Source organism: Natronoglycomyces albus, from assembly GCF_016925535.1.
Taxonomy (GTDB): Bacteria; Actinomycetota; Actinomycetes; order Mycobacteriales; family Micromonosporaceae; genus Natronoglycomyces; species Natronoglycomyces albus.
Window position 1 is genome coordinate 230,687 of the sequence record NZ_CP070496.1, and the last position, 115,343, is coordinate 346,029.

A 115,343-nucleotide genomic window follows, 5' to 3' on the forward strand; every position below is an offset into this window, starting at 1 on the left:
CTCCGGAGAGGTCGACCGGTCGATCCGCGTCGCTCGCAGCTGGTTTTCCGGCGAGGTTGTCGTGGATTGCCATGGCCGAATAATACCGCGATCTAGTCGCTCGTGACGACCTCGTAGCCGGCCTCGTCGACCGCCGCCCGGATAGCCGCGTCGTCAAGTGCCGCCTCTGAGGTGACCACGGCGGTTCCCTCGGCGGCCGAAACCTTCACGTCCTTGACCTCAGGTAGGGCCGAAAGCTCTTCCTTGACGGCGCCTTCGCAGTGTCCACAGGTCATACCAGTGATGCGGTAGGTGGTTTCCATGTAAGTGTGTCTCCTTGCCGAAAGTGAGCTGGTGTGCGGGTTCTATGGGTCAGGAACGCAACAGGCGAGAGACAGCGGCGGTGGCTTCCTTCACCTTGGCCGCGGCCTCTTCTTCGGTGCCCTCAGCTTGGGCATGCGCGACACAGTGGCCGAGGTGGCCTTCCAATAGCTCCACGGCCACTGCCTGGAGCGCTTTGTTGGAGGCTGAAATCTGCGTGAGGATGTCGATGCAGTAGACGTCCTCGTCCACCATGCGTTGCAGCCCGCGAATCTGACCTTCGACGCGACGCAGCCGCGTTTGCAAGGCCTTCTTGTCGGTCGAGTACCAGTATTGCGCCATCGTGCGAACCTCCGCCTGTAACTATATACCCCTCTAGGGTATAACGGCAACCCCTCGTAGGTGCGAGAACGCCACCTGTAGCGGTATCTGCCAAGTCACGAAAAACCCTCGTGGATTTTCCGTTCTAGCCTTGCCATTGTGCAATCCAACATCTAACGTAAATCAAGTCGCAGCGGAGGAATCCGAGCACACCCCCGTGATCGGCCGCGCGACACCGCTTAACCGCCGAGGCTTCCAAACTACGGTGGACCGGGGACCCAATCTACCGGGGTGAATCCTGAGATGGCGCTTGCATATGAGCGCGGCACACTTCTGCGACGCGATCGCACCTAAGTCAAGGTGGCGTATTGCGGTCAACATCACAGGTAGGGCGACGAGACACTTCTTCCCGCCCGAACCCGTCAGCTAACCCGGTCGGCGGCATATCGGAAGAAGGAGCGCACTAGCTAGTGAAGATGCGGTACGCCGTAGTCGCACTCGCCTGCGGTATGGCTCTGTTGCCTGCCGGTCAGGCCGCGGCTGACCCCAGCCTGGAGGAAGTCCAGGCCGACTTGCAAGAGCGCGAAAGCGAGCTTGCCAAAGTCATCGATGACTTCAACGCCAGCCAGGAAGAGCTCAAGGCCGCCGAAGAGACATACGAAGAGCTGCAGGAAGAACTGCCTGAGCTGCAAGCGGTGGTCGAGGAGAGCTACGACTCGGTCGCCCAGATCGTCTCCACGGTATACACCGGGGGCGAATTCGCCATGATCAATTCCGTCTTGGGTGGGGACCCCGAAACTTTTGCCGACCGTTTGGGCTACTTGCAGAGCATTACCGAACTGCAAGGCGACGAGCTACGTCATCACATGGATGCCGTCAACGAGCTGGAAGAGCGGCTCGAAGAGGCCGAGCTACTGCTAGAACAGCAAGACGAAATCGTCAACGAGCTGGAAGAACAGCGTGAGGAGATCGAGGCGGAGATTGCCGAACTCGAAGATCTGCGCTCCCGCATCACCCCTGTCGAAGAGCCCAGCTATGACGCCCCGCCTGCCTCAGGTGACGCCTCGGTGGTGGTGCAGTTCGCTTACGACCAGCTCGGCAAGCCCTACCAGTACGGTTCGGCCGGACCGAACGGCTTCGACTGTTCTGGCCTCATGAAAGCCTCGTGGGCGCAGGCGGGTGTCAACCTGCCGCACAACGTGCAGATGCAGTGGAATCAGGTCTCCAAGGTCAGCCGAGACCAATTGCGACCGGGCGACATCGTCTTTTACGAGGGCATGGGACACAACGCCATGTACGTTGGTGACGGCAAGATCGTGCACGCTCCACGCACCGGAGACGTGGTCAAGGTGGCCAGCATCAACATCATGAGCATTGCCGGATACGGACGCCCCTAGCACGTCGCCGCCTCTCGTAGAGGTCGCCACTACCGACCCTTCGGGGTCGACCAGAGCCGCCCCTGTCGTTATCGCGAGGACGCCTCGGTGAGGGAAGCGCCAGCATGTGCCGATGAGAAAAGGTCCGTGTTCACGACACGGACCCTCTGACACGCTGAAGCCTCACCGGATCACCGTTGGCCGAAACCTCGGCGAAGCCCTCTGCGATCGTGCAACACTTTCTAGTGACAATGCAGGTCATAGCGTAACTTCTCCGCGGCGCTCCGCGTTGGAGAAGACGTGTGACCCACCAGCCCCCCGGCCGGGTCCAGGCAGGCCTATGCTGACCCACAGGTGCTGACCCACCTGGTTTGCCTGGACCCGCCGGGGCCTTTGCCGGTGCGGGGCCTTTGCCGCGAAGTGTTCCCTGGGACTGGTTGTGAACTGGCTAGAGGTCGTCGGCTCCGTGGGCCTTAAAATCAATGCTGCGTCGCGATTTCAGGCCCGTTCCACCCTGTTGCCACGGGTGCGGGCCCTCCAGCGGCCGGTAGTTGACGCCCAGGGCGTCCAGGCGTTCCAGGTGCGATTCCACCCGCTCCAGAATCGGGTTTTCCTTCCGGGCGTCCATGTGCGACCAAGCCACGTCCGCCACCGCGCACAGGCGCGGGAACACTGAGTACTCCACGTCACGGCCGGTCTTGAGGTACTCCGACCACATTTGACACTGGGTCCCCAGGATCAAGTCCGGGTCGACTCCCAGCGGCACGGGATCATAGTCGCTGAGCTTTTCCAAGGGAGTGTTGCCGTGGATGCGCAGCGGCTCTTCTGGTTGGTCGCTCTCATAGTGGTCAAGGTAGAGGTAGTGCTCCGTGGCGACGATGACCCGATGGCCTGATTCGGCTGCCTTCGTCACGTATTCGGCGTTGCGCCAGACCGTCACCACCGTGTCCTCGGGGGCGCCACCGGCGAGGACCTCGTCCCAGCCGACGGCTATACGCCCGCGCTTGCTCAAGTGTTCGGTGAGCTGCCGCGTGAACCACGTCTGCACGTAGCGGGCGTTGTTGATGCCCTCTTGGCGCATGAGCTGTTGGGCCAGCGGGCTGCTTTCCCACTGAGTGGTGGGCACCTCGTCGCCGCCGATGTGGACATAGGGCGCCACGAAGATGTCTTTCAAGGTGTCGAAGACCTCGCCGAAGAACTCGATCACCTCTGGCTTGGGTTCTAGCACCTCCTCGGAGGTGCCGAAGGTGGTGAGTACCGGCAGCGGCCCTTCATCAGTTCCCAATTCGGGATACGCGGCGAGTACGGCCCGGGAGTGGCCGGGCATGTTCACCTCGGGCACGACTGAAACGTGCCGTTCCTTCGCAAAGGCGACGATTTCGCGCAGATCGCTTAGGGTGAAGTAGCCGCCATGCGGGGTGCCGTCGTAACCCTCGGGCGTGAGCGCGTGCGATTGCACGGTCTCTGTGCGCCATGAGGACACCTCGGTCAGTTTGGGACGCGAAGGAATTTCAATACGCCAGCCCTGGTCATCGGTCAGATGAAGATGCAGGACGTTAAAGCGGTGCAGCCAAGCGATGTCAATCATGCGCATGACGAATTCCTTGGGATGGAAATGTCGCGCCACGTCCATCATGAAACCCCGCCAGCGCAGGCGGGGCTGGTCGACAATCTCGGCACAACCGATGGTCACGTCCCCATCGTGGGTCGGGGCATTGCGCAATGTGTGGGCTGGAAGGAGCTGGCGCAGAGTGGCTAGGGCGCGTGCTAGTCCGGCGGGGTGGGCAGCGGAGAGTTCGGCTAGGTTTTCGGTGACCCTCAGCCGGTAGGATTCGGTCGCGGCGTCTTGGGATTCGGCGCTGTTGAGGCTGGTCGAGACCTCAGGGTTCGAGTCTTCGAGGCGTAGCACGATCGCGTTCGTGGCAATGTGGCTGGCCGTGTCATTCTCGATGCGGACATCGAGGCGGAGGCCGGTTCCGCGCCGCAGCTGGTCGTGCAGGAGCCAAGCGAGGTGGGTGACCGCGGGTGTCGTCGCGACAATGGTGGTGTCGGGGTTGAGGACAAAGGTGCCTGGTTGTGGGGTGAACGACTGAGGCTGGGGAATGAGGCTGACCGGTCGATCCGGCGAAGCACTGTGGGTGGCTGGCACGTTTTTGCTCCTGGGAGTGGTCGCATCCGCAGCGGCGGCGGCTGGGAGCGCCTAAAGGTTAACAAAGCTGTCTAATTATTAGTTGAGTTTACTTATTATTACGGGGCGTGCCAAGCAGTTTCACAGGATTGTCTCCGCCCGTCACGGCCAGACCACAGCTTGGCGAAGCTGAACTGGGCATAAGCGCATGAGCGAACACATAGCCGCAGGGGGTTCGGCAATGCCGAACCCCCTGCACAGGACACAAAGGTGGCCACAGCGGGAGCAACGCTACCCACCACACCAGGCCAACCTGGCCAAAGGCTCAATTGGCCAGATGCGGCCTGCGAGCCGCGTCGAAAAACCGCGCTACAGCCCGAGATGACGCAGAGCCGCTGGCCGAGCCATCAAGACATTCACGTCACGACCGGCAGCTGTTGCGTCTCGTCAATATCGGAGCCTTTGCGCTGCTCGTTAATCGGAATCGGCGAACCTGACGAACTGGCCAGGTCCTCAAACATGGCGCTGGAGAAGGATTCGGACCCGTACGTCTGCGCGGCCAGCGACTCCAGCTCCGGCGACTCGGAGCGTAGCTTCTCCGTTGTGGCTGCCCGCGGGCTTGACACCGGCGCCTCGGCCTCCATCGAGATCAAGCCCAGCTGCCGTTGCAGGTCGACCAGGTTCGACTTCGCGCTCACCTGCTGGCGCTCCATCGTCTCGACCTCTTCCTTCAACGGCAGGACGTCCTCGTCGGCCTGATCCTGCGCGACTCGGCGCAGCCGGTCGGCCTCCTTCTCGGCCTCTAGACGCAGTTGCTCTGCCGAGTCGAGCGCCTTCTTGCGGATCTCCTTGACCTGCTGATCGGTTTGTTCGCAGCGCTCGGCCGCCCAGGTTTCGGTTTGACGCAGCCGCCGGTCCGCCTCTGACACGCGCTCCTCGGCCTCCTCCACGATCCGCTGCGCGGTCGTGATGGCCTGTTGGTGACGCTTGGCCTCGTCTTGCTCGGCACGTTCCCGCCGATCCGCCTCGGCGAGAGTCAGCTCCTGGATCTTTTGCTTGCGAACCTCGACGGCCTCCGCTAGCAAACGCTGAGCGGCGGAACGTTGCTCGTCCGCCTCGCGAGTGGCCTGGGCCTTGACCTCAGTAACCTCCCGTTCGGCAGTCGCTCGCAGCACCGCGATCTCCCGCTCGGTGCGCTGGCGCAGCTCGGTTGTCTCGCTCTTGATGTGGCTGCGTTGCGCCTCGGACTCTCGCTGCGCGTCGGCGATGGCCATGTCGTGGTTACGACGGGCGTTGTCGCACAGCTCAGTGGTCTCTGTTTGGGCACGCTGACGCATCTCGGCGACATCCTGTTGGCAGGAGGTGGTGATCTCGGAGGCTTCACCTTGGGCTTTGCGCATCATGATGTCAGCCTCGTTGCGCGCGTCGGCGATGAGCTTGGCCGAGGCGCGCTTGGTCTCCTCGCGAGTCACGCCGGCGTCGTATTCGGCGGCGCGCAGAATTTTCTCAACGCGAGACCCCAGCCCGGCCAAGGTGGGCTGTTCCTGTTCGGCCAGTTGGATGGCGTTGTCGTTGAGTCTGCGTTCCAGAGTGCCGATGCGATCTTCGGCGCGACGCAGCTGGGTCTGCGTGGAGTCCAGGTGGCGCTCCGCCTCTTTCTGGCGTTTCTCGCTAGCCAGGATCTGGTGGTAGAGCCTCTGTGCGTAATCATCAACCTGGTGCCGGTCATACCCGCGCATGGAAACGGTGAACTCGGGCTCAGTTGAATCGAAGAATTTCGACATGTGATTCCAAAGGAGGATAGTTATTGCAAAATGTTCGTGAATAAACATCATCCGCAATGACTGCCCGGTATCTTGGCAGTGACGCGCCGAAAATTAAGTACCGCAAGCAAAAGCGTCTAGTTTGATTCGTGAATCCGAGTCGCAATTTCTCGCACTGATTCCATAAGGGAGGAATCGGTGCGCGTCTCCACTCGGCTCGATTGGGGGCCGTTGGCGCCCGACCTCGCGGAAGGCAAAGAGGTCTGTGGCAGCAGAGCGGCACGTCCAATGTTGCCGTCGCGTAGACCTTAGGACTTATGCGAAAGTGCGGGTGCAAGGCCGCGAGAGGTCAAGCTTACGCAGATAAACGAGCTAACGGAAACGCCGAAAGTGCCTTTTGTATAAGCCGCCTTGTTTTCGACCAGCCTAAAGCGACACATCCAGGCCCAGCGGGCCACAGTGGCGATGGCGCTATGCGTCACTTAATGAGAAACGCTCACTTCGATGGGCGCTGCCTATTGAGAGAGGGCTACCGCCGCACCGGAGGTCCGAACTGGAATATGTACACAATATGAAACTTTCTCATTCAGGGGTCCCCCGATTCCATCCTCGCAAAGGCCCGGTTCTGCGTCAACGGGGAGATTTCCTCCTGTGGAAAACTCCCCGCCGCCAGCCCAGCAGCACCGGCGGCCCAACTGTGTCCAGGCCGAAATAAGACGCAGTTATCCACAGCGCCGAAAATTCTCCTACCCAAAACGTCCCACACCTGCGAAAATTCGGGTAGGGGTGTCGCGATATCGGCACATACCGATGTGTCGATGAGCGCCACGCCAGGCTGTCCCCAGTACCCGCAGCGCCTCGCCTCGAGCCGCGCGGCCCCAGCCCGCGCCTATTCATGCTCCCCTCGGCGAGAGCCCACCCCTCGAGAGAAGCACACGCGGGAGAGAAGCCCGCGTGTCACTTAGGGGTCGACCGGTCCGTCTCGTCATCGAACTCGCCGATAATCTCCTCCAACAAGTCCTCCATCGCCACCAAACCGATCACCCGATGCCCAGCCCCGGCCGTATCGGTCGCGCTCACGCTGTCCGACACCAGCGCCAACTGCGCCCGCTGCCGCTGCAAAAGCGTCACCGCCGCCGACACCGTCTGGTTGGCCGCCACGATCAACGGGGCCACCATCAGCCGGTCTACTCTGGTCGCCGGAGCGGCCTGGATGGCCTCCCGCACATGCACCAGCCCCACGGGCCGGCCCAAGTTGTCAACCACCACCAAACGCGAACGCCCCGTCTCCAAACTGACCCGCTCCGCGTCCAACGCGGTCGTCGAAGCCTGGACCGTCACAAAATCCGCGAACGGAATCATGACCGAGCGCACCTGGGTGCGTTGAACTTCCAGAGCGTGAGTGAGCATCTGATGCTCCGTCTCAGGCAGGAACCCGGCCGCCGCCGATTCCCGCAGCAGGTAGCGCAGCTCCTGCGGCGAATGCGCATGCGTCACCTCGTCCGTCGGGGTGACCTTAAAGAGGCGCAGCAGCCGGTTGGCGGAATTATTCAGCACCAACAACAGCGGCTTCGTCACCCACACGAACGCGGCGAAAGGCCAGATCAACAACGCCGCCGACGTCTCCGGGTGAGTAATCGCCCAGGACTTGGGCATCATCTCGCCAATGACCATGTGCAAGAACACCACAATGGCCAGCGCGATGGTAAAAGCGACGGCGTGAGACGCCGCCGGACCGAGGAATCCCAGATCCGCGATGAGCGGTTCGAAGATGCGGGCCACCGCTGGCTCCGCCAGGGCACCCAGCCCGATGGTGCAGGCGGTGATGCCCAACTGCGCACCAGCCAGCATCAGCGACAGTTGTTTGACCGAACGCAAGGCCACCTTGGCCGAAGCCGACCCTGCGGCGGCGGCCTGTTCGAGACGATGTTGCCGCGACGCGACGAGCGCGAACTCGGCGGCCACGAAAAACGCGTTTGCTATCAGGAGGAACAGTGAGATCCACAGGGCCACAGTGATACTCATCGGTTGCCACCTCCCTCGCCGGTGAGACGCACCGGTCGCAGCTCCACAGCCTGCGGCACGTGCCGCGAGGTGGAGACGACCACCAGTTGCACGGGTACCGGCGGCTCGCCCGCCTGGCCATAGGTGTCGATGTAGACCCGGTCACCTGGGCGCGCGACGCGGCCCATTTCCTGCATGAACAGGCCAGAAATGGTCTCGTAGTGTTCGCCTTCTGGTAGCTGCACACCAGTCGCGTCGGCGATTTCGTCGATCCGCCAGCGTCCGGGAATGAGCCAGGCCCCACCGGCGAGCGAGACGGGAACGGCCTCAAAACGGTCCTCTTCGTCGCGAATTTCGCCCACGAGCTCTTCGGCGATGTCCTCCAACGTGACGATCCCGGCGAAGCCGCCGTATTCGTCGACCACACAGGCTAGTTGCCGGTGTTCGCTGCGCATCCGTTCCAGCAACGTCGGCAGGGGCAGCGAGCCTGGAATCAGCAGCGTCGGTTGGGCGATGTCGGCCACGGGCACCACGTCGCGTTCGTGTCGTGGCACGGTGAGGACTTGGCCGATGCCGACGACTCCAATGATGTCGTCGACGTCCTCCCCGACCACGGGGAACCGCGAGCGGCCCTGTCGCAAAGCCTCCACGGCATCGGCGACCGTGTCGGCGGCGTCCAGTGTCTGCACGGCAACGCGGGGTGTCATCGCTTGCTCGGCGACGATCTCGGTGAAGTCGAGCCCACGATCGAGCAGTTCGGAGAGAGTCTCATCTAGGGAGCCTTCGTCGCGAGAGGTGTCGATGATGTGGTGCAGGTCCGCAGGCGTCGCGTGGTTTTCCAGCTCTTCGACTGGCTGGATACCAATGAGCCGCAATAGCTTTGTCGACATGGTGTCGAAGAACCAGATCAGCGGCCCGGCGACGAGTAGATACCACTGAGTGGGGCGTGACAGCGCCAGTGCGACTGTTTCGGCCCGAGCGATGGCGAGGTTCTTCGGGCCGAGTTCGCCGATGATCATCTGCACGACGTTGGCGATGATGAACGCGATGATGACAGCGACGGCCAGCGACACGGCCGTGGGTATCCCGGTGGTGCCAAAGAGCGCCGCCAGTCCTTGCCCCAGATATGGCTCGGCGAAGAACCCGACGAACAAAGTGGTGACCGTGATGCCCAGTTGCGCGCCCGAGAGCGTGAACGACAATCGCGAGCAGATCTTGAGCGCCCGGCGCGCTTTGAGGGCTTTGGGTCCGTCGCCTTCTGCCAGTTCCAGCAGCCGAGTGCGGTCCACGGCGACGTAGGCGAATTCGAGGGCAACGAAGAAACCGGTGGCGAGAGTGACGACGATGATGATCGTCAGTCCAGTGGCGATTAGCACGGCTAACTCCAGCACCTGCCGATGGCCAGGCCGAAGCGGCCCGCACGGGCTGAAGCGTCGCGGGAGGCGAGTCGGCCGGGGCCGCTGGCTGGGCGGAAGTGGTCGGTGGCACGACCGCTGGGTCTATGTCCGGGGCAGTCTTCCGAACTGTCCTCGTCACCGCCAGCGGAGCCCCCTGTGGGGTTTTCCGTCATCGCTGTACTCATGGAGTCATGTTAGTGGAACTGACGTCAAGTCTCATCTGAGTAGACGTGTTCACTTCAACACAATTGGGCTTAGGCGACTGTTTTTCGTTGAGTGGGCATGGGAGAGCTCAATGGCGGCGTCCTGGGCCGGGAAATGTCGACGCTGCGGGAGTGCCTTGGCGCGGCTGGGGCAGGGATCGCGACGAACAGGTCGATCTGAGTCGAGGTTTGCGCCAAAAGCGCTTTCGGCGTTCTTCTCAGCTCGCTTACCAGCGTAAACTTTGACCCTTGCGGTCTTAAATGTGCACTTTCGCTTAAGCCTCGCAGGCGGCGGATCGGCCAGCGGCGCCAGTAGACACTCTGCGCCGAGGGCTATCGCCCAGTGCCACCTGGCCAGTGAGCGCGACCGTTAGCGGTCCTCACCACGCCACAACACCAATGCCGTCTCCCGGCTGCGTCGCGCGAAAGGCCCGGCCACGGCCCGCAGTTGCGCCAGCTCATCTTGCGACTCGCGCAGCTCCTCGGAGGCTTCGGCTAGGCGCTGGTGCATCGACCGCACCTTGTTTTCCAAATCCATGATGCGTTTGATGCCCGCCAGGTTCACGCCTTCGTCTTGGCTGAGGCGCTGAATCTCCTGTAGCTGCAACACATCGCGCGGCGAATAGCGGCGTCCTCCGCCGGGAGTGCGGTCTGGTTGCACGAGCCCGAGCCGGTCGTACTGGCGTAGGGTCTGCGGGTGCATGCCCGCCATTTCGGCGGCCACGGAGATGACGAGTACCTTGGCGTCCATGTCTGGAGTCATGTCGGCGGCGCTGGCACGGTTGGAAGATCGCTGTACGGAGACGACGACGGTCGCTGCCCTCTTTGTCTTGCCGTTCATCGCGAACACTCCCTACGCCTCGTCTGGTCTTAGTGTCTGTGGGCGTTCGGCGTAGACGCCACACAGATGCCTGGTATCGATTATTGATGACCGATGGCGTTTGCCGCCAGTGTTTGTGAGTCGATACTTAACATCCCACCGGCTGGCGAACGTGCCGCCGGTTAGTACCGGCAGCGGCCTCACTTACCGGTACTTGGCAAATAGCTATCCAATTTGGAGCGATCGGCCTCGGGGGCGAGCTGGGCGTACTTCTCCAGCGCCTCCGTGGCCTCGTCGCCAAGTTCGGTCGGTACCTGCACTTGCACTCGTACCAGCAGGTCGCCCTTGCCGGGCACCCCTCGGCCCTTGATCCGCAGGGTGCGCCCGTTGGGGGTGCCGGGGCTGATGCGCACGGTCACTGGATCATCGAGGGTGGGGACGCGCACTTGTGCGCCCAAAGTCGCCTCGACGAAGGACACTGGCAGATCGAGAATGAGATTGTCGCCCTCACGGACGAACAGCTCGTGGGCTCGGCTGCGGATGCGCACATACAGGTCTCCGGCGGGAGCGCCCGTCTGGCCAGGTTCTCCTCGTCCAGCCAGGCGGATTTTCTGCCCCTCGCGCACTCCGGCCGGGATGCGCACGGTGATGGTGCGGGCCTTCGTCACGCCGCCGGTGCCTTGACATTCAGGGCACTTGTCGATGACGACGGTACCCACTCCGTTGCAGTCCGGGCATGGCTCGGCGAAGCTAAATCCGCCCTGGTTGCGGGTGATAAGCCCGTTTCCCGCGCAGCGGCCGCATGTTTGTGAGCTGGTCCCAGGTCGCGCGCCCGAACCGTGGCAGGTGTCGCAGGCTCCAGCCGAACGCAGCGACAGCTTCGTGGTGGTGCCCTTGACCGTATCGGCGAAATCTAGAGTGACGGCCGTTTCGATGTCGTTGCCGCGCTGGGGGGCCCGTCGCTGCCGTCTAGCACCGCCGAAGATGTCCCCAAACAAGTCGGAGAAACCACCTTCGGTGCGCGTGAACAAGTCATCGACGTTGAATGGCATTCCGCCGCCACCAGCGGCGCGGCGGAATGCCCCCGCCCCAAGCATGTCGCGCATCGAATCGTATTCGGCGCGTTTTTCATCGTCGGTCAAAACCGTGTACGCCTCAGAGACGCTCTTAAACTTTTCGGCCGCTTCCTCGTTGCCCGGATTGTGGTCGGGGTGCAGGTCGCGGGCCAAGGCCCGGTAGGCCTTCTTGATATCGGATTTGGAGGCGCCCTTGTCGACCCCAAGGACCTTATAGAAGTCCTTTTCCATCCAGTCTTGGGAAACCACTGGGCGCCTCCTTTCCGGCTTGGGTGTTACTGCTCGTTTTTCTGATTCTGATTGGTCGAATCCGACGAGGAGTCCTCTGTGGCCTCGTCGTCGTGCCGCTGGCCGTCCCCGGACGTCTCATCCTGGCCGCCCTCGGGTGGCTCGGCCACGGCCACCATGGCCGCGCGGACGAGCTTGTCGCCGATCCGATAACCCCGCCGCATCACGTCGATGCAGGTGGGGCCGTCCACGTCGCCGGAGTGCATGTGCGCCACGGCTTCGTGCAGGTTCGGATCGAACTCGTCGCCCTTTTCTCCGAAGGCTTCCAGCCCGTGTTTGGACAAGGCCGCAAGCAGCTGCTCGGCGACCGATCCGAACGGGCCGGTCAGGTCGCCGTGCTCGCGGGCCCGGTCCAAGTCGTCCAGGACTGGCAGCAGCCCCGACAGGATCGCCACGGTCTGCGACTGGGCGGCACGCGCCTTGTCTCGCTCGACCCGCTTGCGGTAGTTCTGAAACTCCGCCGAGAGTCGCTGCAAGTCCCGCGTGCGTTCCTCGACCGTGGTCTGGAGGACCGCAAGCGTGTCATCGAGAGCTTGGCCGTTGTTGGTGGCCGCACCGAGGATGTCATCGACGGTCAGCTCGCTGTCGTCTGCGGACTTTTCGTCCTCAGATTCCTCGGCGTCGGTCGTCGACGCCTCGGAGCTGTCCTCGGGACTGCCCTCGTCGGCGGTGTCGTCATCGGCGCTGCTATCGGTGGCGGGGGACGAGTCCGTCTCCTCGCCACCGTCAGCGGCGGAGTCGGTGGATGCTGCCGGGGCCGCATCCGCCGACTCGTGGTCGGGCGAAGTCGTACCGTCGGAGTCACCACCGTGCTTGCGCGCTTCGGTGGCGGCGTCGTCGGCGGCTTTGGCCTCCTGCCTGCCGTTGGGTTCTGAGGAACCGTTCTCTGTCGAACTCACTACTTCTTGTCCTTGTCGTCATCGACGATTTCCGCGTCAACAACATCATCTTGTCCACCAGCGGTGGCATTGGGCTCCCCAGCCGGGCCCTCGTTCGGGGCTCCGCCTGCGGCCTCGTTGGCTTCGGCGGCCTGCGCGTACATGGCCGCGCCAGCTTCTTGGCTGATCTTGGACAGTTCTTCGGTCGCGGTCTTGATCTTTTCGATGTCGCTACCGGCCAAGGAGGTCTTCAGTTCACCGGTGGCGTCCTGAAGCTTCGTCTTGGTCTCTTCGGGCAGCTTGTCGCCGCTTTCGCTGAGGAGCTTCTCGGTCTGGTAGACCAGCGACTCGCCCATGTTGCGGGTCTCGGCTTCCTCGCGGCGCTGCTTGTCCTCTTCGGCGTGCTGCTCGGCTTCGGCCATCATGCGGTCGATGTCTTCCTTGGGCAGCGAGGAGCCGCCGGTGATGGTCATCGACTGGGCCTTACCTGTGGCCATGTCCTTGGCGGACACGTTGACGATGCCGTTGGCGTCGATGTCGAAGGTGACCTCGACCTTCGGCACCCCGCGTGGGGCGGGAGGCAGGCCGGTCAGCTCGAAGGTGCCCAGTTTCTTGTTGTAAGCGGCGATTTCCCGCTCACCCTGGAATACCTGGATCAGTACCGAGGACTGGTTGTCGTCAACCGTGGCGAACACTTCGGAGCGCTTGGTCGGAATGGTCGTGTTGCGCTCGATGAGCTTAGTGAAGATGCCGCCCTTGGTCTCGATGCCGAGACTCAGCGGGGTGACGTCGAGCAAGAGCACGTCCTTGACCTCGCCCTTGAGTACCCCGGCTTGCAGCGCGGCGCCCACGGCGACGACCTCGTCAGGGTTGACGCCCTTGTTCGGGTCGCGGCCCAGCATGTCCTTGACCAGGTTCGACACTGCGGGCATCCGGGTCGAGCCACCGACCATGATGACGTGGTCGATCTCGGCGATGTTAATGCTGGCGTCCTTGATGGCCTGTTCGAATGGCTTCCGGCAGCGGTCCAGCAGGTCCGAGGTCATTGATTCGAACTCGGCGCGGGTCAGGGAGACGTCCAAGTGGAGAGGGCCGTCCGGACCGGCGGTGATGTAGGGCAGGTTGATCGAGGTCTGTGTCGCGGCCGACAGCTCGATCTTGGCCTTTTCAGCGGCCTCCTTGAGGCGCTGCATCGCCATCTTGTCCTTGGACAGGTCGACCCCGTAGGAGCCGTTGAAGGTCTTGACCAGGTGCGCGATGATGCGCTCGTCCCAGTCGTCACCACCGAGGTGGTTGTCGCCCGAAGTCGCCTTCACCTGGATGACGCCGTCGGCGATCTCCAGCAGCGAGACGTCGAACGTACCGCCACCGAGGTCGAACACGAGGATGGTCTGTTCTTCCTCGCCCTTGTCCAGGCCGTAGGCCAAGGCGGCGGCGGTGGGTTCGTTGATGATGCGCTGCACGTTCAGGCCGGCGATCTCGCCAGCTTCCTTCGTGGCGGTGCGCTGCGCGTCGGAGAAGTAGGCCGGGACGGTGATGACCGCGTCGGTGACCTTCTCGCCCAGGTAGGCTTCGGCGTCGCGCTTGAGCTTTTGCAGGGTCCGCGCGCTGATCTCTTGGGAGGTGTAGGACTTGCCGTCGATGTCGACAGACCAGTCGGTTCCCATGTGGCGCTTAACCGAGCGGATGGTCCGGTCGGGGTTGGTGACAGCTTGACGCTTCGCAACCTCACCGACCAGGACTTCGCCATTCTTCGCGAAGGCGACGATGGATGGAGTGGTGCGCGAGCCCTCGGCGTTGGTAATGACGCCTGGCTCACCACCCTCAAGGACGCTCACACATGAGTTGGTGGTGCCCAGGTCGATACCGACCGCACGTGCCATTTCATTCCCCCAATAACTAGTGGATGTTTCAGCGAGGGCGACACGGTTGGAGTGGCTGCTGCCCTCGGTATTCGATCTTGCTTAAACTTGCGTGGCTGTGGCCAGACGTGCTCCATGCGGTGCTGGGTCCGCCTTGGCGCGTTGCCCTTGTTTAGCCCTTGTCCCGGGATCTTCTGCTGGGAAGGAGGATGCCCAGATGGGCGGCTGTGGCTCCCCTGACTGATGGTCCCACCGTGCGGCTTCTCGTGCGGGGCATTCCTGGGAGCATGAGCGTTCTTCTTCGCTTTGCTCCGTGAGGACTGCGCCGCATCGCGGTGGCCACGTGATGGGAACCATCCCGTCCAAGGTTGAGTCTGATAGGCTCAATCTTGATTCGGACCTGCGGCTTTGTCAAGTTTTCGCCGGGGTCAGTGACGTAATACATAAAAGTTGAGCGAGTATGACTCAACTTCTCGATAGGTCGAACCTACCACGCGGAAACCATTGGCCTCACCGCCGCGCGAGGCGATAGCGTGAGCCCATGATCCTGAGCGCCGCCGACATCATGAACCGCCTCGACCAGATCGCGGCAGCCTACGCCGACATCTTCGCCGAACCACCGTTCAACCGCGACCCGCTCACCGCCAGCGCGCACTACCGTCACCGCCTGCTCAATGATGCCCAGCGGCCCGGCTTCCGCGCCGCGATCGCACAAACTGACGGGAAGATAGCCGCGTTTGCCACCGGCTGGCAGACCTTGGCGCCGTTTCGCACCGACCGAGCCTACCCCCAGGTCAGTGAACAGCTCGGCGCTCAGCGAGTGGAGACCTCGCTGGTGGGAGCGTTCGAAGTCGATCAACTTGGGGTGCTCGCCCACTCCCGGGGCCAGGGCCTGGGGCGCGCCATGCTCGATGAGCTAATCGCCGACGTTCCCCGCCAGCGCGCGTGGCTCCTCACCTGGAGTACCGCGAAGGCAACGATCGACTTCTACCGCCATGTGGGCTGGAGACAACTGCGGCCGCTGACCGACACCACCGGCGCCGAGGTGAAGAACGACGTCGTGGTCTTCGTATCTCCAGCAGTGCCTGAGGAAAACTAGCTGGCCGACACCTCAATGCGGGCGGTCTCGCAGCATTGGGTGATGAGATCGTTCGCGATGTCCCAGGCGCTGCATGGCCACGACTCCTGGCAAGTGTTGCACTCCACCCCAAGCAGTCGTTCGGGCACATGATCGCGCCACACTGAGGAGGCCAGCGCCCAACCGGTCACCTCTTCCACGCCCAGTGGCGGATGGAACGGCGGTGGCGCGTCCAACGAATACAAGCTGGTGAACTCTTTTCGCGCTAGGCCACGTGAATGCCTGCCAGAGGGCGAGACGGCGTCGTGGCTACCCGAATGCTGCGCCGAGCGCTCCATCCGAGCCCGCTTGGCAGTCCCCTCCACCGATTGCGTCGCGGCAGAGCCCAGCTCAGAGGGCGCGCCGCCATTGCGGCGCGGCGAGTGATCGCGATTCGATTGCGCGGACGACTCCCGCCCGTTCCTCGGCGCCGGGTGCGCGCCGCCACGACGGTTGATGAGACCGAACTCCTTGGTCTTACCGTTCTCGATCGGCGCGTTCACGTGATGGCCGCGCTGATAACCACCGGTGCCAGCGGCGTCGGCGCTCGCGGACGAGTTCTCGCGGGCTGCCTCCTGCACGTGCCGACCGGTGGTCGTCGCTACCGCGGAGCCACTGGACGAACGCGGTGAGTTCGCACGATGTGTCATCGTCCCTGCCTTTGATGATTGATCAGCTTTGCGTTGACGTGAACCTTTGCTGCCTCGGAGACGCGTGACCGAGTTGACGGATCGCTGCATTTGTGGGTTCCCTCCACCCTGAGTAACGCCTCAATGCCCCGCTAGGTCACGGTCTGGGCACAAACTGGACGAGAGCCAGCCTCGGTACCGTTGGCCTGAAACGGGTCGTACACAGCCACGAGCGCTCACCCAAGTGAAGAACAATCTTGTTTCTCCACCAGCGCATACACAACCGATAGTCAATTCGGGCGAAACAATCCGCCGCCGCCGAAGCTGAGGTACAACCAAGTACATGCCAGGCGGAAATCTACGACGAGAATGGGGACGCCCCCTAGCCCGAACCGCCATGATGGCCGGAGGAGTCACAGCGCTCATAGCCTGGATCGGGCTACTGATCGTCGCCGTCTTCGACGACCGCACCACGCGTGACTCATCGGGCTCGATCATGATGCTCGGACTCGTCGCCTCCACCCTCGGTGTCGGGCTGGCACTGTCCATCATCGCCGCACGATCCGGCCTGACCGTCATCATCACCGGCGTCGTCCTCGCCGTCGGCGCCGCCGCCGGAGGGTGGGCCGTCTACAGCGCCATGCCCGAGGCCGGACCCGACGCCTTCATCACTCACCGGGCGGGCCTTGCCGCCCTCGCCTACGGATTCGGAGTCATCGGCGGCGGGCTCATCGCCCTCGCCCCATTCACCCTCCCCGCGCAAACCCACCACACAGAGCTCTCGCAGCGCACTCGCCGCCACATCTGCGTCCTCGCCGCCGCCGTTGTCCTCCTCGCCGCCGCAGCCCTCGCCCCCGCCATGCAATCGTGGGCCGAATTGGCCAACCTGGAAGCCCGCACCGCCTCGGAGAATCACCAGACCACTCCGGTCGACGTCGACGACTCAGACCTAGACAGTGCCCATTTCTTCGCCCACTCCGGCGAGTTCATGCCCACCCCCCACGGGCTACTGCGCCTAGACCATCCCGGAGACCGCAGTCCACAGGCCGTCACCATGGTCGACCCCCTCCACGACCCCACCGCTGAGCTCGAAGCCGCCGGATTCCTCGGATGGCGCGGCGGCGGCAACGACGACGACGGCGAACGCTGGTACCACCGCCGCTGGAACTGGACGATCAGCCAAGAGCCCCTGCTTTCCGACGACCGCAGCCTGTTGGCGTTGACCGGGCAGCGGGCCGACCACTCCGCGCGCTGGCAGACCCGGGTGTTGGACACGGCCACGGGCCGAGTCGCTGGCACGGTCTCGTCCCAAGGCGGGCCGCCCGGCCAGCTGGTCGCGGTAGGCGAGTCGGCTTTGGTCTACAGCTCCAACCGTGGCAACGAAGTGGTCTATCGGTCCTTTGCCGGGGGTGGCTCGTGGGAGCTGGACGCCGAGCCCGGGTGCAGCCTGGAAGCGGCGGGTATGAACTCGACTGTGGTGGCGGCGGCGTTGAGTTGTGCCCCGAGTCCTGACCGTTCCGAGGTCGAAGACCATGTGCTGGGGATCGACGCGGGCACCGGGGAAGTGGTCTGGGACTGGGTCTCCCCAGAGGGTGCCACCATCACTCAGGAGAACTTCTTGGTCGCTGGCGACATGCTCGTGATCAATAGCCGGGTGGAGCAGCGGGTTACCGATGGGCCGTTCTCGGCGCGTGGCTTCGAGAACAATCTGCGTGGCATCGACTTGGCCACCGGTGAGGTCGAGTGGACGCAGCGCCGGCAGCAGTTCGGTCGCACTCACACCTCGGCGTGTGGGGGCACTTTGCATATGGGGTTCGCTCCTTCCAGCGGTGAGGCTGATGCTCCCGCCACCTTCCACTTGGCGCAGTGCTTTGCCGACCAGGACCGGATTGGTTCCCGGATGGGGGTGCGGACCTACCAGGTCAACGATGGGGATCGGGTGTGGCGCTCATCGGTGCGGTTGGGTTTCACGCCCACGGAGATGGACACGGCCCGCTCATGGGTGACGGCGTTGCCCGATGGGCGTGTCTTGACCACGACGGATCGGTCGTTGGACCGGACGCGACCTGATTGCCGTATCTATCGGATGGAAGACGGAAAGGCGGTGCGGATTCACATTGAGGGGGATGACGCCTTGCCCGCTAACTGGTGCCATGAGGCTGAGGTTGGCTGGATGCACAATGGCGCGGTGATCAGCTATCGGACCGAGGACGATGGCGGAGTCATCGTCGTGCGGTAGGCGCGCTGGGATTGCGGGGAGTTCACCCGGGCGTGCGAGCAGTCCCGGTGAGTGATTTCTGTCCTCTTCGTGGTGGTTCAGCGGTTTTTCTCAGCAGCGAGTCAGCACTGTGTGGGTGTTCACGCGAGGCTTTTGTGGCCTTCCGATGGGGCTAATTTTCCAGGTCAAAAGGCAAGGTGCCCTCTATAGTCGCTTAATGCGCACTGCTCGTGATCGAAACAGCAGCAACCGATCAGGGTCAATGATTGAAACTGGGGTAGGGTGGTCCTCATGTGTGGAATCGTGGGATACGTAGGAAAACAAAACACCGTCGACGTCGTCATCGACGGATTGCGCCGCCTGGAATATCGCGGCTATGACTCCTCTGGCATAGCGATGGTCGCCGACGGCGCGATCGTGTGCGCCAAGAAGGCCGGAAAACTCGCCAACTTGGAATCGGAGCTGGACACCATGCAGGTGCCAGAGGCCACGACCGGCATCGGACACACCCGCTGGGCCACCCACGGAATGCCCTCCGACCGCAACGCCCACCCACACACCAGCAAAGACGGCTCGGTGGCGATCATCCACAACGGGATCATCGAAAACTTCGCCCAGCTGCGAACCGAACTGGAAAACGACGGCATAGAGTTCGCCTCCGACACCGATACCGAAGTCGTGGCTCATCTGCTGGGCCGCATCCTGCCAGCGGTTGGCGACCTCACCGAAGCCATGCGCGCCACCTGTGAACGTCTCGAAGGAGCGTTCACACTGTTGGCCGTCTCCAAAGACCACCCCGACACCGTCGTGGGCGCGCGCCGCAACTCCCCGTTGGTCGTGGGCGTGGGCGAGAACGAATACTTCATGGGTTCCGATGTCAGTGCCTTCATCGCCCACACCAAGGACGCCATCGAACTGGGCCAAGATCAGATCGTCACCATCACCCCCCAAGGCGTTTCGGTCACCAACTTCGACGGCACCCCCTCACAGGGGCGCGCCTTCCAGGTCGACTGGGACATCACCGCCGCCGAGAAGGGCGGCTTCGATTCGTTCATGCTCAAGGAGATCGCCGAGCAGCCCCAGGCGGTGGCTGACACCCTGCGCGGCCGCGTCGGTGAGAACGGCGAGATCGTCCTCGACGAAGTTCGTATGTCCGATCAGGACTTCCGTGACATCGACAAGGTCTTCATCGTCGCCTGCGGCACCTCCTACCATGCCGGGCTCGTCACCAAGTACGCCATCGAACACTGGACCCGCATCCCCTGCGAAGTCGAGTTGGCCTCGGAGTTTCGCTACCGAGACCCAGTCCTCGACCGATCCACAATGGTCATCGCTATTTCCCAATCCGGGGAAACGATGGACACCCTCATGGCCCTGCGCCACGCGAAAGACCAGAAGGCCCGCGTCCTCTCCATCTCCAATACCGTCGGCTCCACCATCCCGCGCGAATCACACGCGGTGCTCTACACCCGCGCCGGACTAGAAGTCGCCGTCGCCTCCACCAAGGCATTCCTGACCCAGCTAGCGGCCTGCTACCTAGTAGGGCTGCACCTAGCGCAAGTACGTGGCATCAAATACGCCGACGAAGTCGCCTCAGTACTGCGCGAACTAGTCGCCACGCCCGAGAAGATCGACTCACTACTGGAGAAGATGGAAGAGGTCCGCGACCTCGCCCGCCAGTTCTCCGCCTGCCAGAGAGTCCTGTTCATCGGTCGTCACGTCGGATACCCCGTGGCCCTCGAAGGCGCGCTCAAACTCAAAGAACTCGCCTACATGCACGCCGAAGGCTTCGCGGCCGGCGAACTCAAACACGGACCCATCTCGCTCATCGACGACGGAACCCCAGTGGTCGCCATCGTCCCCAGCCCCCGCGGCCGTTCACTCCTGCACGACAAAATCGTCTCCAACATCCAAGAAGTCAAGGCCCGGGGCGCGACCGTCATCGCCATTTGCGAAGAGGGCGACCACATCGCCGCCACCCACGCCGACCACGTGATATTCACACCGCAGTCGCCGACCCTACTGGCGCCCCTGCTCACCGCCGTCCCCATGCAAGTGTTCGCCTGCGAACTAGCCAGCGCGCTCGGACACGACATCGACCAGCCACGCAACCTCGCCAAATCCGTCACCGTCGAATAGGCCCAGCCCACACAAACCATCGACCACAGTAGTGAGGCTGGCGCACAAGGCACTTTCGGCGACCTTGTTGGCTCCTCAACCGTCGCAAACGTCGCCTCCTGCGGCCGTGAACTCGCACTCTTGCGTAAACCCCAGTGTTGCCGCGAACCAATCAGGTCGCGGCGACACTACTGTGCGCGGCAACGGCAATGGGCACCAACGGACCCCGTCAGTGAGGAACGCAAGCTTTTCCGTGTCAGGCCGTGAAGTTCACGCAAATACGTGGCAGGCTTGCATCCATGATTGTCGCCGTAGGGATTGACGTGGTAGCGGTAGATCGATTCAAGCGAGCCCTGGAGAGAACTCCAAGGCTGGCCGACCGACTCTTCACCCCCGAAGAGCGCACCACCGAATCGGGAAACCCGCGCTCGGCCAACTCTTTGGCCGCGCGCTTCGCCGCCAAAGAAGCAGTCGCCAAAGCACTCGGCGCACCCCCCGGGCTGTCATGGCAAGACTGCGAGATCATCCCCGACCCCGACGGACGCCCCTGGTTGACTGTCACCGGAACGGTGGCTGAAGTGGCCAATCAGCGTGGCGTCGCCCGCTGGCACCTCTCTTTGTCGCATGATGGGGGGATAGCGTCAGCCGTCGTCATAGCTGAAACCGACGGTTCCTAGAGGTCGACTCATACCGGTGTACGCACCCGCTCGCCCCAACCGCCCGAGGACAGCTATGGCGGAGGCGAACACGGCGCGACCATCCATTGGGGCCTCACCGTCCTTGCCCGGGCGTAAGGGAACCTCACACAGAGGGGACTAAAACATGCACGGTGTGTGGCGAACCGCGGCAGTGCGCCGCGCCGAGGCCGAACTCATGCGCGGACTTCCGCCCCTAGCGCTCATGCACCGCGCCGCAGCGGGACTAGCGGCCACCTGCACCCAACTGCTACGCGCAATGCCAGGCAAACACGCCGGAGCCTACGGCGCCCACATCACCGTCCTCGCCGGACCCGGCGACAATGGCGGCGACGCCCTGCTGGCCGCCGAGCGGCTCATCCGCCAAGGCGCACAAGCCACCGCGATCGCCGTCATGGGCGAAAGGGTCCACCGCCAAGCCCTGCGCGCGTTTCGCGACGCGGGCGGCCGCCTCGCCACCACCGCCCCAACCCACACCGACCTACTCATCGACGGCATCATCGGCATCGGCGGCAGACCCGGCCTACCCGAACGCGCCGTACAACTGCTCGAAACCATTCACCCCCGGCTCACAGTCGCCGTCGACGTGCCCTCCGGGGTTGACGTCGACACCGGAGCCGTACCAGGACCCGCCGTCAACGCCGACGTCACCGTCACCTTCGGCTGCCGCAAACCCGCCCACGTCCTAGGCGACGCCGCTCTCCGCACCGGATACCTCGACCTCATCGACATCGGGCTCGGCCCCTACCTCGAATGCGAGGGCTACCTACAGGTGCCCACCCTCGACGACATGATCGAGCAATGGCCCTTCCCCGACGAACTCGACGACAAGTACACGCGCGGAGTCGTCGGCATTGCCGCCGGATCGGCCGAATACCCTGGGGCCGCCATCCTGGCCACAGCCGGAGCCCTCAGCGGCCCCGCCGGATACGTTCGCTACGCCGGAGCCGCCAAAGCCCAAGTGCACAACCATCACCCCGAAGTCGTTGGCACCGACTCCGTCGCCACCGCCGGACGGACCCAATCGTGGCTCATCGGCCCCGGATCAGGCACCGGTGAGGCCACAGCCCACGAACTCAAACAAGTGCTCGCCCGGCCCGTGCCCGCAGTCCTCGACGCCGACGCGATCACCCTCCTGGCCCAATCCCCCCACCTCCTGGCCAACCGAGAAGCCCCCCTCGTGCTCACCCCGCATGACCGAGAGTTCGAACGACTCTATGGAACCGCGCCCGGCGACCGCCGAGCCGAAGCGGCCATGGCGCTGGCTAAGCGGTTGCATTGCACGGTTTTGTTGAAGGGGCACCACACGATCGTGGCCGACAGCGATGGGACGGTGTATGTCAATCCGACCGGGCACCCGGCCTTGGCCACGGCCGGAACCGGGGATGTGCTGGCGGGCTTGGTGGCGTCGCTCTTGGCGGCTGGAATTCCGGCCGCTCGCGCGGCGATGATGGGCGCGTTCATGCATGGAATGGCGGCGCGGGCGGTGGCCTCCGAGATTGTTTCCCCGGTGGCTTCGCAGATCGCCGCCGAACTACCGGGAACAATTGGGGCGCTCAACGACTGAGCGTGCCTCAGCCGGCCATCTGGGCGGGCAACGGACAGGGCAAGGCGGCCAACCGAGAATGAGTTTTAGAGGCTAACGCAAAAGGCACTTTCGACCGTCGCATCAGCTCGTTTACCTGCCTAAGCTTCGCCTGCTGCGGTCTTGAACTCGCACCTTCGCATTGGCCTCTTAGTTAGGCTCGTCGAACGGCGCGTGTGGTTCGATACGACGGAGAATCCCGACCTTGGCGATCTCCATCGATTTCGGTAGTCGACGTCATTACCCCACCGGCCGCGCCTCAGCCTTTGCACACGTAGTCGACGCTGTGGAAAGGGCTGGCCTCGGCCCAGTCGTCACCGGCGAGCTTGATCTGCGAGGGCGTGAGGCCGGTCTCGTCCACTAGGTAGGTGCGCATGCACTCCAGTTTCGGGACGTAGACGTGGATGCTGACCGCTGGCAGGGAGGAGCGGTTGCGCATGGCGTGGATCGTGCGGTTGGACACCGCGCTCACATCGCCAGCTTGTAGGTCGCGGCGGTGCAGCCGTGGGAACTCTCCGGCTTGGACGGTGTATTCGGACAGTTCACCGGAGATGACCTTGACTGCCGCGTTTGACGGCTGGCCGGTGCCGCCATGGTCGTGGAGGTCAGTCCCCTGTCCGGGGAGCCAGGCCAAGAGCCACGCTTCGTGGTCGGGTGCTGAGGAAATCTTTGCGGCCCAACGCGAGTGTGGCCGGAATCGAGCCTCGATCTTCGTCTCACAGGCATAGCTGTGCGCGAGCGCGACGAGACGTTCGGTAAGATTCTCTGGTTGCTGACCGATGTTGCTGCGTTGGGTTGGCACCCGTTCATAGTAATTGAGGTATTTGTCGTTGAAAAGCCCGCCACACATAGTCCATGTGGCGAATACAGCGACTTAATTGACTAGTACCCAGGCGTCGCGTCACACCATTTAGCGCGATATTCTCACGTCTGGATGTGGTAGACGAGTTCGACAGCGATTCTCTGGCGAGCTTCCCTGAGCCTCCCAAAGGAGCAGATCCACGTGAATACTCCCCTTGGTGCGGATAACAGCGAGCGCGACAGTGCCCAGGCCGGCCCGGCCGGGCCTGGCCGCCGCCACTGGAGCCGAACCGGACTGGGCGTCGCCTCGATCGCGGCTCTGCTGGTGGCTGTGGCCGCCTCGTCCACGCCTGCTTACGCCGATCGTGACATTGAAGAGATCGAAGAGGAACTAGAGACCTCGCATCAGACGCTCGAAGAAGTCGTCGAAGAATACAATGCGATCCGCGTCGAGCTCGAAGACACCCAAGAGATGATCGCCGAGCTTGAAGACACCCTTGAGCCCTATGAAGAGCAGCTAGAACAGCTCTATGAGCGCACCAGCGCCTTTATCGTGACCGCGCACATCAGCCAGGGCCTCGGCGAGTTCGAGCGGCTGCTGGAGGCGGGGTCCGCTGAGGCCTTGGTCGAACGGATGACGCAGTTGAACGCCGCGAACATGTACGACGTGGCCCTCATTGACGAGCTGGTCGAGGTCTCGGCCGAATACCACGAGCAGTTGCAGTTGCTCGAGGACATGCGCGAGGATATCGCCGCGCAAGAAGAGGAACTGGAGTCGATGGCCCAGACCATCGAATCCGAAATCGAAGCGCTCCAAAACGACTGGTCCGAAGCGGCCCTGAGCCAAGGCACCGCCTCCGGTGTCGCCATCGACTACGACCTGCCCTATATTCCCGGCGACCGAGGCAAAGTGGTGCGTCGCGCTTTGTCGAACATCGGCGCGCCCTACGGTTGGGGTTCTTCGGGACCGAACGCCTACGACTGCTCTGGCCTGGTGCTTGACGCTTACCGGGAGATCGGCATTCCCCTGCCGCACAACGCCGCCGCGCAATACAACCAGACCACTCCCATTAGCCGCGATGCCCTCCAGCCGGGGGACCTGGTGTTTTACAACGGGCTGGCCCACATGGGCATGTACATTGGCGACGGCTTGATCATCCACGCCTCGACCTACAGCAAACCGGCCCAGATCGTGTCGCTCGACCACGGCAACTCCTGGTACGGCGCCACGACGGTCTTCTAGAACCCGCAGCCAATAGTGTGGCCCCACCTTCGCTGGAGGTGGGGCCACACTATGCGGTATTCAGATTTTTATCTCGGCCTAGGGCCGAGCGACCTTACTTGATCTTGGTTCCGGCGCTGCGCAGGTTTTCGCAGGCCTCGACGACCCGGGCGGCCATGCCAGCCTCGGCGGCCTTACCGTAGGCGCGCGGGTCGTAGGCCTTCTTGTTGCCGACCTCGCCGTCGACCTTGAGCACGCCGTCGTAATTGCGGAACATGTGCTCGGCGACCGGGCGGGTGAACGCGTACTGGGTGTCGGTGTCGACGTTCATCTTGATGACGCCGTAGTCCACCGCCGCGCCGATTTCCTCGGGCAGCGAGCCCGAACCACCGTGGAAGACGAGGTCGAACGGCTTTTCTTGGCCGTACTTCTTACCCACGGCGTCCTGGATTTCCTTCAGGATCTCCGGGCGCAACTTGACGTTGCCCGGCTTGTAGACGCCGTGCACGTTACCGAAGGTCAGAGCCGTCATGTACCGGCCCTTTTCGCCGATGCCGAGCGCGGCGGCGGTGGCCAGGCCGTCTTCGACGGTCGTGTACAGCTTGTCGTCGATCGCCGCGGAGACGCCGTCCTCTTCGCCGCCGACAACGCCCACTTCGATTTCCAGGATCATCTTCGCCGCAGCGGTGCGTGCTAGCAGCTCCTGCGCGATCTCCAGGTTCTCCTGCAACGGCACAGCCGATCCGTCCCACATGTGCGACTGGAACAGCGGGTTCTGGCCGGCTTTGACGCGCTGCTCGGAGATGTCCAGCAGCGGGCGCACGAAGGAGTCCAGCTTGTCCTTCGGGCAGTGGTCGGTGTGCAGGGCGATATTGACGCCGTAGTTCTTCGCCAGCGTGTGCGCGGCTTCGGCCAGCGCGACCGCCCCGGCGACCTTGTCCTTGATCGTGGGCCCTGAGAGGTATTCGGCTCCACCGGTGGAGACCTGGATGATGCCGTCAGATTCGGCTTCGGCGAAGCCCGCCAGCGCGGCGTTCAGGGTCTGGGTGGAGGAAACGTTGATGGCCGGGTAGGCAAAGCGGTCGCGCTTGGCCCGGTCGAGCATCTCGGTGTAGACCTCAGGTGTTGCGATGGGCATTACTGCTCCTTATTAAAGACGTGCCGATATCTGGGAGGCCCTCTCAGGTCGATTCGTGGCGGGGGACGTTGACGTGCGTGGTTGTCCCGGATGTAAGGCTGATCAGTTGCGCAGCATACGCGTGAAGGTGCCTTGTGGTCGCCGTTGTCGTGGCCTGTGTGGGTGCCTCGGGCTTGAGACGCCGCTGTCTTGGGCCCAGTATTGCGCACGGGCGCCTGATGCGCCCGGTCGACCCGCCCAGCTACTGGTTCGGTCACGTAGCTGGGTCGTCACGTCTACCCTAGTTGACATGAGTAGACGTCAAGATTCGACTGGAGCAACCGAGGACCCGACCAACGAGGTCTCGGAGTTCGACCGTGTCGACCGCAGCATTGAGCTCGACGCCGATACGCCAGCGGACCCGGAGGTGGCCATCGACGATGCCGAAGGGCAGGTGCCAGCTGAGACGAACCCGGCTGACGCCGCAGATCAGGCTCAGGAGGTTCCGGCGTTGGCCGAGGACGAGGAGAGCGAACAGTAAGGTCGCCATATGTGAGTGGGGCCGGGCGCTTAAGCGCCCGGCCCCACTCACATATGCGTTTACTTGTCGGCGAGTCCGACTTGGTCGAGAATCCAGGCGAGGTTGAATGATTCCTCGTGCCAGGCGTCGTAACGGCCGGAGCGTCCGCCGTGTCCGGCTTCCATCTCGGTTTTCAGCAGCACTTGGCCGCCGGTGGCGGTGTGGCGCAGCTGGGCGACCCACTTGGCGGGTTCATGGAACCCCACTCGGGTGTCGTTGAGGCTGGTCACGGCCAAGATCGACGGGTATTCGGTCGCGGCGACGTTCTCGTATGGTGAGTAGGACTTCATGTAGGCGTAGACGTCGGGGTCCTCCAGCGGGTTGCCCCACTCTTCCCATTCGATGACCGTCAGCGGCATGGTCGGGTCGAGGATGGTGTTCAGGGAGTCCACGAACGGCACTTCGGCCAGTACCCCCGCGAACGATGAGGGCGCCAAGTTGGCTACGGCGCCCATGAGCATGCCCCCGGCGGAGCCGCCACGGGCGACCAGTTTGTTCGCCGAGGTCCACCCGGTCTCGATGAGGTGGTGTGCGCAGTCGACATAGTCGGTGAACGTGTTCTTCTTCTTGAGCATTTTGCCGTTGTCGTACCAGGCGCGGCCCATTTCGCCCCCACCGCGGATGTGGGCGATGGCGAAGACGACGCCCCGGTCCAGCAGCGAGAGACGAGGAGTGGAGAAGTACGGGTCTATCGACATTTCGTAGGAGCCGTAGCCGTAGAGCAGGCACGGAGCGGCCGAACCGGGTTCGACGTCTTTGTGCGCGACGATCGATATGGGCACCTTGGTGCCGTCGGCGGCGGTGGCCCATTCGCGGTACTGGCGGTAGTCGCTGCGGTTGAAATCGCCCAAGACGGGCGTTTCCTTGCGCAAGTGCATCTGGCCGGTGGTGACCTCGTAGTCGTAGATCGAGGCGGGAGCTACCAGGGACGTGTAGCCCAGGCGCACCATGTTCGTGCGGTACTCGGGGTTGCTGGTACTGCTGACCGAGTAGATCGGCTCGTCGAATTCGATGAGCTTCAGGTCGGTTTCGTCGCCGGTGAGGAGGCCCACTTGGGTGAGGCCCTCGCTGCGGAGGCTGACCACCGCGAAGGATTCGAACGCTTCGATCCCTTCCAGGCGCGACGTGGGCGAATGGGGGAGGATCACGTGGAAGTCGGTGGTGTCGTCTTCAGGCGTCCAACCCAGTTCGAAGTTTTCGGCCCCGTCGTTGTGCAGGACGAAGAACCGGCCCGGGCCGTCATGGCCCGGTAGCGCGGACTGGTGTTCGACGTGGACTTCGATTCCTTGGCGGCGGCCATGTCCGAAGGCGGTGAACTCGCCTTCGGGGTTGTCGGCGGCCAAGATGCGGGTCTCGGCGGTGAGTTTCGAACCCAAGTCCAGCATCAGGTATTTCTCGGATCGCGACAGGCTGATGCCGACCCAGAAACGTTCGTCTTCCTCGTGGTAGACCAGCACGTCGTCTCCCTCGGAGCCCAGCGTGTGCCGCCAAACCCGGTCGGGACGCCATGCCTCGTCGACGGTGACATAGAAGAACACGCGCGAATCTGCCGACCACGCGCCGCCGTAGAAGACCCCCTCGATGGTTTTGCTGACGTGTTCGCCGGTGCGTAGGTCTTTGAAGCGCAGCGTGAAGCGCTCGTCACCGGCGAAGTCGACCCCGTAGGCCAATAGGTTGCCGTCGGGCGAGACATCAAACACACCCATGGAGAAGAAGTCGTGGCCCTCAGCCAGGGCGTTGCCGTCGAGGAGAATCTCTTCACCCTCAAGGGCCTGCCCGGGCTCGATGTGGGGCGGGGCGGTCTCCTCGCCAGCTGGGAGGCGGCAGCTGATCGCGTACTGCTTGCCCTCTTCTGACCGGGAGTAGTACCACCAGTCGCCGACCCGGGTGGGTACGGACAGGTCGGTCTCCTGCACGCGGTTTTTGATCTCGCCGAACAGGGTCTCGCGCAGCCCAGCCAGGTGCGAGGTGCGCGAATCGGTGTAGGCGTTCTCGGCCTTGAGATAGGCCAGAGTTTCGGGATCTTTAGGGTCTTTCAACCAGGCGTAGGGGTCAATGACGGTGTCGCCGTGGTGAGTGCGCTTCGTCTCGATCCGCGCGGCAATCGGTGGATTTTCAGTCATGCCGTCACCTTACGCGGGAGCGTGACTACCGGCCAAACCGAATTAACGCCCTGGAGCGTCCTAGCGACCGGGTGACAAAATCTCGGGCGGTGACCTGGGGTTTCGGTGACCTCACCCGCCTAGAGGGGGGAGGTCTCTATGAACGGGGCAGGCAGACTCTGTGAACCCGATCGCGACCCTCCGGTGACGCACCCGGTAGGGAAATCCCCACCCCAACATGCCAGTTACCTACATTGTGGCTGGTCACAGCGAACCATAAAGTTGCCTTATGTCTACTGATTCTATGACTCACGTGGCCGGCAAGCCAGGGCTCGCTCGGTTCCTCTTCGGTATGAGGCCATCCCAAATTGGGTTGGCCACCGTCTACTTCCTCCTTGGTTTCCCGCTAGCGATCGTGGCTTTTGTACTGCCGGTGGTCGTCGGCTCCACCGGCGTGCCGCTGCTGATTATCTATCCGGTGGGTTTGCTTTTCGTTGGGCTGTGGATTGTGGTTGTGCGCAGCAGCGCCGTAGCCCAACGGTGGCTCGTCGAGACGTTTCTGGAAACCCGCATCGAGCCACCGCCGAAGTTCACCCCCGAAGGCGGTTGGCACCAACGACTCTGGGCATGGGCGATGCACCGCGACACGTGGCGCTACTTCGGATACTTCATGGCGCGCCTGCCCGTGGCCATCTTCACTTTCACCTTGACGATCGTCGTTTGGTCGGTGCCGGTGGGCCTGCTGTCGATACCGGTGCGGATGCTGTTGCTGGGGGCGGACTTCGGAGAAATAGGCGTATGGCTGGTGACGGCTCTCGGTCTTATCGCCGGGGTGGCCATGCTGCCGTTTATTCCCCTGGTGTTGCGCTCGCTGGCGCACATCGACATCGCGTTGGCCACCGCCTTGCTGGGGCGCTCGGCGAAGGAACAGCTGGGAGTACGAGTCGACGAGTTGTCAACTAGCCGCTCCCGCATGGTTGACGCCGCCGAGAACGAACGCCGCCGCATCGAACGCGACCTACACGACGGCGCGGGCCAGCAGCTCGTGTCGCTGGCGATGCTGTTGGGAATGGCGCGCGAGAAGATGGCCCACGACCCCCAGGCCGCCGCGCAGCTACTGGACGAAGCCCACACGGGGGCCAAAGAGGCCCTGAGCGGATTGCGCGACATAGTGCGTGGAATTAGCCCGGCAATCCTTAACGACCGGGGTTTGGGAGCCGCGCTGTCGGCGATCTCGGCCCGCTCCTCGGTGCCCGTCTCGGTTAACGTCAACGTGGACCGACGACCGGGGCCAACCATTGAAGGCATCGCGTACTACATCGTGTGCGAGGCGATCAGCAACGCCGTGCGGCACACCCGCCCAAACCACATCAACGTCAAGGTGGTCCGCACCGACGATGTGCTGGAGGTTGAGGTCACCGATGACGGCCAAGGCGGCGCTGACCCCGCACGCGGCACCGGCTTGCGCGGCCTGGCCGACCGGGTGGCGGCCATCGATGGCGGACTTGAGATCACCAGCCCCGTCGGCGGACCGACCATCATTAGGGCCCTCTTGCCCGCCGGGCGTCGAGAGTCCGCCGACCACGATGCGCAGAGCACGGTTGACCTACGCGCCGATGGTTCCCAGGAGGGTATCGACTCGCCCGAAGGGAGCAAATGAGGTGAGACTAGTTATCGCCGAGGACTCGGTGTTGCTACGCACGGGCCTGATTCGACTTTTGAGCGACGCGGGGATTGACGTGGTGGGAGAAGCCGACGACGCGGCATCACTGCTGCGGCACGTGGCCGAACTCAACCCCGACCTCGCCATTGTGGACGTACGGATGCCTCCCACCTACACCGACGAAGGCATTCGCGCCGCCATCGAGATCCGGCGCCGCTTTCCCGCAACGGCCGTCCTCGTACTCAGCCAATACGTCGAGGAAGAATACGCCACCGAACTCATCTCGCAAAACACCCACCGGGTCGGATATTTGCTCAAAGACCGCGTTGCCGACGTAGGGGACTTCGTTGACGCGGTCAACCGGGTCAACGACGGAGGAACCGCGCTCGACCCCGAGGTCATTTCCCAGTTGCTGGTACGCAGCCACCGTAAAGACCCACTCGACCGGCTCACCCCACGCGAACGCGACGTCCTCGCGCTCATGGCGGAGGGACGCTCCAACGCCGGAATCGCACGCGTGCTCACGCTCAGCGACGGGGCGGTGGAAAAGCACATCGGCAACATACTCAACAAACTCGACCTCCCATCGGCGACCGGCGACAACCGCCGTGTCCTGGCGGTTCTCAGATTCCTGGAGTCCTAATGTCTTACCCAAACACCACCACAGACGCCCAAAAGCCCAGCCCGCCTTCGCCATTCGCGCAAGCGATGGGAAACGCGGTGCGCGTCCTCATCGCCTTTATCGCCGCTCTAGCCCTGGTCGGGGGCCTCCTCGTCGCCGTGTACTACTTCGCCCGCGACATTGAGGAAAACGCCGCCAGCTATCCGGCATCGGACGAAGTCGTACTCGACATCGACAACGGCAACGTGAACATCACCGTGGGCGACACGGACGAAATCGTCGTCGAACGCGAAGTCTTGACCGTTTTCGTCGAGCCCACCTACCGCGAGGACCATTCACCCGAGAAACTGCACGTGACCATGGAAGGCTGCCGGTTCATGTGGATGGTCGTTGGTCCCGACTGCCGAGTCTCCTACGACATCACCGTCCCAGAAGGCACCGCCGTCAGCGGCCACGTCAGCCACGGCCGCGTCCAGATCCGCGACACGAACGCCCCCATTGACATCTCAGTTCGACACGGACGCCTCGATATCTCCGGAGCCACCGGCGAAGTGCGCGCCGAAAGTGCCCACGGGCAGGTGGATATAAGCCAGATCGAAGGCGACGTGTGGGCGTACAGCCGCCACGGGAAAATCACCATCAACAACGTCGAGGGCAACGTGGAAGCCGAAAGCAACCACGGCAACCTAGCCATCACAGGCACCACAGGCGCAATCCATGCCGTCACCAGACACGGTCGCCTTCACATCGACGGAGGCAGCGAAGAACTCTACGCCCGAACCAACCACGGCAACATCGAGGTAGCCAACACCTCCGCCGACACCATCACCCTCGACACCAACCACGGCGGAATCGAACTCGACGTCGCTACATTGCCGACCTCAGCGAAGCTGACCACCAACCACGGGGACGTGGTCGTCTTCATACCCAACCACAACACGCCGATCAACTTCTCCTCAAACACAAACCACGGAGATGTGAACATCGAAGTGGCGACCTCGGCCCCATCACGTCACCACTTCGAGGCAATCACCAACCACGGCGACATCGACGTTTTCTATCGCTAGTGGCAGTGCCTGAACCCAATACCAAGAGATCAAAGAAAGAATGTGGCCTCACGCCTTCGCGTGAGGCCACATCGCGACAGTATCTTTTCGCAGATGCCCAGCCAGTGAGAACGCACGATCGCCGCAGCCGCGTATTGGTGTCCCCAGGTGTTCCAGAATGCCGACCTCGACTCGTTGGCATATCGCGCGCAAGCTGCCCCTCACTTGGCGCGCAACACCAAAATGGCCATGTCATCACGCGGAGCCTCCATCGAAAACTCCTCCACGGCCGAACGCAACCGCGCCGCGATAGCCTCCGCCGACTCCCCAGCGGCAGGCCGCAACACCTGAGTGATCCGATCCAGCCCAAACATCTGGGAACCCTCCCGCCGCTCAGTCACCCCATCGGTGAACAACACCAGCGCATCCCCAGGACCCATCGGCACCGTCACCGGCTGCGTCTTGATCTCCGGCAGCAACCCGACAGCCGTACCCTCCCGGCCGACCCACTCCGTGCCGCCATCTGCGCGCAAAAGCAGCGGCCGGTCATGGCCCGACAGACACAGCTGCGCCTCCATGCCGCCCTCTTTATGATGCAAGATCGCGCTGGCCACCGTCGCATAGCGGGTGTTGTCCGGCTGATCGAGCAAAGTCAAATTGAGAAGCTCTAGCGCCCGCGGCAGGGGACGCCCGTCGCGGATCATCACCCGCAAAACGTCGCGCACGATGCCAGTCACAGCCGCGGCCTGCGCGCCCTTGCCACACACGTCGCCGATCGAAGCCCACACTCGCCCCTCGGTCAACGGCATGACGTCATAGAAGTCACCGCCCACGTGGGTACCAAACGAGGTCGCCGGAAGATACTCGGCGGCGAACGACGCCCAAGGCACCTCCGGCAGAGCCTGCGGCATCAGCGCGGCCTGGAAGTCACGGGCGACTTGCTCCCGCTCGGTGTGAATGTGGGCGTTGTCCAAAGCCAAAGCGCAGCGTTTCGCCAGGTCGATAATGACGTCGCGCTCCTCGGCGGTATGGGCACGGCCCTCAGGGCGGCCCACCGACAACACCCCGAGCACATTCCCGCCCGCCTCCAACGGCACCGCGATGCCCTCCAACGGATGCGGCAGCGGCACCTCCATACCTCGATGCACGAAGGTGTTGAGTTCCTCGGTGACCCCGTCGGCCGCTTCGGTCAGGAGCTTGCGGTAATGCGGCAACTCCGCCTCGGAAGCGTGCTGCACGCTGGCCAAACGCGGAATCATCGCCTGCGGCGTCGACGTCACCAGGTGCACGGCCGCCCACTGGCCCAGTCGCGGCACCACCAATTGCGGGATCAAAGCGACAGTCAGGTCCTCCCGCAGGCTGTGAGCGAGAATCTCCCCAGCCCCGGCAAGGAAATTGAGCCACCCCGACCGCTCCCGTTCATCGGTGCGCAGTCGATGCACCTCCACCGCCAGCGCGATCCGTTCGGCGCTCAACGCCGCCGGTACGTCCCAGCTGGTGTTCTCCGGTTTTTGCCCAAACAAGTGCAGGCGGCCCCGATGTGGCGAGTTGACCGGGATGGGGGCGCTAAAGGTGACCTGCGTCTGCGAACCACAGCTAGCCAGGGTGTTCTCGCCGCGTGTGTCGCCATAGTCGATGGTTGCTCGGGCGCCGGCGGCCCCAGTGACGATCTGGAGCCGGTGCAGCAGTTCTTCGACCAGCCGCGGCAGGCTGAGCCGGTTTTGCATCTCCGAGGAGACCGACAACAGTTGCGAGATTTCGGTCGCGTTGATACTGCCGACCGGGTGCGGCACGTCGTGGTAGGTCTCCGGCAGCGGCTGAGCCTCGATAGATTGCGTCGCCACGTGGGCTTGGGCATCGTCGCCACTGCCGGGGCGGGCGAGCCTAAACCAAATGGACTTGCCGATGGCGTCATGGGTGGTGCCCCACGCGGTGGCGAACTGGTCGACTAGCAGCAGGCCGCGCCCACCTTCGGCGGTCACATCGGGCGGGGTCGTATCGGCCGGCTCGACCGAGCCGGAGCGGAAATCGGTCACGGTGACACGCAGACCCGCCTCGTTGCCCACAGCGTCAATCTGGATATCCGTGCCAGCGTGGACGACGCCGTTGGTTGTCAACTCCGTGGTCAACAACAGCGCCTCATCCATGAGGTCGCGCATGCCGGAGTCTTGCAGAACTTCTCGCACGGCAGCGCGCGCGGCGGCCGGGGAACGATCGTTGGCCGGCAGCTGGAGGCGGCGATGCACTGGCTCAGACACCTCTTCAGTGTAGTCGGCTGGCCGCGCGAGGTCAGCACTCCGGCCGCCGATTTCGCGCCTGGAATCGGCGGCCGTGGCACCAGCGGCCCGTACGCGCCATGTCTGTGAGGGGAACAACCGTTCCCCTCCGCGCAGCCCAGCGCCAGGCGCGGCCATCAGCGGCAGCCTGGTCGGCTTGTCCGAAATTCCCAGGTTGCGCGGCTCCCCGGCCGACCCAGCCGTCAAACAGGGTCGCCAACCGTAGCCGCCGATGGCGCTGTGGCCAGTGACGTCGCGCGTCCCCTCGTGGGCGCCCCACCCGATATATCCGGATTCACATCGCTGGCTCGGGGCCGCTAACTAGCGCTTGTCCCTCGTATATGCCAACCTTGGGGTCTGGTCTTCACCGCCAGTACACGAGTCGGCATGCCTCCCCGTTGAGCAACCAGGAGCCTCGCAGGCGAAACCTCGTCGTGGACCCAGCCTCCACAGATGGCGTTTCGCAAGCGGGCACCAAGCTTGGGGAGCCGCCGCAGCCTTGTGCCAAAGGCGGTGCCAACCCTTGCGAAGGATGAGCTTCGATGACGGACACCCGTGAAGTTGCCGATAACATGACATCTGAGCCTGAAAGCGAGCTGCTGGAGAGCCTCGCCGACGCTCTACGGCGCGTGGAGCGCGGCGATTTCACCGTGCGCCTGCCCCGCCGCGAGGGCCTAGCGGGCGAAGTCATCGACCGCTTCAACGCAGTCGTGGAACGCTCCGACACACAAACACGCTCACTCAAACGCATCAGCCGCGTCGTCGGTGTCGAAGGGCGCTGGCTGGAACGCATGGACGTCGAACACGTCGACGGCGGCTGGCAAGACGGCGCGGAAGCAGTCAATCGCCTGGTCGAAGAGCTCGTGCGGCCCACCACCGAGATCGCCCGCGTGCTGGACGCGGTCGCCCAAGGTGACCTGACCCAACAGGCCGCCCTGGAGTTTGACGGCACGGCGCTACGCGGTGAATTCCGTCGCATCGGTGAGACCGTGAACCGGATGGTGGACCTGCTGTCCTCCTTCGCCGACGAGGTCACGCGAGTCGCCCGCGAAGTCGGCACCGACGGCAAACTGGGCGGTCAAGCCGACGTGCAAGGCGTCTCCGGCACCTGGCGGTCTTTGACCGACTCGGTGAACACCATGGCGTCGAACCTGACCGACCAGGTGCGTTCGATCTCCCAAGTGACCAACGCCATCGCCGAAGGTGACCTGACTCAGTCCATCGACGTCGCCGCGAAGGGCGAGGTCGCCGACCTGGCCGGTACCGTCAACTCGCTGACCGAGACGTTGCGCATTTTCGCCGGGGAGGTCACGCGTGTGGCCCGCGAAGTGGGCACCGAGGGTCGCCTGGGTGGCCAGGCCGAGGTGCCGGGCGTAGCCGGAACGTGGAAGGACCTGACCGACAACGTCAACTCGATGGCCTCCAACCTGACCAGCCAGGTGCGAAACATCTCCCAAGTCGCCACGGCCGTGGCCCAAGGTGACCTGGGCCAGAAAATCACCGTCGCCGCGCAAGGCGAAATCCTCGAATTGAAGACAGTCGTCAACACGATGGTCGACCAGCTGTCCTCCTTCGCCGGGGAGGTCACGCGTGTGGCCCGCGAAGTGGGCACCGAGGGTCGCCTGGGCGGCCAAGCCCAGGTATACGGCGTCTCCGGCACGTGGCGAGACTTGACCGAGAACGTCAACCAGCTCGCCTCCAACTTGACGGACCAAGTGCGAAACATTTCGCTGGTCACCAAAGCCGTCGCCTCCGGGAACCTCTCCCACAAGATCACCGTTAACGCCTCCGGTGAGGTCGCCGAACTCAAAGACACCGTCAACACGATGGTCGACCAGCTCTCCAGCTTCGCCGACGAGGTCACCAGGGTGGCCCGCGAAGTGGGCAGCCAAGGAAAACTCGGCGGCCAAGCCCACGTCGTCGGAGTCTCCGGCATTTGGAAAGACCTAACCGAAAACGTGAACCTCATGGCGTTCAACCTCACCGCCCAGGTGCGAAACATCGCCTCGGTGGCCACATCCGTGGCTGGCGGAAACCTCTCCAAGAAGATCACCGTCGATGCCCAAGGCGAGTTCCTCGACCTCAAGACCACGCTCAACACGATGGTGGACCAACTCTCCCAATTCGCCGACGAAGTCACCCGAGTCTCGCGAGAAGTGGGAACCGAAGGCCGCCTCGGCGGTCAAGCCAACGTGCGCGACGCCTCCGGCATCTGGGAAGACCTCACCGATTCGGTGAACTCGATGGCCTCAAACCTCACCACTCAGGTGCGCAACATCTCCTCGGTGGCCACCGCCGTGGCCCAAGGTGACCTATCCCGGCAAATCACCGTCGATGCGCAAGGGGAGATGCTGGAGCTCAAAACCGTCCTCAACACGATGGTCGGGCAGCTGTCCTCCTTCGCCGATGAAGTCACCCGGGTGGCCCGCGAAGTGGGAACCGAAGGCCGCCTGGGAGGTCAAGCCTCCGTACCCGGCGTCTCCGGCATCTGGAAGGACCTGACCGACAACGTCAACTCGATGGCCTCCAACCTGACCAGCCAGGTGCGAAACATCGCCTCGGTCACGACCGCCGTCGCCCAAGGTGACCTGGGACAAAAGATCACCGTCGACGCGCAAGGCGAAATCCTCCAGCTGAAAAACACCGTCAACACCATGGTCGCCCAACTGTCCTCCTTCGCCGGGGAAGTCACCAGGGTGGCCCGCGAAGTGGGCATCGAAGGAAACCTCGGCTCTCAAGCCGAAGTCGAAGGCGTCTCCGGCACGTGGCTGGCCCTGACCGAAAACGTCAACTCCCTGGCCTCGACCCTGACCTTGCAACTTCGAGCCATCGCCAATGTCGCCCACGCGGTGGCCCGCGGCGACCACACCCAATTCGTCGACGTCGAAGCAGCCGGCGAAATCTCCGACCTAACCGAGTCGATCAACCAAATGATCTCCTCACTGCGAGACCAGACAACCAAAAACGCCGACCAGGACTGGCTCAACTCCAACCTCGCCCGCGTCTCCGGCCTCCTCCAAGGACGCCGCGACGTCGAAGACGTCACCCAAATGATCATGAACGAAGTGACGCCCCTGGTCGACGCGCAAACCGGAACCTTCTTCGTCAAGAAGGAAAAGAACGTCACCGGCGAAGCCGAATACTTCCTCACCTCTGTCTACGGACACCCCGACCCATCGAGCGAAGTCGTCATCTCCGAACACGAAGGCATCGTCGGCCAAGCCGCCGCCAGCAAACGCACCATCCGCATGCGAGACGTGCCCGAGGGCTACCTCGACATCACCTCCGGGCTCGGCCAAGCCGCCCCCGCCGACCTAGTAGTCCTACCCGTCCAATTCCAAGAAGAAGTGCGCGGCGTCATCGAATTCGCCTCATTCAACGAATTCTCCCCACTACACCTGAAATTCCTCGACTCACTGGTGGACAACATCGGCGTCGCGCTGGCCACCATCGAGGCAGCCAACCGCACCGAAGTCCTCCTGCGCGAATCACAGCGCATGGCCACCGACATGCGGGAACAATCCAGCCAGTTGCAGGCGACCAACGCCGAACTCGAAGAAAAAGCCACGCTGCTCTCGGCCCAAAACCGCGCGATCGAATACAAAAACCGTGAAGTCGAACAAGCCCGCCAAGACATCGAGGAAAAAGCCGACCAGCTGGCCCAAGCATCGAAGTACAAGAGCGAGTTCCTCGCCAACGTCTCCCACGAACTACGCACGCCACTGAACTCGCTACTACTGCTGGCCCGACTGCTGACCGAAAACACCGAGCAGAACCTGACTCCACGCCAAATCGAGTTCGCCCGCACCATCCACAACGCCGGATCCGACCTGCTCACCCTCATCGACGACATCCTCGACCTGTCCAAGATCGAAGCCGGACGCATGGACGTCGAAGTACACGAAGTACCACTACCGGAAGTCCTGGCCGACATGGAGTCGACCTTCCGCCCCCAATGCGAGGACAAGGGCCTCGACTTCTCCGTCACCGTCGACGACGACGTGCCAGAGATCCTCTACACCGACGGCCAGAAATTCCAGCAAGTGCTACGCAACCTGCTCTCCAACGCCGTCAAATTCACCCACGACGGAGAAGTAGCCGTGCGCGTGGGCAAAATGCCCGCGACGCACCGCTTCGGCATCGAACGGCTCGACGAAGCCAACGAGGTCTACTCGGTGTCAGTCATCGACACCGGCATCGGCATCCCCGCCAGCAAACAAAGCCTCATTTTCGAACCATTCAAACAAGTCGACGGCACTACCCGCCGCAACTACGGCGGCACCGGCCTGGGCCTGTCCATCTCCAAGTCACTCTCGGAGATGCTCGGCGGCGACGTGACCATCGACGCGACCGGCCCACAGGGCTCGGTCTTCACCTTCTACGTGCCAGGCGCGCTGGCCGTGGAACCCAGTGAGAGCGGTTTCGAAACCGTTGATTCCTCAGAACCGTCGGTGGCCGCTCCCGCGCTGGCGCGCAATAGCGGCCATTCGCGGGTTGGTTTCCGTGGTAACAAGCAGCCGATCTCCAAGCCGCAGCATGAGATTCTCTCCGAGGAAGTGAAGTCGCGTTCCTCATCGGCCTCGGCCAAGCATTTGGAGGGCATCACCGTTTTGATCATTGATGACGATGTGCGTAACGTGTTCGCGCTGACTGCCGCGCTGGAGCTACACCGCATCGATGTCGAGTACGCGGAAAATGGCGCCGACGGTATCGCCGCGTTGCAGGAAAACCCAGACATCGACATTGTCCTCATGGATTCGGCGATGCCGGGTATGGACGGGAACGAGACGACGCGGGCGATTCGCAAGATGAATCAGTTCGCCGATTTGCCGATCATTTTCTTGACCGCTCAGGCGATGACGGAGGATCGGGATCGCTCGATGGCGGCGGGTGGTTCGGCCTACATCACCAAACCCGTTGACATGGACCAACTACTGGACGCGATGGCCCCGTTCATCACGAGTGGTTCGGGCGGTGCTACCAGTAACGACAGTACCCCCAAGGAAACTGCCGTGGCTGGTTCCGGAGAGAATCAGGCCAGGAACACGGCGGATTTTGACCCCGATGAGTCCGCCTCGGATGAAAGCATTGGTGGGGCCGCTCAGAGGGCAGAGTCCGAAGTCAGGGCCAACGAGGTCGACACGACTGAGGCTGGGACGGATGTCGCCGATCGCGAATCCGAGGCTGGGACAGAGGAGCAATGACAGTGAAACCTGCGCGTGGTGCGCGAGTGCTGTTGGTGGACGATCGGCAGGAAAATCTGCTGGCGTTGGAAGCGATTATGCAGGGAATGCCGGTGACGACCGTTGCCGTCAATTCCGGTGAAGAGGCACTGAAGAAGCTGTTGCGCGAGGACTTCGCGGTGATTCTTCTCGACGCGCAAATGCCTGGCATGGATGGTTTCGAGACCGCACGGCACATTAAGCAGCGGGAGAAGACTCGGCACACGCCGATTATCTTCTTGACCGCGGCGGACCGCGATTCTCATTTGGCTATGCGTGGCTATTCGGTTGGTGCGGTGGACTACATCACCAAGCCGTTTGATCCGTGGATGCTGCGAACGAAGATCGGTGTTTTCATCGACTTGTGGGACCGGGGCGAGCAGCTGCGGACGACCGCTTCGCGGGCCGAGGACGCCGTTAGGCGGGCCGAGTATGCCGCGGAGAAGCTGCATCAGGTGGCCGAGAGGCTTGATGCTTACAGCAGCCAGCAGGGGCGGCCGGCGGAGCTGGAGTCGATCCGTTCGGAACTGATCGGCGAGGAGACTCCCACGCCCAACTGAGGCGTCGAATGGCGCGGCTCGGTCATGAGTTATCTGGCCGCGCTATGGCATTGGGTGCGCTATTTGGTGGCACCTTTGCGCGTACCTGGTTTGGGCAGTCCTCCTGCGCTAGTGGATCTACAGCAGTGGCTGCCCTCTGGCGACCACGTGCGCCGCAGGGACCGAATGTTGCGGGTTTCAACTGGTGGACAAGGGAATGACGCGGACCCCACCGACGTTGTCCACAGGCTTGCACGTTCGTCCTTGACGTCAAATCGTGATTTTTGGGACAATAAAAAAGGGGGTCCCTAGGTGAGAATTTTTCATCTTTGTCTGGTGTCGCCAGCAACCCCGTCGCGACCGTAAGAGGCCACTTCTCCCAAAGGGCGCCCTGGTGAGCAGACTTTCGTGCCCACTGGGTGAACCCTCAGCGCTCACCACCAAGCAGCGGCGTGAGACACCCGCTGAGCCCGGCAGGCCATTTCACAATCCACAGTGAAGCTGCACGCATGCGCAAAAGATGACATAATCCTCAGCGAGGCGGCACCGGCCGTCCTCGCCTGAGGAGGTTCGCGTTGAAAACGGGACTGAATGGCCTCGACCACTAACTTCGCATGATCCCCAACTCCAGGGACGAAGGCCGAGGCGTCCTTAGCTGAGAAGCCAACGACGTTTTCTCAGCGCAGACTCAGATCTCCGTTACAGAATTGAGCCACGCGCCTCAGGCGACCTCCTTGCAACGTCAGTTAGGCTTAGTGATGTGGTGAACCCAGGACTGGACATTAAGGTGCACCACGAATCGAATGAGACGATCGTGGCGCTAACGGGCGAAATTGACATCCACACAGTACAGCGACTGACTGACACAGTGGATGACGCGCTCGCGGATGCCCCTGCCCGCCTTGTCTTCGACATGAACGGCGTGACGTTCTGCGACTCGCAGGGCTTGGGCACGCTCGTCGTGCTGCGCCGCGCGGCTACTCGTTCCCGCTCGGTCTTGGTCCTTGCCAATTTGACCGCTTTCCTCACCCGGCTGCTGCATGTCACCGGCATGGACGACCAGTTCGTCATTCGGGACGCACAGCCAGCGACCTTCGACGAGCCTTCTCGCCATGACTAATTCCGACCCTTCCCCGCTCGGACCTGACCCGAAGCCGAACCCTGATCAAGCGGCCCAGCCGCCACAACCAGATACGGCAACCGCAGGCTCGGAAAGCCAGCCGCAGGCCCCACAGGCACCCGGTGCTGAGCCCCAGACGCCAGCTGCCGACGCCCCGTCACCGGCGTCCTACCCGGACCCGCCGGCTCATGCGCACGCTCAAAGTCCACCGGTGGCCTCCGGCCAGCCGAAGTCAGGTCGCGTGCGCCCCGAAACTCGCCGATTGCTGACCATTGTCGGCTCCATCGTTCTCTTCGCGATCGGTTTCGGCATCCTCTCCTGGCAGATTATCGACAACCTCGGCCACGATGCCTACGTTGTCGGCACTATCGCCGCCCTGGCTCCCGCACCGCTTTTGGTCGGCACGTTCGTGTGGCTCGGTCGTCACAAGGGCCGACCTTGGCTGCTTTTGGCGTTCAGCTTTGGTTGGGGCGCCTGCGTGGCCACCGCCATCGCCCTGGGAGTCAACACCGGCTTTGCCGTGCTGTTCGAATCCCGCGATATCCCCATGACCGCCGTTCCGGTCGTCGTTGCGCCCATCATCGAGGAATTGGGCAAGTTCGCCGGGCCTCTCCTGGTGTTCTTCTTCGCTCGCCGTCACTTCAACGGACTGCTCGACGCCATCGTCTACTGTGGCTTGGCTGCCGCCGGGTTCGCCATCGTGGAGAACATCTTGTACGCGGGCGGCATCTATGTCACCGGTACCGAAATGCTCAGCGAACAAGCGGGCTACGCCCTGGTCACCCAGTTGGTGCTCGTGCGGGGGCTCGCCACAATGTTCGCCCATCCGCTCATGACCGGGCTCATCGCCATCGGGCTTGGTCTCGCCGCTGCCAAGCGTGGGCGACCCGTGCGTAATTTCTTCCTCATCAGTGCCGGAGTCCTCGCCGGAATGGCCCTACACGCCCTGTGGAACGGTGCCGCGACGATCGGTGCCGCCATAGACCCCGCCGCCATGTTCGCGGTCTATCTGGGCTTCATGGTGCCGCTGTTCTTCACCATGGTGGCCTTGGCTCTGTGGGTACGGGCTCGGGATGCCCGTCGCTGCGAGACGCTCTTGGTGCCCTATGTGAACGCGGGCTGGATTTCCCCGCCCGAAGTGGCGTCGCTGGCGACATATTCACGCCGGACGGCTGCCCGCGCCTGGGCTCGTCGCGTCGCCGGGGCCGAGGGCGAACGACACATGCGCGATTTCCAGCGTGCCGCCGATGATTTGGCAGATGTGCGCCGCCGCCACAGTGTTGGTGAGCCGTTCGACCCTGACCGTGAGTTCGAGCTGCTCGGGGCATTGCGGACGGCTCGCGCCTATTACGTCCAGCGGGACCCACTGATGCCCCGCGCGTTGTGGGATGGAACGAACTACCAGGTGACTTTCCCCGACGGCAAGGTGCGTTCGCTATCGCCACCGCATGAACCGGTTATGCCTATACCGATGAATCCGGCTCCTCAGGCGTATTCTCAGACCTATGCATGACCCTCGACAGCCTTTCGCTTCCGGCGATTCCGGCCCGTTTCCCGCCGCGACTGGCGGGCATTACCCGGGCTTGATCACCCCTGCGCATCCGGTCGTGCCGGGGGGCTTGTCGTACCCGGTCGCGCGTCGCCCCATTTTCCGTGAGGTGCATCCGGTGCGGCCAAGCATGGTTTTGGCAGGTTCCGGCGCGGCATTTCTGTGGTATCTGGTGTGGTTGCTAGCTTTTGCGAGAACCGCCACCTCGTTCACTTGGGTGACGTTCGCGGCAAGTATGATCGCGGCTGCGGCCTCGGCGCTATTGTTCCGATATGGTGATCGCGGTGTCGCCACCGGAATCGTGGGCGTCAGTGGCATGGCCGTAGCGGTCGCAGGCCTAGTCATCGAAATGCATTTTGTGCTGGGCGGCAGCTGGGTCATGTGGTTACATACCCTTATAGCCTTCAGTTGCTTTAAGCCCTTACCAGCTGGACCACTCTTTTCTTTGTCAAGGCCAAACAATCTTACTTTTGCGGGGACGGAATCGTGTCGTATTTCGCTGTGACTGCCACCAGGACTGGTGACCAGTGGGAAGCTTCCGAAGTTGATCTGGACGACATCGCCGACATCGAAGACGCCGCTGAAGTCATGCGGGATGTCAACCCAGACGCTGAGGTGGCGCTGCTCTTCGTCGATGCCGACGACTCATATTTGACGATCTTGCGCCTCGATCAGGGCGACGATCTGCGTGCTTTCGGCTCTGATGCCGAATATGCCTCGCAAAGCCGCTTGGGCGAGACCCTGTTGGCCGACTTGGAGCCGGACGATCACGACGATTTCGACGAAGAGGACGAAGAGGCGGCGGTGCGCCGCCCGACCGAACTTGACGCGGAGCCGGTCGGCGAAGCCGACCTCTTGAGCGACCTCGGTGTTCCCTCGGCAATGTTGTTGGCCCTGTGTGCCAAGGACGGGATGCTTCCCACCGACGTGATGACCGAGTTGGCCGAGCGCATTGGCTGCGCCGAGGCTTTGGAAGCCGTCAGCGACGCCTGATGCGAGTCTGATGCTTGTGCTCGCCCGGTTCGCAACGACCGTTTCGGCCCAGAACCTCGCTCAGGGAATCCCTGGCCCGGTACGGAATGGCACCCTCCGATGACGTCGGTGAATCGTTTGCACACTGACCTTATGCGCCGGGCGCTGGAGGTTGCCTCCCAATCGGGAGATGATGTTCCGGTGGGCGCGGTGGTGTTCTCCCCGGACCTGGTTGAACTCGCCTCGGCCGTTAACCGCCGGGAGGCTGACGCCGATCCCACCGCTCATGCTGAGATCCTGGCCATGCGCCAGGCGGCTCAGGTGTATGGGGATGGGTGGCGGCTGGAGGGCTGCACGTTGGTGGTGACGTTGGAGCTGTGCACGATGTGTGCGGGGGCGGCGGTGTTGGCGCGCGTTGGCAGCATCGTGTTTGGGGCCTGGGAGCCGAAGACGGGGGCTGTGGGTTCGTTGTGGGACGTGGTGCGTGATCAGCGCCTGAACCACCGGCCCGAGGTGTACCCGGGGGTTTTGGCCGATGAGAGCGCGGCGATGCTACGCGACTATATGAACGGCCGTCGCCACGGTGCCTGAGCCGAGCTGCGCGACCGAATAGTCATCGTTGGCACTGGCTGTCCGTGATTTCACCAGCGCGGCTAGCGCAGGCCTAAGGAGCGAGTTCTTGGTCTGCGGCGGTGTTGAGGTCGGTGCCTGGCCCCGATCATTTGTGCCTCACAGCGCTGGCAGTTATCCACAGGCAACGAAGTGCTCCTTGACGCCCAAAGCGGATTTTTGGGACAATGAGATTTGGGGGACCCCAGGGTGAAAATGTTTCACGTAATGCTGTCATGGCAGCTCACCCACTAAATGAGCGTCGCCATCCCCGTCTAGCCTCCCGCCCCGTGGGCACTGGCGCGGGCATGAGAATCGAGATTCATTCATGTTAGGCACACCCGTCTAAGGCGGTGAGCCGGAGCGATTCTCTCGGCCGTGAGCCTCATCGTCCAGTGGCGAAGGGGTCAGCGTGCCGCACATGGATCGAACCCTGCGGCGCTGCGGGCACGAAGAAGGGCCAGCGCCGACAAGCACTGGCCCCAACCTACCTTCGAGAATGCCTATGTCGCTTCTCTCCTGGCCCGCCTCAGCCACAGGAAAACCTGCGGCATGGGCAGCCGGGACTAAAGCCCTATTAGCGTGTCACCGTGTCCAGCGCGATCTCGACCATGTCGGTCAGCGACTGTTGCCGCTGGTCGGAGTCGAGGTGTTCTTTCGTGATGAGCTGGTCGGAGATGGTGATGAGCGCCAGCGCCCGGGCGTTGAACTTCGCCGCCAGCGTGTACATCGCGGCGGCTTCCATCTCCACGCACAGGACGCCGTATTCGGCGAGCTTTTCGTAAATGTCCCAGTGGTCGTGGTAGAACACGTCGCCGGAGAGGATCTGTCCGACTTCCAGGTTGACTCCGCGATCGGCGGCGGCGTCGACGGCGTTGCGAAGGAGGCCGAAATCGGCCACGGGCGCGTAGTCGATGTTTCCGCCGAAGCGCAGCCGGTTCATGTTGGATTCCGAGGCGGCCCCGATCCCGGCGACGACGTCCATCAGGCCGAGCCGTTCGGTGATGGCGCCGCCCGAGCCGATCCGCACGAGCGTCTTGACGCCGTATTCGGCGAGTAGTTCGTGGGTGTAGATGGACGCTGAGGGCATTCCCATGCCCGATCCCTGCACGGAGATGCGTTCGCCTTTATATGTGCCGGTGAAGCCGAACATGTTGCGAACAGAGGAGTAGCAGGTCGCGTCGTCGAGAAATGTTTCGGCGATCCACTTGGCGCGCAGCGGGTCGCCGGGCATCAGTACCGTCTCGGCGATGTCGCCGGGCTTGGCGGAAAGATGTGCAGTCATATCAGCAGCTTCTCACAATTCATCCTATGAATCTTGGCGGGTTGGGGGTTTTGGTGACGCGTCACGGGTGTGATCTGTCTCAAATTGGGCCGGTGAACATGGGGCGGAAGGCATCCGGTAGCCTTCTTGGCGGTGGCGTGTCCGAGCGGCCGAAGGAGCTCGCCTCGAAAGCGAGTAAGCGTGCAAGCGCTTCGTGGGTTCAAATCCCACCGCCACCGCCACAGAAATCCCAGCTAAGGTTCACTCTTAGCTGGGATTTCGCGTATGTGGCTGGCACTGGCCGCCCGCGCCAGCTGAGGTACCGTTGTCACCCATCCTCAACCGGCATCCCGGGCCCGCTGCGAACATTTGTCGCGGCCCGTCCACACTGTCGAACCGACGCACTCTAGTGCCGCCGGTCCTTAGCTAAGCTGATCTCCCGTGCTCGAACGAGACCACGGGGTCGAGTGGGGGTTCCCTGGTGACCGTATTTCGCCGGTTCGGCGTCTCCGGAGCGGTACTGACGATCCTGTCGGTGCTGTTGCTGTGCCTGTTCGTGTTTCATCGTCATCTGCCGAATCGGGCTTGGAACCTGGGCAGTTTGGTGGAAACCTTCCTGCCGTGGTTTGGCCTGGCCATCATCCCGCTTCTGGTGTGGGCCGCCCTTAAACGCAACGTCGTCACCATCGTGGTCGCCATCCTGCCGGGTCTGGTGTGGGCCTATATGTATGGGCCTTTGCTGCCGGACAAATCCGAAGGCCCCGGAGACTTCCGGGTTCTCTCCCACAATGTCGAAGACATCAACCCGAACCCCGAAGAGACCGCCCGCCATGTACGGGATGCGAACGCGGATGTGGTCGCGCTGGTCGAGATCACCAGCGAGGCGATGCCCACCTACCGCGATGTACTCGCCGAGCAGTACCCCTATACGGCCGATTACGGCACAGTGGCCTTGTGGTCGAAGTACCCCATTAGCGTTTCGGAGCCGGTCGATATCGGCATTGACTGGACGAGAGCCTTCCGGGCGACAGTCCAGGTAGAGGGTATCGATGTCTCGATCTATGTCGCGCACTTGTTGTCGGTGCGACTCATGCCCGATGAGGGTTTCACGATCGACCAACGTAACCGCACCGCGCAAATGCTGGGCGACGCGATCGAGGCCGACGCCTACGACCGAGTCATCCTCATGGGCGATTTGAATGGCACGATGCAAGATAAGACTCTCGCCCCGATCACCTACCAAATGAGATCGGCCCATGCCAGCGCTGGTCGTGGCTTCGGGTTCACCTGGCCATCGTCGTTCCCGGTTGCGCGGATTGACCAAATCCTGTATCGCGGTTTGGAAGCGACCGACGCTCAGGTCTTGTCACAGACTGGGTCGGACCATCTGCCGGTTCAGGCGGACTTTAATCTTTGAGATCACGCGCTATACAGTCGAGTGTGAACTCGGTTGCCAAAAGGCAGCCATCATGAGGCATAGCGGTCAAAAGGGCGCATTCGTCGCTCGCGCCTCCTGTACGGGGCCCAGACCGTGAGGCTCTCAACTCTGTGGTGCAACCAACCGCAGGTCGCGAGGTGTTAGGTAAGTATGAATGTCCCTCAGGATCGCTCCGGGCCAAGCGCGGGCGACGGCGAAACAGGCCGCCGCCGCACCTCGGTGCTGCCGTTCGCTCGTGGCGCGCACACGCGGCCGCACCAGCGTGCCAGCAGCGCAGAGGCCGACGACACGCTACTCCTGCCCCGCGTCGAGGAGCCAGCGGCCGAAACGACTCCCGCACACGATCAGACGTCGACCCAGCAGCTAGCCACAGAGCCGCTGATCCGATTGTCCAAGGCCGGAATGACCTACCCGGGCCCCCCGCCGGTCGAGGCACTCAAGCCGATCGACCTCGACGTTCACGAAGGCGACTATTTGGCCATCGTGGGACCGTCTGGTTCGGGTAAGTCCACCCTGCTCAACCTGCTTGGTCTCCTCGACCAACCCACGACAGGGGCCTACTATCTAGACGGCCACGACACCTCCACGATGAAGGAGGGCATGCGCACCAAGCTACGAGGCGAGAAGGTCGGCTTTATTTTCCAAGCCTTCCACCTCATGGCCCACCGCACCGCGGAGGAAAACGTGGCGATGTCACTGGTCTATAAGGGCATCGCCCGAGGCCGCCGCCGCACCATCGCCCGCGAGAAGCTGGAACAGGTGGGCCTGTCCCATCGCATCTCGGCCCTACCGACCACCTTGTCCGGGGGCGAACGTCAACGCGTGGCGATCGCCCGCGCGTTGGCCACCGACCCATCGTTGATGCTATGCGACGAGCCCACCGGAAACCTGGACTCGAAGACGGCCGCCTCGGTGCTGGAGACCCTTGACGAACTACACGCGCGCGGTCTGACAATCCTCGTCATCACCCACGACCACGAAGTCGCCCAACGAGCGCAACGAGTGGTGACGATTCGCGACGGGGAACTGCTCGAGGGCAACCTGGTCGGCAGCAGCTAGCGCACGCGCTGCCGCAGCAAACGAAAAGTACCGACGGGTCTGTCGCCCCTCTTATGGGGAAGCGACAGACCCGTCAGCAATTGATCACGGTGATCCACTCAGGTGCGTGACAATGAGTCAGTCGTCGTCGTCGTCCTCATCCTCATCGTCGTCATCCTCGTCGTCGTCATCCTCGTCGTCGTCATCCTCGTGATCATCCTGATCCTCCCCATTGGAAATCAAGATGAAGACATTCGTCCCCTTCGGAGCCGTACCAGTGGGAGTGGTGGAGAACGCCTGACCCTGATCACAACTCGAATCGTGCTGCCCTTGCGCCACAACGGCATTGAAGCCCGCGTTCTCAATCGTATTGATCGCCGTGTTCACATTCACGCATCCAATGTTGGGGATGCTGGTGAGGTCCTTGCCCCTGACCAAATCATTGCTAGGGGTATCCCAATCCTCAACATCCAGTTTGGACACCGCGTGGCCCAGTACCGTAATGCCCGAACTTCGCACTTGCGACGACCAAGCGCTATTGGCGTTCACCGACCGCGACGACATGTCCGGGTCACCAACGAAGGTCGCGCTGGCCGCGTTCGGGGTCGCCAACATCATCCAGTACGAACGGTTGCGGTCGGCGGTACCGGTCTTACCCATGAGCGGACGGTCGAAGCTGGAGCCTTCGCCAGTGGCCGTGCCACCGCTACAGCGGGAGACATCGTCGCTTTGGCCCACCGGGCAGCGGCCCGCGCTCACGGCGGCCAGCGCCACGTCTTCCTCAATGACGCGCTCGCAGCTGGGTTCTGAGGCGTCTTCCCAAAAGGAGCCGTCCGAACGGTGAATCTTCAGGACTGGCATGGGGTCGCACTTGATGCCGCCGGAGGCCACGGTCGCGTAGGCGTTGGCCATGTCCAGCGGAGTGGTGGAGTCCAGGCCTAGGGTAAACATGCCGTACTCGTCGAGTTCTTGGTTCTCGTTGTTACGTGCTTCAACCACGCCTTCCTCAGCGCGGAAGTTGATGCCTGCTCGCTCGGCCATCTCCACGGCTGCCGATGTGCCCACAAACTCCTGTAGCTGAACGAAGTATGTGTTGGACGAGCGGCCGTAGGCGTCCCACATATCCATACTGGACTGTGTCATCGACGGGTTGTCATTGCTGGGGCACCATACATATTGGCCAGGATTAACCTGGCTGCATGAGGCACGGCCCTCTTCGTGGACGGTGTACACCCGTGAGTGGTAGGTGTGGGGTGAGGGCAGGCTGGTCGCCAGCGGCATGCCCTCTTCTAGGGCGGCCAACATGGTGTAGAGCTTGAAGGTTGAACCGGCGGGGAAACCGGGAGTCTCGTCGTTGCCACTGAGCAACGGGATGGTCGTGTTTGGATAGTTGGAGTCCACCCCGGCCGACCGCAGGCGTTCGTTCGAGTGTGGTCCGTTGTTCGACTGGTCGAGGCTGTAGATCCGGTTGACCGCCATGGCTTGCACATGGCCGGTTCCCGGTGTGACCACGACCGAACCCAATGCGGTCGGGTTGTTCACGTCGATGTGGCTGGCGAGGGTTTTCATCGACTTGGACTGTACGTCGGGGTCCATGCTGGTGGTAATGCTGAAGCCGCCTCGTTTCAGCAGGTCGAGGCGTTCCCATTGGGTGTCACCGAATTGCGGGTTCGACGCCCACCATTGCTTGAAGTAGTCGCAAAAGAATCCCCAGTCGGTGTGAGTGGTGTCCACACACTCGTTTCCGGTCGGCTGTGGGTTCAACCCCAGTGGCTCTTCTTTGGCCTCTGTGGCTTCGGCCTCGGTGATGTACTCAACATCGGCCATGCGGTCGAGCACCCAATTGCGTCGGCTCAGCGGCTCGCTCAGGTCGGCTTCGGCGTTGATCGATGCCAATGAGGGGTATTTGGGCAGTGCGGCCAAGAAAGCCGCTTCGTGCAGCTCTAGCTCGTTGGGTGCCTTGTCGAAGTATGTGTATGCGCCAGCGTGGACACCGTAGGCTTGGCTGCCCAGGAAGACCACGTTGAGATAGCGCTCTAGAATCTCGTCTTTGGTCAGCTCTTCTTCTAGAGCTAGCGCGTAGCGCATTTCCCTGATTTTGCGTTCCATGGTCGGCTCGGAGGCCGCGATCACGTCGTCGATGGACGAGGCCGAGTAGATGAGAGAGTTGCGCACGTACTGCATGGTGAGCGTGGATGCGCCCTGGCTGTCTTCGGAGGTCTGGTTGGTGACCGCGGCCCGGAGCACACCGGTCCAGTCGACGCCCTCATGCTCGTAGAAGCGGGTGTCCTCGGCGGCCAACAGCGCGTTGATCATGACGTCGCCGACGTCGTCTAGCTCGATGACCTCGCGGTTTTCCTCGTAGAAGTTCGCGATGAGCGTTTCTCCGTCGGAGGCGTAGACCTTGGTTGTCTGCGGCAGGTTGGCTTCGGTTAGTTCCCCCGGTAGCGAGTCGAACTTTTCGATGCTCTGTTTGGCGGCGAAACCCCCGACCGCCAGCAGCGGGAACACTGCTGCGGCCGCCAGCACTCCCACGAGCACTCCGCACGTGAGGAGGGCGAAGACGCTGGAGAGTGGACTGCGCGGCGGGAACGATACGGGAGTTCTTTGCACAGGGGTCACCACCTTAGATTACGACAATTGTGCGGACGGGGAGAGCCGGTCAAGTTCGGCAAACGACGCCGCTGCGGTGCAATAGTGACGTTACGCGAGGTGGTTTCGGCTGCCTGTGAGCGGAAATCGTTATCACTTCGCATTGGTGATGATACTGAAGTGGCCTTGTGCCATTGCTGGTAAAAGCGACTATGTGGCCCTTTGGGGGACGATAGGGGCCAAACAGGTCCAGTATGAGAATACCTCGCAATCGAGGGGTGGCTAGCCCTTGATCTTTCGGTCAATCAGTGTCACGGTGGCAGGGAAGGCCACGCTGCGTCTCTTAGCTGGCACAAGAAAATTTTCTCCGATGTTTCGAGGCATCGGCACTTAATGAACCAAGGTCGGATTCCGTTGTCCGGCAAGAGTTTTCTCTCATCAGCGACATGATCAAAAAGTTCACGTTTAGCCTTTTGGGCACGGGATTTTAATAGCTAAGGGTAGTCAAAATGTTGCTAAGAGTGTAGTGTCCGTTTCTGACAGTTACGCAACGTGGCGTCCTCGTCACAGAAATGAACTGTCGAGGGGTTTGAAGGGATAATAGGGGAGGTCATGCAGATGGGACTGCTGATCGACTGGACCAATGAGGCACTCTGTCAGGAAGGCGATCCAGACGCGCTTTTCGTACAGGGGGCGGAACAGAACAACGCCAAGAAGGTATGTCGGGGTTGCCCCGTCAGACTGGAATGCCTCGCCGACGCGCTAGACAACCGAATCGAGTTCGGAGTCTGGGGCGGAATGACAGAGCGGGAACGGCGAGCTCTACTACGCAAGCACCCAGGTGTTCGCAGCTGGCGGTCGGTATTCGAGATCGCGCTGGAGGAAGAGCGCACCTCGGCACCGGATCCGCAGCGACAACTCGCCGCAGTGATGAAGTTAATCTTCCACGATCCAGCCATTTGCACAACGCACACTCAGGCCAGAAGAAGTCGCCCTCCTACTCGGGGCGCAGACGACGTAAACACCGTACGCTTTGAGGCGACGCCCGCTATGGGCGTCGCCTCAAAGCGGTCTGAGGACCAGACAGAACCTAATCGGCGGCCAGCTGTCCGAACTCCCGCAGTGCGTCTAGGTCGTACACGTCCCGGGCCATTCGAGGCAACCACAATTGACTCACGCTAGGGCACGCTGCCGTATAACGTGCCGCTAGCCGCTGCTCAGCCCTTTGCGCCTGCATCAGATCAGCGTGCAACCGCAGCACGGCGGCGACGGCCTCATCGCCGTCCTCCTCGGACAACCGGGCAGCGCCCCCCGCCGCGCGCACCGCCGAGACCGACTCGGCGACCGGCGCTGTAGTCCGGTTCAAAATCAAACCCTCCAGCGGCATCCGCTCCTCGGTCAACCGCCGAGTAAAGTACATGGCTTCCCGCATCGCCCCCGGCTCCGGGGCCGCGACCACTAGAAACGATGTCTGCGGATCTTGCAACGTGCGAAAAGTGGCCTCGGCCCGCTGCCGGAACCCGCCCAGAGTCGACTCCAGCGACTTCGCGAACTGCGCCACGTCGGTCAGCAAGTGACCACCGAGAATCTTGTGGAACGCGCGCGTGAAGATATGCGCCGCTGAACCCATGAACGACAAAAGAGAAGGACGTGACGACCCCGGAGCGGTCAACAGCCGCGCCATCCGCCCGTCCAAAAACCGACTCAACCGGGCCGGAGCATCCAGAAAATCCAACGCCGAGCGCGACGGAGGCGTGTCCACCACAATCAGGTCCCACTGCTCAGCATTGCGCAGCTGCGCTAGCTTCTCCATCGCCATGTACTCCTGCGTCCCCGAGAACGTCGAACTCATGGCCTGGTAGAACGGGTTGGCAAAAATCTCCTGAGCTCGCTCGGGAGTCGAATGCGCCTCGACCATCTCATCGAAAGTGCGCTTCATGTCCAGCATCATCGCGTCCAACTGGCCCGAGCGCACCCCCGCGACCGCCCGTGGCGCGTTCTCCAGCTGTTCCATACCCAGCGACTGGGCAAGCCGACGAGCCGGGTCAATGGTGAGGACCACAGCGTGACGGCCATGCAGCTCAGCGGCTCGCAGCGCCAGCGACGCGGCGGTAGTCGTCTTGCCCACACCACCAGCCCCACAACAGACAATGACCCGCTTGTCCTCGTCGGCAAGCAGCTTGTCTATATCCAGGTCAGCCGGCATCCTCGTCGCCCTCTCCCTCACCGGTGGCCGGAGCGGTCTTCGGCGCAGAAGTCGAACGCGACAATCGAGCCGGAGTCGTCTCCTCCTCAACCAGCGGTGCCTCCTCAGCCACGACCGGTCCCGACACGACAGGTGTGGAAACAACTGGCCTTAGCCGCTGAGCAACCCCGTAAAGGTCCGACAAGTCGACTCCCGTGGCCAAACGTGGCACCTCGACCACCGGTTGCCCTAGCTCGTCGAGACGTTCCCGCATCCCCTGCTCCAACCCCAGCCGCTGCTGTTGACGTTCAGTCTCGACCAGCAATCCGGCCACAGTCTGCGCGTCATGGGGCATCCCAGCGGCCCGCAAACCCTTTTTCAAGCGCGCCGGAGTCATCTTCACGCCATACAGGGAACTATCGTGCACATGGTTGAGGATGATGCGACCAACGCGCAAAGAAGCGCTCTCAAGCTCGGCGGCGGCATCCAAAGTCTCTTGCACCGGCATCTCTTCGAGCAACGTCACCAGGTGGACGGCAGTTTGCGGCGAATGCAGCAGCCGTGCCACCGAGCGTGAATGGTTGGCGATCGGCCCCGACTTGGCCAACCTGCCACTCTCCACCGTGACATTGAGAAACTTGACCACCCTGCCCGTTGGCGGAGCGTCCAACACCACAGCGTCATACACGTAACGCCCGCCCTCGGAGCGCGTCACCGCCTCCTTGACCTTCCCGGTCAACAAAACGTCTCGCAACCCCGGAGCGATGGTTGTCGCGAAGTCGATCGCCCCCAACTTGCGCAAAGCCTTGCCCGCCGAACCGAGCCGGTAGAACATCGTCAAATAGTCAAGCAGCGCGGCCTCAGCGTCGATGGCCAAGCCATACACCTCACCGCCGTCGGCTCCCGTGGCTAGACGGCGCTCCTCATAGGGAAGCGGCCCCGCGTCGAACATCGGGGCGATACCGCCCCGCCCCTCGACCTCCACCAACAACACACGCCGACCGCCATTGGCCAAAGCCAACGCCAGGCCCGCCGCCACAGTGGTCTTTCCCGTACCACCTTTGCCGGTGACCACATGCAAACGGACCGGATGCTGGCGGGCGGCGCTACCTCCCGACTCGGCCGCATCCGTGGCGGCAAAGCCAGAAGTGTCCTCAGCAGCACGGCGAACCCGGGTACCTCGCGCAGGTGAGCTGCGGGCCTCGGGTGGCTGCTCCGGCGGTCCAGATGGCCGCCGCTGGGAGCGCAGAGCGTGATCGGACGACATCAGCCGCATTCTAGCTCGAATAACGGATGCCGTGCATCCAGCAGCACACGGCGTGACCGATCAGCCGCCCCACAGCGTGCCTGGCTTGCCTCCACCGAAAGTCAAATACCGAAGCGACCAGCAACAGCGTGACAGCGGCACCCCAAGTCGGGACACCGCTGCCTAAGTCGCGCCAATAACTAACCGTTGGCGACGTCGCACACCACCCATTGCGGGTTTGAGTCCTCAGCAACCAACGTGAACGTCCACAGCGCTGTCTCGCCTTCGGCCCTGAGCTCAGCGGTAACTGTCGCCGAACCGACATCGCGGTTCACCTCGGTCACATCATGGAAGGTAATGCCGTGCTCGCCCAAATCAGCCAAAGCCAGCAGGGCGCTATTGAGGTCCCGGTCCCGCTTCTCGGCACATAGCCAATCGGCCGCCGCCGCGGAATCCTGATCGTCCAGCAACGCGGTCAAGAACCCATCCACCGAACGAGCCGGGGTGTCGTCCAGGTCGTCCACGCCCGCGATCAGCCGCATCCCAGAAATGAGCACCACCACCGTGAAAGCAATCGCAGCGGCAATGATTGCCCAGGTCAAAGGCTTAAAGCGCCGTGCTTCCGGTTCATCGTCGTCGGCTGGGCCAGCAGGAGCCTCAGCAGCAGCTTGCGCCGGTACGGGGTCGTGCTGCGCAGTGGGAGCTGGGCGGCGCTGACGCGGTGTGTCGCTGCGTGTGGAGCGGTTGGGAGATTCGTCGTTCGCATAAGTGGAAAGCCGTGTTCGTGGTCTCGGTGTGGTCGATGTGGCTGGAGATGGGTTGGACTGGTGGTCCTCGTCTGGGTGGGATTCGGTGCTCAGGGTGGGGCAACTCGATTCTTCGTGCGCCTCTGAGCGGTCGAGGGTGGGGTGTTGTTCGAACGCGGCATGGCGATCGAGCTCGGTGTCAGCCTCGCGTGAATTACGCGGCTCGTGAGTGTCGTGGGTTGATGTCACGTCATAACCCCCTGAAGGGTGTCGAAAGAGAAGTGTCCTTGGCACTGGTGGTGGCCCTGTGGCGCGGTTGTGTCACCGGTGACCGCCTGCTTCGCGCTGGTGTGGCCGGTGACGTAGCCGGTGGGATGACGCCGTGTCGGTGCTCCCGGGCACGCCAGCCGGGGCGATGGGACGTCCTCGGTGGGCTGAACCGGATCACATGACACGAAGAGAGCGGCACCGACCTTGCGTGCACTCCAGCCACCTGTGCCTCAGCGGAGACGCTTAGGAAGCGCCTCTACTGAGTTCTAACGAACAGGATGCCCCGGGGATGCGCGCGATCAGGGAGGAGAACATATTCTGCATCTATGCAGAAATGGGAGTACGCTACAGCGCCGCTTCTCATCCACAACACCAAGATGATCTTGGACACGTGGGGAGAAGACGGCTGGGAACTTGTCACCGTCTTGCCTGGCAACAATGCCGAGCAGTTGGTGGCTTACTTCAAGCGGCCAAGGGAGGGCAACTAGTGGTAGACATCAAACCCGCCCTGGAACGCCTGGGCTTGACGTTGCCTGAGGTCGTACCGCCGGTTGCCACCTACCAACCGGCCGTGCGCAGCGGTAACTACATCTACGTGTCCGGCCAGTTGCCAGTATCCGATGGTCAGATCGTCGCGACCGGCAAGGTCGGTGCGGAAATCGACGTCGACCAGGCCTATGACCTGGCGCGGCTATGCGCGATCAACGGTTTGGCCGCGATTGCCTCAGTGGTGGATTTCGCTGAGGTCAAGAGCATCGTCAAGGTGACTGGTTTCGTCGCCTCGGCCCCGGGCTTCAACGCCCAGCCGAAGGTCATCAACGGTGCCTCAGAGCTGTTCGGTGAAGTCATGGGCGAGGCGGGCAAGCACGCTCGTTCCGCCGTTGGCGTGTCTGAACTGCCGCTGAACGTGCCGGTCGAGGTCGACTTGATCGCCGAGCTCAACGTCTCGGGAACGACCTACTTGGCCTAGGAAGGGCTTGGGTGGCCTCCCGCGAGCGCGTTCGGGCCACCTCAGGCGCAACATAGCCACAACTAAAGGTGGGGCCAGCTGCATTCGCAGCTGGCCCCACCTCACGTTTAAGGCGTTGTCGTGGCGGGCGTTTAGTTCAGACGGCTACCCGAGGCGGCGTCGAAGATGTGCTCCTTGCCTGGCTTGGGCACTAGGTAGGTCGTCTCGCCCAGGCCCGGCAGGTCGCCGCCCTCGCAGCGGATCACGAAGCGTTCCGCGCCATTGGCGTAGGCCGGGTGGCCGTAGAGGAAGGACTCTGAGCCCAGCTCCTCGACCAGGTCGACCTTGATTTCGATGCCGCCGGAGTTGGCGTCGCCAAGCTTGCAATGTTCGGGTCGGAAGCCCACGGTGACCTGCTTGTCGCCGGTCTCGCCGGTCGCCGCATCGGAGCCGACCGCCGAGACGGCCGCCTCACGAACGCTGCGCTCCATCGGAATGGTCACGTCGCCGAACTTCGCGCCGTCCTCTGTCAGCGGCACGGTCGCGATGTTCATCGACGGGGAGCCAATGAACCCGGCCACGAAGGAGTTCTGTGGCGTCTCGTACAGCGCTCGCGGTGTGTCGCACTGTTGGAGCACTCCATCCTTCATCACCGCGATGCGGTGGCCCATCGTCATGGCCTCCACCTGGTCGTGGGTGACGTAGACGGTTGTGGTGCCCAGTCGCTGTTGCAGCGAGGCAATCTGAGAACGCGTTTGGACTCGTAGCTTGGCGTCAAGGTTGGAGAGTGGCTCGTCCATGAGGAACACCTGCGGTTCGCGCACGATGGCGCGGCCCATGGCGACTCGCTGACGCTGACCACCGGAGAGCGCCTTGGGCTTGCGGTCGAGGTAGTCGGCCAGGTCCAACAGTTTCGCGGCTTCGTCCACGCGGGCGCGGATCTCGGCCTTGGGTGTGTGGGCGAGTTTGAGGGCGAACGCCATGTTGTCAAACACGCTCATGTGTGGATACAGCGCGTAGTTTTGGAACACCATGGCGATGTCGCGGGCTTTGGGGGGCAGGTCCGACACGTCGGTGTCGTTGATGTAGATCGCGCCTTCGTCCACCGATTCGAGCCCGGCGAGCATGCGCAGGGAGGTGGACTTACCACAGCCGGAGGGACCGACCAAAACCAAGAACTCGCCGTCGGCGACTTCTAGTTCCAGTTGGTCAACGGCGGCTTTATCGCTCCCCGGATAGATCCGGGAGGCCTTGTCGAAGGTCACGGTAGCCATTAAGGGTGGTCCTTTCACAGCGCGGTTAGCAGGCGGATTGACGGCTGCGCAGGTCGGATTCCTCCAGTGGCTCATCGTTGTCCGCCCCGTGAGGGTCGGCCGTCGTGTGACCTCGCCAGATGCCAACCTGCATCGTTAGGCAATCTATTCGGTTCGCTTGGTCGTATGGGGGCCGGAAGTAGAGGGTCCACTTAAAGCCGTTGTGAGAGCGACAGGGGTAGGGCCACAGGTAACCAAGGTCGCACAGTGTCGATACGCGGGCACGACCTCTAGGGGCACCTGTTGAGTTCGCTCTCGCCTCAGTACGTCGTGCAAATTCTTACAGCAATGGAAGAAACTTTGCAAACTGAAGGCGAACAGCCCCTAGCCATACAATAACGTGAATTAGATCGCACGCAAGATGCCCGCACCCCTAAATATCCCATGGTCCCATGGTGGGAGCGGTGGATAGGTGGATTCAAACGCCCATGCGAACGTGTGGACTCACGATCGCAGGAGGGGCGTTCGCCCTGGTAAACGAGCTGACCAGGACGCGGAAACTGTACATGTGCCCAGGCTTTAAAGGGTAGCTACTGCACCCGCAACGACTGCAATAGATCGTCATCGCCCACCGCGTCGGTGATGCCAAAGGGCAGTCTGCCCCACAACGCCAGCGCCAAGTCGGAGGCTGACCCAGCCGCGCGGGCCTGCAACTGGCTATCGGAATCGATATTGCTCAACACCGATATCCGGCCGCACGCCTCGTCTTCGGCGCGCGCGTGTAGGCGCACGAAGAACGTCTCGTCGGCATCCTGCGCGAACAACTGCACTAGGCCGTGGGTGGCTTGGTCTCCCGCATTGCGGCGCCTGCCAGCCGGTAGATAGGCCTCCAGCGCTTCTGCGATGATGTCGCACGCCAGTCGGGGCCGGAATGGCTCGGTCGCGCCGATGGCCATTTGCGCGTCCCAGCGCGACAGGGCGGTTTCCGTTAGAGCGCGCCGGTGCCAAAAGGCGACAGTCTTGGCCACCGGAGCCCAGTTCCACGCGGGTGAATCGGCCGGGCGGGCCTTGAGTGCGCCGATCAAGTCGGCAAGCACGTCATCGAACGTTTGCAACAGTTGATCTTCGGCAATGCGCGGGGTAGTCGGCTCGGATGGAATCGGGGCAGCCGTGTTTTCGTTGTGCAGCACTTGGATGATGAACCGATATGTCCCCACCAGTGTGGCCACCAGATCCACCAAAGTCAGATCGGGACGGGAGGGAATAACCTGGTTAAAATCGGCCTCCGCGACCGAGCCACGCAGGACCGCGGCCTCATGCTCCAGCTCAATGAGGAAATCAGTGACGTGTGGCTTTGTCATGATGTATGACCACCATTTCAACTAGTACGTAGAGGCTGAGGCAACTTCGCAACATCGGCAAGACTTGTGTACGAAGCGACTTCTTTGTCCTTATCGGCTCGTCTACCAGGGTAAACTTTGCCTCAAGTGGATTTGAAATCGCTTTTTGCCTTGGCGGGACGTCGTCGCTTTGGATCGGTGGGCCACCACTTGCGAGACCCATCTGCCCCGGCGGTGTGCCCCTTGAGCAACGATGCCCTTGTTCCTTGTCTATATCGGCTGCGCCTTCTGTGCCCTCACACCTGCGAGAGCTCGGTGAACGAATGAGGGTCGGCCCTGCTCACAGGGCAAACCGTCTGCGTTCGCGACGTGGGCTGTCGCGGGTGTCTCACCGCCTCAACCCTATCCGGCAACTGTCGAGATTCAGCCGTGGAAATGCTCCTAGAACGAACATTCTGCGAAAGTTCAATCGAGGCTAACCACAGTGCCGCGCCCAGTCGCCGATCCCGTTAGGCGAAATCGCGTGACCCAGCGGTGGACGTAGCGGTCCTCCGCCACGTCCGCTATCACCATTGACGTTGCGTATGCAGGGATTTTCGTGGCAATTCACACCTCCAGTGGCTCGGCCAACCCACCTTTGCCGACGCCTTAAAACCAGCTTAAAGTTAGTCCCGTGACTGATGCTACTGGCCATTCGGCCCAAAACGATATGGCGAGTCAGATAGGCGACAACATCCCCAACCGGATTGAGGAGACGGACGTCAACCTGGCCGAATACGCGACGCTACGGCTGGGTGGTCCCGCCAAGCGCCTGATCACCGTCACCACCTCGCACGATGCGATCACGGCCCTGCGAAGCGCCAGCGAGGCTGGTGAACGCCCTTTCGTCCTCGCTGGGGGCTCCAACGTCATCATCTCCGACGCCGGATGGCCCTCCACGGTCATCCTGTTGCGCAACCAGGGCGTCACAGTCCTGGATTCATCGGCGGAGTACGTCACCGTGCGTGTCGCTGCTGGCCACAACTGGGACGCCTTCGTGCAATGGGCCATTAGCGAAGGTCTCTCTGGCGTCGAATGCCTCTCGGGTATCCCCGGCTCGGCTGGGGCCACTCCGATTCAAAACGTCGGCGCCTACGGGCAACAAACCTGTGACACTCTCCTCAGCGCCACTGTCTATGACCGGATGAGCAGGCGCGTGGTCGAATACGACCAGGCTGCGTGCCGCTTCGGCTACCGCACCAGTGTTTTCAAGCGCAACGACCGCTACCTTGTCACCGATGTGACCTTCCGTCTGTATCGCAGCCCGAATTCTCAGCCCATCCGCTACGCCGAGACCGCCCGTAAGCTCGGCGTCGACGTGGGTGACACCGTCCCTCTGGCCGAGGCCCGCGCCAGCGTGCTCGATTCGCGCCGCAGTAAGGGAATGGTGCTCGATGATGCCGACCCCGACACCTACTCAGTGGGCTCCTTCTTCGTCAACCCCGTCATCACCAGCGACGAATTCGAAGCCTTGCAGAAACGGGTCGCCACCGAGCCCCCGCACTGGCCCGCCGATGGCGATATCAAAGTTTCGGCTGCCTGGCTCATTGGACAGGCCGGTTTCGAGAAGGGTTACCGGCGCGGCAATGTCGGCATCTCCACCAAGCACACCCTGGCGCTCACGAACCGAGGCGGCGGCACCACTAGCGAACTGATGGCGTTGGCTGAGGAAGTCGCCACCGGCGTCGAAGAGAAGTTGGGCATTCGCCTGCACCCCGAACCGGTGACGGTCGGCTTTTAACGGGTCCGAGTGGTTGGCCTCCGGCGGTGTGGCGATCTCCTGCGCGCGAACCGATCGGGCCTCGCCACACCACGTGTTCTGTGTCTCGTCTCAGGCGTGCGCTCTGGTTAGTTTGAGGGGACACGCCGGGCGGTTTGGGTTGTGGTGGTTGACTTCTGCGTTTTGGTCCGGGATAGTTTCGTGCTATCCGATGTGACGGGCTGTTGTCACTGGGTTGGATGTGGTGGAGCGGGTGTACCTGTGCCGCAACGTCTAGCGTTAGTGCGTTTCTGGGGAGGAGCGCCGCCATCGGGTTCTGTGTGAAGCTGCCACGGTAGCCGCTGGGGTTCTCGTTGATTCTGTCGCGAAAGCGACACGAGCAACGGAATGTCATTACCGCGAAACTGACCCAACAGGTTTTACCGTTGACGGGCACAGAAAAGCCCACCGCTTTGGGTGGGCACAACTAAACATGGAATCGGGTGGTCCGTAGGACCCCGTCCGCTAAAACTGGTTCCAGCGGACCACCCCTCAGCATCAAGAAACGGAGTTCGTAATGCTACGAACCACCATACGCTTCCGCGCACCCAAAAACGAGCATCCAACACCCACATCTTCACACCTTTTTAACCCGTATATGCCCTGGCAGATGCGGGTATCGGTGCTGTCTTCGGGCGGTGCGGCATGAGTACTCCCATCTACTCGACGAGTTCGCGATCAACCGGTTCGACTGGCTCATGTGATGCCGCGACAGGCTCGGATCGCACCACGACTACCGACCTTGAGGGTGCCACCGCTAGTAAGACCGACGATTCCGCCGCGATGCGGGCGAACGATGTGGGGACAACGGTTTCAGGCCGCGCCACCACCTCTGGCCGCTCGCGGGGCAAAGCCACTGAGTCGGCCAGTTCGCCACGGGGCACCTCCATCAAACCCAGGGACGTGGCTTCGACCAAGACCACTGGGGCGCAGGTGGTGGAGTTTAGTTTCGACTCAAGCGTCTATATGGTGTCTCCGCATCCAGATAAGGGGGCGGCACTGGCGCTGAGTCTGCAAGGGGTCTCGCTGGTGATCCCGGTGGCCACCATCAGCCTGGCGCGGGGCCGGATCGCTGATATTGCGTGGGAATCGCCATTTGCGGCCCGTACTGAGCAGTGGCGTGAGGCGTTGCTCGACCGCGTGATCACCGAGTCGGCAGAGGCGATTCTGGGGGCGGCAACATGAGCGCTCGGCCCAACGAGAACGGGCGGGTTCCCATAGTGCGTCAAGTAAACGGGTATCCACCATCCGATGCGTTGACCGTGCGGCTGTCCAAACTCGACATACTCGGCGCACGCCTAGAACCGGGCAAGTTCTACGGCCGGTTCCTCTCCGACGGGTATTACTTCTATCTGTATGGCTCCTGGATGGGTGACTCTGTTGCCGTGCACCGGGAGGAATCCCGCGAGGGTGACCCCATCGTGCGGGCCTATGTGTTGCCCTCGGGGGCGTGGTGGATTAAGACGCTCGTGTTTGGCCAAGCCGCCTACGGGCTTCAGCGTTTCCATGACAATTTCCTGGCCTACGCAGCCGCACACCCAGACCTATCCGGCACCACCTGAGCCCGCCGCATCGGCACTGATGCGCCGTTAGGGGAGGCGTGGAGTCCATACGCCGCGCCCACAGTCAGAGCACGAGAACCCAAGGGGGCCTTAGTAGCCCCACCGAGTTGTCCTGACCGCTCACCACAAAGCCGCGCCCAGCCGCGCATGAACCAACCGAAGACAACCAATTCATCTTGCAGCTTGCCAGCCAGGCAAGCAACGCGAACACACTCGCTGGAGGTGTTCGTACTACCGCTGTGGATGGGGTGGCCCTGACAGTCACGCGAACTGTCGGACAAGATTGGCCCCATCGTGACGGCACCGATCCCCAAAGGCTGAGAAGTCTAGGTCCACCGAGGGAAACCCATCGACCCCGAGACGATGAGGTTGCCTCGATGGGGTCCAGGCAGCGCACCGCGCAGACCGAACCAGAGGGCACCTAGCCGTCGAGTAACCACCGTTGCCACCACCAGACGGCAGAGGAGCAGTCTGGCCAGGATTCGCGGGAGCCGTTCTCAGACCGGCGGGATAACTACATACTCAACTGAAACCGGGCCTTTGCGGGACCGGCCGGAGCCAGCGACGAACCTTGCTTCCATGAGCGTGGGCGATCCCCACCCTAAGCCAGCGACGTCCAGGGCCCGCCGACGCACGCCGTAGGTACAACGGCACCACGTGACCAGCGCACGTGTGCGTAGACACCTGCAAAGAGCCCGATTAACTATCGGAGAAGATGGGCCGCCTCGGGGGCGAAGTATGAGGCGATGATGCCAGCCCCGGCACGCTTGATAGCCGTCAGCGATTCCACGATGGCCGCTTTCCGGTCGATCCATCCTCGGTCGGCCGAAGCCGTGATCATGGCGTATTCGCCCGAGACTTGGTAGGCGGCCACGGGCAGATGCACGCGTTCGGCCGCCGCGCGCACAATATCGAGGTAGGGGAGTGCGGGTTTGACCATGATGATGTCGGCGCCTTCGGCCACATCCGCGTCAATCTCCCGCAGCGCCTCGGTGGCGTTGGCGGGGTCTTGCTGGTAGGCGCGGCGGTCGCCCTGTAGCTGTGATTCGACCGCTTCCCGGAACGGGCCGTACCAGGCCGAGGCGTATTTCGCCGCGTAGGCCAGCAGCGCCGTATCGGTGTGTCCGGCCGCGTCGAGCGCGGAACGCACATAGCCGATTTGGCCGTCCATCATGCCCGAGGCACCCAGCACGTCACCACCGGATTCGGCCAGCGCTACCGCCATGTCGGCGTAACGGGCCAACGTGGCGTCATTGTCAATCGAGCCATCGGCCCTGGGCACACCGCAGTGTCCGTGGTCGGTGAATTCGTCCAAACACAGGTCGGGGATGACCGGCAGCGCGTCGCCGACCTCGGCGACCACCTCGCGAGTCACGGCGTTGAGGATGCCATCTGGGGTGGTGGCAGCCGAGCCGATCGCGTCTCGGTGCTCGGGGATGGCGAAGAGCATGATTCCGCCCAGGCCCAGCTGGGCCGCTTCGACGGCGGCTTTGCGGACCGAATCCCGAGTGTGCTGCATGACGCCGGGCAGGGAGGAGATTTCGCGGGGCTCTCGCAGCCCTTCCTTCACGAATACCGGCCACACCAGGTTTGCGGGGTGGACGCGGTGTTCGGAGACGAGGTTTCGCAGGCCCGGGGTGCGGCGCAGGCGGCGAGGTCGTGACGTCGGTAGCGGCGGCGCTGCGGCGGACGGAACTGTTCCCGGCGAAAGGTGCGGGTTGGGTGAACCCGGCTGTGCCTGCGACACGAGTCATCACTCCTGATGGGTTGACTGAGGCTGATGCGATGAGCTGCTTGGCCAGGGCCGTGACCCTTTTCGCGGCTCACGTTGGCGCTGGATCGAGCCTCACGTGCAGATGCGACCTGCGAGAGAAGTCGCAGGGAGCACTCCAGCTTATAGCAAGCGCGTGCGCTTACAAGCCGGGTGTAATCGAAATCCCATCGCCTCACGCTCACAGGTCTAGAAACCAGTGTGCCGGGCAAGCCCGAAGGGCTTGCCCGGCACACTGAGATACGTATGGTTAGCGGAAGCGTAGAGCCGTCGGGCCCTGCACCTTCGCTCCTCGGCGGGTCTTGATCGGTCCCTCAGCCAGGCGCTTCTTCAACTCCACGGCATAGTCGGCCAGCGATTCGATCAGGTCTGGCACGGCGGCCCTCTCGGGCTTGGCATCCACCCGCAGGCCAAACTCGGTCGCGGTCTCGGCCGTGTGCGGGCCGATCGTGGCCACGACGGTGCGCTGGTGGGGCTTTCCGGCGATACCGACCAGGTTGCGCACGGTAGACGACGAGGTGAACAGCACCGCGTCAAATCCGCCGGACTTGATCGCATCGCGGATCTCCGCGGCCGGAGGCGAGGCTCGCACGGTCCGGTAAGCGGTCACGTCGTCGACCTCCCAGCCACGATCTTGCAGCCCGGCCACCAACGTCTCGGTCGCGATGTCGGCACGGGGCAGTAGTACCCGCCCGACCAGGTCCAAAACGGGGTCGTGAGGCGGGAAGACCTCTAGCAGACCTTCCGAGGACTGCTGACCGGTCGGCAGTAGTTCGGGCTCGATACCGAAACTACGCACCTTCTCGGCCGTCGCCTCACCGATACAGGCGATCTTCAAGCCACCGAAGGCGCGAGCGTCAAGCCCGTGCTCCTGGAACTTCTCCCAAATGGCCTTGACCGCATTGGCCGACGTGAACACGATCCAAGCGAAACGCCCATCGACCAGGCCCTTGATGGCCCGCTCCATTTGCGCCGGGGTGCGCGGCGGCTCCACGGCGATCGTCGGCACCTCGCACGGGATCGCGCCATAGGCGCGCAGCCGCGCGCTCATGGCTCCGGCCTGCTCCTTTGTGCGGGGGATGAGAACCTTCCAACCATACAGCGGGCGGGACTCCCACCAGCCCAGCTCGGCTCGGTCCTCCACCCCGGCCCCGATCGTCAAAACGACCTGCCCGGCGTAACCGAGCGCGGCCTCGACAAACGTGTCAACCGAGGAAGTGGTCGTGTATTCGGTCTCGCCCGTGGCATCCCCGGTCACGGCGACAGCCGTGTCACCCGAGACGCCGCCCGCGAGCAGAATGTCGCGCAGGCTTCCCAGGTCGGCTACGTCGGCCGTGACCGTCAGGCTGCCCCGGTTGACCGCGTCGGAGAGCATCTGCGGCTCTAGTGCCGCGATGTCCTCGATGTCAATCACGGTGCGAATCGGTGAGGGTGGCATGCCCGCGTACACCGACACTGCCTGAGCGTGGCTCATGCCCGGCAGCACCTCGAAGCGAGCGCCCTCGGCCGAGGCAGTCTTGATCTCGGCTTGCACCATGCGATGCGGGTAAATGTCCCCGGCCACGAGGCGGGCCACATTGAAGCCCTCCTTGGAGTGGGCCGTCATGTTCTTTGCCTGCTCGGTGGGGGAGGCCTCCACCAAGCTGACGCGGGCGTCGGCCTTGGCCAGGCTCTTGGCGTGATCGAGAATCTGCTGCGGGAGGGCGCGATCGTAGAACAAATAGTCAGCGTCTTCGATGGCGTCGAGGGCCCGTTTGGTCAGCAGCCCGGGATCGCCTGGGCCAGTCCCGACGAATTGCACACGGCCTACCAGCTTACGGGCACTCGTCATAGCGTCGCTCCATTGTGGGTATCAGGAAAATGGGTTACATCGGTTTGTGGGGCCCAGGCGCAAGTACGTCTTCGCCTGAAGCCTCTTATCGTTTGCCAGCCCACCTGGGCATAGTCCACAACGGCACGGCATTGCTCCGTCATGGCGCTGCAAGGTGGGCGGGCGGTCTACTTCAGCAGTTCGGCGGCACCCTCGGCCAACAGCTCCTCAGCCAGTGCCCGCCCCACGTTCGAAGCGGTCTGGAACACGTCGTCGTCCGCTGCGACCGTGGCGGTGCTGGACAATTTCACGGTGTGGCTGCCATCTAGGGCGATGGCGGCCCCCCGTAGATAAATGTCAATGTCGCCAGGCTCTTCACCTTCGGAGACATCCGCGAGAGCGGCGACCGGTGCGCTGCAGCCAGCTTCAAGTCGTGCCAGCAACCCCCGCTCGGCGGCGACCGCAGTCTGTGAGTACCGGTCGTTGAGCTTACCCAAAATCGCGCTCAATGTCTTGTCGGATTTGCGGCATTCGACCGCTAGCGCCCCTTGTGCCGGAGCTGGAAGCATCTGAAGTGGGTCAAGAAACTCACTGATCTCACCCTGGCGACCCACTCGAATGAGGCCCGCCGAGGCCAAAACCACCGCATCGAGATCATCACCAACCCGCGCCATACGGGTATCGATGTTCCCGCGAATTGGCACACACTCAAAGCCTCGGCCCAGGGCCAAGAGCTGACTGATGCGACGCGGCGAACCCGTCCCAATCCGAGAACCCTCAGGCAGATCAATCAGAGTCTTTCCGCTGGCTATCAACGCATCCCGGGCATCCGCCCGGGGAGGGACAGCCACAATGGACAAATGATCGGGTTGAGCGGTCGGCAAATCCTTGAACGAATGCACCGCCACATCGATCCGGTCCTCCTCCAGCGCCTCTCGCAGCGCCGAAACGAACACCCCGACCCCCAGCTGAGTCACCGGAGCCATCGAACGATCCCCCGGCGTAGTGATCTCGACCAACTCCACCGCATCACCAGTGACACGGGCAACTTCATCAGCCACCTGCTGAGACTGCGCCATGGCCAACTTCGAGCCACGAGTACCCAGTCGAATCAACGTTCCTCCTCTATACGGACCGCCAGCGCATCGGCCAAAGAACCCTGCGGCTGCTCAGCGGAATCCGTGTTCAAAGCAAATAGGTCTTGCAGTACGCGCGCATAGTCGGGCGCCCCCGGCTGCCCGGACAACTGCCGCACCCGCACCGTCGGCTCATGCAACAACCGCTGCACCACCCGATGCACGGTCTTGGCGACCTCGGCTCGCTGCTCATCGGAAAAGTCACCACGCCGAGCAATCCGAGACATCTCCGTGTCAACGATGTCAGCCGCCGCAGCCCGCAACGCCGCCACCGTCGGCGTCACCGCATCGCCCCGCATCCCCTCCAAATAGGCGTCGACCTCCTCATTCAAGATGGTCTCCGCCTCCGCCAGCGCGTCAGTTCCGGCGCTGGCGGAGGGTTCAGTCTGCAATTGGGCGATTCCGATGACGGCGACGTCGTCCAGTCGCGCCACGTCGTCGGCGACGTCGCGTGGAATCGCGAGGTCACACACCACCAAGGTCTCACGTCGGTTATGGAGCGTGTCGGCGGCTATGACCGGTTCGGGGGAGGATGTGGCCGAAAAGATCAGGTCGACCTCGGCGGCGACCTGTGCCAGGTGGGCATAGTCGGCGACCCGGCCGCCATAGTCGCGGGCGAGTCGTTCGGCTTTGGACCGGTCACGGTTGAGCAAGGTGACTGAGGCGACTGGGGCGCGGTGGAGGGTGGCGGCGGCGAGCGCTCCCATCGCGCCCGCGCCGACGATGGCGACGTCTAGTTCCGAATGGGGGCGGTCGAGCTTGGCCAGCGCGGCTTCAAAGGCGGCGGTGACGACCGAGGGGGCGGAGGCGTCGATGTCGGTCTCGGCGTGAACTCGCTTACCCACGCGCAGACCTTGCTGCATGAGTTCGTGCAGGTAGCGCCCGGCGTGGTTGGCCTCGCGGGCCGTTTCGTAGGCGTTGCGTAGCTGACCGAGGATTTGGGCCTCCCCGGCGACCATGGAGTCGAGCCCGCAGGCGACGGAGAACACGTGGCGCACCGCTTCGGGGCCATAGCGCACGTATCCGGCTTCGGCGAAATCGGTGGAGGAGAGTCCGGCGCGGGCTGCCAGTTCTTCGACAATGACGGCAAGGCCAGCGTGGAATGACGTGGCGGCGGCGTAGACCTCGACCCGGTTGCACGTCGATAGGACGCACACTTCCTTAATGGGGGCCGCTGCCAACAGGCGTTCGCTCAAAGCGTTCGCGGTCGCGCGGTCCATGGAGACGCGCTCAAGGAGGGCCACCGGGGCAGAGTGGTGGGAGAGACCGACTGCCAGAAGGTTCACAATTGCTGGTCCCGTTCTGATCGCTGGAGCGCCTTGTGGTGTTCGTGGAATGACAGTAGTTGCAGTTCGACCGCTAGGTCGACTTTGCGAACGACGACACTTTGCGGAACGGTCAAGACGCACGGGGCAAAGTTTAGGATGCTGGTTATTCCAGCATCAATAAGCAAGTCTGCCACTTGTTGGGCCGCAGTCTCAGGGGTTGCGATCACCCCAATGTTGATATCTTCCTCACCAACAGCGCCCGAAAGTTCCGAAATGTCCCGGACTATGTGGTTTCCGTGGCGGGAACCGATCAGATCGGGGCTCGCGTCGAAGATCGCGGCGATGTGGAATCCGCGCGAGGCGAATCCTGGATAGCGGGCGAGAGCTTGGCCCAGGTGGCCCATGCCGATGAGTGCCACCCGATAGTAGCGAGTGAGCCCGAGGGTGGTGGAGATGCGGTTGGTCAGCAAGGATACTTCGTATCCGACGCCGCGTACTCCGGCCGCTCCCAGGTAGGAAAGGTCTTTGCGCAGCATCGCTGAGCTGACGCCGGTGACTGCGGCGAGCGCTTCCGAGGAGATGGTGTCGCCGTCTGTGTCTCCCAGCGCGTGCAGCGCGCGCAGATACTCCGGCAGCCGTTGCACTGTCGCTGTGGGGATGGAGTGCGTGGCGGCGGGAGGGGAGGTTCGGTCACCGGTGGTAGTCAAACGCGCTCCGCAAGGTCGTGGTGGATTGCGGCAAAGACGCAGTTGGCTTGGGCTCTGTGCGATGTCACATCGAGGGCCGGGTGTGAACCCGGGGGCACCTTGTGGATGCTTCCGGGGTGATCACATGGACCCGATGGCTACCAAACGAGCCGCAGACTGCCGCCGCAACGGGCCAATAGCTTATCGGAGATCGCTCAGCGAGGCATTGACGTGTGGCGTCTGATCCGCTGTGAACGCGGATGACCGTTTTGAGAGAGGTCGCACGCGATTCGCAGCCTGCCAGCGACGCTCTCCCGGCTGCTCGGGCGTGGCGAACCTGTCGCGAGGCGGGATCGACCCGTGGATTCCGAGGTCATTGGCATACACAGCCGGGCGTGGTTGCTCGGTGGGCCGTTAGAGCTGCTGGGCGATGGTGACTGCTTCGCTCAGCGAGTCGGCCAGGGGAACGCCCACCCCTTGCAGCTGCTCGCGGCTAGAGAATCCTCCGGTGAAGAGCACGACTTGAGCGCCCAGCCCCAGGGCGGATTTCGCATCGTCGACGGTGTCTCCGATCAGCACGCACTCTTGGGGCCGCAGCTGGAGCGATTCCAGGTGACGTTCGAGGTGTGGCTGCTTGCTGTGCCCGTCGGATTCCGACCGCAGGCCCTGCACGAGCGCGAACTTCTCGGCCAAGTCGAAGCGAGTGATGAGCGGCATGAGCGATTGGTGAAACCACATGGACAACAACGACTGCGTACCGGGCCATATGCTCAGCGCCGAGCGGGATTCCGCATGGAGGTCAACAAAGCGCAGATGTTCCAGGTAGGCGGCGTGGAAGGCCTTGTCCAGCTCGGCAAATTCGGCCTCGGTGAGGGACCGACCCACAAGTTCGCTGTAGTAGGCGATGATGGGGCGGCGAAATCGTGCGCCTTGTTCTTCCGCGGTCAGGAAGGGCCCGCCGGCTTCGGTGATGACGGTGTTCGTCGCTGATACGACCGCCCCGAAGTCATTCAGCAACGTTCCGTTCCAGTCCCACACCAGGTGTTTTCTCGCCATACTTCGATTCTAGAGGTCGCAAGCCGCCACCGGCTGGGCCGCACTTGGCAGGCGAAGGGGTCGGCAAATAAGCGGTCGACGGCCTTGGACAAAGAGGAAGGCCGGTTCAACGCCAGCGACGGCAACGTAAACGAGACACACTTATCCACAGGCAAAAACCAACCATTGCCCCATCTGGCCCCACTAGCGACAATACTGGTAGGGATACGACATATCGATATAATTCAATACAATAGTTATCCACAGCCCGCAGATCGTTCCTTGACCGAAAAATACCCATTTCGGAGAATAAGTGTAGGGATACCCAATATCGAAGAATGCCGATCCTTCGATCTCTAGAGAGCTCCGGCCGCCACCGCCCCCCGCGCTGGCCGCAACCTCTGACAATCGCTACGCGCGGCAAGTCACGTAGCCCATGTCGAGGTCAGCGCATTCAGTGAGCATTCGTGGGCCATCAACTCACGCCCAGGTCGCGCAGGAGCCGCGGCTTGTCGACGTCCCAATAGCTGTGTTCCTTGCCCTCAAGCAGCACCACCGGTAGTCGATCCCCGTACTCGCGGGCCAGATCGTCACGATCAACGACGTCGATCTCTTCCCATGTGATCTGCGCTCGTGCCGCGACCTCATCCAAGTCTCGGCGCGCTGCACCGCACAGGAAACAATCCTTCGTTACCAACAAGACCAACGATGCCATCATGTCCCCCAAAAGGTGACCACCGAAAATAACGTGTCGCACACAGAGTGCGACGCCGTGCTTGCGATTGCGGCCACCATAGTTCTCGTACCTCATCGCATTCACCGGATCTCAGCCTCCGATATGCGGTGTCGGGGCTGATGAACACAGGCCCGGAGCAATACAACCAGGCCAGACGTGAGTCGGCCGCAATGATGGCGAGGGTAATGGTGGGACCCACTCTTTTCATTCTCGGGTGTCACGGCACGTGTGCCGGGCAACCAAAAAATTCATTCCGACACGCCGCGTGTCAATGCGCTTACTCGCAGGGGTTGCTTCCTAGTATCAAATCTGTCGGTTTCGATCATTTGGGACCAGTGGAATCGACCCAACCCCTCACGCGAGGAGGCCAATAGTGCCCATATTTGCACCGATGGTCACCGCTGACCTTGGAGATTCTCACCAGGGCAACGCCCTGGCATACGACGCCAACCATCTCAACCACGCACATGCCGCCAGCCTCGTGCTGGACAACCCCGTCTCACGGGCCATCAGGGCTGTTGACCAAGGCCTCTACAACCTCTGGCACGCGATGACAACCGAGGTCGGTCAGCCCCGCACTCGCACCCGGCACACCGAAAAAAGGGCCCCGGCCACTGCTGATAGCCCAGCGCGTGTCGCCCCGCAGCGCGAGGGGAAGCACGACCGCACACCCGAATCCGGAGACACCTCCGAGAATGGCGAAGTAACCCGCTTGGTCGAGCTGGCTCAGTCCGGCGACGCCGAAGCGTTCGGCCACATCTACGACCGCTACAACGAGACCGTCTTTCGTTACATATTCTTCCGAGTCAACAACCGGCAACTCGCCGAAGACCTGACCTCGGAGACATTTTTGCGGGCGCTGCGCCGCATTTCCAGTTTTTCTTGGCAGGGTCGCGCCTTCGGCGCGTGGCTCGTGACCATCGCCCGCAACCTCGTCGTTGATCACTACAAATCCGGGCGCTACCGCCTAGAAGTGGCCAAGCCCGACGTTCTCGACGCCAACGACGCCGACAATGACCCGACGGCCAGCCCCGAGACCGCCACGTTGGACAAACTCACCAACGTGACCCTGCTGACCGCCGTGAAAAAACTCAATCACGACCAACAAGAGTGCATCGTGCTGCGGTTTCTCCAAGGCTTCACAGTCGCGGAGACCGCTCGCGCGATGGGCAAGAACGAGGGCGCCATCAAAGCACTTCAGTACCGCGCGGTGCGCACGTTGGCACGGCTGCTGCCGGAAGGATTCACCAGGTGAGTCACCGACCGGAAGACTAGGTGCTGATCGAGCTGGTGGTGGCACGGCACCTCGACGTCACCGATGTCCCGAATTCGCAGCGACGCATTAGGAACCCTCAGGACCACGCCTTGACATCACATACCTTGACCTGTCCCCATCCCCGATCCCCCACGCGCCGGAATAGAACCGGTGAGACATCAGATGGAATTGGAGCCGCCAGGAACCCATGACATCCATATTTCCCCACCGGTAGGGGTCTGCCCTCAGTCCCGGGCGGCTTCGGCGCCGTATGCGCCGAGCAATGTTGATGCTTAGCCCGGCACCTCCGGTGAACGATCGAACCACTGCGCGTCTGTTTCTTGGGCCGCTGTGCTTTGAATGAACCGGCGATGAAACTCGGAGCAATGGGCCGCCCGAACCAGTATTTTCCGTGACAAACCCTTACATTTACGCGGCAATCCCAGGTGATCGCCAACACCAATGCCGACTGACCCGTAACCAACCCTGCCTCTGCACCGTTGATCGATGTGCAGGGCATATTTCCCCTGCGCCAGAAGCGCTGTAAACGACACATACTGACTTGACTTGAGAGGGGGTGCGCCCGGTGATTGTAAACCCGATGGAACGACGCCGTATCGAAGATTTCGCCAAGAAAGTCGATACCGACCGACGCCATGACCACCTCCACTCACAGCCGTCTAGTTCATCAGAAGAAGAACTTTTCGACATGGTCGGCGTCACCGAGCAACTAGACCACCTAGGTGACCAACTAAGCCGATCCACTACCCCGGACGTCGACTTCCAGGCCAAGCTGAGGCAACGCCTCATGGCCGTGGCCGCCGTCCAAGGCATCGGAGCAACCGCACGCCACCAGGCCAGTGCGCCAGTGGCCGAACCCGCCTACGCCCCTGCGTCCGAGAATATAGAGCCCGAGGCACCGCGTCGTTTTCGAGGCGGCCGCCGACTTGCCATCCTGGCCGCGCTACTTACTGGCACTGTCGCTTTGTCGGGTGTTTCCACCGCTAGTGGCAACGCAATGCCAGGCGACGCGCTCTATGGCGTCAAACGTTCGACCGAAAAAGCCCAGCTCGCTCTTGCGGGTTCGGACTTGAGCAAGGCACAGCTGCACTTTGAGTTTGCTCGCACGCGGATGCACGAGGCTGCCGCCGTCAGCGATGACTCAGATGCGGTGGTCGGTGCCCTAGAAGACATGAACCAGGAAATCCTGGATGGCGTCTCGCTCCTAGGCGAGGTCGCCACGAGTGAAGGCGACCCGGCCGCGCTCGACTTCATCGACCTGTTCGCCAATGAACACCGGCACGGCCTGGTCGAGCTGATCGGGGCACTTGAGGGTGAACCGCGTGAGGTCGCTGGCGAGTCGTTGACGATGTTGGAAGACGCCTCCGTGCGATCTGTGCAGCTGCGTTCGGCGCTTAGCTGTACAGAAGCGGCCGGCCCCAGCGATCGTTTCGGTCCGTTGCCGGGAACGTGTGGCACGCTTCCGGCCGGGGACGCCGCCGATATCGAAGATGCGATCAGCTCCGGCGCGGGCGCGCATACTGGAGGTTCGGCCGACCAGACGGGCTCAAGCGCAGACCAAATCGAGGAGCCGATTCCACCCTCTGACGCGCCTGACCACCCGGGTACCACCGTGGTCGAACCGTCTACGGAATCTGGTTCCACCTCCGATCCCGATGCGTCTGAGTCCGAGGGAACTGAGTCCGCAGATGAGGATTCAGAGGGGGATCAAGGTTCCTCTTCTGGAGGTTTGCTGGATGAACTCGGCTCGACCTTGAATGGCCTGTTGGGAAACAAGTTAGTGGCCAGCCAGCAAGACATCATTTCGCTGGTGTCACAACGTCTGCCAGTGAGCACGTAAGGCCGGCAGTGGGGCAGTTCCGCTAGAACAATTGCGCGCAGTCCAGTCGTCGTCAGACGAGCGGGTGGCGTGGACATGGGAACGATCGAGTCGTACTCGGCAAATGGGGTCAGCATTGGCTGACCCCATTTGCCGTAGGCATACGCAACGTACGCCACTTCCTATCTCATGCGTCACATAACGTGGCTACTGATTTGGATTTGTGGGCACTTTCCGCCATCGCAGACGGTCGCGTCATGGTGGCGGGAAACATTCAGGGGTGAGCTGCGGTGTAATTCTAGGGAATTGACACAGCCGCTGTTAAACTTCATTCTCTTAAGGCCGATTCGCAAGCGAAAGTCGCGAATTGGCGCTCGGGGGCACGGCATGGTGAGCAGCGGCACTGATGCGAAACCGCAGCGAAACGTTGCAGGTTGCCAGGCCGGCAGGTTTTGCCCGTGCTGGTTTCAATACTGTGAGCGCATCGCTACCTCCGGTTATCGAGTTATGGCCTCGCAAACGCCACAAGCGCGTTGCTAGTTGTTGCGGCAAGACACCAAAGAGCTACGATTTCACCTGCTAGACCCCTTGGGGCGTTCGTGAAGTTGGCAGCGAATCCCCACCGTTATCGCTAGACCAGAAAAAGTCCAACCACATAAGACGGCGGCCTAATAAATCAGTAATCAGTTCTTCGACGTGCAGCTAGCCGCCCATCGGCGCACCTGATCCCTGCGCCTGCGTGTCACGTCGAAGTGGAAGTTCTTACCTAATGTTCAATGTCTGTGACAAAAACCGTTACGGAACAGCTGACCCGACAAAGATAGTCTTGAACTACACGAAAACCGGCCTTTGCCAGGTGAAAGGAGGGCGTTGGTGAGCGTGACGCGAAGCGACAACCATGCGAAGAGCAATGCCACCAGCGATGCTTTCTTCCCCGAGGCGGAGGCGGTGAGAGAAGCTGTCAGAGACACCGTGAAAGGCACGCTCAACGGCGGAGTTAGTTCCGTTCTACCGGTCCCTCCGCCCCCAGAGACTTCAGCCGAGCGCAACTCGAAGAGAATCGCCGCCAACGGCCTCGCCCTGCAGAAGATGCCATTTGCGGGTGTCGAAGGTGCTGCTGCGTTCTTCGACGTCGACAACACGTTGATGTACGGGGCCTCGGTCTACTGGCTCGGTAAGGGAATGTCCCGGCGAGGGATTCTCACCAGCCGCGATGTCATCGGCTTCGCGTGGAAACAGGCTCGCTTTCGCTTTCACGGCGCAGAGCATCACGGCCACATCTCATCGGTGAAGGCCTCCGCGTTGGAGATGGTCGCCGGTTTCGAAGTGCGTAAGCTGCAGCAGTTGTGCGAAGAGGTCTATGACCGCGACATCGCTCCCCGCATTCTCGAGCCGGTGGCGCAAATAGCCGCAGCTCATATCGAGGCGGGCCAGGAAGTATGGCTCGTGACGGCAAGCCCGGTCGAACTAGCCGAGGTGATCGCTCAGCGGCTAGGGCTCACGGGAGCCGTTGGCACGGTCGCTGAGGTCAAGGACGGCTGCTACACCGGTCGCCTGGTAGGGGACCTGCTGCACGGTCCCGCAAAGGCGGCTCGCATTGCCGAGCTAGCCCAGGAGCGCGGACTCGACCTCAGCCACTCCACGGCCTATTCGGACTCTGCCAACGACTTGCCGATGCTGGAACGGGTCGGCAACGCCGTGGCCGTCAACCCGGACGCGCGCTTGGCAAAGGCAGCCCGAGAGCGGGGCTGGAACATACGGGATTTCCGGCGCGGGCGTCGCGCGGCCCGCATCGCCTTGCCGGCTACTGCTTTGGCTGGCGTCGTAGTCGGCGGCCTCGCCTGGCGCAGCCATCGGCTGCGCAACCGGGAGCAAAACTAGCGTTGAGACTGCGGCCGCCCAAACGGGCGGCCGCAGCTATTTTGCCGTTCCTTGTGGCTCTCGTCGAGGGTTGGGATGACGAGGCCGCAATGAGCGTTGCCGCGTGTCACCTGCCCACGGGAAGCCGTTGTTTGACCATCCCGCCGCAGGTAGCGTGAAGATCATGAACTCACCGCACCTTCCGACTTCTCGCCCGCAGATTATGGGGATTCTCAATGTCACCCCGGATTCGTTTAGCGACGGAGGCCGCTATCTCGACTTCGACGCTGCGGTTGCGCATGGGCTGTCGATGCGAGATGAGGGAGCGGACATTATCGATGTGGGCGGTGAGTCGACCCGTCCTGGAGCCAGTCGAGTTGACGCGGCAACCGAATCCTCCCGGGTGGTGGACATTGTCCAGGCCTTGAGCGAAAACGATGTGCCAGTTTCCATCGACACAACCCGCTCAGAGGTGGCCGCCGCGGCGATAGAGGCCGGCGCGACGATCATTAACGACGTCTCTGGTGGTCTGGCCGACCCGCAGATGAGCTCCGTGGCGCGAGAAAGCGGAGCTAGGTGGGTACTGATGCATTGGCGCGGGCATTCGAAGGACATGCAGAAGCTCGCCACCTACGAGGACGTCGTCGCTGAGGTGCACGCGGAACTCATGGAGAGGGTTGCGGAAGCCGAGGCCGCCGGGGTAGCCCGCGAAAAGCTCATCATCGATCCGGGGATCGGGTTCGCCAAACTTCCCGAACACAACTGGGCACTGTCGGCCCACCTGAGCTCATTCGTGACGGAGGGCTATCCGGTGCTGTTTGGTTCCTCCCGCAAGTCGTACCTGGGAAAGCTCTTGGCCGATGGGGGCAACGAACAGAGGCCCGCCAGTGGCCTCAACGACGCGACCTTGGCGACGTCGGTCCTTGCGTTCGAGGCAGGAGCTTGGGGCGTGCGGGTGCATGACGTGCGGGGGACGGCCGACGCGCGTGAGGTCTGGATGGCGACGAAAAATTCTCTACGGGGTTAAGGCTGCGAGAAAAGCTTGCGCACTGCGGGTGTCGCACCGGTTAGCGCGGGCCCTCGACCCCTCAATTCAGAAGGCCATCGCGACTCTCGAAGTTCGGATGCTCTCTCTACCAGGCAAAACAGTGGTGTGGCTTGGGACACGTACCCCCGCGTTTTGGGGTTGTCAAGGGTCCCGTAAAGTTTGTCTTGTCGCCGAGGGAAACGGACAGGGCGGAAGAAAAGCCGCTAGTTGGTATCCCAGGTTGATGCTCATGATCTTCAGTGTGAGTCTTAGTTAGTTCGGGTTTCGGCCCGGGTCTTGACTTTGTTTCTTGTTCTGGTAGTGTTGTGGGGTTGCTCTTCTCAGGTTGTGGTCTGGTTTTGGCTGGGTTGTGTCTGGGTGGGGGTTGTTGTTTGAGAACTCAACAGGGTGTTTGGATAGTCGATGTGTGGGCCTGCAGGGTGCGCGTTGATGGTGGCTGGTTTTGGCTGGTTGCTGTTGTGTGTGTTTTGTTTGGTCTTTGTTTGACTGTCTTTTCCTTGACATTATTATTGGCATTTTTTGTGCTGGTGTTTTGTTGTTAAATTCGGTCAGGTGTCTTTTTAACATAGTTTTTTGTTGGAGAGTTTGATCCTGGCTCAGGACGAACGCTGGCGGCGTGCTTCACACATGCAAGTCGAACGGAAAGGCTCCTTCGGGAGTACTCGAGTGGCGAACGGGTGAGTAACACGTGAGTAACCTGCCTCAGACTTTGGGATAACTCGTGGAAACGCGGGCTAATACCGGATATTCACATTCTCACGCATGTGGGGGTGTGGAAAGGGTTTCTGGTTTGAGAGGGGCTTGCGGCCTATCAGTTTGTTGGTGGGGTGATGGCCTACCAAGACGTTGACGGGTAACCGGCCTGAGAGGGCGGTCGGTCACATTGGGACTGAGATACGGCCCAGACTCCTACGGGAGGCAGCAGTGGGGAATATTGCACAATGGGCGAAAGCCTGATGCAGCGACGCCGCGTGAGGGATGACGGCTTTCGGGTTGTAAACCTCTTTTATTTCTGACGAAGGCACAGGTTTTCTTGTGTTGACGGTAGGTTATGAATAAGCTCCGGCTAACTACGTGCCAGCAGCCGCGGTAAGACGTAGGGGGCAAGCGTTGTCCGGAATTATTGGGCGTAAAGGGCTCGTAGGCGGCCTGTCGCGTCTGGCGTGAAAGGCCTCGGCTTAACCGGGGTTTTGCGTCGGATACGGGCGGGCTTGAGGCAAGTAGGGGAGACTGGAATTCCGCGTGTAGCGGTGGAATGCGCAGATATGCGGAGGAATACCGGTGGCGAAGGCGGGTCTCTGGGCTTGTACTGACGCTGAGGAGCGAAAGCATGGGGAGCGAACAGGATTAGATACCCTGGTAGTCCATGCTGTAAACGGTGGGCGCTAGGTGTGGGGCAGCATTTGTTTGTTCTGTGCCGTAGCTAACGCATTAAGCGCCCCGCCTGGGGAGTACGGCCGCAAGGCTAAAACTCAAAGGAATTGACGGGGGCCCGCACAAGCGGCGGAGCATGCGGATTAATTCGATGCAACGCGAAGAACCTTACCTGGGTTTGACATCACCCGGACTGCCCTAGAGATAGGGTTTTCTTCGGACTGGGTGACAGGTGGTGCATGGCTGTCGTCAGCTCGTGTCGTGAGATGTTGGGTTAAGTCCCGCAACGAGCGCAACCCTTATCCTGTATTGCCAGCACGTTATGGTGGGGACTTGCAGGAGACTGCCGGGGTTAACTCGGAGGAAGGTGGGGATGAGGTCAAGTCATCATGCCCCTTATGTCCAGGGCTTCACGCATGCTACAATGGACGGTACAGCGGGTTGCGAAGCCGTGAGGTGGAGCGAATCTCTGTAAAGCCGTTCTCAGTTCGGATCGAAGTCTGCAACTCGACTTCGTGAAGTTGGAGTCGCTAGTAATCGCAGATCAGCAACGCTGCGGTGAATACGTTCTCGGGCCTTGTACACACCGCCCGTCACGTCACGAAAGTTGGCAACACCCGAAGCCCACGGCCCAACCAGATTTATCTGGGGGGAGTGGTCGAAGGTGGGGCTGGCAATTGGGACGAAGTCGTAACAAGGTAGCCGTACCGGAAGGTGCGGCTGGATCACCTCCTTTCTAAGGAGCTCATACGCATCCATCAGGGATGCGTCATCGACGACCACCAAACGCATCGAGTGCATAAGCGACTGACTGTTGGTTAGTTGTTTGGTTCTGGTGTGGTGTTGGTGGTTTCCTCGTGTGAGCGCGATTCTTTATATTAAGCACATTTTCTATCCTTAACACTGCTTGTACGGTTCTGCCTGTGATGGTGGGGCGTGCTAGTGGTGGCATCCTGTTGGGTCCTGAGGTAACAACCTCTGGACTGGTACCACGAAGGCCTCCTGTTGTCTCTGACGTTGTGTTGGGGTTGGGGGTTTTTGTGGTGGTGGTGTGTTGTTTGAGATTTGTATAGTGTGCGTGAGTGTCTTTGTTTTGTTTGCTTGATTGCATGTGTTGTGTGGTTAAGTTGTGTAGGGCGCATGGTGGATGCCTTGGTGCCGGAAGCCGATGAAGGACGTGTGAGGCCGCGATAGGCCTGGGGGAGTCGCCAGCAGGGCTGTGATCCCAGGGTGTCCGAATGGGGAAACCTGGCCGGGTTTGTGCTCGGTCGCTCCCGCTTGAATGTATAGGGCGGGTTGTGGTGACGCGGGGAAGTGAAACATCTCAGTACCCGCTGGAAGAGAAAACAAGTAGTGATTGTGTGAGTAGTGGTGAGCGAAAGCGCAGGAGGCTAAACTAGGTTCGTGTCAAGGCGGCAGCCGTTGCGGATCTGGGGTTGTGAGATGATGCCGTGATTTCCTGCCGGGGATCGGGTGTGTGCTTGGGGTTAGCTGAAGGCGTTGGGAAGCGCTGCCGTAGTGGGTGAGAGTCCCGTAGGTGAAGGCCCTTTAGTGTGCATCTGGTGTTGTTCTCGAGTAGTACAGGATTCGTGGAGTCTTGTGTGAATCTGCCAGGACCGTCTGGTAAGCCTAAATACTTCCGGTGACCGATAGTGGATAGTACCGTGAGGGAATGGTGAAAAGTACCCCGGGAGGGGAGTGAAATAGTTCCTGAAACCATGTGCTGATAATCCGTCAGAGCCTGGTCGTATGCTTTTGTGTGCGGGGTGGGTGATGGCGTGCCTTTTGAAGAATGAGCCTGCGAGTTAAGGTGTGCAGCGAGGTTAACCAGTGTTGGGGAGCCGTAGCGAAAGCGAGTCTGAATAGGGCGGTTGAGTTGTGCGTTTTAGACCCGAAGCGGAGTGATCTACCCATGTCCAGGGTGAAGCGGCTGTAAGAGGTCGTGGAGGCCCGAACCCACTTAGGTTGAAAACTGAGGGGATGAGGTGTGGGTAGGGGTGAAAGGCCAATCAAACTCCGTGATAGCTGGTTCTCCCCGAAATGCATTTAGGTGCAGCGTCATACCTAGCTTGGTTGTGGTAGAGCTCTGGTTGGTTAATGGGCCTTATTGGTTACTGAGATCAGCTAAACTGCGAATGCGACTAAGTGGTGGGTGGCAGTGAGACTGTGGGGGATAAGCTTCATAGTCGAGAGGGAAACAGCCCAGATCACCGGCTAAGGCCCCTAAGGGTGTGCTAAGTGGGAAAGGATGTGTGGTCGCGTAGACAGCCAGGAGGTTGGCTTAGAAGCAGCCATCCTTGAAAGAGTGCGTAATAGCTCACTGGTCGAGTGGTTTCGCGCCGATAATGTAGCGGGGCTAAGCACACCGCCGAAGCCGTGGCAAATACAGTCATCCATGTGGTGGCTGGTTTGGGTAGGGGAGCGTCCTGCGTGTGGTGAAGCAGTTCTGTGAGGAGCTGTGGAATGCGTGGGAGTGAGAATGCAGGCATGAGTAGCGATTTGGAGGGTGAGAATCCCTCCCGCCGATTGACTAAGGGTTCCAGAGGACGGCTGTTCCGCTCTGGGTTAGTCGGGGCCTAAGGCGAGGCCGAAAGGCGTAGTCGATGGATAACCGGTTGATATTCCGGTACCCGCGTTGTGCGTATAGTGCGAACGGGATTGTGCTAACTGGCATGTGCGCGGCTTCTGCTGCCCTTTGGGTGGTGGGGGTTGTTGTGTGTGTTAGGGTCCCTTTCCTTAGTAGTGTAGTGATGGGGTGACGCAGTGGGGTAGCTATACCGTCTGGTGGAATAGGCGGGGCAAGGTGGTAGCCCGTGTTCCTAGGTAAATCCGGGAATGCAGCGGTGGTGACATCGCAGGGTGAGCGCTGATGCATAGCCATATGTGGTGAATGTAGTGATCCCGTGCTGTCGAGAAAAGCCTCTAGCGAGTGCGATGCGGCCCGTACCCTAAACCGACACAGGTAGTCAGGTAGAGCATACTGAGGCGTTCGGGTGAACTGTGGTTAAGGAACTCGGCAAATTGCCCCCGTAACTTCGGGAGAAGGGGGGCCATCACTGGTTGGGCATGCGCCTAGATGCTGGTGGTGGTCGCAGTGAAGCGGAGGAAGCGACTGTTTACTAAAAACACAGGTCCATGCGAAGAAGTAATTTGATGTATATGGACTGACGCCTGCCCGGTGCTGGAACGTTAAGAGGATCCATTAAGACTTTCGGGTCTGTCGTGGTGAATTGAAGCGCCAGTAAACGGCGGTGGTAACTATAACCATCCTAAGGTAGCGAAATTCCTTGTCGGGTAAGTTCCGACCTGCACGAATGGCGTAACGACTTCCTCGCTGTCTCAACCACAGGCCCGGCGAAATTGCAATACGAGTAAAGATGCTCGTTTCGCGCGGCAGGACGAAAAGACCCCGGGACCTTTACTATAGCTTGGTATTGGTGTTTGAGGCTTCTTGTGTAGGATAGGTGGGAAACTGTGAAGCAGCCACGCTAGTGGTTGTGGAGTTATTGGTGAAATACCACTCTGGTTGTCTTAGGCGTCTAACCTACGACCCTTATCGGGTTGAGGGACAGTGCCTGGTGGGTAGTTTAACTGGGGCGGTTGCCTCCTAAATGGTAACGGAGGCGCCCAAAGGTACCCTCGGGCTGGTTGGAAACCAGTCGGTGAGTGTAAGCGTATAAGGGTGCTTGACTGTGAGACGGACGTGTCGAGCAGGTACGAAAGTAGGGGCTAGTGATCCGGCACCAACGTACGGATGTGGTGTCGCTTAACGGATAAAAGGTACCCCGGGGATAACAGGCTGATCTTCCCCAAGAGTCCATATCGACGGGATGGTTTGGCACCTCGATGTCGGCTCGTCGCATCCTGGGGCTGGAGCAGGTCCCAAGGGTTGGGCTGTTCGCCCATTAAAGCGGCACGCGAGCTGGGTTTAGAACGTCGTGAGACAGTTCGGTCTCTATCCGCCGCGCGCGTAGGAAACTTGATGAAGGGCTGTCCCTAGTACGAGAGGACCGGGATGGACAAACCGCTGGTGTGCCAGTTGTTCCGCCAGGGGCATGGCTGGTTGGCTACGTTTGGGAAGGATAACCGCTGAAAGCATCTAAGCGGGAAGCCTGCTTCGAGATGAGGTTTCCGTCCCACCATAGGTGGGGAGAGGCCCCCAGAAGATGACTGGGTTGATAGGCCAGAAGTGGAAGCACAGCAATGTGTGGAGCTGACTGGTACTAATAGGCCGAGAACTTAACACACCCACACACACTCTTGTGTGTGGCGCATGTGATCACCGCAGCAAACACAACACACACGCACGCACACTATACGATTCTGAAACAACACAGAACACACCAGTCTGCCGCACCACGTCCTCCACCAACAGGAGAACACGTGAGTGCGAGACATAAAAATAGTTGTTTCACCGTTTTGCTTGGTGGCGATAGCGGGAAGGCTACACCCGGACCCATACCGAACCCGGTCGTTACGTTTCCCAGCGCCGATGGTACTGCACCCGAGAGGGTGTGGGAGACTAGGACACCGCCAAGCATCCAACACACAAAAAGAGGGCTCTCCTTGACCACAACGGTCAAAGAGAGCCCTCTATTCGCACACCACCCCACACACAACACACACCCACGCGCCAGCTCGACCACTACACCCCCCCAAACAACCAAACCCACCCAAACACGCATACACACTGCCGCAACCAACACCAAACTCATGCACATGACTAACCTGCGTCTTCTCATACAGAGAGGACGCATTCGTCGTTGAAAACCGTCTTCACTGACAGCCAATACCAATAAGCCACGCGGCAGGCCCACCAATAGCGCGTAGACCGTGCAATACCCCCACTAGTGACCGACTCGATCAGAGTGAAGGGAAACGTCCGCCAAATGCGCCCGAAAGGCCGCATCGTATTGGTCGAGAACTGGATCACTCTCCCGCGCCACGAAAACCGCCACCAAGTGGGCGTCAGGCTCGTCCAGCCTGAAGTGTGACCGTAGTGAACGCCAAGCCTCTAGGTTGGGATGGTTGAAGTCCGTACACGCTTCGGCTGGAGAGAGAATCTCGATAGCTTGATCAAGCTGTTCGAGGCTAAGCGGGTAGACGCCGGTCTGGTCGACTCGGCCGCATACGGTGGCGAGCACGACGCCAGGTAGGGCATGGGCACCACCACAATTCACCACAGGAAAGGTGGCCGTTGATGTTCTGGCGACACCGAGCCCGTATGCAAATGGCGCCTTCCATCCACCAATAGCGGCTTCGAGCTCACTTTTGGCGTGCAATACTTCGGCTCTGGTTTTCCACTGTGCACTCATAGGGCCTACTCTAGCCTTGAAGTCCGATGTCAAACGACCGCGAAAGAGGTCGGAGGATTACTGGAAGACCATGCCACCCGAGTAGTGCCGGTTCTCTGTGACCGTCAGCGTGACGCCCTCGGCTGCCCACGTGATCGGCCCCTTTGGCTCAAACCGGTACTGGAAGGTTCGTTCACTCGCGGCTACGTCGAAGGTGACGAAGTAAGTTCGATACGACCAATTGCCCGAGTCGCGGTTGCCCACAATGCCGCTATCGACAATGCGGTTGCTTCCCAGGCTCACAGCATCGGCGGGGTCAAGATTCCACACCGCCCCTTGATTTTCGCGAGGCCATTCGAATTCGATGGTCAACAGCTGACGGTCATTATCGTCTACGAGCCAACCGCGACCCTCCCCGTACACGCCACGGCTGAACTCGAGTCGGGTCTTCCAGTTCCAGTTATCGATAGTGGCCCCGTTGCTCGCCTGGGCCGCCGCTGTCGCTTCCAGCCAGTCGGTTTGACCCTCCCAGCCCCAGTTCTGGTAATAGGCATCGACCGCGTCTTCCATGTTGTTGGAGCGCAGATCGATCGACTGGGTTCGACCGGAGTCGGTCACCTCCAAAATCACTGGAGCGTTTGGTTTAGCCGAAGCTAGATAGCTTGAGCCGTCCGCTGGCACCCCGTCTTCGAACTCCCAGACCTGTTCGCCGATGGTCAGCGTCGCCGATAGTTCGAATGCGGATTCGTCAGGGTGCGATGGCTGCAAAGTGTGGTGGGGGGCGAACTGCACCAACGTGTACTCATATCCAGTGGCTGGTTGGAGAAGTTTTTCATTGAGTCCGAGCAATTCGTCCATGCGAAAGCTGGTGTCAAATTCTTCCATGCTGGCCAGACATTCGACCTTAAGCGCGAAATGTGGCCCCAGAATGACCCCGTCATGATCGGAAAGCCGAATCCCGTAGGTGCCGCTAGAACAAATGGAGAAGGACCCGTGATGACTCTCGGTGGCAAAGTCGGGGCTGGCCTGCAAGGTAGCCTCTCCGCCGTTCAAGAGTGGCATCTGGCAGCCGCTGAGGGCCAGGGCGGCAGTTAGGCTCATAGCCGCAACAGATCGGGGCAGAAAACGGGAAGCCGTTGTTCGGTTGTTTCCGGGGCGCATGTTGGTGATTCTATTCCACCTGCGCCAATACTGTGGATCCAGCTGCGCAGCATACTTCGGTGATTAAGACTGCGCCTGGGTATCTTGGCGCAGGTAGCTGGGAGCGGCAATCTCCCGGGCAGCAGTTGATTCCCGACGTTATACGGTGGATTCATGACTGCTAATACCCCGACAGACCCACCTGCCCCTGAAGACGTTGTCAGCAAACGGGCGGGCTTGCGGCTGGTTGCCTTGATAACGATGGTCGGGATTGCGGCTGTGGTGATCTCGAACGTGCTTCCCGAACGCAGCGAAATCACTGAGATCGTCGAGGCGGCGGGCGTTTGGGGTCCCATTATTGCCATCGTCGGAGTCGCGGTGCTCTTGATGGCCCTGGTGCCACGAACACCGTTGTGCTGGGTGGCGGGGGCACTGTTTGGTTGGGTGCCCGCCATGATCTACATCCTCATTGGAACCATGATGGCGGCATTGCTGGGGTTCATCGCGGGTCGTGCCTTTGGGCGTGAATGGGTTGCCAGTATGTTGAATCGCCCGCATCCAGGCCGTATACGTCGCCGAGTGACCACGATCATGGCTGGTGCCGATAGCTGGTTGGGAAAGCACGGAATATTGGGCGTCGGGATCATCCGCTTGGTGCCAGCGGCACCATACGGAGTCGTCTCTTACTTGTTTGGGACCACCGCGACGAAGTTTCGGTACTACGCGGTGGGGTGTTTGCTCGGCAGCCTGCCTGGAACAGTTGGTAACACGGCGATCGGGGCTGCTATTTGGGGGCCAGCCGCGGTACCGGTTGCCGTGGGTGTCCTCGTCGGCCTCGCCACCTTGACGTTGACCCTGCGCTACTGGCTTCTGCGCAGCTCGGCCTCCCCGATCAAGCAAGCGGTTCAGGAGGAACCTGTGACCGAAGCTGCACAACCTGGCGCAGAAAGTGTGGAGGGCAGTCGGCCCTAGCGTAGGGTCGCGCACCTAGAGAAGAGGTGACCTACCCCTGTCACCTGCGGCGATGTGAGATTGATTCCAGTGGTTGGGAGCTTCGTCCCGCTTCGATAACTAGCGGATATTCGCACCGTAGTATTCAGGCCGTACTTCATCCAGAGCAGCTGAGGGAACCGGCCCGATGACGCTGCGGCAACCATCGACATGACTATTGGCCTGGAGAAACACCAAACCGCTACGCGTTTTGTGTCCTCCGCCTAGTCGATGCCGACAGGTGCCAACTCCGGCCCGTACACCCACGGGGCAGATGAGGAAAGGAGCCTCTTAATGTCCGCCACACACATACCAAACACCGCTTCCGCAACAGGTGAGGACAATCCGTTTAAAGACAGCCCAGCCAAGGGTTTGATCTGCCGGGCCTGTCAGACCACCTATGGCCTGGTCGCGCAACACGCGTGCTGGAACTGTTTCGGTCCGCTCGAAGTGGACTACGACCTAGCCAAGCTCGCTAAGGTCACTCGCGAAGACATCGAAGCTGGCCCTCAAAACCAATGGCGTTATGCGCCGCTGCTGCCTTGTGGTGTCGAGGAGTCCGACCGTGTCACCCTCAACCCGGGACTGACACCGCTGATTGAGGCTGACAACCTGGCCAAGGCCCTGGGGATGCGCAAACTATGGGTCAAGGACGACTCGGCGAACCCGACCCACTCGTTCAAAGACCGGGTCGTCTCGACGGCTCTGACGGCCGCCGTGAAGTTGGGCTTCAATCGTTTCGCCTGTGCTTCGACGGGAAACCTGGCCAACTCCGTGGCCGCACACGCGGCCCGCGCGGGATTCCCCTCAGTGGTGTTCATCCCGCACGACCTCGAACCGGGCAAAGTCATCACCACCGCGGTCTACGGTGGTTCGCTGGTATCGGTCGAGGGTTCCTACGATGACGTCAACCGGCTTTGCTCTGAGTTGACAGAGACCGATGACTTCGAAAAGACCGCCTTCGTCAACGTCAACATTCGACCCTATTACGCCGAAGGCTCCAAGACCCTCGGCTATGAGGTTGCCGAACAGCTGGGGTGGCGACTCCCCGAGCAGGTTGTGGTGCCAATGGCCTCAGGCGAATTGCTCACCAAGATCCACAAGGCGTTTGAAGAATCCGTAGAGATCGGGCTTGTGCCTGAAGCGAAGGTGAAAGTCTACGGTGCCCAATCGGCGGGTTGCTCGCCCATCGCCACCGCTTTCGCAGCAGATACCGACGAGATCACTCCGGTAAAGCCAAAGGGAATTGCCAAGTCGCTCAACATTGGCGACCCGGCGGCTGGCCCATATGCGATCGAATCAGTGCGTGCCTCGGGCGGAGACATGGCTGCGGTGAACGACGATGAGATTCGCGAAGGTATGCGCCTGCTCGCCTCAACGACCGGAGTCTTTCCTGAGACAGCTGGCGGGGTCGTCGTGGCTACGCTCCGTAAGCTTCTGGAAGCGGGTAGTCTTGACCCCCAGGCAGAGACGGTCATCTATAACACCGGCGATGGCCTCAAGACGTTGGATGCGGTCTCTTCGCTGGTAGGGCCGACGCACAACGTGAAGCCGTCGTTGAAGTCCGCGAAGGAAGCCGGCCTTTTGGAGTCATGATCCGGCTGGCGGAACTCCATACTGTAACACGCAGAGTGACCGTTAGATGGTACTTAGTCAGGTATCTGACAGTTCATATCCGTGTCGAACTCTTGACGCTATGTCGTTTCTCTAGCAGAATTGCCTTTGCGGGAGGTCGCAGTATTCTGTCGCCACTCACCCAGTTGACCACGAGTCCTGGGATTAGACGTGTCGAGCAGCGCCAGCTAGCGTCAGAAACTGTGCCCTCCCGACCAACTTCCTAGCGGCATAATGTGCCACTGCAACAGATTCGATGCTGGCAACGGCATCTCAGTTCATATTCGTCGTGTGGCCCGCACCAGCACAGCTGATGCGGGCCACACGCTTTATATCTGGTCTGATTTTCACTGTGCCAGTGGGAAAGATAAGGCCGGTGGTGCCCGATGTGTCGTTGCGTCAGTTGCGAATCCCGAACCGTCTTCCGCTTGGTGGACTTCTGTAGATATCCTCAAGACATGGGACAGAGTGAAGAGGCTCGTCGACGCCTCGATTCGCAACTGACGTTGGGCAACGGGTTCGAACCTGACGAGCGCGAAGAGATCATTGAAGAGTTTGTGCCTCTGGGAAAGAAGCTGGCTGCCTTCGACGCTGATGCCGTGTCGCTGACGGTCAGCGTGACCTCGCGTGAAACTCCAGACCAAGAAGTCACGTTGCAGTGCACCATCTATGGCGAGGATGAGCGTACTGTGACCGGGACCTCCGCTAAGAACGACCTGGTGGAGGCACTCGTGGAATCGCGTCGACGGGTCACTCAACAACTCAGGGAATCAGAAGTCGAGCAAACGGTCAGCCCTCTGCGCCGCCTGTTCGGTGGCAAGTAAGGCAACGACCACCCTTCGGCCGATAATCGCCATGATGAAGCCTCCGGCGCCGAGCGTCTAGTCACCAGTGGCCACCGGAAAAGGGTTTGCGGGCAGTCAGTGGCTCGACCAGACTGACACCATGACAGATATCGATATTATTCCCTTGAGTATCAATGACCCCAGCCTCTTCGAATCGTGGATTGACTGCAACCTAGCCTGCGACGAACAGGATCTGCCTGGCCTTTCGCAGACTAGCCCGATGATGATGCGTGCCCGCGCCATTGCTCCGAGCGCGACCTCTGATGTGCGCCGTTTCGTAGCCGTCAGTGGCCCCACTGTCGTAGGGACCGCGACCGTCGCCCGCGACAGGGAGAACAATTCACACAAGGCTGGTATGGCTGTGTCGGTGCATCCACAATGGCGGCGGCGGGGTATCGGCACCCGGCTGTACGAACAAGCTGAAAGCACGGTCCGAGAATGGGGCTGCACGACCATTTGGGCCGGGTACGCCGCCGAGTTCACCGACCGCCCCGACTTTGAAGTTCCTGGCGAGACGTTTGCGGCCCAGCGCGGGTTTGCGCTGGCCATGAAAGGCTGTCGGCGCGTCAACGACCTCACCAAGGTTGATGCCGAGCATCTCGCGGCGTTGTACGCATCCGCAGCGGAGTCCTCGGCTGACTACGAGATCGTGACCTTCGAACACCAAGTTCCCGACGAGGCCGTGGAGGGCTACTGCCAGGTCAAGTCCCGGGTACTCCTGGACGCGCCAATGGGAGACCTCGACGCCGAGGAAGAGACGTACTCCCCGACATTGTGGCGCGATATTGAACGGCAGCAACAACGCATGGGCGTGTTGTGGCTCGGGGTCTATGCCCGGCACAAGGAGACCGGCGACCTGGCTGGTCTCAGCGAGATTGAGGTCCGCGTCGGGGACGAGGTCATGGCGTATCAAAACGATACGATCGTCGCCCCGGCCCATCGAGGTCATCGGCTGGGTCTACGCCTCAAGATCGACATGCAGCGGCACCTGTTGCGGTGGCGTCCCCAGATGCGATTCATCCAGACGTTCAACGCCGAGGACAACACCTTCATGAACGCGGTGAACGATCAGGTCGGTTTCCGCACGCACAGCTCGTCGATGAACCTGCAAAAGAAGCTCTAGGCGCGAAGGGTTGGGCGAACGCGCGGCTCTCGACCCGGCAAAGCGTAATTCGGTTGCGAGCCTGTTCGCCCGGGCCGGACAATCAAACGATGACTGATATTGAGCTAAGAGAGCTGAAGCCGTTTGACTATGACCTGGTTGACGGGTGGATTTCTGCTTCTCAGGCCATCGCGGCGCATGATTTGCCCGAGTTGCCTGTGCCGATTTCACCGCGTCTGCGGTTGCGTTTGGTTGTCCCGGAGAAGTTCACCAAGTATTACCGGACCGTGGCCCTCAAGGGCGGTACTGTAGTCGGTTCGTCGACCTTGGAACACGATCTCGAGAACAACACACACATGATGTGGCTGGAGCTGGATGTCCACCCTGAGCACCGAGGCGAGGGCATTGGCGCGCGTTTGTTGGAGCATGCCGAGCAGACCGCGCGGCAGGTGGGGGTGCGTACGCTCATGGCTGAGGTTGCCTACAACTTCGCGCCAGCTCCCGACCGGGTTGCTCCCGGGAAGACGTTCGCGGCGAAGCACGGTTACACGGTTGGCCAGGAGACGATTCATCGTACCAAGGACTTGACGTTCAACGAGGGTCCAGAGTTGCAAGAACTCTACGACGCCGCGTGCGCGAAGTCTGAGGGATATGAGGTCCTCACGTGGTCGCGGACAATTCCCAACGAGTTGATCGAGGGCTATTGCTATCTCAAGGGCCGCATGGTGACCGATTCCCCGATGGGTGACCTTGACTTTGAGAAGGAAGAGTTCTCCGTAGAGCGGATTCGGTCCGAGGAGAAGTCGTTGCTGGACCGAGGTTCGATCTGGCTGGGCGCGTTCGCTCGTCACAAGGAGACTGGGCAGGCCGCCGGGTTCACCGAGACGCACATCATGCTTGGCGATGAGGAGCATTGTTATATCGGGGACACGATTGTTGATCCTGACCATCGTGGGCACCGGCTCGGGGCGCGTTTGAAGGTCGTCAATGAGCGGCAGCTGTCCCAGTGGCGGCCCAGCATGCGATACATCCATACGTGGAACGCCGATACCAACGGTTACATGATCTCGGTCAACGAGGAACTGGGCTATCGAGTGTATTGCACCGACCAGGAGCTACAGAAAAAGCTCTAAGTGGACTAACGCAGGGCGCATTTCCATGTGTGCACAGGGGCATTGAACACGCGCACGGCTCCTTTGGCGCCGTTGTGGAGGTGTGGGGCTTATGTAAAAGGCATTCTCGCCGGCTCGTTTACTTGCGTAAACGTCGCCTTCTGCGGCTTTGAACTAGCACTTGTGCATAAGGCCCGTACGCTCTTGCCTAAACCTTGGGAATCGCACTACTGTGGATCTGTTCGGTGAGCTGGCATCAAAGATGTGAGTTTGTGGCTTCGGTTTGCCAGGTGGACGCAGGTCCACCAACCCGCTAACCGCGTTGCACAGGTGCCGCCAGAACGGGCGGTACCGCTGGCCCGGGTGAGGCGCGTTTTCGCGCCTCACCCGGGCATTTTGGCTTTCGGTCCACAGCCCGCGCGCCTTATCCACAGGCTCGCAACAATTCCTTGCCCGCCCCGGCCGCACCTGCCAGTATTCGGATAGGGGCGCGCAGATATTGATAAATGTGGATTTAACGTTATCCACAGGGCGAAAAGTATTTCTTGAGCCCAAACGGAATTCTTGCGAGGATGGAATTGGGGGTCCCCAGAGTGAGAAAATCTCGCATTGGTGGGCCGTGGCGGTCGCCCAGCAGCTCCCCGCCCTATCGATTAGCACAAGCCAGCACGCATCCACAGAGCCAAGCGAAGACCAGCCCGCGTAAGAAATAGCCGTCCCGGCGCGCTGGCTGCAAGCGCACAGGCCAAAACCGGGTCGCCGCAGCGGCCCCAAAAAGAACGCCCCCGGCCCCGGTAGCGCATAGTATGCGGAATATGACCGGACAACAACCGCCCTCAGATCCCGCATTCAATCCGGGCCAGCCCGATCCGGACTCCCCAATAGCCCGAGGAGCTCAACCAGAACCGGAAGCCGCCAACCTTCCCGGCCCCGACCACCACTACGGCTTTGAACCAGACGCCGAAGACATCCCGCCGCGAGACAACCCCTACTGGGAAGACGACGGGCTGTGGGAAACCTCCGACCCCATCGTCACCGGAGACTTCGGGTCATGGTGCCAAGCCAGCCTCGGGGTCATCCAACGCAGCTGGCGCTCCATGGGAATCGTCCTCGGGCTCGGAGTCGTCCTCCCCGGATGGGTGTTCAGCCTGATAGGTCTACCCTCCTACTTCACGCCAGGGGAGGGCTTCCGCATGGCCGGGGACGTCGTGGTGACTCCAGTCGGCATCGCTGGCATCGGCCAAGGGCTCACCGGGCTAGTGCTGGTCTACTTCTCCGCCGCCGCGTTCCTCGCCGCCACCCGCATCGCCGTAGCTGAAGCCGCCGGCGGCTTCCTCAGCCTGCCCGAAGCGATCCGCTACGGGCTCAGACGCGGTGGAATGCTGTGGCTATGGGTGATAGTGAGCTTCATCATCGTCAGTATCGGCATGGTCCTGCTCGTCTTGCCGGGCCTATGGGCCCTCTTCGCCCTCAGCCTGATCATCGCCGCCTACGCATTCGACCAGCATCGCAACCCGCTGGGCCGCTCCATCGAACTGACCCACTCCGCACTCGGCCCCGCCTTGGGACGCGCCGTGTTCAGCTGGCTGGTCGCCATCTGCCTCACCAGCGCCATCCAGATCTCGGTATACGTACTCGGTTCGATGCTCCTCGCGACCATCGAGGGCTGGTTTAGTGTCGTCGTGGCCACGATCATCCTCGGCATCATGTCCATTTTGATGATCGCCACGTATATGTGGATCGTCTCCGCCCACCTGTGTACGTACGCCTTTTTGCGCGGCCGCAAGGAACCCCTCACCACGACCCAACTGGCCGCCGAAGCCGCTCCCGCCCAATTCGACACCTAACGCGATGGGCCGCAAACATCTACTGACCAGCCCTGAGGGCCTCATCACGGGTACCCAAGTTGGCACTCTCGGCGCGAGAGTGCTATACCTGAGTTAGCACTCGAACATACCGAGTGCTAATCAACGTTGGGGTGGCGGAGTCACGGCTCGCCAGTCGCAGGGTGACTGAAGTGAGCACGTGGCACAGTCGTCGCGGGCCAGCTGCCTCAGAAGAAAAGCACTAAAGAGCAATCCGGAAGGAAGCCAAACACAATGGCGAAAATGATTGCGTTCGACGAGGAAGCTCGCCGTGGACTAGAGCGAGGAATGAACATCCTCGCCGACGCCGTTAAGGTGACGCTCGGCCCCAAGGGCCGCAACGTTGTCCTCGACAAGAAGTGGGGCGCACCCACCATCACCAACGATGGTGTGACGGTCGCCAATGACATTGAGCTGGAAGACCCTTACGAAAAGATCGGCGCTGAGCTGGTCAAGGAAGTCGCCAAGAAGACTGACGACGTAGCCGGTGACGGAACCACCACCGCCACCGTGTTGGCCCAAGCCCTCGTCAAGGAAGGCCTGCGCGCCGTTGCCGCCGGAGCCAACCCGATCGCCGTCAAGCGCGGCATCGAAAAGGCCGTCTCCGCGGTGACCGAGCAGCTGCACGGTCTGTCCACCGAGGTCGAGACCAAGGAGCAGATCGCCTCCACCGCCTCCATCTCCGCCGGTGACAGCACCGTTGGCGACATCATCGCCGAAGCGATGGAGAAGGTTGGCAAGGAAGGCGTCATCACCGTCGAGGAGTCCAACACCTTCGGGCTGGACCTCGAACTCACCGAAGGTATGCGCTTCGACAAGGGCTACCTGTCCGGTTACTTCGTGACCGACCAGGACCGCATGGAAGCCGTCCTAGAGGACCCCTACATCCTCATCGCCAACTCCAAGATCTCGGCGATCAAGGACCTCCTCCCCACCCTCGAGAAGGTCATGCAGGCCGGCAAGCCGCTGCTGATCATCTCCGAGGACATCGAGGGCGAAGCGCTGGCGACCCTGGTCGTCAACAAGATCCGCGGAACCTTCAAGACCGTCGCGGTCAAGGCCCCCGGCTTCGGTGACCGTCGCAAGGCCATGCTGGGCGACATCGCCATCCTCACCGGTGGCCAGGTCATCTCCGAAGAGGTCGGCCTCAAGCTGGAGAACGCCACGATCGACCTGCTGGGTACCGCCCGCAAGGTCGTCATCACCAAGGACGAGACCACCATCGTCGACGGTGGCGGCTCGCAAGAGCAGATCGACGGCCGGGTGGCCCAGATCCGCGGCGAGATCGAGGCTTCGGACTCCGACTACGACCGCGAGAAGCTGCAAGAGCGTCTGGCCAAGCTGGCCGGCGGTGTTGCCGTGATCCGCGTGGGTGCCGCCACCGAGGTGGAGCTCAAAGAGCGCAAGCACCGCATCGAAGACGCCGTTCGCAACGCGAAGGCCGCCGTCGAAGAGGGCATCCTGCCCGGTGGTGGTGTCGCTCTGGTTCAGGCCGGTGTGGACGCGTTCGAGAAGATCGAAGCCGAAGGCGACGAAGCCGCCGGTGTGGAGCTGGTCAAGCGCGCCCTCGGTGCGCCGCTGCGCTTCATCGCCGAGAACGCCGGCCTTGAGGGCGGCGTCGTGGTGGAGAAGGTCAAGAGCCTGCCCGCGGGCGAAGGCCTCAACGCCGCCACCGGCGAGTACGTCAACATGCTCGACGCTGGAATCCCGGACCCGACCAAGGTCACCCGTTCCGCGCTGCAGAACGCCGCGTCGATCGCCGCGCTGTTCCTGACCACCGAGGCTGTCATCGCCGACAAGCCCGAGAAGGACGCTCCGGCGGCTCCGGCCGACCCGGGCATGGGCATGGGCGGTTTCTAAGCCCTAGCGCACCCATAGCTGTAGCCCCCTGAAAAGGGCGAACGCGAAGACGGGCTCTCGATCCAGCATGGATCGGGGGCCCGTTTGTCGTGGACAGCGCCCAACCTGAAGCCAGTGCCACAGGTGCGCAATCATCACCGCGCTGGGTCACGTTCGCGCTAGTGAACGAACCAGCGAGAATAGCGCCGGCGCGCTCTCAGTCACTCGAGTGGCCTCGTGCGTCCAGGTCGGCGTATTCGGGATGCTTCGATAGCCACTTCGCCACAAACGGGCACTGTGGATACGCCATACCGCCCTGTGCCCGTAGATCCGCGAACGCCGCCTCGGCCAGTTGATTGGCCAAGCCCTGGCCTCGGTACGCGGGGTCTACCTCCGTATGCGGGTACAGCGTGAACTTCTCCTGTTTGTCGAAATCCAGTTGGCCGATAAGTGACTCACCGTCCCAAGCCTCGAAGCGGCTCGCCGCGGCGTTCTTGCGAATGTTGATGGAGGATTCACTCATAGACATACAGTAGCCACAAGCGTTCCCACTTCCGGCGAAATGATGAGATAGGTTCTCGACCCTGACCGAATGGACGATGCGGTCCGAGACGGTCGCATCACAGTCGGCTCTGAGAAAAGCACAACGAGCATGGGTGCGGTAAGCTCAGAGGCTCTCCCAGTTCCTGACGGAATAGGTTCCGTGCCCCATGCGGCCCTGGTGAGGTGACCATCGGCCAGGCGCCATTGCCGGGCACGGAACCGTCGGAACTTCCAAGCCGGTCTCGACTTGCGCAAAAAGTGGTTACCTCCGAGCCGTATCCGGCCTACGCTCAGGCTATGGCCAACGTGAGCACTACCGATGATTTTCGACCCGACTTCTACCGCAAACCCACTCTGAGCGGGGACCTGGTGACCTTGGTGCCGCTGGGCGCCGACTACGGCGAACAGCTCTTCCATGCCCTAAACGACCCCGAGGTAGCTCGCCTCACCGGCAGTCGAGGCAGCTTCGAGCTCAAAAAACTCATGCCGATCATCGCCGCCCGCCGCTTTGCCGACGACAGGCTAGACCTGGCTGTCATCGACAACGCCACGCAAAAAGTCGTCGGCGAGGTCGTCCTCAACGAGTGGGAGCCCGAGAACCGCAGCTGCAACTACCGCATCGCGCTGGGCCCGCAGGGACAAGGGCGGGGATTGGGAACCGAGGCGGGCTGCCTCATTATCGACTACGGATTTCAGAAACTACGGCTCAACCGCATCAGCCTTGGTGTATACGCGTTCAACCCACGTGGCATCCGCTCCTACGAAAAGATTGGGTTCGTGGTCGAAGGGCGCCAGCGGCAGGCCCTGTTGTGGGACGGGGAATACGTTGACCACGTCATCATGTCGCTCTTGGCCGAGGAATGGCGACCCCGGCGCTGAGGTTCGGTCTAGGCGGCTAGCCGTTTCGTCGATATTGGAACACAATTGCGAATCAGTCCCTTGGGGTAATTGCGACAAAAAGTTAAGCTAAGTCATGTCCACCCCACGTAGATTCGTTCTCATCGCCGTGTTCGCGGCTGTGATCGCCCTCCCCGTTGTGACTCTGCCGATTTTCACCGGCCCCGTTATGGCACAAGAGAACGGGGACGAAGATGACGAGATCATTCTGCCCACCGACGACCCCGATATTGATCCCGACGAGGCACCCGAGTCGGAATCGGACGCCGACCATCCGGCACCCGAATACCGCGACGAGGGAAACTACCTTTTGGTGTGCCTGGACGACGAGACCGAGTTCAACGAACGCAACGCCGAACTGGACTACAATCAGGCATTTCGCAACCAAGAGCTCTATGGACAGTGCCAAGAGGATGGATTTAGCGAACCTCACGAGGCGTTGGATGCGGCCTCCGACGGGGACCGCATCATGATCCTGCCGGGCCGCTACACTTTGCCCGATCCGCTCCTCATCGAGGGCCTCAATGACATCCAGCTCGAAGGTATGGGCTCCGCTGCCCACCACATCATCCTCGATGCCCGCTTTGGCCTCGAAGAAGGCCTCGTCGTCACCGACTCGTCCGGTACATACCTAGCCAACCTCACGGTCCAAAACTCGCTGCACACCGGCGTCCGTTTCGTCAACACCGACACGTTCACCCTCGACCGAGTTCACGCCCGCTATAACGGGGCGGTGGGCCTGGAATTCCGCGACGTGTCCGACGGCAAAGTCACCGCCTGCCTTGCCAACGGGAACCCTTTCGCTGGAGTACACGCCACGGGAACCACCTCCTCCGAAGGTCAAGACTGGGGCTTGGAAGTTCACGGTTGCGAAATCAATGACAACCTCGTCGGGTTCTCCGCTACTGGCAAGGGTGAGGTGTTGTTGCGCGACAACTTCCTCCACCGCAACTCCACCGGATTGCTTGCCCGCTCCACGGCACCCGACGATCACCGGTTGCACGCCGAAGGAAACCTCATCGGTGAGAACAACTCCGACTTCTACCAGTACCTTGGTGCCGACGAATGTTCCCAGGCCTTGGAAGAGCGGCCCTGGCACGACAAGGTGCTGTGCCCGGTTGACTCCGTGCCCGTCGGCGTCGGCGTACTCATCGCGGGCTCCAATCACAACACCATCACCGGTAACCGCCTCTGGGGCCACCACGACGCGGCCGCCATGCTCTGGTGGCACCCGCACATGTTGTTCTCCGAGTTCTCCCCGCGTGGCCAGTCCGAAACGTCGCACCACAACGCCTTTGTCGACAACGAAATGGGGCGCCGCGCTGACGGAATGCGCGTGCCCAACACCAGAGACTTCTGGTGGGATGGGCAAGGCTCGGACAACTGCTTCCAAAATGGCAGCCGCCATCCCATTCCTTCCGCGTTGCCCGGCTGTTCAGACCTGGTTGGGCCCGACCGGCTTCTGGGCGACCCGATTCGCTTGGCCAAGCTCATGCACTGTTCCACCTCCGACCCCGCTGGCGGAACTCTCGCCGGTGGCTGCGACTGGTTTACCGCCTCCGGATCCGAGCGGATCGAGTTCCGCGTCGCCGTGGCCTTCGTCGCGCTGGTCCTGGTGCTGACGGGTGCCGGATGGATAGCGTCCGTTCGCACCAATCGACCACCGGCGGCGGGATCCATGATGTTCGCGTCATTGGCGGTCGTCGGCGGGGCCATTCTCATGCTGCTGGCCAGCTGGTCCGAGCGGGCCGACTACGAGGCCCTGTCCCTGGGGCTTATCGCTGGCGGCTGGGCTATGAGCGGCCTGGCTTGGCAGCGAGCCGGGCGCTACGCCATCGGAGCCATGACAGTCATCCTCGCTGCGGTGATGGGCTTTGACGCGCTTGACCGAGGCGTGTGGATGCTGCCGTGGATACCGGTCTCGCCCACCTGGGTGTGGCTGCTGCTCTTCCCCCTGTGGGCCGTCATGATCGTCGTGGCCATGTGGACACGACCGCGCGCGGACCGACGCGAGGAGGAAGAGGCACCACTGCCCCTGCCCCATGAACACAACCGCTTTGACTGGTAGGTCCCGACCCGCCGGTGCGGCGAGCCGCCGAGGAATCGGCGCGCATGGTTCGCCGCATCGACATTCGAGCTCGGCTCGATGACGCATGCGTATCTGGCTCTAGTCGCGCATGGCATTGAGGTGCAGGTGGGGCCACTGGGGCGTATCGACCCGAAAAGCCGGTTCTCAAGGGCCGTAATCGCAGATAGTGGCCCTGGCAGTGTATGAAGGTTCCATCGGACACACATGGAGGAGGGCCACGTGGCTACAGGAATAGGGGTCGACCCGTCGCAGCTGGATGCGGCATCCGACAAAGTGAGCGCCGCAGCCGAGGCTGCCCAGGCTGCTAAGGACTATGCGCTGGAGGCCGATGGCGATCCGTGGATCTGGGGCCTGCCAGGGCTGGTCTTGGCCGGGCCGTACTTTAGCGCGGCGTCCATTGTTCACTCCATATACGCCGGAATCCCGGATGCTCTCTCAGGGGCCGCCGAACGGCTGCACGCTGACGCGGAAGCCTATCGAGAGTGCGAGGACGAAAACTGCGCCGAACTGGACAAAGCCTGTGGAGAACTGGAGTAGGACATGAATGACACCCAACTACCCGACTTCACCGACGCGCCGCGACAAAGCGGATTCGGCACTAACGCCGATGGCGACTGGTTCAGCCCCTCGGACGCGGGCAACGCAATCCTGAGCCGCGACGGCGTCAAACAGTTCGCCGACCCATATAAAGCCGCCACCAGCGCACCGGGCAATGTCCAACAGATCATCAGCGGGGACGACATCTTCGGTGGACTCAATGGCTGTATGGACAACCTCAAGGGGCTAGCCGAGGCGAGCAAGGCAACCTCGAAGCTCTCCGAGATCATTGGCGACAAGTCGTTCAACCCTCTCAGCTGGCTCGTCGAGATGGGAATCGACGCCCTTTTGCACATCTTCCAGCCCCTAGATGACCTGTTGGGGCTCGTCACCGGCAACGAAGACCGGATGAAGGTCTCTGGCGACATGTGGGGCACGGTCGCCGAGGGCCTGATCCCTATCGCCGAACAGATCGAAGCCACGATTGAATCCGACTTGGCCGACTGGCACGGCTGCGACGCCGATGCCGCCCGCACCCGCCTGGGTGAGGCGTCGACGGCAATTCGCGGCGGTTCGTTCGGGGCGGTGTGCATGCAGCAGATCATGTTGCTGGCGGCCGAATTCGCCAAGTACTTGGAAGGCAAGGTACGCAAATTCATCGCCGACAAGGTCTCGTGGGCCATTTTGAACTGGGCCACCTCCGCAGCGGCGTCCGTGGTGACCTTCGGCGCTTCGGTGGTGCAAGCGATCGTCTCCACCATCATCAAGGTCACCAGCGGTGTCATGAAGATCTTGAAGTGGATTAACGACTTCATCCAGAAGTACAGCGCGCTGGTGAAGATCATCAACGCGGTTTTGAAGGTCTTCAGCGTGCTGGAGAAATTCTTCAAGCACCTACATTTCGTGAAGGCGGGGGTGTCGCTGGTAGGCGGCGCGGTCAACGCCACTCGATAGCCCTGGGCACCCAATTATCGGATGAATCCCAATTACATAGGGGCGCAGCCTGTTGCCGGAGGGTTCGTGCGGATAAAGTGTGCTCATGGCATGGATTTGGACTTTTGAAGACGCCGAAGGCAACCCAGTGGAGGCCCCGGACAACTCCCACTCCAATCAGGGAGATGCCGAGTCCTGGGTCGGCCTGGAGTGGCGCAATATGGTCGCCAAAGGCGCCTCGGTCGCGATCCTCGCAGAGGATGATCGCGTCGAGTACCGCATGGACCTCGGCCCCGCCCAAGATAGCTAGCCCACCCAGCCGCGCGCACCTGAACCCGACCACAGGCCGCGAACCCATAGCGGATAGCCCACAGTGAATTCAGAGCTGGTCGACATGGTTGATGCCGACGTCGACCAGCTTCTTACTGCGCTAACGGCTCATTCACCGTTGGTCGCTATTGCGTAATAGGCTACAGGGGTGACACACCACGGTTCTTTGACGCTGACCGCCACCCGCTCCAGCAAACACCTCGATGCCCGCCGGGGCATTGTGCGCCTCCATCCGGAGACGCTGGCCGCCCTGGGGCTTCAGCCGGGCGATCCGGTGCGCTTGACTAGCCGCCATCACACCACCGCCATCGCCTTGGAGGCCGACCGTTTTTCGGGGAAACGCTCCCTGTACGCCGACGACTTGACATTGGGCAATATCGGAGCCCGCGAAGGCAGTGCCGTTGTGGCCGAGGCGACGCGGGTGGCTGCCGCCGATAGCGTCGTCGTGCGAGGACCGGCATCGATCGTGGCCGGGGTCAGCCCCGACACCTTGCGCCTGTCCATGCTGTCCAAGATCGTGACTCAGGGAGACGACGTCTCGCTGCTGCCCATTGAACTGGATTCCGAGTACAAGGAAGCCGTCAGCGCGGCCCGCCGCACCCTCAACAACACGTTGGGCATGGGCTGGACGTCGATGGTGATGACGGTGGCCCAGTGCGACCCCTCCGAGGCCGCCATGATTACGCTGGACACCCAAGTGTCGTGGGAAAACGACGCCCCGCACCGGGTTGACATTGACCTGCCCACCCGCGGCACTTCCGTGTCGATCGAGCGGCCCACCACCCCTCGACCAGCCACGAGCGCTCCGCGCAATCCAACCGGGCCTCGCACCGAGACGACCGCCCAGCGGCCTCGAGCGCAGGCCGAACCGGTCGAGGCGACCAGTACTGTCAGCGCGGAGGCGATCGCCTACGAGGATTTGGCCGGGGTGCGAGTACAGGCCGAAGAACTACGCGAGCTGCTTGACTTGGGCTTTAACCACCGGGAAGTGCTGTCTGTGGTGGGCACTGACATGACGCTGGGAATGCTGGTGTGTGGCCCCTCGGGTACCGGTAAGAGTTCCATCGCGCGTTCGGTGGTGGCCGAGGTGGGCGCGCACCTGGTAGAGGTTCCCGGCGATGAGGTGGGCGCAATGGCCGCCAATGACGCCGCCGAGAGACTTCGTCGAGCAGTGTCCCAACTTCAATCCCCGGGGGTGCTGTTGGTGACCGACGCCGACGCGATCGCCAAGGCGGAGGACGCGACCCCGCTGGGCACGATGTTCAAGAAGTTGGTCGCGGAGACCATCGCCGATGGCCATGCCGTGGTGTGCACCGTCAACAACCTCGACCGGCTCGATGGTGAGTTGCGTTCTCACGGCCGGTTGGAACATGAGATCACTGTGCCCATGCCCGATACTGAGGCCCGGCGCGAGCTGCTGAAGTATTTCACTCGCGGGATGAAGGTAAGCGCCGAGCTGAAGCTCGAGGCCATCGCGGAACGTTCTCCCGGGTATGTGGCCGCCGATCTCTTGGCGTTGGTGCGAGAAGCTGGGGTGCGTGCGGCTATGCGGGCTAAGGATGGTGGCGCGACCGCGCTGCAGGAGTCTGACTTCGACATCGCTTTTGAAGCGGTCCGTCCTTCTAGCATGGAAGGCGACTCCGTCGAGCTGGGCGGGCTTACCCTGGACGACGTCGGTGGCATGGAAGAGGTCAAGCAGACACTCACCGAGACGGTTATGTGGCCGCTGATGTACCCTGACGCGTTTACCCGCCTGGGCATCGAGGCACCGCGTGGAGTCTTGTTGTATGGCCCGCCCGGCTGCGGGAAGACCTATATCGTCCGCGCTGTGGCCGGCTCTGGCAATGCCAACGTCATCACTATTAAGGGATCCGAGCTGCTCAATAAGTGGGTGGGGGAGTCCGAGGCGAATGTGCGCGACTTGTTCCGCCGTGCGCGGCAGGCCTCTCCCACGCTGATGTTCTTCGATGAGCTGGACGCGCTGGCTCCGGTGCGCGGACAGGGGACCGATGGCGGTACGGCCGACCGGGTGGTGGCCGCGTTGTTGACGGAGCTGGACGGGGCGGAGGCGCTGCGGGATGTGGTGGTTGTGGGGGCGACAAACCGGCCCGACATGATTGACCCGGCCTTGCGGCGTCCGGGTCGACTGGAGCGGTTGGTGTACGTGCCGCCGCCAGACGCCGCCGCTCGGGCCGAGATTCTGGCGGCCGCTGGCAAGAACGTGCCTTTTTCTGATGATGTGGATCTGGTGGAGTTGGGCGACCAGCTGGAGTTTTACTCGGCAGCGGACTGCGCGGCGCTGGTGCGAGAGGCGGCGTTGACCGCCATGCGCGAGTCGCTGGATGCCAGCACTGTCACAGCGGCACATTTGCAGGCGGCCAGGAATAAGGTGCGCCCCAGCTTGGATGCCAAACAGCTGGAGTGGTTGGAATCCTTTGCGCAGCAAAGAAAGCAGTAGAGCGCGCAGCAAAGAAAGCAGTAGAGCGCGCAGTGCGGACATGTGTAAGGCGCGAAGATCGTCGTCGGTCTCATTGCCGAGGTGGTCGTTTGTTGCCGTGGGCCACTGCCTGATGTGAGGGCCGATTATGGCGGCGGGAGGCAAGAACGCGGCCCGGCACAGTCGGTACTGCCGGGCCGCGTCTATGTCGCGTGGTCAGACACGACATAGGAGTGGCTGCTTAGACAATGTTGATCCGGTGGCATTTAGATGAACATTGTGTACAGCAGCAGATTGGGAGTTCCCGAGCCCGGGTTGTTGATCTTGCCCGCCGAGGCGTTGTCGGTCAGCGCGGTCTTCACCTGTGCGGGGGAGGCGTCGGGGTTGGCGTGTAGGTACAGGGCGGCGCCGCCCGCGACGTGCGGGGAGGCCATCGAGGTTCCGGAGGCGACATAGCTGGAGTCGTCACCGTCGATCCAGGCGGAGACGATGTCCACGCCAGGGGCGTAGAGATCGACGCAGCTGCCTGTTGAGGTGAAGCTGGCCCGGTTGTCATTGTGGTCGCTGGCCGCGACCGTGATCGCCGATGCTTCGCTGGCTGGGGACTGGAAGCAGGCGGGCAGGAAACTCATGTTTCCGGCCGCCACCACGTAGGTGACGCCCGCGTCGACACCAGCGGCCACAGCGGCGTTCAAGGTGGAGTTGATGAAGCCGCCGAGGCTCATGTTGGCCACGGCTGGTCCGTCGGCGTTGGAGCTGATCCAGTCGATGCCGTTGATGATGCCGTCGAAGGAACCTGAGCCTTGGCAGTCCAGCACTCGCACTGGTGAGATGCTGGCGTTTTTCGCCACGCCGTATTCGGTGCCCGCGACCGTGCCGGCCACGTGTGTGCCGTGCCCGTGGCAGTCGTCGGCGTTTCCGCCGGGTGTGACTGCGTCGAACCCTTCGACGAGTCGCCCGTCGAAGTCGTTGTGGGTGAGGTTTACTCCGGTGTCGAGGATGTAGGCGGTGACACCGTCACCACCATTGGGGTATTCGTATTGTCCGTCGAGCGGTAGGTCTGCCTGGTCCACGCGGTCCAGTCCCCAGGATTGGGGGTTAGGTTGCACGCCTGCGTCCGCGAGGCTGACTTCGGCGTTTTGTTCCACGGTGGCGACGTTGGGGTCGGCGGCGAGGCGTAGTGCTTCGGAATGCGACATGGTGACGGCGAAGCCGTCGAATGATGTCCAGGTGGACGTGACGTCTCCGCCATAGGAGGCGGCGAGGCCGTCGACGTCCAGGGTAGAGAGTTCACTATTGAGTGTGACCAGGTAACTGTTTTCGATCGCGCCCTCGACATTGGTGCCAAGGATGACGCCTTCGGTTTCAGCGTGGGCGGGGGAGGAGACGGCCGCTGCCGTGCCGATGGCGATGATTCCACAGGAGGCGATCGCGAGCAGACGTTTGGGGGAGTGGCAATGTCTGTTCATGGTGAAACTCCAGTTAGCTCAGACCCGACCGGGGGTTCGGCTGCCCGGCGGTGGAGCCGGGCACCGTCATTCAGTTAGGTCGGGTGGGGCTCTCACCTGAAATGCGATTCAGGTTCACGAACTTTACTGGAGAGTAAGGCATCTGAGTGGACATGTAAATATCTACATTGATCAATAGGGCAAATCGGGCTACCAGGTATATCTACTGTGGCCAGACTTGTCACTTGGGTTCAAAGTTACTGCCATGTCAGCGTTATCGATTGAGCCACTGGCGCCATATGCGGATGGATTCCGCAACCGGGCCCCAAACCCACGCGGCTCTATAGACGGGCCCGCACCACCCGCCCAGATGCGCAAGTGAGCAGCGGGAGAAGTCCTTAGCTCCTCCCCACCATGGCCCACGGGCCAAAAACTGTGTGGACCTCAAAGAGACTGAAGATGCTTTAGGTGAGCCCTACTTGTTGGTGTACGGCGGCGGCACCGGCGCTGGCGGCAAGTCGATCGCCGGTCCCTCCGGTGAAGCCTCCTCGTTTGCGGCCAGAGGGTCGGAGTCCAAGTCCTCCCCGTAGGTCACGTCATTGAGGAACCCGTCTGAAGTGGTGTCCCGCATGATCATGTCGGGGGTGCCATCGCCGTCGGCATCCACGATCATCGTGTCGGGCTGGCCGTCACCGACGGTGTCCTTGATAAAAGTGTCGAGCGTGCCATCGTCGTTAGTGTCGGTGGCGACGTAGTCGATGCGGCCATCGCCGGTCACATCGTGCAGGACCTGGTCTACCTGGTGGTCGCCGGTGGTGTCGACGTACAACGTGTCGATGCGGCCATCGCCGTGGGAGTCGACCGCCTCGGCGTTGAACGTGCCGTCCCCGGTCGTGTCCATGAAAAGCCGGTCGTCGATCCCATCTCCGTCACAATCGACCGCCATCGCGTCGGCCCGGCCGTCCCCGGTGGAGTCGATAAACGTCGTGTTGCCGACGGTCATGGTGTCATCGGGGATTCCGTCCCCGTTGAGATCGTAGGTCTCGCCGGGACAATCGTTGCCCCCATCGGAGTCGTCAAACCCCGGGGCCCCCAGGTCGTCGAATTCGCTCATGATTGCTGTCCTCCCACGTCAGAAGTCTCATAGTTAGCCTGACTCTATGGCAGGTCAGCCTCTGGATGAATCCCCAGACTGTGCCACGTTGCAGCCCGGCGAGTGCCACCTGTGGGCGACACATTCGGCCTCGTTACCCTGGTAGCCCACAAGGTGTGTAGCTTTGACCGAATTCGCGCCCTCGCCGGTGCGTTTCACTGACAGGAAGTGAACGGTGAGCAACTCTATAGACCCACTTGACTTGCCCAAGCCGCCTCCCATACTGGCACCGGTCCCGTCGGTGCGCGCTTTCGACATTCATGGTGCGCGGGTTGTGGTCGGTTCTCCCGGCGTGGGTTGGATGTTCGATCTGCGGGCCGATGACCCGGTCACTCAAGACGGGAAGCTGAAGGTCCCGGTGCTGCCGGAGTCGGAGTACTATCGCGCGATCGACGAGGAAACCACGGCCCAAACGTGTCTATATCCGGCCGATCAGGTGTGGGTGGAGACCGAGGAGGCCAACCCGGCCGATCAGATCGACCCCATGCTGTACCTGATTGACCGGCTGGTGGACCCCGACCAGCCCGAACGACGGAAGCCGCTACCCGCAAGCGAAGTGCCCGCGCTGATGGGCCGCCGCGTCTGGTATTGGCACAACAAGACATTTCGTTCTGACTACCGGTGCGTCACCGAACCCTTTGAAGTCGGCATGGGTGACATCTGTGTGCGCATAGCCGAGGAAGCCCAGTGGTATCGCTGGCATCGCACCGGCGTCATGCCACGCACGACCGAGGCATTTTTGCACTGGGTGTGGGTGCAATAAGACGTCCTCGACCCGGCAGCCAGGCGGCCGCCGAGTTTTGTCGCAACTGGGGTCGGCCTGGGACGAACTGGGTTTAGGGGTAGTCCACCAGCACGTTGCCAGCCCTCGTTTGGGCGTTGATCTTGCGTTCGGCCTCGTCGCTTTCGACCACGTGGACTTCAGCGGAGTGAGTGTTCGATTTCGCGTCCACGTCGTACATGGTCCCACCCTCAGGCAAGACCACAGTGACGTTGCCAGCGTCGGAGCGGGCCGAAACGTCGTTGGGCGGCACGCTGAAGCGCACCTCCACGTTTCCCGCGCGTGAGTGCACCGAGACGTCGTCGGTCTCATCGACAAAATGCATATTGGCGTTACCCGCGTAAGTGCTGACGTCCACGGTGCTGGAGATGACGCCTAGGCCGTCGATATTGCCCGCGTCGGTGTGCAGTTCCTGTTCAGAATTCATGCCCACCGTGCGGATGTTCCCCGCTGTGGTGCTGGCGACTAGTTCGATGTCGGCGGGCAGCTCGAAAGTGTAGGAGATGCCGCAGGCGCGTGACCCGATCCCTGTGCAGCCAGCGACCTCGATGCGTAGGACACCATCGTCGATGACCTCGGCCGAGGCCGGTTTTTCGTTGCTCCACTGAAACTCGCGGGACAGTTTCACTTGGTCGGAGTCAGAGGCGATGAACTCCAAGTGGCCGTTGCGCGTCTCGATTTCGATGCGTTCGATGGGTTCGGAGAAGACCGTCTCGTCGTTGGCGTTTTCCGAGGGTTCGTCGTGATCGCATGCGGCCACCGCCAGCAACAGGCCCGCAGCGGCCGTGAAGGCAGCCGCCGCGCGGGGCAGCGGTCGGCGAAGGAAGCGCTCGGGCGTCGGCGAGGTCATCGGGGGTGCTCCAACTGTCAACACTAATCGGGTAATTCTCACGTTACCGCCCTCGTGCCGCCCCACGCCACCCACAGTCGGCCCGTAGCGCTGTCGTGGAAGCGACGGCTTCTGTTGGGGCAGAAGAGAACCGCCCTTCGCTCTGGCGCGGGTCACCGGTTGCGGGGCCTGATTGGGGCTCTAAGTGGCGGATGTGTCAGTCGTGACTGCCCGCAAAGGACTCCCATGGGGATACCACCGAGGCACAAGTGCGAACAGCGCCCAAGAAAAGGGCGATAGGGGGGACAACGCACCGGTCCCCATTGCCTCGCACGTAGGCTTATGGATGTGACTGATGAACTTCTTGCCGACAGCCGACGCCTCCTCGCCGAGCTGGCCCCCAAGGCGTCAGACCTGTCGCGCCGCGCCGCCAACTTTGCCGATCAGCGAGGATTCGCCAAGGCGCGTCTCGAAGGCGCTACCGACGATGAGCGACCGATCGTCTTGTTCGTATGCGAAGGCAACTCTGGGCGCAGCCAAGCCGCCGCCGCGCTTCTCAACGCCTATGCCGGGGCGCGCGCGATCTCCTGGTCGGCCGGTTCGAAGCCCGACTCCGATATCAACCCCGACGTGGTCGAGTTGCTGGCCCGTCGTAACGTCGACGCCTCCGGCGGCTACCCCAAGCCGTGGACTGCCGAAATTCTCGACGTCGCCGACGTCATCGTCAACCTAGGAGCCGGGGACGATTTGCCGGTCATCGAAGGCAAACAAAACCTCACCTGGGATGTCGGCCACCCCAAAGGGCCAGGGGTCGCCGGGGCGACTGAGTTGATTGAGCTGATCGACCAGCACGTCAACGAGCTCATCCTTTCCTTGGGGATCGACTAGGACTCGTTTAAGGGTCCTCGACCACCCGCAGCGCGGTTTCACCGTTGGGCGTCGTTATGGCAACGCGCCCATATCTCACCGAGGTGAGGCTGCCCCTGACCCCTGCGCGCCTTCAGGTCGCCTTCCCTTTGGTGGGACACCCCGGCAACGACATCCCAGCGCCGTGGCCTCGAGAGTGACCCGAGGAGAGAGCGACGTCCCGGTGCTTGAGCCCAAGTTGGCCGCCGCCTGGTTCAGCGTGCCCGCCCACAGTGAGCCCTGAGAAATCGAACGAGCTCCGAATTTCAGTTCGAGTTTGCACTTTGAGCTCCGATGCATAGACGAACGTGGATTCCAGCGATACCCTCATTTCAAGCAACGTGCCCATTTCCGACTAACTCGATATGCTCGCCGGCCATGGCCGAATCGAGGAGGAACCAGCCCCGCCGCACCGGGGCACATCGAAATGGGTGCCCGGCCTCGCTAGGACCGGTAGCGGCGAGGTCCCGCCGACGCAGGTAGGAGCACACTCATGGGCGACATATCCACGCCAATGCTGGTCACCTTTATCGTCTACATCCTCTTTATGCTCGCCATCGGTGTGTGGGTGTACCGCCGCACCAACACACTGTCCGACTTTGCCCTAGGTGGACGTCGCCTCAACTCGCCAGTAGCCGCCCTATCGGCCCAAGCATCCGATATGTCCGGCTGGCTGCTATTGGGGCTCCCCGGCGCGATCTACGTCGCCGGAATGGGCGCGACCTGGATTGCCATCGGGCTCGCCATCGGTACCTACCTCAACTGGCTACTGGTCGCCCCGCGCCTGCGGACCTACACCGAGCGCGCCAACAACTCCATCACGCTCTCCTCCTACTTCGAAAACCGCTTCGAAGACCCGTCAGCCCTACTCAGAGTCGTATCCGCGGCCATTTTCCTGGTCTTCTTCACCGTCTATGTCTCCTCGGGCCTGGTCGCCGGAGGCCTATTGTTCAACCAAGCATTCGGAGTTGACGCCAATCAGGCCATCACCATCGCCGTGATCGTCGTCGTGGTCTACACCTTCCTGGGCGGGTTCCTGGCAGTTAGCTTCACCGACGCGGTCCAAGGCACGATGATGTTCATCGCGCTAGTCGTCACGCCGCTGCTGGCCATTGGCGCCCTGGGCGGATTCAACGCCCTCTTCGACGGCCTCAATGACACCTTCCCCGCCCTGACCGGAATGGGTTCGGAAGCCACCTTCGTCGAGGGCAGTTGGGTCGCCAGCGAAACCCTCGGGTTCATCGTCATCATCTCCTCGTTGGCCTGGGGACTGGGCTACTTCGGCCAACCGCACATTCTCATGCGGTTCATGGGCATCAAATCCGCCGCTCACGTACCGGTCGCCCGCCGCATCGGTGTCACCTGGGTTGTGGTGACCCTCGCTGGGGCGTGTGCGGTTGGTCTGGCTGGCATCGTCTACTTCGAGACTCCATTGGAGGACCCGGAGACCGTCTTCATCGCGCTGACCCAAGACCTGCTCAATCCATGGGTCGCGGGCATTATTCTCGCCGGTATTCTCGCTGCGGTGATGTCGACGGCGGACAGCCAACTGCTGGTGGCCTCCACAGCCTTCACCGAGGACTTCTACCGCCGCTTCCGTCGCGAACCGCTCTCCGAAAACCACCTTTTGTGGGTGGGACGTGCCGCCGTCATCGGCGTCGCGGTCGTGGCCTACGCCCTCGCATTGCAAGGCGGGGCGGTGCTCGATATTGTCGCCTACGCCTGGGCCGGATTCGGGGCGGCCTTCGGGCCGGTCATCCTCCTCTCCCTGTACTGGAAGCGCATGACCTGGGTCGGTGCGTTGGCCGGAATGGTCGTCGGTGCGGCAACGGTGATGGTGTGGAACCAGACCGATCCCTTTGGCTGGGGCCTGTACGAGATCGTCCCCGGCTTTGCGCTGGCGACGCTGGCGATCTTTGTCGGCAGCAAGTTCGGCAAGCAGACGTCCTTGGAATGGACCGGCAGCTATCGCGATTTTGTGGCGCCGAAAGTTGAGTCGAAGCCCTAGCGCGTCGCAAAGAATTAAAAGGGGCCGCATCGAGCGGCCCCTTTTTTAGGCTGTGTTGGGTCGACGGGGTGGTCAGTGGCGGCTGGTGCGTCGCCCGGCCCGCTTGGCGCGATACATCGCCCGGTCGGCCGCCCACAGGGCACGAGAGGGGTCGAGGCCCGGCTGCAACGTTTCCCAACCGATGCTCACCCCGACCGGGGTCCCGGGCACGTACACATCCCAGTCCTCAGTGAGGACAGCACGCTTCATACGCTCGCCAATGGTGAGGGCCTCACCCTCCGAAGCACCTGGGAGGACGACGACAAACTCGTCACCGCCAGTGCGGGCCAGCAAGTCGTTGCCGCGAATATTGCGCGACAAGATGCCCGCCACGCGCTGGAGTACGGTATCTCCGGCCAAGTGCCCATGAGTGTCGTTGACGGGTTTGAAATTGTCGAGGTCGAGCACCCCGATCATGGTCTGTCCGCGCAGCGAGTTGAGGAACTGCTCCAAACGCCGCCGGTTGGGCAGCCCCGTGAGCTCGTCGGTAAAAGCCTGGTCGGCAAAGGACGCGGCGGTCTTACGCAGTTGCTCTTGGTCCAGCAGGGAACCAATCGAGTCGAAGAACATCGACTGGAATTGACGAATTTGTTTGTACAGCGCGTAGATCGTGGTGTGGGAGGCCAAAATGGCGGCCGCGTGGTCTCCGCAGGCCACGAGGGCCAGCGAGCGGAGGTGCTCGGGCTCCATGACGCCCAGAGTCTCGGAACTGAGCACCCCGTAGTTGATGGTGTCGAGCGCTTCGGCCCCGCGACCGGCCTGGATGAGACGGCAGGTGGTGGCGAAGGCGCGCAAGTCGATGTCTTCGGGCGAATACGGCTCGTCGGGCAGGTATTCGTCCACGTTCCAGTTGACGTCTTGCCCCAGCAACTTCAAGCGCTGAATCGCGTAGTTGACCCATTCGAGATCGTTGAAACGCAAAAGCGCGAGGTTGGGCTTGACGCGGTTGAGCGCGTCGCGCAGGATGCCGATGGCCGCGTGTGGGTCGCCCGCGTAATAGGAGAACAACGCGGTACGGACCCGTACTTCCATGCCCTGGATCAGGGCCACGGGTATGCCGCAGGCTTCGGCCAGCTCGTGACCTTTTTGCAGGGTGTAGTTGGCCTGTTCGTGGTATCCGCAATTGGAATAGACGATGGCGAGGTCATGCCAGGCGTCGACAGCGGCTTGTCCGGTCTCGGTCATCTCTTCGAGGGAGCGGGTGCCGGAGACGAGGTTTTGGGCCGTGAGGTTGAACGCGCCGGTGCGCTGGTGGTGGAACAAGGCCACCAGAGCGTAGAACTGCCCTTCGAGTCGCCGAGAATTGCACGAGTGGACCAGCTCGGCGGAGTGGCTTATGGTGTGGGAAAGTTCGTCACGGTTACGCAACGTGATTTGGGCACCCATGACGAACAGCCAGGCTTGTGTTTTTCGATAGGCATCGTTGGTTCCCGACGCGATCTTTTTCGCGTAGTCGATGCAGTCTTCGAGCTGCCCAGCCGCCATCACTTCGCGCAACCGGAGGTACTCCTCCTGTGAGTCACGCGCTGGATCGGATTCACTCCACAGCGCCACGGGTTAATACTGCCACCTGGAGCGTCATTTTGCTAGTGGGTTACCGATATCAATATCGCAACACATGACAACACAATAGACATTGAGGGATGTCTTAGCATATAAGGAGATCCCACCCCCAGGTGTAAGGAAAGACAGATGAAGAAACTCCTCTGGGTGACAGTGCTGTTCCTCACCGTCGCTGTCTCGGGTGCGTGCGTCTCCGAGACGCCCGAACCAGAGCCCGAACCACCGAGCCATCCCACAGTCACCGACGTGTACGTGGAACGTTCTGGTGGCACCTACTTGTTCACCGTGACCGTCTCTTCCGAATACGACTCGACCGACCGATGGGCCGATGCGATTCGAGTCCGCTCTGCCTCCGGCGAAGAGTATGGCGTCCGTGAACTGGGACGCCATCACGCCGATGAGCAGCCCTTTACTCGTCAAATCACTGACGTGGAAGTTCCCGATGATGTCACAGTCGTGATCGTGGAAGGGCGAGACAGCAAGAACGGATGGGGAGGCCAGAGCGTCGAAGTCGACCTGACCGAAATCTCTTCGGGCCGGGGTGGTGCCGCCTAGCTACAGTGTTATCGACCCGGTTTCCTCACCTCGGTGGAATCGTGTCCGTCGCCCCGGTTGCGGCCCCGGTTCACAGGCGCGGTGGTGGCCCACCACCGCGATGCGCCAAAGGGTGGCCGATGGCCTCGAGCGCTGAGGTGTGGTGTCCATTGACGTGTCGATAGCCAGCGTTGTCGCCTCGCTGCCCTCATGTGGGAGGTTTGAAGTAAGAGGGCGACTGTGGGGCGTGCGGGCTGCGGTGAACGGCACTGCCGAAAAAGGGGATCGGTAAGGGGACATTGCCGAAAAAGCATGTGTCTTCCTATGGGAGTGCGCGAATGGTGAATTCCGGACAGTTAGCGCATTCTCCGCTCATGGGCGGGCCGATGTGTCTTTTCAGCCTGGGGAAGAACTGACTAAAGGGCTGAGTTGCCTCGTGCCTAGATGGCGGAGGACACTGGCACTAGGGAGTATTTGCCCACGCTTGGAGGTCAAGGCTTCGAGCCTGTGGTCGCACCTGAATACCGCACAAGCAATAGAGTTAAGCGACCACGCAAATAAAGAAGGGTGTATCTGTGTTCAAGAAGATTCGCGGCGAATTCATCGATATTGTCGAGTGGCTGGACGATAGCCGCGACACGATGGTGTGGCGTTTTCCCCGCCACAACAATGAGATCAAAATGGGTGCGAAGCTGGTCGTACGCGAGTCTCAGTCGGCTGTCTTTATCAACGAAGGGCAGCTTGCCGACGTATTCGGCCCTGGAACCCACACTCTCCAGACGCAGAACATGCCCATTCTGTCGACCCTCAAAGGCTGGAAGCACGGCTTTAACTCGCCGTTCAAGGCCGAGGTGTACTTCGTCAACACCCGCCAGTTCACCGACTTCAAGTGGGGAACCAAGCAGCCGGTGACCATCCGCGACCCCGAGTTCGGTGCGGTCCGCATCCGCGCCTTCGGAGCCTACGCCGTACGTGTCATCGACCCGGCGAAGCTGTTGCGGGAAATGGCCGGAACGGACTCGCAGTTTCGCACTGACGCCATCAACAACTTCTTGCGCGAAAAGATCATCGGCCAGTTCGCTCCCGCGATCGCCAAGACTGGCCTGTCGATCCTCGACATGGCGGCCAACCAGGACGAACTGTCCAAGCGACTGCAAGGACCCATCTCCGAGATGCTCGGAGAATACGGCTTCGAAGTACCCAGCTTCGTGGTCAGCTCGATCTCCATGCCCAAAGAGGTGGAGGCGGCGCTCGACAAGAAGACCCAGATGGGCATTGTCGGCGACATGAACCAGTACACCCAGTTCCAGGCCGCGAACGCGCTCGAACAATCCGCCAAGAACGGCGGGGGCGGAGCCGCTGACGGCATGGGAATGGGAGTCGGTATGGCCATGGGCCAACACATGGCGCAGAGCATGTCCGCCGGTCAGCAACAGCAACAGCCGCCGCAACAGTCCTCGCCGCCGCCAGCCGGTGGCGCGGCCCCGCCGCCGCTGCCGACGGCAGAGGAATGGTTTGCGGGCATCAACGGCGCCCAGCAGGGGCCCTATGACGTCAACGGGCTGAGGCAACAGATCAGCGCGGGGACGCTCACGCGCGAGACCCTGGTGTGGAAGAACGGTATGGACGGATGGAAGGCCGCCGGTGAGGTGCCAGAACTGGCAAACCTATTCGGCTCGACTCCGCCGCCACTACCGCCACAATAACCACATAGCCGACCACGCCGGCAGAGGAGAACATCGTGCCGGGCGGGCAGAGCTGTCCCAACGACCCTGCCCGCCCGACACCGCCCATACCCGTGGTCCTGTGCGCTCACAGGCACCGCGTCGACTGACACACCGATGGGCCAGGCATCAGCCGGGCCCGCTAGACCGACCAATCGCGCCATCGCGACCGGCGGGCCCGGCCCTGGCCCGCCCAGCCTCGGCCTCACATCGCCGAGACCCCGCCTAGGGCCCGCTTCGAAAGGGAGAGACGTGTCCGACACCCAGACGCCTCCGTCATATAGCCAATTCCCCTGCTCCTCCTGTGGAGCGCAGGTGGAATTCCAGCCTGGCGCCAACGCTCTGCACTGCCCCTACTGCGGTGCCGCACAAGATATTGAGCTGGTCACCAAAGAGATCGAGCGCCGCTCATTCGTCGAACTTCAGCAAAAGCCCCGTCGCGCCCGCGACCAAGTCCCGCCGCGCCTATACGTGTGCGAACAGTGCGCCGCTCACACCGAATCCGACACCTGGTCGACCGAATGTCAATTCTGCGGAGCGGCCCTGGTCGCCGACACCTTCGACCCCGACCTCATTGCCCCCGAAGGCGTATTGCCCTTTCAGGTCGACCACAGCGGCGCGCGGGAACGCCTCACCAAATGGATCAACACCCGCTGGTTCGCGCCCAACGCGCTCAAAAAAGTCAAAGAGGCCAAGAACACCAAGTCGACCTACCTGCCGCACTGGGTATGGGACGCCGACACCCAGACCGCCTACCGTGGCCAGCGCGGCATCGACTACTACGTCACTGTCACCCGTAACGGCAAGTCAGTGCGAGAAAGGCGCACTCGCTGGACCCCGGTGCGGGGGAACGTGGCACGTAACTTCCGCGACTTCGCGGTGTCGGCCTCGACTCACGTTAACCAAAAGCACCTGGAGGAGATCGGCACCGACTGGCCGATTAAGTCCGGTCAGGCCTATCAGCCGGAGTTCTTGTCCGGGCACCAGACGCAGCGCTATGACATCGATCCCGAGCAGGGGCTGGTGAATGCGAAGGAGCGGATGGACCGCCAGATCGTGCGGGACATTCGTCGCGACATCGGTGGCGATAAGCAGCGCATCACTTCGAAGAACACGCGGTACTCCAATATTCACTATCGGCTGATGCTCATGCCGGTGTGGATGGTGGCCTATATGTTCCGGGGCAAGTCCTGGCAGGTCTTGGTCAATGGGGTCACCGGTAGTGTCTCTGGTGAACGGCCATACAGCCCGTGGAAGATCGCCTTCGCGGTCACGATCGCGGTGTTGCTGGTGGTCGCGTTCTTCATCTTGGACAACCAGTACCACATCTTGTAAAACGCGCATCGCGTCCGGCAGCGGGCGCAGGAGGGAGCCACGTCGATGACGTCGCGCAATCCGGCCCAGTTGGCCGATCGCCAGTTGGACGCCTATAACCGGCGCGAGCTGGAGGCCTTCATCGACTGCTATGCGGAGGATGTGCGGGTGTTCGCCTTCCCTTCGGGGGAGGAGTTGACCGACCGTTCTGGGGATGCTTTCCGCAAACGCTATGGTGACCTTTTTGCGGCGAACCCGAACTTGCACGCTGAACTGATCAACCGGGTGGTGCATGGGGACGTGGTGATTGACCACGAGCACGTCACGGGTTTGGCCGATGGTTCTGAGAAGTACGCGGTGGCTATGTATGAGGTGGGTCAGGACTTCATCGAGAAGGTGTGGTTCGTCTCCGAGGCTCAAAAGTAGGTGTAAGTATGGTGGGGCGGCCCGGCGATAGCCGGGCCGCCCCACCGTTTTTCGGTTCTGGGTCTAATTGAGCTCTTTGACGTAGGTGCCGAACCGGGCCAGGTAGCGGCGCTGGCGTTCATATGTCGCGCCTGCGGTTAGCAGGATTGCCCCGCCGATGGCTAGTGCCAGCCACGGCGGTGCGAGGTCGGCCAGCAGGATCATTTCCTTCAAGGTCAACACCAGTAGTACCCCTGCCCCTATCAGTAGTGAGGCTTGTGACCGGATGGCGGCTCCGGCTAGGAGTACTACGATCGCCGCCGCCCCGAGGCCGATGCGGCGTGCGCCTTCTTCGCCGACGTCGATTCCGGCGGCGAGTACCACCATCAGCGTCGGCAGCATGCCTAGTAGTAGCCCTGGGCTGTGGACGGCCCAGCTGGATAGGTGCGGCAGGGAGCGGCCGACGATGAAGCCGATCACGAGGAACACTAGGGCGGGCGTGACGGTGTAGAACTCCAGGCCACTAACCGCGTTATCCACCAGTAGGTGCCAGTAGGCCGCGAGGACGGCGGCGGCGCTGGCTAGCGCGTAGCCGATGCGGGCTGTGGTGGTTTTGTGGGTCCAGGATAGGTAGCCCAGGACGGTTGCGTAGACGATGAGGGCGACTGTGGGGGTGCCTGCGGCGTGCGGGTTGAGGTATAGCCAGAGGATTGCGCTGGCCGCGAGGGCGTGCGCGGTGATGGTGGCGCAGATGTTTTCTGGCGATTGTTGTTGTGCCCTCAGGCTGGCGGCGAGCACTTGTAGTGCGGCGACGAGGGTGGCGATGTAGGCGGCGGTGTATCCGTCGATCCAGTTTGCGTTGGTGGCGCTGATGAGGGCGACCACCGCGAGGGCGGGGGCGCTGATCCAGGTGCTGGCTCGTAGAGACTTCGATGGTGAGGCCACGGCGATGGCCCAGGCTGTGACCGCGTAGCAGGTGAACATGAGGGTGCTGGCTGTTGGCGCCGCGATGTCGCTTGGGGTGCTGATCAGGGGGAGTAGCGACACGGCCGCGAGGACGGCTCCGATGGCGAACCGTAGGGGTGCGCGTTGTTTGTGGGTGGCCAGGGAGGCGAGGGCCCATCCGATGGCGGCGAGGGCGAGTAGGGATGGGAAGAAGTGCCAGTGGGCTTGGAAGTGGGTGAGGAGGCCGATCCCGGCGATGAGTACCGCGCCGAGGGTGGTGTCGATGCGCCAGGCGCCGAGTTTTTTGATGAAGGTGACACCGGCGGCGGCGATGAGGGCGGCGGTGGTGGCTTCCCAGGTGGAGATGAGTCGGTCGTCGTTGTGGTTGAGATAGGCCATGGCGTTCCAC

Annotated in this window: 86 protein-coding genes, 1 tRNA gene, 3 rRNA genes, 2 pseudogenes and 2 riboswitches (2 of these 94 running past the window's edge); of the genes and pseudogenes, 53 read left to right on the forward strand and 39 right to left on the reverse strand. The window is 61.9% G+C overall.

What is annotated here, in order from left to right; all coding sequences use genetic code 11:
• The 3 genes in view from JQS30_RS00975 to JQS30_RS00985 are tightly spaced (at most 49 nt apart) and all read right to left on the reverse strand, a layout consistent with a single transcriptional unit that may run on beyond the window.
• On the reverse strand, positions 1-73 hold the beginning of the coding sequence (locus JQS30_RS00975; RefSeq protein WP_213171553.1) for a hypothetical protein. It extends 128 nt beyond the left edge of the window; 73 of the gene's 201 nt are visible here — the first part of the coding sequence; the start codon lies at positions 71-73; the stop codon falls past the left edge of the window.
• 19 nt (positions 74-92) lie between these two features.
• Positions 93-302: a heavy-metal-associated domain-containing protein gene (locus tag JQS30_RS00980; RefSeq protein ID WP_213171554.1), complete on the reverse strand. Its 210-nt coding sequence runs from the start codon at positions 300-302 to the stop codon at positions 93-95.
• A gap of 49 nt (positions 303-351) precedes the next feature.
• Positions 352-642: a metal-sensitive transcriptional regulator gene (locus tag JQS30_RS00985; protein ID WP_213171555.1), complete on the reverse strand. Its 291-nt coding sequence runs from the start codon at positions 640-642 to the stop codon at positions 352-354.
• A 213-nt stretch (positions 643-855) separates the two neighbouring features.
• Positions 856-1,078: riboswitch (cyclic di-AMP (ydaO/yuaA leader) on the forward strand.
• Between the two features lie 19 nt (positions 1,079-1,097).
• Between JQS30_RS00985 and JQS30_RS00990 the strand changes: the two genes are divergently transcribed.
• Entirely contained in the window at positions 1,098-2,018 is a 921-nt protein-coding gene (locus JQS30_RS00990; RefSeq protein ID WP_246498122.1) for a C40 family peptidase, read from the forward strand.
• 427 nt (positions 2,019-2,445) lie between these two features.
• On the opposite strand, the gene JQS30_RS00995 is transcribed toward JQS30_RS00990, so the two are convergent.
• The 9 genes from JQS30_RS00995 to dnaK form a co-directional block, all read right to left on the reverse strand.
• A complete protein-coding gene (locus JQS30_RS00995) occupies positions 2,446-4,146 on the reverse strand; it encodes a beta-N-acetylhexosaminidase (RefSeq protein ID WP_213171557.1) in 1,701 nt (566 codons plus the stop codon).
• A gap of 395 nt (positions 4,147-4,541) precedes the next feature.
• Complete coding sequence (locus JQS30_RS01000) at positions 4,542-5,909, reverse strand: coiled-coil domain-containing protein (RefSeq protein ID WP_213171558.1); 1,368 nt, start codon at positions 5,907-5,909, stop codon at positions 4,542-4,544.
• Positions 5,910-6,845: 936 nt separating this feature from the next.
• Positions 6,846-7,913 (reverse strand): hemolysin family protein, encoded by a 1,068-nt coding sequence (locus JQS30_RS01005; RefSeq protein ID WP_213171559.1) that lies wholly within the window; start codon positions 7,911-7,913, stop codon positions 6,846-6,848.
• Positions 7,910-9,268 (reverse strand): hemolysin family protein, encoded by a 1,359-nt coding sequence (locus JQS30_RS01010; RefSeq protein ID WP_213171560.1) that lies wholly within the window; start codon positions 9,266-9,268, stop codon positions 7,910-7,912. The genes JQS30_RS01005 and JQS30_RS01010 overlap by 4 nt, the downstream gene beginning before the upstream one ends.
• 2 nt (positions 9,269-9,270) lie before the next feature.
• On the reverse strand, positions 9,271-9,474 hold the full coding sequence (locus JQS30_RS01015) for a hypothetical protein (protein ID WP_213171561.1): 204 nt from the start codon (positions 9,472-9,474) through the stop codon (positions 9,271-9,273).
• Positions 9,475-9,862: 388 nt separating this feature from the next.
• Complete coding sequence (locus JQS30_RS17475; protein WP_213172908.1) at positions 9,863-10,255, reverse strand: heat shock protein transcriptional repressor HspR; 393 nt, start codon at positions 10,253-10,255, stop codon at positions 9,863-9,865.
• A 257-nt stretch (positions 10,256-10,512) separates the two neighbouring features.
• Positions 10,513-11,637, reverse strand: a complete 1,125-nt coding sequence (dnaJ, locus tag JQS30_RS01025; protein WP_213171562.1) for a molecular chaperone DnaJ — start codon at positions 11,635-11,637, stop codon at positions 10,513-10,515.
• A 26-nt stretch (positions 11,638-11,663) separates the two neighbouring features.
• Complete coding sequence (locus JQS30_RS01030) at positions 11,664-12,575, reverse strand: nucleotide exchange factor GrpE (RefSeq protein ID WP_213171563.1); 912 nt, start codon at positions 12,573-12,575, stop codon at positions 11,664-11,666.
• Positions 12,575-14,437, reverse strand: a complete 1,863-nt coding sequence (gene dnaK / locus JQS30_RS01035; RefSeq protein WP_213171564.1) for a molecular chaperone DnaK — start codon at positions 14,435-14,437, stop codon at positions 12,575-12,577. Before dnaK ends, JQS30_RS01030 begins: the two co-directional genes overlap by 1 nt.
• Positions 14,438-14,957: 520 nt before the next feature.
• Between dnaK and JQS30_RS01040 the strand changes: the two genes are divergently transcribed.
• Positions 14,958-15,515 (forward strand): GNAT family N-acetyltransferase, encoded by a 558-nt coding sequence (locus JQS30_RS01040; RefSeq protein ID WP_213171565.1) that lies wholly within the window; start codon positions 14,958-14,960, stop codon positions 15,513-15,515.
• Here JQS30_RS01040 and JQS30_RS01045 read toward each other — a convergent pair.
• Positions 15,512-16,183, reverse strand: coding sequence for a hypothetical protein (locus JQS30_RS01045; protein ID WP_213171566.1), 672 nt, complete (start codon positions 16,181-16,183; stop codon positions 15,512-15,514). The two genes, JQS30_RS01040 and JQS30_RS01045, sit on opposite strands and share 4 nt — an antisense overlap.
• A gap of 322 nt (positions 16,184-16,505) precedes the next feature.
• Here JQS30_RS01045 and JQS30_RS01050 point away from each other — a divergent pair, with 322 nt between their 5' ends.
• From JQS30_RS01050 to JQS30_RS01065, 4 genes are all read left to right on the forward strand, one after another.
• Positions 16,506-18,401, forward strand: coding sequence for a hypothetical protein (locus JQS30_RS01050; protein ID WP_213171567.1), 1,896 nt, complete (start codon positions 16,506-16,508; stop codon positions 18,399-18,401).
• Between the two features lie 270 nt (positions 18,402-18,671).
• Positions 18,672-20,519 (forward strand): glutamine--fructose-6-phosphate transaminase (isomerizing), encoded by a 1,848-nt coding sequence (gene glmS, locus JQS30_RS01055; RefSeq protein WP_213171568.1) that lies wholly within the window; start codon positions 18,672-18,674, stop codon positions 20,517-20,519.
• 278 nt (positions 20,520-20,797) lie between these two features.
• On the forward strand, positions 20,798-21,175 hold the full coding sequence (locus tag JQS30_RS01060; protein WP_213171569.1) for a holo-ACP synthase: 378 nt from the start codon (positions 20,798-20,800) through the stop codon (positions 21,173-21,175).
• A gap of 145 nt (positions 21,176-21,320) precedes the next feature.
• Entirely contained in the window at positions 21,321-22,760 is a 1,440-nt protein-coding gene (locus JQS30_RS01065; RefSeq protein ID WP_213171570.1) for an NAD(P)H-hydrate dehydratase, read from the forward strand.
• A 277-nt stretch (positions 22,761-23,037) separates the two neighbouring features.
• On the opposite strand, the gene JQS30_RS01070 is transcribed toward JQS30_RS01065, so the two are convergent.
• Positions 23,038-23,580 carry a cysteine dioxygenase gene (locus tag JQS30_RS01070; RefSeq protein WP_213171571.1) on the reverse strand — a complete coding sequence of 181 codons (543 nt, stop codon included), beginning with the start codon at positions 23,578-23,580 and terminating at the stop codon, positions 23,038-23,040.
• Between the two features lie 201 nt (positions 23,581-23,781).
• Between JQS30_RS01070 and JQS30_RS01075 the strand changes: the two genes are divergently transcribed.
• A complete protein-coding gene (locus JQS30_RS01075) occupies positions 23,782-24,822 on the forward strand; it encodes a C40 family peptidase (protein ID WP_213171572.1) in 1,041 nt (346 codons plus the stop codon).
• A 94-nt stretch (positions 24,823-24,916) separates the two neighbouring features.
• Here the strand turns inward: JQS30_RS01075 and fbaA are convergent, their stop codons facing one another.
• Complete coding sequence (fbaA, locus tag JQS30_RS01080) at positions 24,917-25,939, reverse strand: class II fructose-bisphosphate aldolase (protein WP_213171573.1); 1,023 nt, start codon at positions 25,937-25,939, stop codon at positions 24,917-24,919.
• A 289-nt stretch (positions 25,940-26,228) separates the two neighbouring features.
• Between fbaA and JQS30_RS01085 the strand changes: the two genes are divergently transcribed.
• Positions 26,229-26,459, forward strand: a complete 231-nt coding sequence (locus tag JQS30_RS01085; RefSeq protein WP_213171574.1) for a hypothetical protein — start codon at positions 26,229-26,231, stop codon at positions 26,457-26,459.
• 59 nt (positions 26,460-26,518) lie between these two features.
• Here the strand turns inward: JQS30_RS01085 and JQS30_RS01090 are convergent, their stop codons facing one another.
• Positions 26,519-28,621, reverse strand: coding sequence for a S9 family peptidase (locus JQS30_RS01090; protein WP_213171575.1), 2,103 nt, complete (start codon positions 28,619-28,621; stop codon positions 26,519-26,521).
• A 268-nt stretch (positions 28,622-28,889) separates the two neighbouring features.
• On the opposite strand from JQS30_RS01090, the gene JQS30_RS01095 reads away from it, so the two are divergent.
• From JQS30_RS01095 to JQS30_RS01105, 3 genes are read left to right on the forward strand one after another with little or no spacing between them, the layout of a single operon-like run.
• Positions 28,890-30,260: a sensor histidine kinase gene (locus tag JQS30_RS01095; RefSeq protein ID WP_213171576.1), complete on the forward strand. Its 1,371-nt coding sequence runs from the start codon at positions 28,890-28,892 to the stop codon at positions 30,258-30,260.
• A gap of 1 nt (position 30,261) precedes the next feature.
• Positions 30,262-30,906, forward strand: a complete 645-nt coding sequence (locus tag JQS30_RS01100) for a response regulator transcription factor (protein WP_213171577.1) — start codon at positions 30,262-30,264, stop codon at positions 30,904-30,906.
• A complete protein-coding gene (locus tag JQS30_RS01105; RefSeq protein WP_213171578.1) occupies positions 30,906-31,952 on the forward strand; it encodes a DUF4097 family beta strand repeat-containing protein in 1,047 nt (348 codons plus the stop codon). The genes JQS30_RS01100 and JQS30_RS01105 overlap by 1 nt, the downstream gene beginning before the upstream one ends.
• Before the next feature lie 200 nt (positions 31,953-32,152).
• Here JQS30_RS01105 and JQS30_RS01110 read toward each other — a convergent pair whose 3' ends face one another.
• On the reverse strand, positions 32,153-34,414 hold the full coding sequence (locus tag JQS30_RS01110) for a SpoIIE family protein phosphatase (protein ID WP_213171579.1): 2,262 nt from the start codon (positions 34,412-34,414) through the stop codon (positions 32,153-32,155).
• A 335-nt stretch (positions 34,415-34,749) separates the two neighbouring features.
• On the opposite strand from JQS30_RS01110, the gene JQS30_RS01115 reads away from it, so the two are divergent.
• The 6 genes from JQS30_RS01115 (at position 34,750) to JQS30_RS01140 (ending at position 44,200) form a co-directional block, all read left to right on the forward strand.
• Positions 34,750-39,411 carry a HAMP domain-containing protein gene (locus JQS30_RS01115; protein WP_213171580.1) on the forward strand — a complete coding sequence of 1,554 codons (4,662 nt, stop codon included), beginning with the start codon at positions 34,750-34,752 and terminating at the stop codon, positions 39,409-39,411.
• On the forward strand, positions 39,408-39,989 hold the full coding sequence (locus JQS30_RS01120; RefSeq protein WP_246497987.1) for a response regulator: 582 nt from the start codon (positions 39,408-39,410) through the stop codon (positions 39,987-39,989). Before JQS30_RS01115 ends, JQS30_RS01120 begins: the two co-directional genes overlap by 4 nt.
• A gap of 739 nt (positions 39,990-40,728) precedes the next feature.
• On the forward strand, positions 40,729-41,088 hold the full coding sequence (locus JQS30_RS01125) for an STAS domain-containing protein (protein ID WP_246497988.1): 360 nt from the start codon (positions 40,729-40,731) through the stop codon (positions 41,086-41,088).
• On the forward strand, positions 41,081-42,601 hold the full coding sequence (locus JQS30_RS01130; RefSeq protein WP_213171581.1) for a PrsW family intramembrane metalloprotease: 1,521 nt from the start codon (positions 41,081-41,083) through the stop codon (positions 42,599-42,601). Before JQS30_RS01125 ends, JQS30_RS01130 begins: the two co-directional genes overlap by 8 nt.
• Positions 42,602-43,138: 537 nt before the next feature.
• Positions 43,139-43,630: a tRNA adenosine deaminase-associated protein gene (locus JQS30_RS01135; RefSeq protein WP_246497989.1), complete on the forward strand. Its 492-nt coding sequence runs from the start codon at positions 43,139-43,141 to the stop codon at positions 43,628-43,630.
• A 132-nt stretch (positions 43,631-43,762) separates the two neighbouring features.
• Positions 43,763-44,200 (forward strand): nucleoside deaminase, encoded by a 438-nt coding sequence (locus JQS30_RS01140; RefSeq protein WP_213172911.1) that lies wholly within the window; start codon positions 43,763-43,765, stop codon positions 44,198-44,200.
• A 595-nt stretch (positions 44,201-44,795) separates the two neighbouring features.
• Here JQS30_RS01140 and deoD read toward each other — a convergent pair.
• Positions 44,796-45,503, reverse strand: coding sequence for a purine-nucleoside phosphorylase (gene deoD / locus JQS30_RS01145; RefSeq protein WP_213171583.1), 708 nt, complete (start codon positions 45,501-45,503; stop codon positions 44,796-44,798).
• A 131-nt stretch (positions 45,504-45,634) separates the two neighbouring features.
• On the opposite strand from deoD, the gene JQS30_RS01150 reads away from it, so the two are divergent.
• The 3 genes from JQS30_RS01150 (at position 45,635) to JQS30_RS01160 (ending at position 47,979) form a co-directional block, all read left to right on the forward strand.
• Positions 45,635-45,724: transfer RNA gene (locus tag JQS30_RS01150), tRNA-Ser, on the forward strand.
• 236 nt (positions 45,725-45,960) lie between these two features.
• A complete protein-coding gene (locus JQS30_RS01155; RefSeq protein WP_425498842.1) occupies positions 45,961-46,899 on the forward strand; it encodes an endonuclease/exonuclease/phosphatase family protein in 939 nt (312 codons plus the stop codon).
• A 171-nt stretch (positions 46,900-47,070) separates the two neighbouring features.
• Positions 47,071-47,979: an ABC transporter ATP-binding protein gene (locus JQS30_RS01160; protein WP_246497992.1), complete on the forward strand. Its 909-nt coding sequence runs from the start codon at positions 47,071-47,073 to the stop codon at positions 47,977-47,979.
• Positions 47,980-48,096: 117 nt separating this feature from the next.
• Here the strand turns inward: JQS30_RS01160 and JQS30_RS01165 are convergent, their stop codons facing one another.
• Complete coding sequence (locus tag JQS30_RS01165) at positions 48,097-50,580, reverse strand: transglycosylase domain-containing protein (RefSeq protein ID WP_213171584.1); 2,484 nt, start codon at positions 50,578-50,580, stop codon at positions 48,097-48,099.
• A gap of 588 nt (positions 50,581-51,168) precedes the next feature.
• On the opposite strand from JQS30_RS01165, the pseudogene JQS30_RS17615 reads away from it, so the two are divergent.
• Positions 51,169-51,477: pseudogene (locus JQS30_RS17615) on the forward strand (WhiB family transcriptional regulator); the annotation flags it as partial.
• A gap of 163 nt (positions 51,478-51,640) precedes the next feature.
• On the opposite strand, the gene bagB reads toward JQS30_RS17615, so the two are convergent.
• The 3 genes and pseudogenes from bagB to JQS30_RS01185 all read right to left on the reverse strand — a co-directional run bounded on the left by bagB (position 51,641) and on the right by JQS30_RS01185 (position 54,976).
• Positions 51,641-52,756 carry an ArsA family ATPase gene (gene bagB / locus JQS30_RS01175; RefSeq protein ID WP_213171585.1) on the reverse strand — a complete coding sequence of 372 codons (1,116 nt, stop codon included), beginning with the start codon at positions 52,754-52,756 and terminating at the stop codon, positions 51,641-51,643.
• A gap of 151 nt (positions 52,757-52,907) precedes the next feature.
• Positions 52,908-53,873 (reverse strand): annotated as a pseudogene (bagA, locus tag JQS30_RS01180) (ATPase BagA); the annotation flags it as partial.
• A gap of 308 nt (positions 53,874-54,181) precedes the next feature.
• On the reverse strand, positions 54,182-54,976 hold the full coding sequence (locus tag JQS30_RS01185) for an Rv0361 family membrane protein (protein ID WP_213171587.1): 795 nt from the start codon (positions 54,974-54,976) through the stop codon (positions 54,182-54,184).
• Positions 54,977-55,323: 347 nt separating this feature from the next.
• Between JQS30_RS01185 and sp36 the strand changes: the two genes are divergently transcribed.
• Both sp36 and JQS30_RS01195 read left to right on the forward strand, forming a co-directional pair.
• On the forward strand, positions 55,324-55,485 hold the full coding sequence (gene sp36, locus JQS30_RS01190; protein WP_213171588.1) for a Sp36 family protein: 162 nt from the start codon (positions 55,324-55,326) through the stop codon (positions 55,483-55,485).
• Positions 55,485-55,967: a RidA family protein gene (locus JQS30_RS01195; protein WP_213171589.1), complete on the forward strand. Its 483-nt coding sequence runs from the start codon at positions 55,485-55,487 to the stop codon at positions 55,965-55,967. The genes sp36 and JQS30_RS01195 overlap by 1 nt, the downstream gene beginning before the upstream one ends.
• 131 nt (positions 55,968-56,098) lie before the next feature.
• Here the strand turns inward: JQS30_RS01195 and JQS30_RS01200 are convergent, their stop codons facing one another.
• On the reverse strand, positions 56,099-57,220 hold the full coding sequence (locus JQS30_RS01200) for an ABC transporter ATP-binding protein (protein WP_213171590.1): 1,122 nt from the start codon (positions 57,218-57,220) through the stop codon (positions 56,099-56,101).
• 569 nt (positions 57,221-57,789) lie between these two features.
• Positions 57,790-58,560 carry a maleylpyruvate isomerase N-terminal domain-containing protein gene (locus tag JQS30_RS01205; protein WP_213171591.1) on the reverse strand — a complete coding sequence of 257 codons (771 nt, stop codon included), beginning with the start codon at positions 58,558-58,560 and terminating at the stop codon, positions 57,790-57,792.
• A gap of 688 nt (positions 58,561-59,248) precedes the next feature.
• Between JQS30_RS01205 and JQS30_RS01210 the strand changes: the two genes are divergently transcribed.
• The 3 genes from JQS30_RS01210 (at position 59,249) to JQS30_RS01220 (ending at position 61,899) form a co-directional block, all read left to right on the forward strand.
• On the forward strand, positions 59,249-60,319 hold the full coding sequence (locus JQS30_RS01210; protein WP_213172915.1) for a UDP-N-acetylmuramate dehydrogenase: 1,071 nt from the start codon (positions 59,249-59,251) through the stop codon (positions 60,317-60,319).
• A 663-nt stretch (positions 60,320-60,982) separates the two neighbouring features.
• Positions 60,983-61,522, forward strand: a complete 540-nt coding sequence (locus JQS30_RS01215; RefSeq protein ID WP_213171592.1) for a hypothetical protein — start codon at positions 60,983-60,985, stop codon at positions 61,520-61,522.
• The gene (locus tag JQS30_RS01220; RefSeq protein ID WP_213171593.1) at positions 61,519-61,899 is read left to right on the forward strand and encodes a hypothetical protein; all 381 of its coding nucleotides are present in this window, start codon (positions 61,519-61,521) and stop codon (positions 61,897-61,899) included. The genes JQS30_RS01215 and JQS30_RS01220 overlap by 4 nt, the downstream gene beginning before the upstream one ends.
• Before the next feature lie 703 nt (positions 61,900-62,602).
• Here the strand turns inward: JQS30_RS01220 and hemB are convergent.
• From hemB to JQS30_RS01255, 7 genes are all read right to left on the reverse strand, one after another.
• A complete protein-coding gene (hemB, locus tag JQS30_RS01225; protein ID WP_213171594.1) occupies positions 62,603-63,646 on the reverse strand; it encodes a porphobilinogen synthase in 1,044 nt (347 codons plus the stop codon).
• Between the two features lie 274 nt (positions 63,647-63,920).
• Complete coding sequence (locus tag JQS30_RS01230) at positions 63,921-65,501, reverse strand: bifunctional uroporphyrinogen-III C-methyltransferase/uroporphyrinogen-III synthase (protein WP_213171595.1); 1,581 nt, start codon at positions 65,499-65,501, stop codon at positions 63,921-63,923.
• Positions 65,502-65,668: 167 nt separating this feature from the next.
• The gene (hemC, locus tag JQS30_RS01235) at positions 65,669-66,592 is read right to left on the reverse strand and encodes a hydroxymethylbilane synthase (protein WP_425498843.1); all 924 of its coding nucleotides are present in this window, start codon (positions 66,590-66,592) and stop codon (positions 65,669-65,671) included.
• Positions 66,592-67,902: a glutamyl-tRNA reductase gene (locus JQS30_RS01240; RefSeq protein ID WP_213171597.1), complete on the reverse strand. Its 1,311-nt coding sequence runs from the start codon at positions 67,900-67,902 to the stop codon at positions 66,592-66,594. Before JQS30_RS01240 ends, hemC begins: the two co-directional genes overlap by 1 nt.
• Positions 67,899-68,591 (reverse strand): redox-sensing transcriptional repressor Rex, encoded by a 693-nt coding sequence (locus JQS30_RS01245; protein ID WP_213171598.1) that lies wholly within the window; start codon positions 68,589-68,591, stop codon positions 67,899-67,901. The genes JQS30_RS01240 and JQS30_RS01245 overlap by 4 nt, the downstream gene beginning before the upstream one ends.
• 393 nt (positions 68,592-68,984) lie before the next feature.
• Positions 68,985-69,626 carry an HAD family hydrolase gene (locus tag JQS30_RS01250; protein WP_213171599.1) on the reverse strand — a complete coding sequence of 214 codons (642 nt, stop codon included), beginning with the start codon at positions 69,624-69,626 and terminating at the stop codon, positions 68,985-68,987.
• Between the two features lie 454 nt (positions 69,627-70,080).
• Positions 70,081-70,323, reverse strand: coding sequence for a glutaredoxin family protein (locus JQS30_RS01255; RefSeq protein ID WP_246497996.1), 243 nt, complete (start codon positions 70,321-70,323; stop codon positions 70,081-70,083).
• A gap of 391 nt (positions 70,324-70,714) precedes the next feature.
• Between JQS30_RS01255 and JQS30_RS01260 the strand changes: the two genes are divergently transcribed.
• From JQS30_RS01260 to rrf, 7 genes are all read left to right on the forward strand, one after another.
• Positions 70,715-71,596: a sigma-70 family RNA polymerase sigma factor gene (locus JQS30_RS01260; RefSeq protein ID WP_246497997.1), complete on the forward strand. Its 882-nt coding sequence runs from the start codon at positions 70,715-70,717 to the stop codon at positions 71,594-71,596.
• Positions 71,597-72,197: 601 nt separating this feature from the next.
• Positions 72,198-73,457: a DUF5667 domain-containing protein gene (locus JQS30_RS01265; protein WP_213171600.1), complete on the forward strand. Its 1,260-nt coding sequence runs from the start codon at positions 72,198-72,200 to the stop codon at positions 73,455-73,457.
• A gap of 852 nt (positions 73,458-74,309) precedes the next feature.
• Positions 74,310-75,317 carry an HAD family hydrolase gene (locus tag JQS30_RS01270; RefSeq protein WP_213171601.1) on the forward strand — a complete coding sequence of 336 codons (1,008 nt, stop codon included), beginning with the start codon at positions 74,310-74,312 and terminating at the stop codon, positions 75,315-75,317.
• 163 nt (positions 75,318-75,480) lie between these two features.
• A complete protein-coding gene (gene folP, locus JQS30_RS01275) occupies positions 75,481-76,323 on the forward strand; it encodes a dihydropteroate synthase (protein ID WP_213171602.1) in 843 nt (280 codons plus the stop codon).
• Positions 76,324-76,917: 594 nt separating this feature from the next.
• A 16S ribosomal RNA gene (locus JQS30_RS01280) occupies positions 76,918-78,454 on the forward strand.
• Positions 78,455-78,838: 384 nt separating this feature from the next.
• A 23S ribosomal RNA gene (locus tag JQS30_RS01285) occupies positions 78,839-81,965 on the forward strand.
• A 175-nt stretch (positions 81,966-82,140) separates the two neighbouring features.
• Positions 82,141-82,257, forward strand: a 5S ribosomal RNA gene (gene rrf / locus JQS30_RS01290).
• Together the 16S, 23S and 5S rRNA genes form the textbook arrangement of a ribosomal RNA operon.
• Before the next feature lie 308 nt (positions 82,258-82,565).
• Here rrf and JQS30_RS01295 read toward each other — a convergent pair.
• On the reverse strand, positions 82,566-83,033 hold the full coding sequence (locus tag JQS30_RS01295) for a hypothetical protein (protein ID WP_213171603.1): 468 nt from the start codon (positions 83,031-83,033) through the stop codon (positions 82,566-82,568).
• A gap of 57 nt (positions 83,034-83,090) precedes the next feature.
• Positions 83,091-84,113, reverse strand: coding sequence for a hypothetical protein (locus tag JQS30_RS01300; RefSeq protein ID WP_213171604.1), 1,023 nt, complete (start codon positions 84,111-84,113; stop codon positions 83,091-83,093).
• Between the two features lie 213 nt (positions 84,114-84,326).
• Here JQS30_RS01300 and JQS30_RS01305 point away from each other — a divergent pair, with 213 nt between their 5' ends.
• From JQS30_RS01305 to groL, 7 genes are all read left to right on the forward strand, one after another.
• Entirely contained in the window at positions 84,327-85,124 is a 798-nt protein-coding gene (locus JQS30_RS01305; protein WP_213171605.1) for a TVP38/TMEM64 family protein, read from the forward strand.
• Between the two features lie 133 nt (positions 85,125-85,257).
• Positions 85,258-85,423, forward strand: a riboswitch (SAM riboswitch).
• A 13-nt stretch (positions 85,424-85,436) separates the two neighbouring features.
• Positions 85,437-86,738, forward strand: a complete 1,302-nt coding sequence (thrC, locus tag JQS30_RS01310; RefSeq protein ID WP_213171606.1) for a threonine synthase — start codon at positions 85,437-85,439, stop codon at positions 86,736-86,738.
• Between the two features lie 476 nt (positions 86,739-87,214).
• The gene (locus JQS30_RS01315) at positions 87,215-87,580 is read left to right on the forward strand and encodes a hypothetical protein (RefSeq protein WP_213171607.1); all 366 of its coding nucleotides are present in this window, start codon (positions 87,215-87,217) and stop codon (positions 87,578-87,580) included.
• A gap of 121 nt (positions 87,581-87,701) precedes the next feature.
• Positions 87,702-88,724 (forward strand): GNAT family N-acetyltransferase, encoded by a 1,023-nt coding sequence (locus JQS30_RS01320; protein WP_213171608.1) that lies wholly within the window; start codon positions 87,702-87,704, stop codon positions 88,722-88,724.
• Between the two features lie 89 nt (positions 88,725-88,813).
• On the forward strand, positions 88,814-89,836 hold the full coding sequence (locus JQS30_RS01325) for a GNAT family N-acetyltransferase (protein ID WP_213171609.1): 1,023 nt from the start codon (positions 88,814-88,816) through the stop codon (positions 89,834-89,836).
• A gap of 794 nt (positions 89,837-90,630) precedes the next feature.
• Positions 90,631-91,662 carry a hypothetical protein gene (locus JQS30_RS01330; protein WP_213171610.1) on the forward strand — a complete coding sequence of 344 codons (1,032 nt, stop codon included), beginning with the start codon at positions 90,631-90,633 and terminating at the stop codon, positions 91,660-91,662.
• 252 nt (positions 91,663-91,914) lie between these two features.
• Complete coding sequence (gene groL, locus JQS30_RS01335; RefSeq protein WP_213171611.1) at positions 91,915-93,540, forward strand: chaperonin GroEL; 1,626 nt, start codon at positions 91,915-91,917, stop codon at positions 93,538-93,540.
• Positions 93,541-93,736: 196 nt separating this feature from the next.
• Here groL and JQS30_RS01340 read toward each other — a convergent pair whose 3' ends face one another.
• Entirely contained in the window at positions 93,737-94,042 is a 306-nt protein-coding gene (locus tag JQS30_RS01340; RefSeq protein ID WP_213171612.1) for a GNAT family N-acetyltransferase, read from the reverse strand.
• A gap of 317 nt (positions 94,043-94,359) precedes the next feature.
• Here JQS30_RS01340 and JQS30_RS01345 point away from each other — a divergent pair, with 317 nt between their 5' ends.
• The 6 genes from JQS30_RS01345 to JQS30_RS01370 all read left to right on the forward strand — a co-directional run bounded on the left by JQS30_RS01345 (position 94,360) and on the right by JQS30_RS01370 (position 101,306).
• A complete protein-coding gene (locus JQS30_RS01345) occupies positions 94,360-94,941 on the forward strand; it encodes a GNAT family N-acetyltransferase (protein WP_213171613.1) in 582 nt (193 codons plus the stop codon).
• A 94-nt stretch (positions 94,942-95,035) separates the two neighbouring features.
• Complete coding sequence (locus JQS30_RS01350; RefSeq protein WP_213171614.1) at positions 95,036-97,027, forward strand: right-handed parallel beta-helix repeat-containing protein; 1,992 nt, start codon at positions 95,036-95,038, stop codon at positions 97,025-97,027.
• A gap of 240 nt (positions 97,028-97,267) precedes the next feature.
• Positions 97,268-97,585, forward strand: coding sequence for a hypothetical protein (locus JQS30_RS01355; RefSeq protein WP_213171615.1), 318 nt, complete (start codon positions 97,268-97,270; stop codon positions 97,583-97,585).
• 3 nt (positions 97,586-97,588) lie between these two features.
• Positions 97,589-98,539, forward strand: coding sequence for a hypothetical protein (locus JQS30_RS01360; RefSeq protein ID WP_213171616.1), 951 nt, complete (start codon positions 97,589-97,591; stop codon positions 98,537-98,539).
• Positions 98,540-98,624: 85 nt separating this feature from the next.
• Positions 98,625-98,828 carry a hypothetical protein gene (locus tag JQS30_RS01365; protein WP_213171617.1) on the forward strand — a complete coding sequence of 68 codons (204 nt, stop codon included), beginning with the start codon at positions 98,625-98,627 and terminating at the stop codon, positions 98,826-98,828.
• Positions 98,829-98,996: 168 nt separating this feature from the next.
• Positions 98,997-101,306 carry an AAA family ATPase gene (locus tag JQS30_RS01370; protein WP_246497998.1) on the forward strand — a complete coding sequence of 770 codons (2,310 nt, stop codon included), beginning with the start codon at positions 98,997-98,999 and terminating at the stop codon, positions 101,304-101,306.
• A 245-nt stretch (positions 101,307-101,551) separates the two neighbouring features.
• On the opposite strand, the gene JQS30_RS01375 is transcribed toward JQS30_RS01370, so the two are convergent.
• Entirely contained in the window at positions 101,552-102,754 is a 1,203-nt protein-coding gene (locus JQS30_RS01375; protein ID WP_213171618.1) for a S8 family peptidase, read from the reverse strand.
• 454 nt (positions 102,755-103,208) lie between these two features.
• Positions 103,209-103,847, reverse strand: coding sequence for a hypothetical protein (locus JQS30_RS01380; RefSeq protein ID WP_213171619.1), 639 nt, complete (start codon positions 103,845-103,847; stop codon positions 103,209-103,211).
• A 214-nt stretch (positions 103,848-104,061) separates the two neighbouring features.
• On the opposite strand from JQS30_RS01380, the gene JQS30_RS01385 reads away from it, so the two are divergent.
• Entirely contained in the window at positions 104,062-104,649 is a 588-nt protein-coding gene (locus JQS30_RS01385; protein WP_213171620.1) for a hypothetical protein, read from the forward strand.
• Between the two features lie 73 nt (positions 104,650-104,722).
• On the opposite strand, the gene JQS30_RS01390 is transcribed toward JQS30_RS01385, so the two are convergent.
• On the reverse strand, positions 104,723-105,517 hold the full coding sequence (locus JQS30_RS01390) for a DUF4097 family beta strand repeat-containing protein (RefSeq protein WP_213171621.1): 795 nt from the start codon (positions 105,515-105,517) through the stop codon (positions 104,723-104,725).
• Positions 105,518-105,844: 327 nt separating this feature from the next.
• Here JQS30_RS01390 and JQS30_RS01395 point away from each other — a divergent pair, with 327 nt between their 5' ends.
• Positions 105,845-106,384 carry an arsenate-mycothiol transferase ArsC gene (locus JQS30_RS01395; protein ID WP_213171622.1) on the forward strand — a complete coding sequence of 180 codons (540 nt, stop codon included), beginning with the start codon at positions 105,845-105,847 and terminating at the stop codon, positions 106,382-106,384.
• A gap of 511 nt (positions 106,385-106,895) precedes the next feature.
• Positions 106,896-108,410: a sodium/proline symporter PutP gene (gene putP / locus JQS30_RS01400; RefSeq protein ID WP_213171623.1), complete on the forward strand. Its 1,515-nt coding sequence runs from the start codon at positions 106,896-106,898 to the stop codon at positions 108,408-108,410.
• Positions 108,411-108,482: 72 nt separating this feature from the next.
• Here putP and JQS30_RS01405 read toward each other — a convergent pair whose 3' ends face one another.
• Positions 108,483-110,003: a GGDEF domain-containing protein gene (locus JQS30_RS01405; protein WP_213171624.1), complete on the reverse strand. Its 1,521-nt coding sequence runs from the start codon at positions 110,001-110,003 to the stop codon at positions 108,483-108,485.
• 138 nt (positions 110,004-110,141) lie between these two features.
• On the opposite strand from JQS30_RS01405, the gene JQS30_RS01410 reads away from it, so the two are divergent.
• The 4 genes from JQS30_RS01410 (at position 110,142) to JQS30_RS01425 (ending at position 114,010) form a co-directional block, all read left to right on the forward strand.
• Positions 110,142-110,567, forward strand: coding sequence for a hypothetical protein (locus tag JQS30_RS01410; protein ID WP_213171625.1), 426 nt, complete (start codon positions 110,142-110,144; stop codon positions 110,565-110,567).
• Positions 110,568-111,121: 554 nt separating this feature from the next.
• Positions 111,122-112,252 carry an SPFH domain-containing protein gene (locus JQS30_RS01415; RefSeq protein ID WP_213171626.1) on the forward strand — a complete coding sequence of 377 codons (1,131 nt, stop codon included), beginning with the start codon at positions 111,122-111,124 and terminating at the stop codon, positions 112,250-112,252.
• Positions 112,253-112,522: 270 nt separating this feature from the next.
• Positions 112,523-113,605 (forward strand): TFIIB-type zinc ribbon-containing protein, encoded by a 1,083-nt coding sequence (locus JQS30_RS01420; protein ID WP_213171627.1) that lies wholly within the window; start codon positions 112,523-112,525, stop codon positions 113,603-113,605.
• A 45-nt stretch (positions 113,606-113,650) separates the two neighbouring features.
• Positions 113,651-114,010: a nuclear transport factor 2 family protein gene (locus JQS30_RS01425; protein ID WP_213171628.1), complete on the forward strand. Its 360-nt coding sequence runs from the start codon at positions 113,651-113,653 to the stop codon at positions 114,008-114,010.
• Between the two features lie 63 nt (positions 114,011-114,073).
• On the opposite strand, the gene JQS30_RS01430 is transcribed toward JQS30_RS01425, so the two are convergent.
• Positions 114,074-115,343 carry the 3' portion of an SCO7613 C-terminal domain-containing membrane protein gene (locus tag JQS30_RS01430; protein ID WP_213171629.1) on the reverse strand. It continues 1,556 nt past the right edge of the window, so the window shows 1,270 of its 2,826 coding nt (coding positions 1,557-2,826); its start codon lies beyond the right edge, outside the window; the stop codon is at positions 114,074-114,076.

What these genes read in the sequence shown, in the direction of transcription:
- JQS30_RS00980 (WP_213171554.1), bottom strand. Translation starts at nt 302, where the DNA reads ATGGAAACCACCTACCGCATCACTGGTATGACCTGTGGACACTGCGAA.
- JQS30_RS00985 (WP_213171555.1), bottom strand. Translation starts at nt 642, where the DNA reads ATGGCGCAATACTGGTACTCGACCGACAAGAAGGCCTTGCAAACGCGG.
- JQS30_RS00990 (WP_246498122.1), top strand. Translation starts at nt 1,098, where the DNA reads ATGCGGTACGCCGTAGTCGCACTCGCCTGCGGTATGGCTCTGTTGCCT.
- JQS30_RS01000 (WP_213171558.1), bottom strand. Translation starts at nt 5,909, where the DNA reads ATGTCGAAATTCTTCGATTCAACTGAGCCCGAGTTCACCGTTTCCATG.
- JQS30_RS01005 (WP_213171559.1), bottom strand. Translation starts at nt 7,913, where the DNA reads ATGAGTATCACTGTGGCCCTGTGGATCTCACTGTTCCTCCTGATAGCA.
- JQS30_RS01015 (WP_213171561.1), bottom strand. Translation starts at nt 9,474, where the DNA reads ATGAGTACAGCGATGACGGAAAACCCCACAGGGGGCTCCGCTGGCGGT.
- JQS30_RS17475 (WP_213172908.1), bottom strand. Translation starts at nt 10,255, where the DNA reads ATGACTCCAGACATGGACGCCAAGGTACTCGTCATCTCCGTGGCCGCC.
- dnaK (WP_213171564.1), bottom strand. Translation starts at nt 14,437, where the DNA reads ATGGCACGTGCGGTCGGTATCGACCTGGGCACCACCAACTCATGTGTG.
- JQS30_RS01040 (WP_213171565.1), top strand. Translation starts at nt 14,958, where the DNA reads ATGATCCTGAGCGCCGCCGACATCATGAACCGCCTCGACCAGATCGCG.
- JQS30_RS01045 (WP_213171566.1), bottom strand. Translation starts at nt 16,183, where the DNA reads ATGACACATCGTGCGAACTCACCGCGTTCGTCCAGTGGCTCCGCGGTA.
- JQS30_RS01050 (WP_213171567.1), top strand. Translation starts at nt 16,506, where the DNA reads ATGCCAGGCGGAAATCTACGACGAGAATGGGGACGCCCCCTAGCCCGA.
- glmS (WP_213171568.1), top strand. Translation starts at nt 18,672, where the DNA reads ATGTGTGGAATCGTGGGATACGTAGGAAAACAAAACACCGTCGACGTC.
- JQS30_RS01060 (WP_213171569.1), top strand. Translation starts at nt 20,798, where the DNA reads ATGATTGTCGCCGTAGGGATTGACGTGGTAGCGGTAGATCGATTCAAG.
- JQS30_RS01065 (WP_213171570.1), top strand. Translation starts at nt 21,321, where the DNA reads ATGCACGGTGTGTGGCGAACCGCGGCAGTGCGCCGCGCCGAGGCCGAA.
- fbaA (WP_213171573.1), bottom strand. Translation starts at nt 25,939, where the DNA reads ATGCCCATCGCAACACCTGAGGTCTACACCGAGATGCTCGACCGGGCC.
- JQS30_RS01085 (WP_213171574.1), top strand. Translation starts at nt 26,229, where the DNA reads ATGAGTAGACGTCAAGATTCGACTGGAGCAACCGAGGACCCGACCAAC.
- JQS30_RS01090 (WP_213171575.1), bottom strand. Translation starts at nt 28,621, where the DNA reads ATGACTGAAAATCCACCGATTGCCGCGCGGATCGAGACGAAGCGCACT.
- JQS30_RS01095 (WP_213171576.1), top strand. Translation starts at nt 28,890, where the DNA reads ATGTCTACTGATTCTATGACTCACGTGGCCGGCAAGCCAGGGCTCGCT.
- JQS30_RS01105 (WP_213171578.1), top strand. Translation starts at nt 30,906, where the DNA reads ATGTCTTACCCAAACACCACCACAGACGCCCAAAAGCCCAGCCCGCCT.
- JQS30_RS01115 (WP_213171580.1), top strand. Translation starts at nt 34,750, where the DNA reads ATGACGGACACCCGTGAAGTTGCCGATAACATGACATCTGAGCCTGAA.
- JQS30_RS01120 (WP_246497987.1), top strand. Translation starts at nt 39,408, where the DNA reads ATGACAGTGAAACCTGCGCGTGGTGCGCGAGTGCTGTTGGTGGACGAT.
- JQS30_RS01130 (WP_213171581.1), top strand. Translation starts at nt 41,081, where the DNA reads ATGACTAATTCCGACCCTTCCCCGCTCGGACCTGACCCGAAGCCGAAC.
- JQS30_RS01140 (WP_213172911.1), top strand. Translation starts at nt 43,763, where the DNA reads ATGCGCCGGGCGCTGGAGGTTGCCTCCCAATCGGGAGATGATGTTCCG.
- deoD (WP_213171583.1), bottom strand. Translation starts at nt 45,503, where the DNA reads ATGACTGCACATCTTTCCGCCAAGCCCGGCGACATCGCCGAGACGGTA.
- JQS30_RS01160 (WP_246497992.1), top strand. Translation starts at nt 47,071, where the DNA reads ATGAATGTCCCTCAGGATCGCTCCGGGCCAAGCGCGGGCGACGGCGAA.
- bagB (WP_213171585.1), bottom strand. Translation starts at nt 52,756, where the DNA reads ATGCCGGCTGACCTGGATATAGACAAGCTGCTTGCCGACGAGGACAAG.
- sp36 (WP_213171588.1), top strand. Translation starts at nt 55,324, where the DNA reads ATGCAGAAATGGGAGTACGCTACAGCGCCGCTTCTCATCCACAACACC.
- JQS30_RS01200 (WP_213171590.1), bottom strand. Translation starts at nt 57,220, where the DNA reads ATGGCTACCGTGACCTTCGACAAGGCCTCCCGGATCTATCCGGGGAGC.
- JQS30_RS01205 (WP_213171591.1), bottom strand. Translation starts at nt 58,560, where the DNA reads ATGACAAAGCCACACGTCACTGATTTCCTCATTGAGCTGGAGCATGAG.
- JQS30_RS01210 (WP_213172915.1), top strand. Translation starts at nt 59,249, where the DNA reads ATGGCGAGTCAGATAGGCGACAACATCCCCAACCGGATTGAGGAGACG.
- JQS30_RS01215 (WP_213171592.1), top strand. Translation starts at nt 60,983, where the DNA reads ATGAGTACTCCCATCTACTCGACGAGTTCGCGATCAACCGGTTCGACT.
- JQS30_RS01220 (WP_213171593.1), top strand. Translation starts at nt 61,519, where the DNA reads ATGAGCGCTCGGCCCAACGAGAACGGGCGGGTTCCCATAGTGCGTCAA.
- JQS30_RS01230 (WP_213171595.1), bottom strand. Translation starts at nt 65,501, where the DNA reads ATGACGAGTGCCCGTAAGCTGGTAGGCCGTGTGCAATTCGTCGGGACT.
- JQS30_RS01250 (WP_213171599.1), bottom strand. Translation starts at nt 69,626, where the DNA reads ATGGCGAGAAAACACCTGGTGTGGGACTGGAACGGAACGTTGCTGAAT.
- JQS30_RS01255 (WP_246497996.1), bottom strand. Translation starts at nt 70,323, where the DNA reads ATGATGGCATCGTTGGTCTTGTTGGTAACGAAGGATTGTTTCCTGTGC.
- JQS30_RS01265 (WP_213171600.1), top strand. Translation starts at nt 72,198, where the DNA reads ATGGAACGACGCCGTATCGAAGATTTCGCCAAGAAAGTCGATACCGAC.
- folP (WP_213171602.1), top strand. Translation starts at nt 75,481, where the DNA reads ATGAACTCACCGCACCTTCCGACTTCTCGCCCGCAGATTATGGGGATT.
- JQS30_RS01295 (WP_213171603.1), bottom strand. Translation starts at nt 83,033, where the DNA reads ATGAGTGCACAGTGGAAAACCAGAGCCGAAGTATTGCACGCCAAAAGT.
- JQS30_RS01300 (WP_213171604.1), bottom strand. Translation starts at nt 84,113, where the DNA reads ATGAGCCTAACTGCCGCCCTGGCCCTCAGCGGCTGCCAGATGCCACTC.
- JQS30_RS01305 (WP_213171605.1), top strand. Translation starts at nt 84,327, where the DNA reads ATGACTGCTAATACCCCGACAGACCCACCTGCCCCTGAAGACGTTGTC.
- thrC (WP_213171606.1), top strand. Translation starts at nt 85,437, where the DNA reads ATGTCCGCCACACACATACCAAACACCGCTTCCGCAACAGGTGAGGAC.
- JQS30_RS01315 (WP_213171607.1), top strand. Translation starts at nt 87,215, where the DNA reads ATGGGACAGAGTGAAGAGGCTCGTCGACGCCTCGATTCGCAACTGACG.
- JQS30_RS01320 (WP_213171608.1), top strand. Translation starts at nt 87,702, where the DNA reads ATGACAGATATCGATATTATTCCCTTGAGTATCAATGACCCCAGCCTC.
- JQS30_RS01325 (WP_213171609.1), top strand. Translation starts at nt 88,814, where the DNA reads ATGACTGATATTGAGCTAAGAGAGCTGAAGCCGTTTGACTATGACCTG.
- JQS30_RS01330 (WP_213171610.1), top strand. Translation starts at nt 90,631, where the DNA reads ATGACCGGACAACAACCGCCCTCAGATCCCGCATTCAATCCGGGCCAG.
- groL (WP_213171611.1), top strand. Translation starts at nt 91,915, where the DNA reads ATGGCGAAAATGATTGCGTTCGACGAGGAAGCTCGCCGTGGACTAGAG.
- JQS30_RS01340 (WP_213171612.1), bottom strand. Translation starts at nt 94,042, where the DNA reads ATGAGTGAATCCTCCATCAACATTCGCAAGAACGCCGCGGCGAGCCGC.
- JQS30_RS01345 (WP_213171613.1), top strand. Translation starts at nt 94,360, where the DNA reads ATGGCCAACGTGAGCACTACCGATGATTTTCGACCCGACTTCTACCGC.
- JQS30_RS01350 (WP_213171614.1), top strand. Translation starts at nt 95,036, where the DNA reads ATGTCCACCCCACGTAGATTCGTTCTCATCGCCGTGTTCGCGGCTGTG.
- JQS30_RS01360 (WP_213171616.1), top strand. Translation starts at nt 97,589, where the DNA reads ATGAATGACACCCAACTACCCGACTTCACCGACGCGCCGCGACAAAGC.
- JQS30_RS01365 (WP_213171617.1), top strand. Translation starts at nt 98,625, where the DNA reads ATGGCATGGATTTGGACTTTTGAAGACGCCGAAGGCAACCCAGTGGAG.
- JQS30_RS01375 (WP_213171618.1), bottom strand. Translation starts at nt 102,754, where the DNA reads ATGAACAGACATTGCCACTCCCCCAAACGTCTGCTCGCGATCGCCTCC.
- JQS30_RS01380 (WP_213171619.1), bottom strand. Translation starts at nt 103,847, where the DNA reads ATGAGCGAATTCGACGACCTGGGGGCCCCGGGGTTTGACGACTCCGAT.
- JQS30_RS01390 (WP_213171621.1), bottom strand. Translation starts at nt 105,517, where the DNA reads ATGACCTCGCCGACGCCCGAGCGCTTCCTTCGCCGACCGCTGCCCCGC.
- putP (WP_213171623.1), top strand. Translation starts at nt 106,896, where the DNA reads ATGGGCGACATATCCACGCCAATGCTGGTCACCTTTATCGTCTACATC.
- JQS30_RS01410 (WP_213171625.1), top strand. Translation starts at nt 110,142, where the DNA reads ATGAAGAAACTCCTCTGGGTGACAGTGCTGTTCCTCACCGTCGCTGTC.
- JQS30_RS01425 (WP_213171628.1), top strand. Translation starts at nt 113,651, where the DNA reads ATGACGTCGCGCAATCCGGCCCAGTTGGCCGATCGCCAGTTGGACGCC.